The organism is Dactylosporangium sp. NPDC005555 (assembly GCF_040605635.1).
Lineage (GTDB): Bacteria > Actinomycetota > Actinomycetes > Mycobacteriales > Micromonosporaceae > Dactylosporangium.
Genome location: NZ_JBEXDG010000039.1, coordinates 1 through 98,867, shown reverse-complemented (window position 1 = coordinate 98,867; position 98,867 = coordinate 1). Strand labels below are relative to the sequence as shown.

The 98,867-nt window shown below is 73.7% G+C and carries 42 protein-coding genes and 1 pseudogene; 17 read left to right on the top strand and 26 right to left on the bottom strand.

Features of this window, described 5'->3' with window-relative positions:
• Positions 1-129: 129 nt before the first annotated feature.
• The 18 genes from ABZS58_RS34055 to ABZS58_RS33970 form a co-directional block, all read right to left on the bottom strand.
• Positions 130-405, bottom strand: coding sequence for a hypothetical protein (locus tag ABZS58_RS34055; protein ID WP_354787360.1), 276 nt, complete (start codon positions 403-405; stop codon positions 130-132).
• A gap of 519 nt (positions 406-924) precedes the next feature.
• Positions 925-2,100 carry a macrolide family glycosyltransferase gene (locus ABZS58_RS34050; protein WP_354787359.1) on the bottom strand — a complete coding sequence of 392 codons (1,176 nt, stop codon included), beginning with the start codon at positions 2,098-2,100 and terminating at the stop codon, positions 925-927.
• Positions 2,097-3,080 (bottom strand): hypothetical protein, encoded by a 984-nt coding sequence (locus ABZS58_RS34045; RefSeq protein WP_354787358.1) that lies wholly within the window; start codon positions 3,078-3,080, stop codon positions 2,097-2,099. Before ABZS58_RS34045 ends, ABZS58_RS34050 begins: the two co-directional genes overlap by 4 nt.
• 25 nt (positions 3,081-3,105) lie before the next feature.
• A complete protein-coding gene (locus ABZS58_RS34040) occupies positions 3,106-4,047 on the bottom strand; it encodes a hypothetical protein (protein WP_354787357.1) in 942 nt (313 codons plus the stop codon).
• A 33-nt stretch (positions 4,048-4,080) separates the two neighbouring features.
• Positions 4,081-5,334 (bottom strand): activator-dependent family glycosyltransferase, encoded by a 1,254-nt coding sequence (locus tag ABZS58_RS34035; protein ID WP_354787356.1) that lies wholly within the window; start codon positions 5,332-5,334, stop codon positions 4,081-4,083.
• Positions 5,335-5,345: 11 nt separating this feature from the next.
• The gene (locus ABZS58_RS34030) at positions 5,346-6,098 is read right to left on the bottom strand and encodes an alpha/beta fold hydrolase (protein ID WP_354787355.1); all 753 of its coding nucleotides are present in this window, start codon (positions 6,096-6,098) and stop codon (positions 5,346-5,348) included.
• Positions 6,099-6,100: 2 nt separating this feature from the next.
• Complete coding sequence (locus tag ABZS58_RS34025; protein ID WP_354787354.1) at positions 6,101-30,166, bottom strand: type I polyketide synthase; 24,066 nt, start codon at positions 30,164-30,166, stop codon at positions 6,101-6,103.
• A 30-nt stretch (positions 30,167-30,196) separates the two neighbouring features.
• Entirely contained in the window at positions 30,197-43,888 is a 13,692-nt protein-coding gene (locus tag ABZS58_RS34020; protein ID WP_354787353.1) for a type I polyketide synthase, read from the bottom strand.
• A gap of 33 nt (positions 43,889-43,921) precedes the next feature.
• Entirely contained in the window at positions 43,922-58,135 is a 14,214-nt protein-coding gene (locus ABZS58_RS34015) for a type I polyketide synthase (RefSeq protein ID WP_354787352.1), read from the bottom strand.
• Between the two features lie 84 nt (positions 58,136-58,219).
• Positions 58,220-61,243, bottom strand: a complete 3,024-nt coding sequence (locus ABZS58_RS34010; protein WP_354787351.1) for a non-ribosomal peptide synthetase — start codon at positions 61,241-61,243, stop codon at positions 58,220-58,222.
• Between the two features lie 229 nt (positions 61,244-61,472).
• Positions 61,473-62,468 carry a Gfo/Idh/MocA family oxidoreductase gene (locus ABZS58_RS34005; protein ID WP_354787350.1) on the bottom strand — a complete coding sequence of 332 codons (996 nt, stop codon included), beginning with the start codon at positions 62,466-62,468 and terminating at the stop codon, positions 61,473-61,475.
• Complete coding sequence (locus tag ABZS58_RS34000; RefSeq protein WP_354787349.1) at positions 62,468-63,256, bottom strand: FkbM family methyltransferase; 789 nt, start codon at positions 63,254-63,256, stop codon at positions 62,468-62,470. The genes ABZS58_RS34005 and ABZS58_RS34000 overlap by 1 nt, the downstream gene beginning before the upstream one ends.
• Entirely contained in the window at positions 63,253-64,458 is a 1,206-nt protein-coding gene (locus ABZS58_RS33995) for a macrolide family glycosyltransferase (protein ID WP_354787348.1), read from the bottom strand. Before ABZS58_RS33995 ends, ABZS58_RS34000 begins: the two co-directional genes overlap by 4 nt.
• Positions 64,459-64,461: 3 nt before the next feature.
• The gene (locus ABZS58_RS33990) at positions 64,462-65,307 is read right to left on the bottom strand and encodes an ABC transporter permease (protein ID WP_354787347.1); all 846 of its coding nucleotides are present in this window, start codon (positions 65,305-65,307) and stop codon (positions 64,462-64,464) included.
• A complete protein-coding gene (locus tag ABZS58_RS33985) occupies positions 65,304-66,197 on the bottom strand; it encodes an ABC transporter ATP-binding protein (RefSeq protein WP_354787346.1) in 894 nt (297 codons plus the stop codon). Before ABZS58_RS33985 ends, ABZS58_RS33990 begins: the two co-directional genes overlap by 4 nt.
• Positions 66,181-69,204, bottom strand: a complete 3,024-nt coding sequence (locus ABZS58_RS33980; protein WP_354787345.1) for a non-ribosomal peptide synthetase — start codon at positions 69,202-69,204, stop codon at positions 66,181-66,183. The genes ABZS58_RS33985 and ABZS58_RS33980 overlap by 17 nt, the downstream gene beginning before the upstream one ends.
• Entirely contained in the window at positions 69,201-69,692 is a 492-nt protein-coding gene (locus tag ABZS58_RS33975) for a hypothetical protein (protein WP_354787344.1), read from the bottom strand. Before ABZS58_RS33975 ends, ABZS58_RS33980 begins: the two co-directional genes overlap by 4 nt.
• Positions 69,693-69,727: 35 nt before the next feature.
• The gene (locus tag ABZS58_RS33970) at positions 69,728-72,787 is read right to left on the bottom strand and encodes a non-ribosomal peptide synthetase (protein ID WP_354787343.1); all 3,060 of its coding nucleotides are present in this window, start codon (positions 72,785-72,787) and stop codon (positions 69,728-69,730) included.
• A gap of 242 nt (positions 72,788-73,029) precedes the next feature.
• Between ABZS58_RS33970 and ABZS58_RS33965 the strand changes: the two genes are divergently transcribed.
• From ABZS58_RS33965 to ABZS58_RS33950, 4 genes are read left to right on the top strand one after another with little or no spacing between them, the layout of a single operon-like run.
• Positions 73,030-74,487, top strand: coding sequence for an NDP-hexose 2,3-dehydratase family protein (locus tag ABZS58_RS33965; protein ID WP_354787342.1), 1,458 nt, complete (start codon positions 73,030-73,032; stop codon positions 74,485-74,487).
• Positions 74,466-75,263, top strand: a complete 798-nt coding sequence (locus ABZS58_RS33960) for an aspartate/glutamate racemase family protein (protein ID WP_354787341.1) — start codon at positions 74,466-74,468, stop codon at positions 75,261-75,263. The genes ABZS58_RS33965 and ABZS58_RS33960 overlap by 22 nt, the downstream gene beginning before the upstream one ends.
• Positions 75,263-77,836, top strand: coding sequence for an amino acid adenylation domain-containing protein (locus tag ABZS58_RS33955; RefSeq protein ID WP_354787340.1), 2,574 nt, complete (start codon positions 75,263-75,265; stop codon positions 77,834-77,836). The genes ABZS58_RS33960 and ABZS58_RS33955 overlap by 1 nt, the downstream gene beginning before the upstream one ends.
• Before the next feature lie 14 nt (positions 77,837-77,850).
• Positions 77,851-78,048, top strand: coding sequence for an MbtH family NRPS accessory protein (locus ABZS58_RS33950; RefSeq protein WP_354787339.1), 198 nt, complete (start codon positions 77,851-77,853; stop codon positions 78,046-78,048).
• A gap of 70 nt (positions 78,049-78,118) precedes the next feature.
• On the opposite strand, the gene ABZS58_RS33945 is transcribed toward ABZS58_RS33950, so the two are convergent.
• Positions 78,119-78,391 (bottom strand): hypothetical protein, encoded by a 273-nt coding sequence (locus ABZS58_RS33945; protein ID WP_354787338.1) that lies wholly within the window; start codon positions 78,389-78,391, stop codon positions 78,119-78,121.
• The gene (locus ABZS58_RS33940; protein WP_354787337.1) at positions 78,388-80,091 is read right to left on the bottom strand and encodes a carbamoyltransferase N-terminal domain-containing protein; all 1,704 of its coding nucleotides are present in this window, start codon (positions 80,089-80,091) and stop codon (positions 78,388-78,390) included. The genes ABZS58_RS33945 and ABZS58_RS33940 overlap by 4 nt, the downstream gene beginning before the upstream one ends.
• 436 nt (positions 80,092-80,527) lie before the next feature.
• Here ABZS58_RS33940 and ABZS58_RS33935 point away from each other — a divergent pair, with 436 nt between their 5' ends.
• The 5 genes from ABZS58_RS33935 (at position 80,528) to ABZS58_RS33915 (ending at position 86,280) form a co-directional block, all read left to right on the top strand.
• Complete coding sequence (locus ABZS58_RS33935; protein ID WP_354787336.1) at positions 80,528-81,817, top strand: MFS transporter; 1,290 nt, start codon at positions 80,528-80,530, stop codon at positions 81,815-81,817.
• A 93-nt stretch (positions 81,818-81,910) separates the two neighbouring features.
• Positions 81,911-82,582 (top strand): PadR family transcriptional regulator, encoded by a 672-nt coding sequence (locus ABZS58_RS33930; protein ID WP_354787363.1) that lies wholly within the window; start codon positions 81,911-81,913, stop codon positions 82,580-82,582.
• A gap of 38 nt (positions 82,583-82,620) precedes the next feature.
• Positions 82,621-83,622: a beta-ketoacyl-ACP synthase 3 gene (locus ABZS58_RS33925; RefSeq protein WP_354787335.1), complete on the top strand. Its 1,002-nt coding sequence runs from the start codon at positions 82,621-82,623 to the stop codon at positions 83,620-83,622.
• A 45-nt stretch (positions 83,623-83,667) separates the two neighbouring features.
• The gene (gene metK / locus ABZS58_RS33920) at positions 83,668-84,861 is read left to right on the top strand and encodes a methionine adenosyltransferase (RefSeq protein ID WP_354787334.1); all 1,194 of its coding nucleotides are present in this window, start codon (positions 83,668-83,670) and stop codon (positions 84,859-84,861) included.
• 84 nt (positions 84,862-84,945) lie between these two features.
• A complete protein-coding gene (locus tag ABZS58_RS33915) occupies positions 84,946-86,280 on the top strand; it encodes a PASTA domain-containing protein (protein ID WP_354787333.1) in 1,335 nt (444 codons plus the stop codon).
• 3 nt (positions 86,281-86,283) lie between these two features.
• On the opposite strand, the gene ABZS58_RS33910 is transcribed toward ABZS58_RS33915, so the two are convergent.
• Both ABZS58_RS33910 and ABZS58_RS33905 read right to left on the bottom strand, forming a co-directional pair.
• Positions 86,284-87,066 (bottom strand): FkbM family methyltransferase, encoded by a 783-nt coding sequence (locus ABZS58_RS33910; RefSeq protein WP_354787332.1) that lies wholly within the window; start codon positions 87,064-87,066, stop codon positions 86,284-86,286.
• A gap of 65 nt (positions 87,067-87,131) precedes the next feature.
• Positions 87,132-87,836, bottom strand: coding sequence for a lysozyme (locus ABZS58_RS33905; protein ID WP_354787362.1), 705 nt, complete (start codon positions 87,834-87,836; stop codon positions 87,132-87,134).
• 246 nt (positions 87,837-88,082) lie between these two features.
• Between ABZS58_RS33905 and ABZS58_RS33900 the strand changes: the two genes are divergently transcribed.
• The 4 genes and pseudogenes from ABZS58_RS33900 to ABZS58_RS33885 form a co-directional block, all read left to right on the top strand.
• On the top strand, positions 88,083-88,724 hold the full coding sequence (locus tag ABZS58_RS33900; RefSeq protein ID WP_354787331.1) for a peptidoglycan recognition family protein: 642 nt from the start codon (positions 88,083-88,085) through the stop codon (positions 88,722-88,724).
• A gap of 205 nt (positions 88,725-88,929) precedes the next feature.
• Complete coding sequence (locus tag ABZS58_RS33895) at positions 88,930-89,769, top strand: helix-turn-helix domain-containing protein (protein ID WP_354787330.1); 840 nt, start codon at positions 88,930-88,932, stop codon at positions 89,767-89,769.
• Between the two features lie 63 nt (positions 89,770-89,832).
• Complete coding sequence (locus ABZS58_RS33890; protein WP_354787329.1) at positions 89,833-90,414, top strand: dihydrofolate reductase family protein; 582 nt, start codon at positions 89,833-89,835, stop codon at positions 90,412-90,414.
• Between the two features lie 46 nt (positions 90,415-90,460).
• Positions 90,461-90,637 (top strand): annotated as a pseudogene (locus ABZS58_RS33885) (transposase); the annotation flags it as partial.
• 52 nt (positions 90,638-90,689) lie between these two features.
• Here the strand turns inward: ABZS58_RS33885 and ABZS58_RS33880 are convergent.
• Positions 90,690-91,712 (bottom strand): aldo/keto reductase, encoded by a 1,023-nt coding sequence (locus ABZS58_RS33880; RefSeq protein WP_354787328.1) that lies wholly within the window; start codon positions 91,710-91,712, stop codon positions 90,690-90,692.
• A gap of 96 nt (positions 91,713-91,808) precedes the next feature.
• Between ABZS58_RS33880 and ABZS58_RS33875 the strand changes: the two genes are divergently transcribed.
• A complete protein-coding gene (locus ABZS58_RS33875; RefSeq protein WP_354787327.1) occupies positions 91,809-92,420 on the top strand; it encodes a helix-turn-helix domain-containing protein in 612 nt (203 codons plus the stop codon).
• Here ABZS58_RS33875 and ABZS58_RS33870 read toward each other — a convergent pair.
• Positions 92,410-93,309, bottom strand: a complete 900-nt coding sequence (locus tag ABZS58_RS33870; RefSeq protein ID WP_354787326.1) for an aminoglycoside phosphotransferase family protein — start codon at positions 93,307-93,309, stop codon at positions 92,410-92,412. The genes ABZS58_RS33875 and ABZS58_RS33870 overlap by 11 nt on opposite strands.
• 40 nt (positions 93,310-93,349) lie before the next feature.
• On the opposite strand from ABZS58_RS33870, the gene ABZS58_RS33865 reads away from it, so the two are divergent.
• Entirely contained in the window at positions 93,350-94,327 is a 978-nt protein-coding gene (locus ABZS58_RS33865; RefSeq protein ID WP_354787325.1) for an aldo/keto reductase, read from the top strand.
• Positions 94,328-94,376: 49 nt separating this feature from the next.
• Here ABZS58_RS33865 and ABZS58_RS33860 read toward each other — a convergent pair whose 3' ends face one another.
• Positions 94,377-96,317, bottom strand: coding sequence for a hypothetical protein (locus ABZS58_RS33860; RefSeq protein WP_354787324.1), 1,941 nt, complete (start codon positions 96,315-96,317; stop codon positions 94,377-94,379).
• Between ABZS58_RS33860 and ABZS58_RS33855 the strand changes: the two genes are divergently transcribed.
• The gene (locus ABZS58_RS33855) at positions 96,303-96,485 is read left to right on the top strand and encodes a hypothetical protein (RefSeq protein WP_354787323.1); all 183 of its coding nucleotides are present in this window, start codon (positions 96,303-96,305) and stop codon (positions 96,483-96,485) included. The genes ABZS58_RS33860 and ABZS58_RS33855 overlap by 15 nt on opposite strands.
• Before the next feature lie 27 nt (positions 96,486-96,512).
• Here ABZS58_RS33855 and ABZS58_RS33850 read toward each other — a convergent pair whose 3' ends face one another.
• Positions 96,513-97,883 (bottom strand): ricin-type beta-trefoil lectin domain protein, encoded by a 1,371-nt coding sequence (locus ABZS58_RS33850; RefSeq protein ID WP_354787322.1) that lies wholly within the window; start codon positions 97,881-97,883, stop codon positions 96,513-96,515.
• Between the two features lie 209 nt (positions 97,884-98,092).
• Here ABZS58_RS33850 and ABZS58_RS33845 point away from each other — a divergent pair, with 209 nt between their 5' ends.
• Positions 98,093-98,755: a Type 1 glutamine amidotransferase-like domain-containing protein gene (locus ABZS58_RS33845; protein WP_354787361.1), complete on the top strand. Its 663-nt coding sequence runs from the start codon at positions 98,093-98,095 to the stop codon at positions 98,753-98,755.
• Positions 98,756-98,867 lie beyond the last annotated feature (112 nt).

Genomic DNA, 98,867 nt, shown 5'->3' with positions numbered 1-98,867 from the left:
TACACCCCCCTTTATCCACCCCCCCAAACGGTGCGCTTGTGTGCTCCCCCACCTTTCACCCCGCCGCCCTGCAACCCATCCTCCTTCCGGGGGCCCCCGCGCGCCGGGGCGGCGCCCCCCGCGCTTCGGTCAGTGCCGGTCGCGGACCAGCGCCATGATTTCGAGGAATCGCCGGGTGTACGGGGCCACGACATAGCCGCAGCCGGCGAGGCAGAGCATGAGATGGGTCCGGTCGACCCACGCGTCGGACATGGTGTCGTGCCCGAACACCGGCAGGGCGGCGCGGGCTAGGCCGAGCGCGGCCAGCGTCACCGCCGCCCGGTGGTAGTACTTGAACAGTCCGAGCACCTTGCGGTACTCACCGTCGGGCGGGTCGCCTTTGGGCATGGCGATGTGTGATGCCATGACACTCCTATGCCTTGAGGTGGCCATCCCCGTGCGCTCCGGGCAGAAGGTAACGAGTGTGGCCAAGCCGATCGAGACGTCACTATAACGAGCAGCGCATCGACGTCCAGCAGACGCCGATCTTGCACGTCGGCCCGCGAGAACGGCCCCGATCCCGCCGTCATTTCCGCTGCTCAGTGGCGCCGAACGGCGCCGGCGGGCACGAACGGAGGCGCCCACTCCGGCAAAGCCTACTAATCGGTACTTAATTATTGACCATTCTGCAAGTTGCAGATCAACACGTTCAACAGGCCGTATAGACCGACCTCTCTGCCAAAGCTTGATGCTTCACGTATCCTGATGAGATCATTACGACTAGGTCACGATCAAGGACGTCCCCGCAACCAGAGATTGACCTCGATCGTTCACCAGCTCATTGCGACAGCCGGGTCGGCAGGTCGCATCGCGACGCCACTGCTCGACGCAAGAACCGCGCCTCCCAAGGAAACGCGGTTCTCACATGCGCGCGGGTGTGCCGGATCAGCGCAGGAGGCGCTCGATGACGTCGGCGCCTTCGGTGGGGCCGCCGCCGGCCCGCATCGATGCGCTCATCGCGGCGACCCGGGCGAGGGTTTCCGGGTCGCTGGTGAGCTCGTCGACGGCGGCGCGCAGCGTGGCCGGGTCGAGGGTCGAGGCGGGCAGGTAGCGGCCGATGCCGAGTTCGTGCACGCGCTTGGCGTTGACGGTGTTCTCCGGGGTGTGCGGCACGACGACGCACGGGCAGCCGTGATACAGCGCCTCGACGAGGCTGCCCATGCCGCCGTGGGTCACGAAGACCGACGCCCGGGGCAGGACCGCGAGGTGCGGCATCCACTCGTGGGCCTCGACGTTGACGGCGGACACGCCCTCGTCCAGGGCGTTGCCGCGGCCGAGGGTCATGACGACGTGCCACGTCTTGTCGGCGAAGGCGTCGGCGCACAGCTGGAACATGCCGGTGCGTTCGTTGGACTCGGTGCCCATGGAGATGAGTGCCACCGGTACATCGGGATCCGGAGCGGTCCAGGTCACCGGCGGTGGCGTCGAAGGCAGGCAGTGGCCGAGGAACGTGAACTTGTCGTCGAACGTCTCGCCGTGCGGCTGGAGAGCGCGGGGCAGGAAGACGAGATTGTGCTCGTCGGCGACGGCCATCATCGCCCACATCTTCGCCGGGTCCGGCTCGACCTCGGCGAGGATCTCCATGATCGCCTCGACGCCCCGGTGGACGTAGTCGGAGTCCGGGTCCATCGTCTCGGCGTGCAGTGAGAAGTGGTCGTTGGAGGCCGTGTACGGGAAGTACTGCAGGGTCCGGACGCCCCACTCGCGGGCCAGGATCCGGGCCGGGACGAAGCTCTCGAAGTCGTAGACGATGAGGTCCGGCCGGTCGGATTCGAACGCGGCGCGGGCGGCCGGGATGACGCGCGTGTTGGCGTCGGCGAGGATGTCCAGCCCGAGGTCGGCGATCTCGTCGCTCTCCACGTGGCTGCTCGTGCTCAGCCGGCGCCGGACCGAGGTGTAGCCGGCCAGCGCCGCGCCGACGGAGGTCACCGTGGCCTCGTACATCGAGTCGACGACGTAGGTGATCCGGTGGCCCCGGTCCACCAGCAGCCGGGCGATCTGCAGCGTCGGGTTGAAATGCCCGAAGTCCGGGAAGACGAAAATGGCGACGTGAGAGGTCATGACACCCGCCGCGGGGGCAGGACGACGCCGTTGTCGAAGATGGCCGCCATGACCTCGGGCAGGTCGGCGGGCGACTCGACGTGCACGACGGGGAACGGGAAACCGATCCAGCCGCGCGGCAGCGACGGGCCGAGGACCAGACCGACACGGGTCTTGTGCCGGTGCATCTCGGCGCTCATGTCGTCGATGCGGATCGTCTCGACGGCGTTGCGGCTGAACATGTCGGCGACCTCGGCCGCGCTGGTCAGGGTGCGCGGCTCCAGCGAGGAGCACAGCGGCAGCACCGGGGTGCCGAGGCCGGCGCCGGGGGCGATGGCGGCGATGGAGTCGGCGACCGCCTGTCGCAGCGGCGTGTGTACCGCCACCGAGTTGGCCTCCTGCATCTGGACCTGCCCGAGCCCGCCGGACGCGGTGTACTCCGCGGCGAGGGCTTCGAGCGCCTCGCGGTAGCCGCTGAGCAGCAGGATGCGGAACGTGCCGGTGGGGTGGGTGCCGAAGTCGCCGGCGAGCCAGACCCCGTCGCGTTTCGGCTCGATGAGCAGGGCCTCGTCCTGGTCGACGGGCAGGAACGCGACGGCGACGCCTTCGGCGGGGCCGCCGGGGTCGCGGGGGCCGACGTGGTCCATCCGCATCAGCAGGTCGAACAGGTCCTTGCGGGGCAGCGCCCCGGCGAGGGACGAGCTGACCATCGAGCCGAGGCTGAGCCCGCCGACGGCGGCCGGATGGATGCCCTGGGTGGCGAGGACGTCGTGGATGCCGACCATGGCGGCGGCGAGGGCGACCGAGCCGTGCCGGGACCGCGCCTCCATGTCGTCCTGGTCGTCGTCGCGGCGGCGCAGCAGCAGGTCGAGGTCCAGTCCGGTCCAGGCGCTGACGTTGTCGTAGACCTTCTGCATGGCGGGGTTGGCCGCGTGGAACTCCATGATGCCGCGCGGGTCGTAGTTGAGCAGGTTCGTTCCGAAGATGAACGCGAGGCTCATGATGGCAGCCTTCTTCCGAGGTGGGTCACGTGGGCAGGAGCACGTCGTGCTCGCGGACCGCGGCCACGACCTGGCCGATGTCGTCCGGGGAGTCGACGTAGACGACGGGGAACGGGAACTCGAACCCGTCGCGGGGCAGGGTGGGGCCGAGGATGACGCCGAGCCGGGCGCCGAGCCGGCGCATCTGCCCGGTGAGGTGGTCGGCCCGGATCGGCTCGACGACGTTGCGGCTGAACTCGCTGCGGACCTGGTCGGCGCTGTGCAGCACGCGCGGCTCCAGTGACGAGCACATCGGCGTCGTCGGGTCGGTGAACGCGATGTCGGCGGCGATGCGGGTCAGGACGTCGCGGGCGCGGAAGCGCAGCGGGCTGTGCACCGCGACGGTCTCGTCGCTGAACACGAAGTACTCCGGCGGGTAGCCTGTCGCGAGCTGGTCCAGGGCCTCGCGGTAGCCGCTGAGCAGCAGCATCCGGAACGCGCCGCTGGTGTGCATGCCGAAGTCGCCGCCGAACCAGATGCCGGGCCGGGTGCCGTAGAACGACTCGTAGGTCTGCCCGAGCGGCAGGACGGCGGCGACGCAGCCCTCCGGCAGCTCGGGACGGTCGGGGCGCTGGTCGCCGTCGGTGTGGCCGAGCAGCCCGATGACGTCCTGCCGGGGCACCGCGCCGGACAGTGCGCCGGACACCATGGCGCCGAGGCTGATCCCGCCGACCATCGCCGGTTGGATGCCGTGCTCGCCGAGGAGGTCGGCGATGCCGAGCATGGCCGCGGCGAGCCCGACGGACGTGGTCCGGGAGCGCTGCGTGTCGTCCTCGACGGTGCGCAGCAGCAGGCCGACGTCGAGGCCGGTCCATTCCGCCGCCCGCTCATAGGCGACCCGGACGGCCTCGTGCTGCTCGTACAGTCCGATGAGGCCGGTCGGGTCGTAGGTCAGGTTCTTCTGGCCGAGGATGAACGCGAGGCTCACGGCGGCTCCTCTCGATGGGGTCGGGACGGCGTCTCAACAGGCGGCGCGCGACGCGGTGAACCGTTCGAGCTCCGCGACGACCTGGGACGGGGCGGGACGCTGCAACGCCTCGTCCCGCAGCGTCGCGGCGTTGCGGGCGTAGCCGTCCTCGGACACCAGACGGGCCACCGCGTCGCGGATCTCCTGCGGCCCGGCCTGGTCGTGCGGCAGGTACAGGCCCGCGCCGGCGTCCTGCAGGCCGCTGCCGCGCAGGGTCTGGTCGGCGACCGGGGTGGAGACGAACAGCTGCGGCACGCCGTGCACGAGTGCGGTGGCGTAGCTGCCGAAGCCGCCGTGGTGGATGAGGGCGGCGCAGCTGGGCAGCAGCGCGTGCAGCGGCACCGACTGCACCACCCGGGCGTTGTCCGGCACCGTGCCGAGCTCCCGCACCTGTTCGGGCAGGAGCGCCGCGACGACCTCGACGTCGAGGTCCGACAACGCGTCGAGGATCGCGGCCTTCGACACGTAGTCGCCGCCGTACCGTTCGGTGTTGGCCGCGCCGAGGCTCAGGCAGACGCGGGGCCGGGCGGGCGGTTCGGCGAGCCAGCCGGGCACGACGGCCGGGCCGTTGTAGGGCACGAACCGCACCGGGACGCGCCGGACGTCGGACGGCACCGACAGCCGGTCCGGCAGCGGGTCCAGGGTCAGCTGGCCGGTGATGAGCTCTTCGCTGAACGCGCCGCCGAGCTTCTCGGCGTGCCCGCCGAGCCAGTCGGCCATCGGGTCCTCGCGCCGGTCCTCGGGCTGCTCGTCGCGGAGCTTGGTGAACAACTGCCGCTTCATCGCCCAGACGTCGGCGAAACACATGGACCGCACGTGCGCGGCGCCCACGGCCCCGGCGGCGAGCCCACCGGCGTACGTGAGCGGATCCCACACGACGAGGTCGGGTCGCCAGTGACGGGCGAACGCGACGAGGTCGCCGATCATCGGCTCGTTGTAGTAGGCGAAGCCCCAGGCGCCCATCTGGGCCCGTTCGAGCTCCCGCTCCCAGGTGAGCTTCGCCGGGTCGAGCTCGCTCCAGTCGACGGACTCGACCTCCTGCGACTCGCGGTGCTGCGCCATCGCGGAGCTGATGTTGCTGTCGTCGCCGACACCGACGGCGGTCATGCCGGTGCGGGCGATGACGTCGGTGAACGCCGGCGAGCTGGCGACGCGCACCTCGTGACCGGCGGCGCGCATCGCCCACGCCATCGGCGTCATGCAGAACAGGTGGGACTTCTCAGGCAGCGTGACGAACAGCACCCGCATGACGGCTCCTACTACACGACGGCGGGTGTGAGCGACCCGCTGATGACGGCGAGGACGGCTGCCTGGTGTTTGGTGAGGAAGAAGTGGCCGCCGTCGTACACGTGCAGCACCGCCGGCCCGGTCGTGTGCTCGCGCCAGGCGTCGGCCTCCTCGACGCTGACCTTCGGGTCGTCGTGCCCGGTGAACGCCGTCACCGGGCAGCGCAACGGCTCGCCGTCCTTGTACACGTACGTCTCGGCGGCCTTGTAGTCGTTGCGGACGATCGGCAGCAGCATCTGCACCAGGTCCTCGTCGTCGAAGACCCGGGTGTCGGTCCCGCTGAGGGACTTCATCTCGGCGATGATGCCGGCGTCGTCGCGGCGGTGGACGTGCTCGTCGCGCAGCCGCGACGGGGCACGGCGGCCGGACACGAACAGGTGCAGGGGCTCCCGCGACCGGGCGGTGAGCCGGCGGGCGACCTCGAACGCGACGGTGGCGCCCATGCTGTGCCCGAAGAGCGCGAACGGCCGGTCCAGCCACGGCAGGATCGCCTCGGTGCACTGCTCGGCGAGCACGTCGAGGTCGTCGACGAGCGGCTCGGGCCGCCGCTCCTGCCGGCCCGGGTACTGGATCGACAGCACGTCGACGCCGGGTCCGGCACCGGCGGCGACGGGCACGTAGTACGGCGCGGAGCTGCCGGCGTGCGGGAAGCACACCAGCCGCACCGGGGCGTCGGGGCGCGGATGGTACCGGCGCACCCACAGGTCGCTGGTGGTCGTGGTCATGCTCATCGTGAACCTCTCAACTCGTCGACCCACTGCCGCACCGCCTGGGCGGTCGAGCCGGCGTGGTGCTCCATCATCGTGAAGTGGTTGCCGGGCACGTCGATCGTCGTGTCCGCGTCCTGCCACGAGGTCTGCCACTCGTGCCTGGCGTAGGGCCCGTCGGGTCCGGCGGCGACGATCGGCTCGGAGCTGCGCAGCAGCAGCGACGGCGTGCTGAGCGGCCCGGGGCGCCAGCCGCCGAACAGGTCGAAGTACCAGCTCATCGCGGTCAGCCGGGCCGAGTCGAGGGTGGTGAAGAGACCCTGCCGGTCGAACATTCCGTCGATGAGCTCCGCCTGGAACTTGGCGAGCGGTGAGTCCTCGGTCGCCGGGTACGTGTCGAGCAGGACCACGCCGGCGGCGGGCGCGCCGAGGTCGTGCAGGCGGGTCGCGGCGGCGTGGGCGAGCAGCCCGCCGCCGGAGGAGCCGAGCAGGACCGCGGGCCGGTCGCCGACGCATTCGCGGACCAGCTCGGCCTGCATGTCGGTGACGGTCTCCCAGGTGGCCGGGAGACGTTCGTCGGTGAGGAAGCCGGGCACCGACAGCGCCCACACGTCGTGGGTGTCGCGGAAGCTGGCGGCGAGCCTCGCGTACTGGTGGACGCCGGCGAGCGCGACGAACGAGCTGAAGCAGATCAGCACCGGCCGGTCGGCGGGTCCGGACGTGAGCTTCACCGGCTGGAGCTCGCGGCCGAAGTCGGCGCGGGCCTTGAAGGTGGGGCGCAGCGCGGCGGCGGCGCGCAGCAGCGCGTAGCCCTGGTCGACCTGGCCGTTGCGGCACGCGTCGCGGAACATCGCCCCGATGCCGTCCTCCCGGCTCTCCTGGACCGGCTCCGATTTCCGCACCGCCACGCTGCCCAGCTGTTGCAGCAGGTGCGTGGTGAGCGCGGCCGGGGTCGGGTGGTCGAAGACGAGCGTCGGGGGCAGCCGCAGCGCGGTGGCGGCGCCGATCCGGTTGCGCAGCTCGACGGCGGTGAGCGAGTCGAAGCCCGCCTCGAGAAGGCTCTGCCCCGGCGGGACGGCGTCGGGCGTGGTGAACCCGAGCACCGCGGCGACCTGGGCGCGGACGAAGTCGAGGACCAGGGTCTCGCGGCCTTCCGCGGTCTCGCCGGCGAGCCGCTCCGTCAGCGACACCCCCGCCGTGGTCCCGCGCCCGGCGGCCCGCCGCGCGGTGCCGCGCACGAGGCCGCGCAGCAGCGGCGCCACCGCGTCGCCCTTGAGCGCCTGCAGGTCCAGCAGCATCGGCACGGCGAGGGGTTCGGCGCGGCCGACTGCGGCGTCGAACAGTGCCAGGCCGCGGGCCGGGTCCAGGGGCAGCAGGCCGCCGCGGGACATGCGGCGCACGTCGGCGTCCGTCAGGTCGCTGGTCATGCCGCTCGCGGTGATCCACGGCCCCCAGGCGAGCGCGGTCGCGGGCAGGCCGCGGCCGGCCCGGCGCTGCGCCCACGCGTCGAGGTAGGCGTTCGCGGCGGCGTAGTTGCCCTGCCCGGCGCCGCCGATGAGCCCGGACACCGACGAGTACACGGCGAACACGGCCAGGTCGTGCCCGGCGGTCAGCTCGTCGAGGTGCGTGACGGCGTCGACCTTCGGCCGCAGCACCGCGGACAGGCGGGCCGCGTCGAGGCCGCCGACGGTGGCGTCGTCGAGGATCCCGGCGGTGTGCACGACCGCGGTCAGCGGCCGGTCGGCGGGCACCGACGCGATGAGCGCGGCGACCGCGTCCCGGTCGGCGACGTCGCAGGCGGCGATGGTCACGTCGGCGCCGAGGGCGGCGAGTTCGGCGCGCAGCGCAGCGGCGCCGGCGGCCCGTCCGCCGCTGCGGCTGGCCAGCAGCAGGTGCCGCACGCCGTGCTCGGTCACCAGGTGGCGGGCGACCTGCGCGCCGAGCCCGCCGGTGCCGCCGGTGACGAGCGCGGTGTGCTCGGTGCGCAGCGGGGCCGGGAAGGTGAGGACGACCTTCCCGATGTGCCGGGTCTGGCTGATGTACCGGAACGCGTCCCGGGCCCGGCGGACGTCCCAGGCGGTGACCGGCAGCGGTGCCAGGACCCCCTGTTCGAACATGGCGACGAGGTCGCGGAGCATGACGCCGATCCGGTCGGGGCCGGCCTCGATGAGGTCGAAGGCGCGGTAGTGCACGCCCGGGTGGGCGGCGGCGACCGCGTCGGCGTCGCGGACGTCGGTCTTGCCCATCTCCAGGAAGCGCCCGCCGCGCGGCAGCAGCCGCAGCGACGCGTCGACGAACTCCCGCGCGAGGGCGTTGAGGACGAGGTCGACGCCGTCGCCGCCGGTCGCGTCGAGGAACTCCGGCTCGAACGCCAGGGTCCGTGACGAGGCGAGGCTGCCGGCGTCGACGCCGAGCCCGCGCACGACCGGCCACTTGCCGACGCCGGCGGTGGCGAGGACGTCGGCGCCGAGGTGCCGGGCCAGCTGGACGGCGGCCATGCCCACCCCGCCGGCGGCGGCGTGCACGAGGACCCGCTCCCCCGGGCGGAGCCCGCCGAGGTCGACGAGGGCGTAGTACGCGGTGAGGAACACCAGCGGCACCGACGCCGCCTGCGCGTTGGACCAGCCGGCCGGGATGCCGACGATCATGCGGTGGTCGGCGACGGCGACGGGGCCGAACGCGCCGGGGAACATGCCCATGACCCGGTCCCCGACGGCGAATCCGGTGACGCCGGGCCCGACCTCGGTGACGACGCCGGCGCCTTCCTGGCCGAGGGAGCCGGCCTCACCCGGGTACATGCCGAGGGCGTTGAGCACGTCGCGGAAGTTGACGCCGCCGGCCCGCACGGCGATGCGGACCTGGCCGGTGCGCAGCTCGCCGCCGGCTTCGTCGGCGCGCTCGACGGTGAGGCCTTCGAGGGTGCCGTCCTCGCCGGGGGTGAGCCGCCACGGGCCGTCCGGCGGGGTGAGCTCCTCGGCGCCGTTGACGGTGGCGAGGCGCGGGATGCGGGCGGTGCCGCCTTGCAGGAGCAGTGCGGGTTCGCCGGTGTCGAGGGCGGCGGGCAGCGCTGCGAGGGAGTCGGTGGAGGTGTCGAGGTCGACGAGGACGAAGTGCCCGGGGTCCTCCGACTGTGCCGAGCGGACGAGGCCGTGCACGGCCGCCGCGGCCGGGTCCCGCACGTCGTCGCCGACGGCGTCGCGGGTGAGGAACACCAGCCGCGACGCTCCGAACGCCGGGTTCTCGAGCCATCCCTGCACGTTGGCCAGGGCCCGCGTGGCCAGCCTGTGCGCCGCTTCCACGGCGTCGGTGGCGGGGGCCGCGCTGATGAGGAAGACGGTGGCGGGGATGCGGGCGCCGTTGTCGGCGGCGGCGGCGAGGGATGCCAGGTCGGCGTAGGACTCCAGGTGGACGCCGGCCGCGTCGGCGGCCGCGCCGAAGCCGAGACGGTCCTCGCCGATGACGGCCCAGCGCAGCGGTTGCGGTTCAGGGGTCGGCAGGCGAAGCGGCTGCCAGTCCAGGCGCAGCAGGCCGTCGGTGGCCCTTGTGGCGGCGGTCGGGGCCACAAGGGCCACCGGCAGTTCCCGCAGGGTCAGTGAGGCCACGGTCGCGACCGGGGCGCCGGTCGGGTCGGCCACGGTCAACTCGACGGCGTCGTTGCCCAGGGTCCGCAGCCGCACCCGAAGCCGGGTGGCGCCGGCGGCGTGGACGGTGGCTCCGGTCCATGCGAACGGGAGCCGCCCACGGTCGGTGCGGCCGAGCCCGGTGAACGCGACGGCGTGCAGGGCCGCGTCGAGCAGCGCGGGGTGGACGGTGAACCGGTCGGCGTCCTCGGCGGCGCCGCCGGGCAGCGCGACCTCGGCGTAGACGTCGTCACCGGCCCGCCACACGGACTCCAGGCCTTGGAACGTCGGTCCGTACCGGAACCCGGCGATGGCGAGGCCGGCGTAGAACCCGTCGAGGGAGACCGTTTCGGCGCCGGCGGGCGGCCAGGCCCGGTCCAGCGGCTCGACCGGCGCCGCATCGGCGTGCAGCAGGCCGGTGGCGTGCAGGGTCCAGGGGTGGCCGCCGTCGGCGGGCCGGGCGTGGATCGTGACCGGGCGGGCGTCGCTGTCGTCGGCGGCGGGGTCGACGCGGACCTGGAGCTCGGCGGCGCCGCGGTCGGGCAGGGTCAGCGGCGCGGCGAGGGTGAGCTCGTCGACGACCGGGCAGCCGACCTCGTCGCCGGCGCGCAGGGCGAGTTCGAGCAGGGCGGTGCCGGGGACGATGACCGCGCCGGGCAGGGCGTGGTCGGCGAGCCACGGGTGGGTGCGGGTCGACAGCCGGCCGGTGAGCACGACGGTGCCGGTGTCGGCGAGGGTGACGGCGGCGCCGAGCAGCGGGTGGTCGGCGGTCGCCAGGCCCGCGCCCGCGAGCCCGGCGACGCCGCCGGTGCCGGGGCGCGGCCAGAAGCGGGTGCGCTGGAACGCGTACGTGGGCAGGGTGGTGGGGGTGGCGCCCGCGGCGGTGAACGCGGCGGCCCGGTCGAGGGTGACGCCGGCGGTGACGAGCTGCGCGGCGCCGCGCAGGAACGCCTCGGTCTCCGGCTTGTCGCGGCGGGACAGCGCGACGCAGGTGGCGTCCTGCGGCAGGCCGTCCTGGGCCATGGCGGTGAGGACCGCGTCGGGGCCGACCTCGACGAAGCGGCTGTACCCGGCGGCGTGCAGGGCGGCGATCCCGTCGGCGAAGCGGACCGCGTCGCGGACGTGCCGGACCCAGTACCCGGGCTCGGTCAGCTCACCGGCGGCGGCGAACGTGCCGGTGAGGTTGCTGATCACCGGCAGCCGCGGCTCGTTGTACGTGACCGTGGCGGCGACCCGGGCGAACTCGGCGAGCATGCCGTCCATCCGCGGCGAGTGGAACGCGTGCGACACCCGCAGCCGCCGGGTGCGCCGGCCCGCCTCGGTGAAGTGGGCGGCGACCCGCTCGACGGCGGCCTCGTCGCCGGAGACGACGACGGCGTGCGGGCCGTTGACGGCGGCGATCCCGACGGTGGGGTCGAGCAGCGGCAGCACCTCGTCCTCGGCGGCCTGCAGCGCGACCATGGCGCCGCCGGTGGGCAGGGCCTGCATGAGCGCGGCCCGGGCGGCGACGAGGCGGCAGGCGTCGTCGAGGTCGAACACCCCGGCGACGTGCGCGGCGACGATCTCCCCGATCGAGTGGCCGATGAGCGCGTCGGCGGTCAGCCCGGCGGCGGTGGCGAGGCGGTACATGGCCAGTTCGAACGCGAACAGGGCGGGCTGGGTGTTGCCGGTGCGGTCGAGGGCGTCCCCGCCGGTGAACGCGACGTCCCGCAGTGGACGGTCGAGGGCCAGGTCGAAGCGGGCGCACGCGTCGTCGAACGCCTCGGCGAACACCGGGTGGGTGGCGTAGAGCCGCTCGCCCATGCCGCTGCGCTGGGCGCCCTGGCCGGTGAACAGGACCGCGGTGCGCCCGGGCCGGGCGGTGGCGGCACGCACGAGGGCCGGATGTCCGGTCCCGGCGGCGAGGGCGCGCAGTCCGGCGAGGAGGTCGTCGCCGGCACCGACGACGGCGGCGCGATCGGTGAGGAGCGCCCTGCCGGTGGCGAGGGCGGCGGCGACGTCGGCCGGGCGCAGGTGCGGGTGCCGGTCGAGGTGGTCCGCGAGCTGCCCCGCCTGTCCGGCGAGGGCGTCCTCGCCACGCGCGGACAGCAGCAGCGCGACCGGGCCGGCGGTCGGTGCCGGTACACCTGCCGCAACCGCGACCTGTGGAGCCTCTTCGAGGATGAGGTGGCCGTTGGTGCCGCTGATCCCGAACGCGGACACACCCGCGCGGCGGGGCCCCTGTGCGGGCTGCCAGTCGGCGGTCTCGGTGAGGAGGCGGACGGCGCCCGCGGTCCAGTCGACGTGGCTGGACGGTGTCGCGGCGTGCAGGGTCGGCGGCAGGATCCGGTGCCGCAACGCCTGGACGGCCTTGATGACCCCGGCGACACCGGCGGCGGCCTGCGTGTGACCGATGTTGGACTTGACGCTGCCGAGCCACAGTGGACGGTCGGCGGGCCGGTCCTGCCCGTAGGTCGCGAGCAGCGCCTGCGCCTCGATCGGGTCGCCGAGGCTGGTGCCGGTGCCGTGCGCCTCGAGGAGGTCGACGTCGGCGGGGCGCAGCCCGGCGGTGGCGAGGACCTGCCGGATGAGCCGCTGCTGAGCGGGACCGTTCGGGGCCGTCAGACCGTTGGAGGCGCCGTCCTGGTTGATCCCGGCGGCGCGGATGACGGCGAGGACGGTGTGGCCGTTGCGTTGCGCGTCGGAGAGCCGTTCGAGGAGGACCAGGCCGGCGCCCTCGCCCCAGTTGGTGCCGTCGGCGTCGTCGGAGAACGCCTTGCAGCGCCCGTCGGTGGCCAGGCCCCGCTGGCGGCTGAACGCGATGAACGACCCGGGCGTCGTCATGACGGTGACGCCGCCGGCGAGCGCGAGCTCGCATTCGCCGTTGCGCAGCGCCTGCGCGGCCCAGTGCATCGCGACCAGCGACGAGGAGCAGGCGGTGTCGACGGTGACGGCGGGGCCTTCGAGGCCGAGCGTGTAGGAGATCCGGCCGGACATGACGGCGGCGGTGTTGCCGGTGCCGACGTAGCCTTCGTCGAACGCGGACGCGGCGGCGAGGGTCGCGATGTAGTCCTGGCCGTTGGTGCCGGCGAACACGCCGACGCGTTCGCCGCGGACGGACAGCGGGTCGATGCCCGCGCGTTCGAACGCCTCCCACGCGACCTCGAGCAGCAGCCGCTGCTGGGGGTCCATGGTGAGCGCCTCGCGCGGGGAGATGCCGAAGAACTGCGGGTCGAAGTCGGCGACGCCGTCCAGGAAGCCGCCTTCGCGGACGTAGGAGGTGCCGGCGTGGTCGGGGTCGGGGTCGTAGATGCCGTCGAGGTCCCAGTTGCGGTCGGCCGGGAAGGCGCCGACGGCGTCGCCGCCGCTGACGACGAGATCCCACAACGCTTCCGGGGTGTTGACGCCGCCGGGGAAGCGGCAGCTCATGCTCACGATCGCGATGGGTTCGTCGGTGTACGCCGTGACCTCCTGCTTCGCCGCGACCGCGGTGCCGCCGAGCTCGGTCGCCAGGTGCGCGGCGAGCGCGGTCGCGGTCGGGTGGTCGAAGAGCAGGGTCGCCGGCAGTTTGAGGCCGGTGGCGGCGTTGAGCCGGTTGCGCAGCTCGACGGCGGTGAGCGAGTCGAAGCCGAGGTCCCGGAACGCCTGGTCCGCGTCGACGGCGTCGGCGCCGCCGTGCCCGAGCGCGGTGGCCGCCTCGGCGCGGACGATACCGAGCAGCGTGGCGTGCCGGTCGGCGGGACTCATCGCGGCGAGCTCGTCGCGGAAGGTGCCGTCCACGGGCGCGTCGACGCTGTCCAGCGCCGCGACCTCGGGCAGGTCGCCCAGCAGCGGGCTGGGGCGGGAGCCGGTGAACCCGGGGGCGAAGCGGGCCCAGTCGACATCGGCGACGGTGAGCGTGGTCTCGTCGGCGTCCAGCGCCCCCTGCAGGGCGTTGACGGCGAGCTGCGGGTCGAGGACGTGCAGGCCGCGGCGGCGCAGGAACTCCTCCGTGCCCTCCTCGGCGGTGACCATGCCGCCGCCGCCCCACGGACCCCACGCGACGGCGGTCGCGGCGCGGCCGCGGGCCCGGCGGTGCTGGGCGATGCCGTCGAGGACGGCGTTGGCGGCCGCGTACGCCGCCTGGCCGCCGCTGCCCCAGGTCGCGGAGATCGACGAGAACAGCACGAACGCGTCGAGGTCGCCCGTCAGTTCGTCCAGGTGTGCCGCACCTCGGGCCTTGGGCGCATAGATGGTGTCGAAGTCGGCTCGCGTCATGCCGTCGAGGACCTGCGACTGGGGCACGCCGGCGGCGTGCACGACGATCCGCAGGTCCGGCAGCGTGTCCAGGAGCGCGGCGACGGCGGCCCGGTCGGCGACGTCGCAGGCGGGGATGCTGACGCGGGCGCCGAGGGCCTCGAGTTCGGCGCGCAGTTCGGCGGCGCCGGGGGTCGCGTCGCCGCGGCGGCTGGTGAGGACGAGGTGTTCGGCGCCGCCTCGGGCGAGCCAGCGGGCGATGTGGGAGCCGAGGGCGCCGGTGCCGCCGGTGACGAGTGCGGTGCCGCGCGGCTTCCAGGTGGGGGCGCCGGCGGGGCGCTGCGGCGCGGGGGCGTGCACCAGGCGCCGGGTGAAGACCCCGGACGCGCGGACGGCGACCTGGTCCTCCGCGCCGCCGCCGGCCAGGACGGCGGTCAGGCGCTGGACGGCGCGGTCGTCGACCGTCTCGGGCAGGTCGATGAGGCCGCCCCAGCGTTGCGGGTATTCGAGGGCCGCGGCGCGGCCGAGGCCCCAGACGCCCGCGTGGGCCGGGGACCGCAGCGGGTCGGAGGCGCCGATGGACACCGCGCCGCTGGTGAGGACCCACAGTGGGGCGTCGACGCCGGTGGTCTGCTGGACGAGGGCGGTGGTGCCGGCGATGGAGGCGGGCACGACACCGTCGCCGTCGTCGTGCAACGCGAGCAGCGAGACGATCCCGGCGTAGGTGCCGTCGGGGACCTCGGTGACCGGCAGGACCGTCGCGCCGGCGGCGGTGAGCCCTGCGCCGACGCGGTCGAGGAGCGCTCCGCCGTCGCGGTGCAGGACCAGCCAGGTGCCGGTGAGGCCCTGGGTCCCCTCGAGCGTGGCGGGGCGCCAGCGGACCTGGTAGCGCCAGGTGTCCATGGTGGACTGTTCGTCCTTGCGGCGCCGCCAGGAGGCGAGGGCCGGCAGGACGGGGGCGAGGGTCTGCGCGTCGACGTGCAGGGTGCCGGCGAGCGTGTCCAGGTCGGCGGCGTCGACGGCGTCCCAGAACGCGGCGTCGACGGTGCCGGTGGCCGTTGCGGCCTTGGGGAGTTCGATGGTCGGCCAGTACTGCTTGTGCTGGAACGCGTAGGTGGGCACGTCGACCCGGCGGGCGCCCTGGAACAGCCGGGTCCAGTCCGGGGACCAGCCGGTGACGTGGGCCTGCGCCACCGCGGTCATCAGGGTGAGTGGTTCGTCGCGGTTCTTGCGCATGGCGGGGATGCCCTCGACCATCGCGGACAGCACGCCGTCCGGGCCGACCTCCAGGAACCTGGTCACGCCCTTGGTCCTGGCGGTCTCGACGGCGTCGGCGAACCGGACCGTGCCGCGAACCTGCCCGACCCAGTACTCCGGGTCGGTGACGTCACCGGTCGAGGTGGTGACGATCGGGATCGCCGGCGGGTTGAACGTCACCGTGCGCAGGACCTCGCGGAACGCGTCGAGCATCCCGTCCATCCGCGCGGAATGGAACGCATGGCTGACCCGCAGCCGCCGGGTCTTCTCGAACCCGGCGGCAACTCGGAGCACGGCGTCCTCGTCGCCGGAGACGACCACCGCGTCGGGCCCGTTCACCGCCGCGATCTCGGCGCCGTCGACCAGCACCGCACGAACGTCGTCCTCGGCGGCCTGGATCGCGACCATCGCACCGCCGGCCGGCAGCGCCTGCATGAGGCGGCCCCGGGCCTGGACGACCTTGCAGGCATCCGCCAGGGACCAGACCCCGGCCACGTGCGCCGCGGCGAGCTCGCCGATGGAGTGGCCGAGCAGGTGGTCCGGCTCGAGCCCCCACGATTCGAGGAGGCGATAGACCGCCACCTCGACCGCGAACAGGGCCGGCTGCGTCCACCGCGTCTCGTCGAGTTCCGCGCCTTCCACCTCGCGCAGCCCGTCGATGTGCGCGCAGACCTCGTCATACGCCTCGGCGAAGACCGGGAACGCCTGCCGCAGGCCGCGTCCCATTCCGGACCACTGCGCGCCCTGGCCCGTGAACAGCATCGCGGACCGCCCCTTGGCGGCCTTGCCGCGGACCACGACGTCGCCGAGCAGGACGGCCCGGTGCTCGAACGTGGACCTGCTCGTCGCCAGGGAGTACCCGACGTCCATGGGATCGGCCGCGGGAACGTCCCGCAGCCGGGCGATCTGCGAGTCGAGCGCCTCCGACGTCCGGGCCGACACCGGCAGCGGCACCACCGGCAGCGGCGCGGCAGCGGCGGCCGGCGGGACCGGCGGCGCCTGCTCAAGGATCACGTGGGCGTTGGTGCCGCTCATCCCGAACGACGACACACCCGCCCGGCGCGGCCGGCCGACCTCGGGCCACGGCCGGGTCTCGGTGAGCAGCTCGACGGCGCCTTCGGTCCAGTCGACGTGCGGGGACGGTTCGGTGACGTGCAGGGTCTGCGGCAGCATGCCGTGCCGCAGCGCCTGGACCATCTTGATGACGCCGCCGACGCCTGCCGCCGCCTGCGGGTGGCCGATGTTCGACTTCAACGACCCGAGCCACAACGGCTCTTCACGGTCCTGGCCGTAGGTCGCGAGGAGCGCCTGGGCCTCGATGGGGTCACCGAGCGGGGTGCCGGTGCCGTGCGCCTCGACGGCGTCGACGTCCGCGGAGGTGAGGCGGGCGTTGGCGAGCGCCCGGCGGATGACCCGCTGCTGGGCAGGGCCGTTCGGGGCCGTCAGACCGTTGGAGGCGCCGTCCTGGTTGACCGCGCTGCCGCGGATGACGGCGAGGACGGTGTGGCCGTTGCGTTGCGCGTCGGAGAGCCGCTCGAGCAGGACCATGCCGGCGCCCTCGGACCAGCTGGCGCCGTCGGCGGCGGCGGAGAACGGCTTGCACCGGCCGTCGGGGGCGAGGGCCCGCTGCCGGCTGTAGTCGATGAGCGACACGGGCGTCGACATGACGGTGACGCCGCCGGCGAGGGCCAGGGTGCAGTCCCCGGCGCGCAGCGACTGGATCGCCCAGTGCAGCGCGACGAGCGACGAGGAGCACGCGGTGTCCACCGACACGGCGGGTCCTTCGAGCCCGAACGTGTAGGCGATCCGGCCGGACAGCACGCTGAACGAGTTGCCGCTGCCGATCAGGCCCTCCGCGGACTCCTTCGCGAGCATCAGCAGGCCGACGTAGTCCTGGTATGTGACGCCGGCGAACACCCCCGTCTGGCTGCCGCGCAGCGACACCGGGTCGAGCCCGGCGTGTTCGAGGGCCTCCCACGAGGTCTCCAGCAGCAGCCGGTGCTGCGGGTCCATCGCGAGCGCCTCGCGGGGCGAGATGCCGAAGAACGCGGGGTCGAAGTCGCCGGCGTCGTGCAGGAAGCCGCCGCCCTGGGCGTAGCAGGTGCCGGGCGCGTCGGGGTCGGGGTTGTAGAGCGCCTCGACGTCCCAGCCGCGGTTCGTCGGGAACGGGGTGATCGCGTCGCCGCCGCTCATGACGAGGTTCCACAGGTCGTCGGCGCTGTTGACGTCGCCCGGGAAGCGGCAGGCCATGCCGACGATCGCGATCGGCTCGTCGACGGTCGCCGGGACGGTCTCGGGTTCGGCGACGGTGTCGGGCAGATCGAGCAGTTCCTGCCGCAGGTGCACCGCGACGGCGGCCGGGGTCGGCTGGTCGAAGACGAGCGTGGCCGGCAGCCGGACGCCGGTGGCCTCGGTGAGCGCGTTGCGGAGCTCGACGGCGGTGAGCGAGTTGACGCCGAGGTTCTTGAACGGCTGGTCCGCCTCGACGGTGGTCACGTCGGCGTGCCCGAGCACCATCGCGGTGCGTTCCCGGACCAGGTCGGTGAGCAGGCTGCGCTGGTCCGCCTCGGCGAGCCCGGCGAGCCGTTCGGACAGGGCGTTCCCCGCAGGGGCCACGGCCGCGGCCGACCTCCTGCGCGATGCGGTTGCCCCTGTCCGCGTCGTTCGCGTCGGTACGACCACCGCCGGCTCGACGCTCGACGCGGTGCCGGTGGACTCCGTCACGGGGCCCGCAGCGGCCGCGCGCGCCGCTACGGACGTGGCGGCGGGGCGTGCGACGCTTCCGTCGCCGGACTCGGCGGGGGCGGCGGTCGGGCGCATCACGAGGGCGTCGACGGACGCGACGGGCGCGCCGGTCGGGTCGGCGGCGAGGATGGCGACGGCGCCGGGGCGGCCGGTCGGGGTGAGCCGCACCCGCAGCCGGCGGGCGCCGGTGGCGTGCAGCGTGAACCCGTTCCACGAGAACGGCAGCAGGTCGCCGTCGAGCCCCGGCAGCACGCCGAGCGCGAGCGGGTGCAGGGCCGCGTCGAGCAGCGCCGGCCGCAGCCAGAAGCCGTCGTCGCCGGGCTGCGGGTCGACGTCGACCTCGGCGTAGAGGCTGCCGCCGGCCCGCCAGGCGCCGCGGAGCCCCTGGAACGCGGGACCGTAGGCGAAGCCGGCGCCGGCCCAGCGCTCGTACAGGCTGTCGACGGCGACCGGCTCGGCGCCCGCCGGCGGCCACTGCGTCAGCCGGTCGAGGTCACCGGCGGGGCCGGTGGAGGCGCTGCCGTGCGCGTGCCGGGTCCAGGGTCCGCCGTCGGTGCGGCTGTACACGCTGACCTGCCGCGATCCGAGCCGGTCGAGGCCGCCGACGGCGACCTGCAGCTCCACCGTCCCTGACGCGGGCACCGGCAGGGACGCCTCGAGGACGAGCTCGTCGAGGCGGTCGCAGCCGGCCTCGTCGGCGGCCCGGACGGCGAGGTCGACGAGGACGGCGCCGGGCACGTACGCGACGCCGTGGACGACGTGCTGGGCGAGCCACGGATGCTGGTGGACGGACGCCTTGCCGGTGACGACGATCCCGTCCCCGCCGGCGATCTGCACGACGTCGCCCAGCAGCGGGTGGCCGATGCCGGCGCCCCGGTGGCCCTGGTCCGTGCCGTCCAGCCAGTAGCGCTGCCGCTGGAACGCGTACGTGGGCAGGTCGACGCGGCGTCCACCGTGGAAGAGCAGCGTCCAGTCCGGCGACCACCCGGCGACGTGGGCGCGGGCGACGGCGGTCAGCAAGGTGAGTGCCTCGTCGCGGTCCTTGCGCATGGCGGGGATCCCGTCGACCAGCGCCGACAGCACCCCGTCCGGGCCGACCTCCAGGAACCTGGTCACGCCCTTCGCCTTCAGCGACCCGGCGGCGTCGGCGAACCGGACCGTGCCGCGGACCTGCTGGACCCAGTACTCCGGGTCGGTCACGTCGCCGGTCGACGTGACGGCGATCGGGACCGCCGGCGGGTTGAACGTCACGCTCCGCAGCACCTCACGGAACGCGTCGAGCATCCCGTCCATCCGCGCCGAATGGAACGCGTGCGACACCCGCAGCCGCTTGGTCCTCCCGAACCGCGCGGCGGTCGCTTCGACGGCGGCGTCGTCACCGGACACCACCACCGCGTCCGGGCCGTTGACCGCCGCGATCCCGGCGCCGTCGACCAACGCCGCCCGCACGTCCGCCTCGGAGGCCTGGATCGCGACCATCGCACCACCGGCGGGCAGCGCCTGCATCAGCCGGCCCCGCGCCTGGACGACCTTGCACGCGTCCGCCAGGGACCAGACCCCGGCGACGTGCGCGGCGGCGAGCTCACCGATCGAGTGGCCCAGCAGGTAATCGGGCTTGAGACCCCACGACTCCAGCAGGCGGTACACCGCGACCTCGACGGCGAAGAGGGCAGGCTGCGTCCACCGCGTCTCGTCGAGCGCCGCGCCTTCCACCTCGCGCAGACCCTCGATGTGCGCGCAGACCTCGTCATACGCCGACCTGTACACCGGGAACGCCTGGTAGAGGCCGCGTCCCATACCGGACCACTGAGCACCCTGACCGGTGAACAGCATCGCCGACCCACCGTCGCGGACCCGGCCACGGACCACGACGTCGTCGAGCAGCACCGCCCGGTGTTCGAGGCCCGACCTGCCGGTCGCCAGGGAGAACCCGACGTCCGTGGGATCGAGGTCCGTGACCGTCCGGACCCGGTCCAGCTGCGCGTCGAGGGCCGTGACCGTGTGCCCCGACACCACCCACGGCGTCACCGGCAGCACCGTCCGTGCCGCGTCGGCGGTCTCCTCAGTGGCGGGGGGCTGTTCCAGGATGACGTGGGCGTTCGTACCGGAGACGCCGAACGCGGAAACGCCGGCGCGACGCGGACGGTCCAGCGCCGGCCAGTCACGGGCCTCGGTGAGCACCTCCACGGCGCCCTCGGACCAGTCGATCCTGGTCGACGGCGCGTCGACGTGCAGGGTGCGGGGCAGGACGCCGTGCCGCAGCGCCATGACGGTCTTGATGATCCCGGCGACGCCGGCGGCGGCCTGGGTGTGCCCGATGTTCGACTTCAGCGATCCGATCCACAGCGGCGTCGCGCGGTCCTGGCCGTAGGTGGCCAGGAGCGCCTGCGCCTCGATGGGGTCGCCGAGGCTGGTGCCGGTGCCGTGCGCCTCGACGGCGTCCACATCGGACGGCTGGAGGTCGGCGGCGGCGAGCGCGGCGCGGATGACCCGCTGCTGGGCGGGACCGTTCGGGGCGGTGAGGCCGTTGGAGGCGCCGTCCTGGTTCACCGCCGATCCCTTGACGACGGCGAGGACCGGGTGACCGTTGGCGACCGCGTCGGAGAGCCGTTCGACGAGGAGCAGGCCGACGCCCTCCCCCCAGCCGGTGCCGTCCGCGTCGTCGGAGAACGCCCGGCAGCGGCCCTGCGCGGCGAGGCCACCCTGCCGGCTGAACTCGGCGAACACGCCCGGGGTCGCCATGACGGTGACGCCGCCGGCGAGGGCGAGGCCGCACTCGCCGCGGCGCAGCGCCTGCACGGCCAGGTGCAGCGCGACCAGCGACGACGAGCACGCGGTGTCGATGGTGACGGCCGGTCCCTGCAGCCCGTAGGTGTAGGAGAGCCGCCCGGACAGGACGCTGCCGGAGTTGCCGGTGAGCATGTGCCCGGCGAGCTCGTCGGGGATCGTGGTGAGGTTCGACGCGTACCCGGACGGTGAGGCGCCGACGAACACACCGGTGGCGCTGCCGCTGAGCGTCGCCGGGTCGAGTCCGGCGCGTTCGAACAGCTCCCACGAGGCTTCCAGCAGCAGCCGCTGCTGCGGGTCCATCGCGAGGGCCTCGCGGGGCGAGATGTTGAACAGGCCGGCGTCGAAGAGGGTGGCGGTGTCGAGGAACCCGCCCTCGGTGGTGGTGCTGTTCCCGTCGTGCTGCGGCCCGTACAGGCCGGCGACGTCCCAGCCGCGGTCGGCGGGCATGGCGGCGACGGCGTCGGTGCCGTCGACGACGAGCTGCCACAGGGATTCGGCGTCGCTGACCCCGCCGGGGAAACGGCAGGCCATGGCGACGATCGCGATCGGCTCGTCGGCCGGGGCGGCGGTCACCGGGACGACCGCCGCGGTCTCGCCCGCCGCGAAGAAGGTGGTGGCGAGGTGGCGGGCGACGGCACGGGCGGTCGGGTGGTCGAAGACGAGCGTCATCGGCAGCCGCAGGCCGGTGGCGGCGCCGAGCCGGTTGCGCAGCTCGACGGCGGTGAGGGAGTCGAAGCCGAGCTCGCGGAACGGGCGGGCCGCCTCGAGGTCGCCCGCTCCGCCGAGCCGCAGGACCGCGGCGGCCTCGGCCCTGACCAGGTCGAGCAGGGCGGCGTCGCGTTCGGTGGAGGTCATCGGCGTGAGCCGGTCGCGCAGCGCGCCGTCGCCGGTGCCGGGTCCGCTGTCGGTGGCCGTCAGTTCGGCAACGCCGGGCAGGTCGCCGAGCAGCGGGCTGGGACGGGCGGCGGTGAACGTGGGGGCGAACCGGGTCCAGTCGACGTCGGCGACGGTGATGACGGCGTCGCGGCCGGCGACGGCTCCGGACAGCGCGGCCAGGGCCGTTTCGGGTGGCATGGGCCGGATCCCGCGGCGCAGGAGGGCGTCGCGGCTGGTGTCGTCGGCTGCCATGCCGCTGCCGGCCCAGGCGCCCCACTGGACGGCGGTCGCGGCGGCGCCACGGGCCCGGCGGTCCTCGGCGACGGCGTCCAGGACGGCGTTGCCCGCGGCGTACGCGGCCTGCCCGCCGCTGCCCCAGGCGGCGGCGATCGAGGAGAACAGCACGAACGCGTCGAGGTCCCGGTCGGCGAGGAGCGCGTCGAGGTGCCGTGCCCCGGCGGCCTTCCCGGCGTAGACGGCGGCGAAGCCGGCGAGATCCATGTCGGGCAGCGTCTGCGACTGCGGCAACCCGGCGGCGTGGACGACGGCCCGGATCGGACCGGCGGTGGCTTCCGCCTCGGCGAGCACGGCGGCGACGGCGTCCCGGTCGGCGAGGTCGCAGGCGACGACGGTGGCACCCGCGCCGAGGGCGCCGAGCTCGGCGACGAGGTCATCCGCACCAGGTGCGTCCGGGCCCCGGCGGCTGGCGAGGATCAGGTGGCTCGCGCCACGGCCCGCGAGCCAGCGGGCGACCCGGCCGCCGAGGGCGCCGGTGCCGCCGGTGACCAGGACGGTGCCGGTGGGCCGCCAGTCGCCGGTGCCGGCGGCGGCCGGGGCGGTGGTCAGGCGCCGGCCGAACACGCCGCCCCTGCGGACGGCGACCTGGTCCTCGGCACCGCCACCGGCGAGGATGGCGACGACGTGCCGCAGTGCGGCGTCGTCGAGGCCGGCGGTGGCAACGGCGTCGTCCGCACCGGCCCTCGCGGCCGCGCCGGCGGGGCCGGCGTTCGCGGCGGCGGCCGGGCCGGCGTTCGCGGCGGTCTGCGTCCAGGTCGCCGGGAGGTCGATGAGGCCGCCCCAGCGGGTCGGGTGCTCGAGACCGACGACGCGGCCGAGGCCCCAGACCGCGGCCTGGTCGACGGCCCGCGGCGGGTCGTCCGGGCCGGTGGAGACCGCGCCCGCAGTGAGGCACCACAGTGGAGCGTCGACGGCGAGGTCGGTGAGGACCTGGGCGAGCAGCAGCGTCGCTGCGGTCCCGGCGGTGACGTGCGGCTGGTCGGGCCGGGGACGTCCGTCGAGGGCGAGCAACGACAGGATCCCGGCCGGCTGGGCCAGCTCCGCCACCTCCGCCGTGGCCAGGGCGAGGACCCCACGGTCGGCGGTGGCCGCGTCGACGGTCACGGCCGTGACGTCCAGCCCGTGACGGCGGAGCCCGTCGAGGAGGTCCGTCGCGGTGTGTACCGCGGGGACCACCGCGATCCACGGCCCCCGCGCCTGCGGGGTGGGCAGGTCGGTGAGGGCCTTCCACGTCGTGCGGTAGCGCCACCCGGCGACGGCGGCGCCCGTGCGCTGCTCGGCGTGCCAGGCGGTGAGGGCGGGCAGCAGCGGGCTGAGCGCCGCCGGTTCGACGCGCAGGGTCGTGGCGAGGCCGTCGAGGTCGGCGTGTTCGACGGCGTCCCAGAAGCGGCCGTCGAGGGTGCCGGCCGGGGCGCCGCCGAGCTTGAGCGTGGGCCAGAAGCGGGTGTGCTGGAACGCGTAGGTGGGCAGCGTGACGGTACGAGCGCCGCTGCCGGCGAAGACAGCGCTCCAGTCGACGGTGCCGCCGCCGGTCCACAGCTGGGCGAGGGCCGTGAGGAACCGGACGGGTCCGCCGTCGTCGCGGCGCAGGGTGCCGGTGACGACGGCGTCGGACCCGGCGCTGTCAAGGGTCTCCTGGACGCCGACGGTGACGACCGGATGCGGGCTGACCTCGACGAACGCCGTGAAACCTTCGCCGGCGAGGGCTCGGACGACGGGTTCGAACTCGACCGTCCGCCGCAGGTTGGTGAACCAGTACGCCGCCGAGCCGACCTCGACGTCGCCGGCGTCGCCGACGGTCGAGCGGAACGCGATCCGCGGCTCGGCGGGCCGCACCGGGCCGAGGACGGACAGGAGCTTCTCGTGGATCGTCTCGACGTGCGCGGAGTGCGACGCATAGTCGACGTCGATGCGGCGGGCGCGCACGTCGTCAGCGGCACACGCGGCGATGCATTCGACGACGGCGTCGACGTCGCCGGAGACGACGACCGAGGTGGGGCCGTTGACCGCGGCGACCGACAGCCGCCCCGGCCAGGCGGCGATGCGCCGCTGGACGTCGTCGACGGACGCGGACACCGACATCATGCCGCCGTGCCCGGACAGTTCGAGCAGCGCCTGGCTGCGCAGCGCGACGACGCGGGCGGCGTCGGGCAGTGTGAGGAGCCCCGCGACGCAGGCGGCGGCGATCTCGCCCTGGCTGTGCCCGACGACGGCGGCGGGTTCGACGCCGTGGGCGCGCCACAGCTCGGCGAGGGAGACCATGACGGCGAACAGGACCGGCTGGACGACGTCGACGCGGTCCAGCGACGGTGCGCCGGGCTCGCCGCGCAGGACGTCGGTGAGCCGCCAGTCGACGAACGGCCGCAGCGCCGCTTCGCAGCGGGTGATGTGCTCGCGGAACACGGGCGCGGTGTCGAGCAGGCCGGTGGCCATGCCCGCCCACTGGGAGCCCTGCCCGGGGAACAGGAACGCGACCTTCCCGGCCGGCTCGGCGTGACCGGTGACGGCGCCCGTGGTGGGGGTGCCGTCGGCCAGGTCGGTGAGGTGCCGCAGCAGCGTGGCCCGGTCGGCGCCGGCCACGACGGCGCGGTGCGGCAGTGCGCCGCGGGTGGTGACGAGGCTGTGCCCGATGTCGGTGGCGCTCAGGTCGGGTTGTCCGCTGAGGTACGCGCGGAGCCTGTCCGCCTGGTCGCGGAGCCCGGCGGCGCTGCGCGCGGACAGCAGCCACGGCACCGCGGGCGGCTCTTCCTGTGCGGCCACCGCTTCCGGCGCACGTTGCGGCGCCTGTTCGAGAATGACGTGCGCGTTCGTGCCGGAGACGCCGAACGAGGACACACCGGCGCGGCGGGGACGCTCGCCGGACGGCCACGGCTGCGCCTCGGTGAGGAGTGCGACGGCGCCGCCGGTCCAGTCCACGTGGGACGAGGGTGCGGTGACGTGCAGGGTCCGGGGCAGGGTCTGGTGCCGCAGGGCGAGGACCATCTTCATGATCCCGGCGACGCCGGCGGCGGCCTGGGTGTGGCCGATGTTCGACTTGATCGACCCGAGCCACAAGGGTGTGGACCGGTCCTGCCCGTAGGTGGCGAGCAGTGCCTGCGCCTCGATCGGGTCGCCGAGGCTGGTGCCGGTGCCGTGCGCCTCGACGGCGTCCACATCGGACGGCTGGAGGTCGGCGGCGGCGAGCGCGGCACGGATGACCCGCTGCTGGGCGGGACCGTTCGGGGCGGTGAGGCCGTTGGAGGCGCCGTCCTGGTTCACCGCCGATCCCTTGACGATCGCCAGGACAGGGTGCCCGTTCGCGACCGCGTCGGAGAGCCGCTCGACGAGGAGCAGGCCGACGCCCTCGCCCCAGCCGGTGCCGTCCGCGTCGTCGGAGAACGCCTTGCAGCGGCCGTCGACGGACAGGCCGCGCTGGCGGGAGAACTCGACGAACAGGCCGGGCGTCGACATGACGGTGACGCCACCGGCGAGGGCCATGCCGCACTCGCCGCGGTGCAGGGCCTGGACCGCGAGGTGCAGGGCGACCAGCGACGCCGAGCACGCCGTGTCGACGGTGACCGCGGGTCCTTCGAGGCCGAACGTGTACGACAGCCGCCCGGACACGACGCTGGCGGCGTTGCCGGTGCCCTGGTAGCCCTCGACGTTCTCGGTGGCGTGGGTGAGCAGGGCGCCGTAGTCCTGGCCGTTGGTGCCGACGAACACGCCGGTGGCGCTGCCGCGCAGCGTGGCGGGGTCGATCCCGGCCCGTTCGAACGTCTCCCACGCGGTCTCCAGCAGCAGCCGCTGCTGCGGGTCCATCGCCAGGGCCTCACGCGGCGAGATGCCGAAGAACCCGGCGTCGAACCCGGCTGCGCCGGGCAGGAACCCACCGGCGCGGGTGTATGAGGTGCCCGTCCGGTCGGGGTCGGGGTCGAAGAGGGAGCCGAGGTCCCAGCCGCGGTCGGCGGGGAACTCCCCCATCGCGTCACGGCCCTCGACGAGCAGCTCCCACAGCGCTTCCGGCGAGGTGGCGCCGCCGGGGAACCTGCCTGCCATGGCGACGATCGCGATCGGCTCGTCGGTGGCGGCCGGCGCCGCTGTCGTGACGGCCGGGGCGGCGCCGAGGAGCGTGTCGAGGAGGTGCTGGGCGAGGCCGGCGGGGGTCGGGTAGTCGAAGACGAGTGTGGAAGGCAGGGTGCGGCCGGTGGCGGCGGCGATCGCGTTGCGGAACTCGACGGCGGTGAGCGAGTCGAACCCGAGGTCGCGGAACGCCCGGTCGGCGCCGACCGCACCGGTGCCGGTGTGGCCGAGGACGGCGGCGGCGCGTTCCCGGACGAGGTCGAGCAGCATCGGGTGGCGTTCGTCGGCGGGCAGCGCGGCGAGCCGGGCGACCAGCGGTGACGCCGTCGCCGCCGGACGGGCGGCGGGCGCGAGGTCGGCGATGAACGGTGCGGGCCGGCTCGTCGTGAACGCGGGTCCGAACGATTCCCAGTCGATGTCGGCGACGATGACCGTGGGGTCGCCGCCGACCCGGCCGAGTGCGGTGACCGCGGTGGCCGGGTGCATGGGCCGGACGCCGCCCCGGCGGTGCCGGTCGCCGAGGTCCCCGGCCATGCCGTCGCCGGCCCAGGTGCCCCAGGCGATGGAGACGGCCGGGAGCCCCGCGGCGCGGCGCTGCTCGGCGATCGCGTCGAGGGCGGCGTTGGCGGCGGCGTAGTTGCCCTGGCCCGCCGAGCCGACCGACCCGGCGAACGACGAGAACATCACGAACGCGTCCAGCGGCACGTCCCGGGTCGCGGCGTCGAGGTGCAGAGCGCCGTCGACCTTCGCCGCCATGACCGCGGCGATCCGCTCCGGGGTCAGGCTGTCGATGACACCGTCGTCGACGACGCCCGCCGCGTGGACCACTGCGGTCGGCGTGAACCGCTGCATGAGGTCCTCAGCCACGCCGGGCCGGGCGATGTCGGCCGCCACGATCTCGACGCCGGGGATGTCGAGACCGGCCGCGCCGGGCGCGTCCGGGCCGCGACGGCTGACCAGGACGATCCTGGACGCGCCTTCCGCGGCGAGCCACCGGGCGACGTGCACGCCGAGCGCTCCGGTGCCGCCGGTGACCAGGACCGTCCCCGACGGACGCCACCCCGGCGCCGCGGCGGCCTTTGCGAGACGCCGGCCGTAGACCTTGCCGGACCGGACCCTGACCTGGTCCTCGGCACCGCCGAGCACACCAGGCAGCAGGCTGAGGCCGGTCTCGTCGGAGTCGATGTCGACGAGGCCGCCCCACCGGTCGGGATGTTCGAGGGCGACGACCCGGCCGAGGCCCCACACGGCGCGCTGGGCCGGATCGGTGGCGGCGGCGCGGGTCACGCACCACAGCGGAGCGGTGACGGCCTGCGCGAGGGCGAGGGCTTCGGCGGCATCGGCGGGCGACGCGACGACACCCGCGAACGGGACCGCCGGGATGTCCGCCGGGGTCTGGACGATCATCGTGTCGACGCCGGCCGAGGTCAGGGCGTCCGCGACGGCGGTGTCGCCGATGACGAGCCAGGTGCCGGTCCCGGCGACGTCGCGGTGCGGCAGTTCGGTCCACGTGTCGTGGTAGAGCCAGCCGTCCACGGTGGACCGTCGCCGCTGCCGCCACTGCGTCAGGGCCGGGACGACCGCGCCGAGGGTGTCGGCGTCGATGCCGAGCAGATCACTGAGGTCGCCGGACTCGACGGCCGCCCAGAAGTCGGTGTCCGCCTCGGTGGCAGGGCGGAGCGTCGGCCAGAACCGCTGCCGTTGGAACGCATATGTCGGCAGGTCGACGCGGCGGCCACCGGCGAAGATGGCCGTCCAGTCCGGGGACCATCCGGTGACGTGGGCCCGGGCGACGGCGGTCATCAGTGTGGCGACCTCGTCGCGGCCCTTGCGCATCGCGGGGATCCCGTCGACCAGCGCGGACAGCACCCCGTCGGGGCCGACCTCCAGGAACCGTGTGACGCCCTTCGCCTTGACGGTGTCGACCGCGTCGGCGAACCGGACCGTGCCACGGACCTGCCGGACCCAGTACTCCGGGTCGGTGACGTCACCGGTCGAGGTGGCGACGACCGGGATCGCCGCCGGGCTGAACGTCACCGTGGACAGGACGTCGCGGAACGCGTCGAGCATCCCGTCCATCCGCGCCGAATGGAACGCGTGACTGACCCGCAGCCGCCGGGTCTTCTCGAACCGGGCGGCAACCGTGAGGACCGCTTCTTCGTCGCCGGAGACGACCACCGCGTCGGGACCGTTGACCGCGGCGATCTCCGCACCGTCGACCAGCGCCGCGCAGACCGCCTCCTCGGAAGCCTGGACCGCGACCATCGCACCGCCCCGGGGCAGCGCCTGCATCAGGCGACCCCGGGCCTCGACGACTTTGCACGCGTCGGCCAGGGACCAGACCCCGGCGACGTGCGCGGCGGCGAGCTCACCGATCGAATGGCCGAGCAGGAAGTCGGGCCGCAGCCCCCACGACTCCAGCAGGCGGTACACCGCGACCTCGACCGCGAAGAGGGCAGGCTGCGTCCACTGCGTCTCGTCGAGCAGGTCACCCTCGATGTCCGCGAGACCGTCGATGTGGGCGCAGACCTCGTCGTAAGCGCTCTTGTACACCGGGAACGCCTCGTAGAGGCCGCGTCCCATGCCGGACCGCTGCGCGCCCTGACCGGTGAACAGCATCGCCGACCCGCCGGCGCGGACGCTGCCACGGACCACCGTGTCGCCGAGCAGGACCGCGCGGAGTTCGAGCCTGGACCGGCCGGCCAGGGACCAGCCGACGTCCACGGCGTCCACGCCGGTGACCGCCCGTAGCCGGTCCAACTGCGCGTCGAGGGCCTCGGTGGTGTGACCGGACACGAGCCAGGGAGTCACCGGCAGCACCGTCCGAGGTGTCTCGGCGGCCTCTTCGGTGGCGGGAGGTTGTTCAAGGATGACGTGCGCGTTCGTACCGGAGACGCCGAAGGACGAAACGGCGGCTCGGCGTGGCCGGTCGACGGCGGGCCAGGCCCGGGTCTCGGTCAGCAGCTCCACCGCGCCCGCGGACCAGTCCACATGGGACGACGGCGCGGTGACGTGCAGGGTGCGGGGCATCGTGGCGTGCCCGATCGCGAGGACCATCTTGATGATCCCGGCGACCCCGGCGGCGGCCTGCGTGTGGCCGATGTTCGACTTCACGGATCCGAGCCACAGCGGCTCCTCGCGGCCCTGCCCGTAGGTCGCGAGCAGCGCCTGCGCCTCGATCGGGTCGCCGAGACCCGTGCCGGTGCCGTGCGCCTCGACGGCGTCGACCTCGGTGGCGGCGATCCCGGCGGCGGCGAGCGCGGCCCGGATGACCCGCTGCTGCGCGGGACCGTTCGGGGCGGTGAGTCCGTTGGAGGCGCCGTCCTGGTTGACGGCGGAGCCGCGGACGACGGCGAGGACGGGGTGGCCGTTGGCGACGGCGTCGCTGAGCCGCTCCAGGAGCAGGACGCCGACGCCTTCGCCCCAGCCGGTGCCGTCGGCGTCGTCGGAGAACGCCTTGCAGCGCCCGTCGACGGACAGGCCGCGCTGGCGGGAGAACTCGACGAACACGCCCGGGGTGGACATGACGGTGACGCCGCCGGCGAGGGCGAGGCTGCATTCGCCGCGGCGCAGCGCCTGCGTCGCGAGGTGCAGCGCGACCAGCGAGGCGGAGCACGCCGTGTCGACGGTGACCGCGGGTCCTTCGAGCCCGAACGTGTAGGAGAGCCGGCCCGACACGACGCTGGCGGCGTTGCCGGTGCCGAGGTACCCCTCGACGTTCTCCTCGGCGTGGGTGAGCAGGTTCAGGTATTCCTGGCCGTTGGTGCCGACGAACACGCCGGTGGGGGTGCCGCGCATGCCGCGCGGGTCCAGGCCGGCGCGTTCGAAGACCTCCCACGACGTTTCAAGGAGGAGCCGCTGCTGCGGGTCCATGGCGAGGGCCTCGCGCGGCGAGATGCCGAAGAGCCCGGCGTCGAACTCGGCGGCGTCGCGCAGGAACCCACCGACGCGGGTGTAGGTGCTGCCCGGCCGGTCGGGGTCGTCGTCGAAGAGCGCGCCGAGGTCCCAGCCACGGTCGGCCGGGAAGTCGCCGATGGCGTCCCGGCCGTCCAGCAGCAGCTGCCACAGGTCCTCCGGTGACGTGACATCACCGGGGAACCGGCAGCCCATCGCCACGATCGCGATGGGCTCCTGCTGGGCGGCCTCCAGCTCACGCAGCCGCTGCCGGGTCTGGGCGAGGTCTCCGGTCACCCATTTCAGATAGTCCCGGAGTTTGTCCTCGTTCATGACAACCCCACCCGTCGCCCCGGGCTCACCTCATGACCGACCGAGTTCCTCGTGAATGAACGAGAAGAGCTCATCGTCCGTCGCCGCATCGAATTGCAGAGAGGTGGCCGATTCTGATTCTGCTGTGCGCGCCTTGTCGAGCTTCGAAAGCATCACATGCAGGCGGGTACGGACGGCAGCGTGCAGATCATCCTCTGGGGAAATCACCGAAATCAGGGCCTCGACCTTGTCGAGGTCCGCGAGGATCGGTAGCTGGGGGTTTTCCGGTGCCCCACCGGTCGCCTCGCCGAACAGGTGCGCGGCGAGCGCCGCCGGTGTCGGGTAGTCGAAGACGGCGGTGGCGGGCACCTTCAGCCCGGTCCGGGCGGCGAGGCCGTTGCGGAACTCGACGGCGGTCAGGGAGTCGAACCCGAGGTCCCGGAACGCCTGCTCGGGGGCGACGAGTTCGGCGCCGCTGTGCCCGAGGACGGCGGCTGCCTGCTGCCGCACGAGGTCGAGCATGCCGGCCAGGTCTTCGTGTCGCGTGGGTTCCTCGTGTACGGACGGTGCGTGGAGCCCGTCGATGAGCGGCGCGGGCCGCGTGGTCCTGAACGCGGGCCCGAACGAGTCCCAGTCGACGTCGGCGACGACGACCGTGGCGTGGCTGCCGGTCCGGCCGAGGGCGGTGACGGCGGTGGCCGGGTGCATCGGGCGGACGCCGCCGCGGCGGTGCCGGTCGCCGAGGTCCCCGGCCATGCCGTCACCCGCCCACGGCCCCCAGGCGACCGAGACCGCCGGGAGCCCTGCGGCGTGCCGCTGCTCGGCGATCGCGTCGAGCGCGGCGTTCGCGGCGGCGTAGTTGCCCTGCCCCGCCGACCCGACCGACCCCGCGAACGACGAGAACATGACGAACGCGTCCAGCGACACGTCCCGGGTCGCGGCGTCCAGGTGGCGGGCACCGTCGACCTTTGCCGCCGTGACCGCGGCGATCCGCTCCGGGGTCAGGCTGTCGATGACACCGTCGTCGACGACGCCCGCCGCGTGGACCACGGCTGTCGGCGCGAACCGCTGCACGAGGTCGGCCGCCACACCCGGCTGGGCGATGTCGGCGGCCACGACCTCGACGCCGGGGATGTCGAGCGACGCCGCACCGGGGGCGCCCGGGCCGCGCCGGCTGACCAGGACGATCCTGGACGCGCCTTCCGCGGCGAGCCACCGGGCGACGTGCACGCCGAGCGCGCCGGTGCCGCCGGTGACCAGGACCGTCCCCGACGGACGCCACCCTGGCGCCGCGGCGGCCTTTGCGAGACGCCGGCCGTAGGCCGTGCCGGACCGGACCCGGACCTGGTCCTCGGTGCCGCCCAGGAGGCCGGGGAGCAGCACCAGGTCGGTGTCGCTGATGTCGACGAGGCCACCCCACCGGGCGGGGTGTTCCAGGGCGACGATCCGGCCGAGACCCCACACGGCGCGCTGGGCCGGGTCGGTGACCGCATCGCGGGTCAGGCACCACAGGGGCGCGTCGACACCGGCGAGGGCCTGCACGATCGTGAGTGCCTCGGCGGCGTCGGCGGGTAGCGCGACGACGCCCTTGATCGGGCCGGTCCCGATGTACGTGCGAAGGTCCGCGGCGAGCACGTCGCGGTCGGCGGCGGTGGGCACGACGACCGCGCGCACGTCGGCGCCGGCGACCTTGAGGGCACCGGCGACGGCGGTGTCGTCGGTCGCCGCGAGGACCAGCCAGGTGCCGTCGAGCGTCGTCTCGTGGCGGGGCAGCGCGGTCCACGTGTCGTGGTACAGCCAGCCGTCCACGGCGGACTGCCGCCGCTGCCGCCACTGCGTCAGGGCCGGAACGACCTCGCCGAGGGCGCCGGCGTCGATGCCGAGCAGGTCGCCGAGGTCACCGGACTCGACGGCGGCCCAGAACTCGGTGTCCGGCTGCGTGACGGGGCGGGCTGTCGGCCAGAACCGCTGCCGCTGGAACGCGTACGTGGGCAGGTCCACCCGGCGCCCGCCTTCGAGGAGCCGGGCCCAGTCGGGAGACCAGCCGGTGACGTGCGCCTGCGCGACGGCGGCCATCAGGGTGCCCGGCTCGTCGCGGCCCTTCCGCATCGCGGGGACACCGTCGACCATCGCCGACAGCACCCCGTCGGGGCCGACCTCCAGGAACCGTGTGACGCCCTTCGCGGTCAATGACGAGGCCGCGTCGGCGAACCGGACCGTGCCCCGAACCTGCCGGACCCAGTACTCCGGATCCGTCACGTCACCGGTCGAGGTGGTGACGATCGGGATCGCCGGCGAGTTGAACGTCACCGTGCCCAGGACCTGCCGGAACGCGTCGAGCATCCCGTCCATCCGCGCCGAATGGAACGCGTGCGACACCCGCAGCCGCTTGGCCTTCTCGAACTGGGCGGCTGTCGCATCGACGGCGACCTCATCGCCTGAGACCACCACCGCGTCGGGACCGTTCACCGCAGCGATCTCAGCACCGTCGACCAGCACCGCACGCACGTCCGCCTCGGACGCCTGGACCGCGACCATCGCACCACCAGCCGGCAGCGCCTGCATCAACCGGCCGCGGGCCTCGACGACCCTGCACGCGTCCGCCAGGGACCAGACCCCGGCCACGTGCGCGGCGGCGAGCTCACCGATGGAGTGGCCGAGGAGGAAGTCGGGCTTGAGACCCCACGACTCCAGCAGCCGGTACACCGCCACCTCGACCGCGAACAGCGCCGGCTGCGTCCACCGCGTCTCGTCGAGTTCCGCGCCTTCCACGTCACGCAGGCCCTCGATGTGGGCGCAGACCTCGTCATACGCCGCCGCGAACACCGGGAACGCCGCGTGGAGGCCGCGTCCCATACCGGACCACTGCGCACCCTGACCGGTGAACAGCATCGCCGACCCGCCGTCCCGGACCCGGCCACGGACCGGGACGTCGCCGAGCAGCACCGCCCGGTACTCGAACGCCGACCGGCCCGTCGCCAAGGAGTAGCCGACGTCGACCGGATCGCCCGAGCCTCCCCGCAGCCGCGCCACCTGCGTGTCGAGGGCCTCCGGCGTCCGCGCCGACAGCGGCCACGGCACCACCGGCAACGCCACCCGCTCCCCCGTCACGACGTTCGCCGCGGGCGGTTCTTCGAGGATCACGTGCGCGTTGGTGCCGGAGATGCCGAATGACGACACACCGGCGCGGCGAGGGCGCTCGCCGGACGGCCACGGCCGCGGTTCGGTGAGGATCTCCACGGCGCCGCCGGTCCAGTCCACGTGGGACGAGGGTGCGGTGACGTGCAGCGTCCGGGGCAGGGTCTGGTGCCGCAGGGCGAGGACCATCTTCATGATGCCCGCGACGCCGGCGGCGGCCTGGGTGTGCCCGAGGTTCGACTTCACCGACCCCAGCCACAGCGGCGTCGCGCGGTCCTGGCCGTAGGTGGCCAGGAGCGCCTGCGCCTCGATCGGATCACCGAGGCTGGTGCCGGTGCCGTGCGCCTCGACGGCGTCCACATCGGACGGCTGGAGGTCGGCGGCGGCGAGCGCGGCCCGGATGACCCGCTGCTGCGACGGGCCGTTCGGGGCGGTGAGTCCGTTGGAGGCGCCGTCCTGGTTGACGGCGGACCCGCGGACGACGGCGAGGATCGGGTGACCGTTGGCGACGGCGTCGGAGAGCCGTTCGACGAGGAGCAGGCCGACGCCCTCGCCCCAGCCGGTGCCGTCCGCGTCGTCGGAGAACGCCTTGCAGTGCCCGTCGGCCGCGAGGCCGCGCTGCCGGGAGAACTCGACGAACGCGCCGGGCGTCGACATGACCGTGGCCCCACCGGCGAGGGCGAGGCCGCACTCGCCCCGCCGCAGCGCCTGCGCGGCCAGGTGCAGGGCGACCAGCGACGCCGAGCACGCCGTGTCGACGGTGACAGCGGGTCCTTCGAGGCCGAACGTGTACGACAGCCGCCCGGACGCGACGCTCGCCGCGTTGCCGGTGCCGAGGTAGCCCTCGACGTTCTCCTCGGCGGCGGCGAGGATCGTCGGGTAGTCCTGGCCGTTCGTGCCGATGAACACGCCTGTCGCGCTGCCGCGCAGCGTGGCGGGGTCGATCCCGGCCCGTTCGAACGTCTCCCACGCGGTCTCCAGCAGCAGCCGCTGCTGCGGGTCCATCGCCAGGGCCTCACGCGGGCTGATGCCGAAGAAGCCGGCGTCGAACCCCGCGACGTCCTGCAGGAACGCGCCGACCCGCGCGTATGAGGTCCCGGTCCGGTCGGGGTCGGGGTCGAAGAGGGAGCCGAGGTCCCAGCCACGGTCGGCGGGGAACTCACGGACACCGTCCCGGCCCTCGGCGAGGAGCGTCCACAGCGCCTCGACGGTGTCCGCGCCGGGGAATCGGCCCGCCATGGCGACGATCGCGACCGGCTCGTCGACCGGCACCGCAGCCGCATGAACCGCCTGGTCGGCGGTGGCACCGGTGAAGTGGGACAGCAGCAGGCCGGCGAGGGCTTCCGGGGTGGGGTGGTCGAAGACGACGGTGGTCGGCAGGGCGACGCCGGTGTCCGCGGTGAGCGCGTTGCGGAACTCGACGGCGGTGAGCGAGTCGAACCCGAGCTCCCGGAACGCCCGGTCGCGGCGGATCGCGGCGGTGCCGGTGTGGCCGAGGACGGTAGCGGCGTGACGGCGGACGACGTCGAGGAGGTGCCCGGCGAGCTCGTCGGCGGGCAGGTCCGCGAACCGCCGGCGCCGCACGGGCGCCGCCGCGGCCGGAGCCAGCCCGTCGAGGAGCGGCGCGGGCCGGCCGGCGGCGAACGCGGGCCCGAACGTGTCCCAGTCGATGTCGGCGACGGCGACGGTCGCGTCGCCGCCGACCTTCCCGAGGACGGTCACGGCCGCGGCCGGGCTCATGGGCCGGACGCCGCCGCGGCGGTGCCGGTCGCCGAGGTCGCCGGCCATGCCGTCGCCCGCCCAGGGACCCCACGCGATCGACACCGCGGGGAGACCGGCGGCGCGGCGCCGCTCGGCGATCGCGTCGAGGGCGGCGTTCGCGGCGGCGTAGTTGCCCTGCCCTGCCGACCCCACCGACCCGGCGAACGACGAGAACAGCACGAACGCGTCCAGGTCCAGGTCCCGGGTCGCGGCGTCGAGATGGCGGGCGCCGTCGACCTTCGCCGCCATCACCGCGGCGACCCGCTCGGGCGTGAGACCGTCGACGGTGCCGTCGTCCAGGACCCCGGCGGCGTGGATCACGGCGTTCGGTGCGTACCGGCCGATGAGGTCCGCCACGGCTGCGGCGTCGGCGATGTCGGCGGCCACGACCTCGGCACCGGGGATGTCCAGCGATGCCGCGCCGGGTGCGTCCGGGCCGCGCCGGCTGACCAGCACGATCCTGGACGCGCCTTCGGCGGCGAGCCACCGGGCGACGTGGATGCCGAGGGCGCCGGTGCCGCCGGTGACGAGCACCGTCCCGGTCGGACGCCAGCCCCGCGTGGCGACGGCCCGGGCGAGACGCCGGCCGTAGACCTTCCCGGACCGGATCCGGATCTGGTCCTCGGCCCCGCCGAAGACACCCGGCAGCAGCGCGACGCCCGTGTCGTCGACGTCGACGAGGCCGCCCCAGCGGTCGGGATGCTCCAGGGCGACGACCCGGCCGAGGCCCCACACGGCGCGCTGGGCCGGGTCGGTTGCCGCGTCGCGGGTCACGCACCACAGGGGCGCGGTGACGCCGGCGGCGCCGAGCGCCTGCACGAGCAGCAGCGTCCCGGTCACGTCGGGCAGCAGCGACACGACCCCGGCGAGGTCACCGCCCGCGGTTGCGACGTCGCCGGGCACCGTCAGGGTCCGAACGGTTGCCCCTGCTGCCGTCAGCGCCTCATGTACGTCGTCCGCCCCGCCGTCCGGGACGACCAGCAGCCAGGTGCCGGTGAGCTCCGTAGCCGCGGCGACGGGCAGCGGCTTCCAGGTCTCCCGGTACAGGCAGCCGTCCATCGTGGACTCCTGCCGGCTGCGGTGCCGCCAGGACGCGAGGGCGGGTGCGACGAAGTCGAGGGCGCCGTCGTCGAGGCCGAGCTGCGCGGTGAGCCCCGACAGGTCACCGGCCTCGACGGCGGTCCAGAACCGCGCGTCGGCCTCGGACTGGACGGGGGCGCCGGCGTCGAGCCAGTACCGCTGCCGCTGGAACGCATACGTGGGCACGTCTACGCGGTGCGCGCCCTTGAACAGCCGCGCCCAGTCCGGCGACCAGCCGACGACGTGCGCCTGCGCGACGGCGGTCATCAGGGTGCCCGGCTCGTCGCGACCCTTGCGCATCGCGGGGATCCCGTCGACCATCGCCGACAGCACCCCGTCCGGGCCGACCTCCAGGAACCGTGTGACGCCCTTCGCCTTGACGGTGTCGACCGCGTCGGCGAACCGGACCGTCCCGCGGACCTGCTGCACCCAGTACTCCGGGTCGGTGACGTCACCGGTCGAGGTGGTGACGACCGGGATCGCCGCCGGGCTGAACGTCACCGTGGACAGGACGTCGCGGAACGCGTCGAGCATCCCGTCCATCCGCGCCGAATGGAACGCGTGACTGACCCGCAGCCGCCGGGTCTTCTCGAACCGGGCGGCAACCGTGAGGACCGCTTCCTCGTCGCCGGAGACCACAACCGCATCCGGGCCGTTGACCGCAGCGATCTCCGCGCCGTCGACCAGCACCGCACGCACATCCGCCTCGGAAGCCTGGACCGCGACCATCGCACCGCCCCGGGGCAGCGCCTGCATCAGGCGACCCCGGGCCTCGACGACCTTGCACGCATCTTCCAGAGACCAGACCCCGGCGACGTGCGCGGCGGCAAGCTCACCGATCGAATGACCCAGCAGGAAGTCGGGCTTGAGACCCCACGACTCCAGCAGCCAGTACACCGCCACCTCAACCGCGAAGAGGGCAGGCTGCGTCCACTGCGTCTCGTCGAGGAGGTCACCCTCGATGTCCGCGAGACCATCGATGTGGGCGCAGACCTCGTCATACGCCGTCTTGTACACCGGGAACGCCTGGTAAAGGCCGCGGCCCATGCCGGACCACTGAGCGCCCTGACCGGTGAACAGCATCGCGGACATGCCCTCGCAGACCCGGCCACGGACCACTGCGTCGCCGACGAGCACCGCCCGGTGCTCGAACCCGGACCGGCCCGTCGCCAGTGAGTAGCCGACGTCGACGGGATCGCCTGAGCCTTCCCGCAGCCGCGCCACCAGCGCTTCAAGGGCCTCCGGGGTCCGGGCCGACAGCGGCAACGGGGCCACCGGCAACGCCACCCGCTCCCCCGCCACGACGTTCGCCGCGGGCGGTTCCTCGACGATCACGTGGGCGTTGGTGCCGGAGATCCCGAACGACGACACCCCGGCCCGGCGCGGGCGGTCGGTGGACGGCCACGGCCGAGCGTCGGTGAGGATCTCGACCGCCCCTGACGACCAGTCGACGTGCGACGACGGCTCGGTGACGTGCAGGGTCCGCGGCAGCTGCCCGTGCCGCATGGCGAGGACCATCTTGATGACCCCGGCGACGCCGGACGCGGCCTGGGTGTGGCCGAGGTTCGACTTCACCGACCCCAGCCACAGCGGCGCCCGCCGGTCCCGGCCGTACGCGGCGATGAGCGCCTGCGCCTCGATCGGGTCCCCCAGCGTCGTGCCCGTGCCGTGCGCCTCCACCGCGTCCACGTCGGACGGTGCCAGGTCCGCGGCCGCGAGCGCGGCCCGGATCACCCGCTGCTGCGCCGGACCGTTCGGGGCCGTCAGACCGCTGGACGCGCCGTCCTGGTTGACCGCCGAGCCGCGGACCACGGCGAGGACCGGGTGACCGTTCGCGACCGCGTCGGACAGCCGCTCCAGGAGCAGCAGGCCGACGCCCTCGCCCCAGCCGGTGCCGTCGGCGTCGTCGGAGAACGCCTTGCACCGGCCGTCGGGGGCGAGCCCACGTTGCCGGGAGAAGCCGACGAACGTGCCGGGCGTCGACATGACGGTGACACCGCCGGCGAGGGCGAGGCCGCACTCGCCGCGGCGCAGCGCCTGCGCGGCCAGGTGCAGCGCGACCAGCGACGACGAGCACGCGGTGTCGATCGTGACCGCCGGTCCTTCGAACCCGAACGTGTAGGCGACCCGGCCGGAGGCGACGCTCGGGGCGCTGCCGTTGCCGAGGTGCCCTTCGAGGCCGTCTGGGACCTCGTGGACGCGGGCGGCGTAGTCGCTGTACATGAGGCCGACGAACACGCCGGTCGGGGTGCCGCGCAGGGCGACCGGGTCGAGGCCGGCGCGCTCCAGCAGCTCCCACGACGATTCGAGCAGCAGCCGCTGCTGCGGGTCGGTGGCGAGGGCCTCGCGGGGTGACATGCCGAAGAAGTCGGCGTCGAACGCGGCGGCGTCGTAGAGGAAGCCGCCCTCGCGGGCGTAGCTGGTGCCGCGGTGGTCCGGGTCGGGGTGGTAGAGGCGGTCGACGGGCCAGCCGCGGTCGTCGGGGAACGGTCCGACGGCGTCGGTGCCGTCGGCGACGAGCCGCCACAGGTCCTCGGGGGTCTGGACGCCGCCCGGGTACCGGCAGCTCATGGCCACGATCGCGACGGGTTCGTCGGCGGGGACCGCGACGGCCGGCGCGGCGGCGGCGACGGTGCCCAGGTGCAGTTCGCCGAGGAGGTGCCTGGCCATGGCGAGGGGCGCCGGGTGGTCGAACAGGACGGTGGCGGGCAGCGTCAGCCCGGTCGCGGCGGCGAGCCGGTTGCGCAGTTCGAGGGCCATGAGGGAGTCGAACCCGGCGTCGAGGAACCCCCGGTGCGGGTCGACGTCGTCGCCGGTGGTGTGGCCGAGGACGGTGGCCGCTTCGAGGCGGACGAGGCGCAGCAGCGCCGGAATCCGGTCGTCGTCGGGCATGCGCGACAGCCGCCGCCGGAGGGAGTCGTCGTCGTGGGCCTCCCGCCGGGCGGTGGCGCCGGTGAGTCCGCTGAGGACGGCGGGCACGGTGGCGGCCCGCAGCGCGTCGGGCCGCAGCCGCGCCGGGACGGCGAGTCCCGCGGGGGCGGCACAGGCGGCGTCGAACAGCGCCAGGGCGTCCGCGACGGGCAGCGGCGCGACACCGTTGCGGGCGAGGCGCTGCCGGTCGGCGTCGTCGAGGTGGGCGGTGATACCGCTGGCGGTGTCCCACAGCCCCCACGCCAGGGACAGCGCCGGCAGTCCTTCGGCGCGGCGCTGGGCGGCGAGGGCATCCAGGACGCTGTTCGCGGCGGCGTACCCGGCCTGCGCGGCGCCGCCGACGATCCCGGCCAGCGACGAGTACAGCACGAACGCCGTCAGATCCAGGTCGCGCGTGAGTTCGTGCAGGTGCAGGGCGCCGTCCGCCTTCGGGCGGAGGATCGCGGCGACCCGCTCGGCGGTGAGGTCGGTGACGACGGCGTCGTCGGCGATCCCGGCGGTGTGCACGACCCCGGTCACCGGGTGTTCGGCGGGCACCGCAGCGAGGAGCGCGGCGACGGCGGCCCGGTCGGCGACGTCGCACGCGGCGACCGTGACGGTGGCACCGTGCCCGGCCAGCTCGTCGCGCAGCGCGGCGGCGCCGTCGGTGCCGAGACCGCGCCGCCCGATGAGGAGCAGGTGCCGGACCCCGTGGGCGGTGACGAGGTGCCGGGCGACGTGCGCCCCGAGCCCGCCGAGCCCACCGGTGACCAGCACGGTCCCGTCGCCGCCGAACGTCGCCGCCGGCGCCGCGTCGGCCGGGGCGGCGCCGGCACGGGCGAGCCTCGGGACGAGGACGGCGTCGCCGCGGACGACGGCCGCCGGTTCGTCGAGTGCGACGGCGGCGGCGAGCGCGACGCCCTGCTCGGCGACCTCGACGACCCCGAACGTGCCTGGGTGTTCCGCGTCGGCGGAGCGGATCAGACCGGCCACGGCTGCCGACGCGACCGCGTCCGGTCCCGAGGCGGGCACGACGAGCCGGAGCGTGGCCCCGGCGGGCGGGTCGGCGAGCCACCCCTGCACGAGCGCCAGCGCGGCGGCGGTCCGGCCGTGCACAGCGGCGGCAGCGTCGCCGCCGCCGTCGATCGTGGCGACCACCCGCCCGGGGGCGGTGCCGGCGGCGCGCAACGCGGCGAGGTCGTCGTACACGTCGGCGGCAGCGCCGGAGGCGGCGAGGGCGGCGGCGATCCCGAGCGGGTCTGGGCCGAGGACGGCGTAGCGGTGCCGGTGCCCGCCGGTGACCGTGGCCGGCACCAGGTCGAGCCGGAACAGGTCGGTGGTGCGGGTCGCGGCCAGCTGCCCGGCGGTCACCGGGCGCAGGTCGAGGGCCTCGATCGAGGCGACGGGACGGCCGGTCTGGTCGGCGACCTCGATGGCGGCGGTGGTGGCACCGGTCAGGGTGAGCCGTGCCCGGACGGTGACGGCGCCGCTGGTACGCAATGAGACGCCGCGGAACGCGAACGGCAGCTGCGTGCCGCCGCCGGCGCGCTCGGCGAGGCCGAGGGTGTGCAGGACGGCGTCGAGGAGCGCGGGATGGACGCCGAAGCGGGCGACGTCGTCGCGGGCCGTCTCGGCGAGGCTGACCTCGGCGAACAGGTCGCCGGCGCGGCGCCAGACGGCCCGCACGCCCTGGAACGCGGGACCGTAGCCGAGCCCGGCGTCGGCGAGGGTGTCGTACAGCCCGTCGGCGGGGACCGGGGTCGCGCCGGGCGGCGGCCACTCGGTCAGGTCGGCGGTGTCCCAGCGGTGCCCGGGTTGCAGGCGGCCGGTCGCATGCCGGGTCCAGTCGGCGCTCCCATCAGCGGTCCCGGCGGTCCCGGCGGTCCCGGCGGTGCGGGAGAACACGGCGACGGGGCGGCTGCCGGTGTCGTCGGGGGCGCCGACGGTGACCTGCAGGTGCACCGCGCCCGGGTCGGGCAGGGCGAGGGGCGTCTCGACGGCGAGTTCGCCGAGGTGCCCGCAGTCGAGCATCTCGCCGGCGCGGACGGCGAGGTCGACGAAGGCGGTGGCGGGCACGAGCGGGACGCCGTGGATGACGTGGTCGCGCAGCCACGGCTGGTCGCGCAGGGAGAGGCGGCTGGTGAAGACGAACCCGCCGCCGTCGGCGAGGCCGAGCGCGGCGCCGAGCAGCGGGTGGTCGACGGGCAGCAGCCCGACGGCGTCGGCGTCGGTGCGGGCGGCGGGGTCGTCGAGCCAGAACCGGTCCCGCCGGAACGCGTACGTGGGAAGGTCGACGAGGTCGCGGTCGCCGATGACGGTGCGCCAGTCGGGGGACCAGCCGGTGACGTGCATCCGCGCGACGGCGGTCATCAGGGTGAGGGCCTCGTCGCGGCCCTTCCGCATGGCCGGGACCCCGTCGACCAGCGCCGACAGCACCCCGTCGGGGCCGACCTCCAGGAACCTGGTCACGCCCTTCGCCTTCAGCGACCCGGCGGCGTCGGCGAACCGGACCGTGCCGCGGACCTGCTGGACCCAGTACTCCGGATCCGTCACGTCGCCGGCGGAGGTGACCGCGATCGGGATGGCCGGCGGGTTGAACGTCACCGTGCGCAGGACGTCGCGGAACGCGTCGAGCATCCCGTCCATCCGCGCCGAATGGAACGCATGCGACACCCGCAGCCGCTTGGTCTTCTCGAAATGGGCGGCGACCGCTTCGACCGCGGCCTCGTCGCCGGAGACGACGACCGCGTCCGGGCCGTTGACCGCCGCGATCTCGGCGCCGTCGACCAGCACCGCACGAACGTCGTCCTCGGCGGCCTGGATCGCGACCATCGCACCGCCGGCCGGCAGCGCCTGCATCAACCGGCCGCGGGCCTCGACCACCTTGCACGCATCGTCGAGGGACCAGACCCCGGCCACATGGGCCGCGGCGAGCTCGCCGATGGAGTGGCCGAGCAGGTGGTCCGGCTCGAGACCCCACGATTCGAGGAGGCGATACACCGCCACCTCGACCGCGAACAGGGCCGGCTGCGTCCACCGCGTCTCGTCGAGTTCCGCGCCCTCCACCTCGCGCAGACCCTCGATGTGCGCGCACACCTCGTCATACGCTTCCGCGAACACCGGGAAGGATGCGTAAAGACCGCGTCCCATGCCGGACCACTGGGCGCCCTGACCGGTGAACAGCATCGCGGACCGGCCTGGCGTCACGACACCGCGGACGACGTCGTCCGCGGTGAGGGCCGTCCGCAACGAGGACCGGTCGGTGCCGAGGACGACGGCGCGATGCTCGGTCGTGGTGCGTGCCGTCGCGAGCGTGAACGCGACGTCGGCCGGGTCGAGGTCCGGCGCGGCGTCGAGGGCGGCGGCGAGGTGGCGGGCCTGCGCGGGCACGGTCGCCGGGGTGCGCCCGGACAGCAGCCACGGCACGACCGGCGGCGACGACACAGACGCGGGCGCGTCGGCGGAGGACGGGTCGGGTAGCGGGGCCTGTTCGATGATGACGTGGGCGTTGGTGCCGGACACCCCGAACGACGACACCCCGGCCCGGCGCGGGCGCTCGACGGCCGGCCACGGCTGCGCCGACGTGAGCAGGCGGACGGTGCCGTCGCTCCAGTCGACGTGCGTCGACGGTTCGGTGACGTGCAGGGTCCGCGGCAGCTGCCCGTGCTGCATGGCGAGGACCATCTTGATGACCCCGGCGACGCCGGACGCGGCCTGGGTGTGGCCGAGGTTCGACTTCACCGACCCGAGCCACAGCGGCGTCTCCCGGTCCCGGCCGTACGCGCTGATCAGCGCCTGCGCCTCGATCGGGTCACCGAGCGTCGTCCCGGTGCCGTGCGCCTCGACGACGTCCACATCGGACGGCGCGAGGTCCGCGGAGGCGAGCGCCGCCCGGATGACCCGCTGCTGCGCCGGACCGTTCGGGGCCGTCAGACCGCTGGACGCGCCGTCCTGGTTGACGGCGGAGCCGCGCAGCAGGCCCAGGACGCGGTGGCCGTTGCGGCGGGCGTCGGAGAGCCGCTCGACGAGCAGCAGCCCGGCGCCCTCGCCCCAGCCGGTGCCGTTGGCGTCGTCGGAGAACGACTTGCAGCGGCCGTCGACGGACAGGCCGCGCTGCCGGCTGAAGCCGATGAACGTGTTCGGGGTCGACATGACGGTGACGCCGCCGGCGAGGGCGAGGCTGCACTCGCCGCGGCGCAGCGCCGTCGCCGCGAGGTGCAGCGCGACGAGCGACGACGAGCAGGCGGTGTCGACGGTGACCGCGGGTCCTTCGAGGCCGAACGTGTAGGCGATGCGGCCGGACGCGATGCTCGGCGAGCTGCCGTTGCCGACGTAGCCCTCCATGCCCTCGGGGATCTCGCGGAGCCGGGCGCCGTAGTCGTTGTACATGACGCCGACGAAGACGCCGGTGCGGCTGCCGCGCAGCGTGCCCGCGTCGAGGCCGGCGCGTTCGAACGCCTCCCACGCGGTCTCCAGCAGCAGCCGCTGCTGCGGGTCCATGCCGAGCGCCTCGCGGGGTGAGACGCCGAACGGGGCCGGGTCGAAGCGGTCCGCGTCGTAGAGGAAGCCTCCTTCGCTGCCGTACGACGTGCCGCGGTGGTCCGGGTCTGGATGGAACAGGTTGTCGAGGTCCCAGCCCCGGTTGCCGGGGAACGGCCCGATCGCGTCGCGGCCATCGGCGACGAGCTGCCACAGGTCCTCGGGGGTCTGGACGCCGCCCGGGTACCGGCAGCTCATCGCGACGATCGCGATCGGCTCCTGCTGCTGTTCCTCGACGTCCTTGAGCCGCTCCCGGGTCCGGTGCAGATCGACCGTCACGCGCCTGAGGTACTCGCGCAGCTTGTCTTCGTTCATCGATCGGGCCTTTCTGGGAACGGGAGGGCGGCGCTACGAAAGGCCGAGATCGTTGTCGATGAAGGCGAACATCTCGTCGTCGCTGGCCGTGTCGAGCCGCTCGACGACGGCGGTGCCGGACCCGGTCCCGCGGTCGGTGAGCTTGGCGAGCAGCAGCTGCAACCGGCCCGCGAGCCGGTCCCGGGTGTCCTCGTCGAGTGCTGTGGCGAGCGCCGCCTCGAAGTCGTCGAGGACCGCGAACGGGGCGTCGGCGTCGTCCTGGACGAGGTGGCCGAGGACGTGCCCGGCCATCGCGTCCGGCGACGGGTAGTCGAACAGCAGCGTCGCCGGCAGCCGCAGCCCGGACGCGGCCGCGAGCCGGTTGCGCAGCTCCAGGGCGGTGAGGGAGTCGAAGCCGAGCTCGAGGAAGCCCCGGTCGGGTTCGACGGCGTCGGGACCCGGGTAGCCGAGCACGACCGCCGCCTCGGTGCGGACCAGGTCCAGGACGGTGCGCTGCCGTTCCGCGGCGCTGAGCCGGGCGAGCCTGGTGGCGAAGGTCTCCGCGGGCTCGGCGGGGCCGCCGGTGGTGACGGCCTGCCGGGTGGGCCGGCCGACGAGGCCGCGCATGATGGCCGGCACCGCTTCGATGCCCGCGACCGCCCGGATCGCGTCGATGACGAGCCGTGCCGGGATGAGGACCGCCTCGTCGACGACGCAGGCGACGTCGAACAGCGCGAGCCCTTCGGCGTGGGACAGCGGTGCGAGGCCGCCGCGGGCCATCCGCTGCAGGTCGCCGCCGTCGAGCTTCGCCGTCATGCCGTTGCCCTGCTCCCACAGCCCCCACGCCAGCGACAGCGCCGGGAGGCCGGCGGCGCGCCGCTGGTGGGCGAGCGCGTCCAGGAACGTGTTCGCGGCCGCGTAGTTCGCCTGGCCGGTGCCGCCGAACGTGCCGGCCATCGAGCTGAACAGTACGAACGCCGACAACGGCAGATCGCGGGTCAGCTCGTCGAGGTTGAGCGCGGCATCCACCTTCGGGCGCAGCACCGTGTCGACCTGCTCGCGGGTGAGCGCCGAGACGACCCCGTCGTCGACGACCCCGGCGGTGTGCACGACACCGGTGAGCGGCCGGTCGGCGGGGATCGCGGCGAGGACCGCGGCGAGGGCGTCGCGGTCGGCGACGTCGCACTCGGCGATCGTCACCTCGGCGCCGAGGTCGAGCAGCGCCTGCCGCAGCTCGACCGCACCCTCGGCGGCGAGACCGCGGCGGCTGGTGAGCAGCAGGTGCCGGACGTTGTGCTCACCCGCGAGGTGCCGGGCGATGAGCCCACCGAGGTCGCCGGTGCCGCCGGTGACCAGGACGGTGCCCTTCGAGTCCCACGTCGCCGACGGGTTGACGCCGGGTGCGGCGGCGACCCTCGCGAGCCTCGGCACGTGGACACCGCCGACGCGGACGGCGACGTTGCCCTCCCCGCACATGAGCGCGGCGGGCAGCGCGGCGTAGGACACGTCGCGGTCGTCGAGGTCGAGCAGGACGAACCGGTCCGGGTTCTCGGTCAGCGCCGACCGGACGAGGCCCCACACGGGCGCCCACGCGAGATCCTCGACGGTTTCGCCGCCGGTACTGTGGGTGACGAAGACGAGGCGGGAGCCGGTGAAGCGTTCCTCGGCGAGCCAGGCCTGGACGAGGTCGAGGGCCCAGTAGGTGGCGGTGCGGACCCGGGCCGCCATGTCGGCGCCCTCGGGCCGGTCGGTGCAGGAGACGACGACCCGGTCCGGGACGGCGGCACCGGCGGTGACCGCGTCGCGGAGCGCGTCGAGGTCCGGGTAGCTCTCGACGGCGGCGCCGGTGGTGCCGAGCGCCTTGACGAGCTTGACCGGGTTGAGGCCGAGGACCGCCCACCGCCGACCGGTGTGGTCCCGGGCGGGCGCGACCGGGTTCATGACCATGTCGACCCGGAACAGCGAGTCGTGGTACTGCGATCGGGCCGCCTTCACCTGATCCGCGGTGACCGGACGCAACACGAGGGTGCCGATGGCGGCGAGCGGCCGGCCGGTGTGGTCGGCGAGGTCGACGGTCACGGTGTCGCTTCCGCTGCCGCTGCTGGTGAGCCGGACCCGCACCGCGGTCGCGCCGACGGCGCTGAGCGAAACCCGCTCGAACGAGAACGGCAGGACCCCGCGCCCGGCGACGCCGTCGGCGAACGCGAGGGTGTGCAGGGCGGCGTCGAGCAGCGCCGGGTGCAGGAGGTACCGGCCGGCGTCGGCGCGTTCGGTGTCGGCGAGCGCGGCCTCGGCGTAGACGGCACCGTCCCGGCGCCAGACCCGCCGCAGCGCCTGGAACGACGGTCCGTAGTCGAACCCGGCGTCGGCGAGGGTGTCGTACAGGCCTTCGATGTCGACGGGCTCGGCGCCGGCGGGCGGCCATTCGGTGAAGTCCGGCGCGTCCCAGGTGCGGGCGGCGGCGAGGCGGCCGGTGGCGTGCGCCGTCCACGTGTCGTCGCCGCCGCCGGCGTCGCGGGAGTGCACCTGCAGCGTCCGGGCGCCGAACCCGTCGGCGGCGCCGACGGTGACCTGCAACTGCAGCGCCCCGGGCTCCGGCAGGACGAGCGGGGCCTGCAGGGTGAGCTCCTCGATCCGGTCGCAGCCGACGGCGTCGCCGGCGGACAGGGCGAGCTCGACGAGGGCGGTGCCGGGCAACAGGACGGTGTCCATGACCCGGTGGTCGGCGAGCCACGGCTGGTCGGCGATCGACAGCCGGTTGGTGAAGAGGTGCCCGCCGGTGTCGGCGAGGGGGACGCCGGCGCCGAGCAGCGGGTGCCGGACGGTGTCCAGGCCGAGGGCGGCGGGGTCGGCGGCTTCGGCGGGGGCGTCGAGCCAGTACCGCTGCCGCTGGAACGCGTAGGTGGGCAGTTCCACCTGCCGGCCGCCGGCGAACACCGTGGTCCAGTCCGGGGACCATCCGGTGACGTGTGCCTGCGCCACCGCGGTCATCAGTGTGCCCGGCTCGTCGCGGCCCTTGCGCATCGCGGGGACACCGTCGACCATCGCCGACAGCACCCCGTCCGGGCCGACCTCCAGGAACCGTGTGACGCCCTTCGCGGTCAATGACGAGGCCGCGTCGGCGAACCGGACCGTGCCCCGAACCTGCCGGACCCAGTACTCCGGATCCGTCACGTCACCGGTGGACGTGACCGCGATCGGGACAGCCGGCGGGTTGAACGTCACGCTCCGCAGCACCTCACGGAACGCGTCGAGCATCCCGTCCATCCGCGCCGAATGGAACGCGTGCGACACCCGCAGCCGCTTGGTCTTCTCGAACCGCGCGGCAACGGTCAGGACCGCATCCTCGTCACCGGAGACCACCACCGCGTCAGGACCGTTCACCGCAGCGATCTCCGCGCCATCGACCAGCACCGCACGCACGTCCGCCTCGGACGCCTGGACCGCGACCATCGCACCACCAGCCGGCAACGCCTGCATCAACCGACCCCGCGCCTCGACGACCCTGCACGCGTCCGCCAGGGACCACACCCCAGCCACGTGCGCGGCGGCCAGCTCACCGATCGAGTGGCCGAGCAGGAAGTCAGGCTTGAGACCCCACGACTCCAAGAGGCGGTACACCGCGACCTCGACCGCGAACAGGGCAGGCTGCGTCCACCGCGTCTCGTCGAGCAGATCACCCTCGACGTCAGCAAGCCCCTCGATGTGGGCGCACACCTCGTCGTACGCCGCCGCGAACACCGGGAACGCCTGGTACAGGCCGCGTCCCATGCCGGACCACTGCGCGCCCTGACCGGTGAACAGCATCGCCGAACCGCCGTCCCGGACCCGGCCACGGACCGGGACGTCGCCGAGCAGCACCGCCCGGTACTCGAACGCCGACCGGCCCGTCGCGAGGGAGTACGCGACGTCGAGGGGGTCCACTCCGGGCCGTTCGGCGACGAACGACTCCAGCCGGGCCAACTGCTCGCCCAGCGCCGCCTCGGACCGGCCGGAGACCAGCACCGGCACGATGGGCAGCGCCGCGGCACGGACGGCGGGGGCGGTCAGGAGCGCGGGCGGCTCCTCGACGATGACGTGCGCGTTCGTGCCGGAGATGCCGAACGACGACACTCCGGCGCGACGCGGCCGGTCGCCGGACGGCCACGGCCGGGCCTCGGTGACGAGGTCGACGGCGCCGGACGCCCAGTCGACGTGCGGGGACGGGGCGTCGACGTGCAGGGTGCGGGGCACCGTCCCGTGCCGCAGCGCCAGGACCATCTTCATCAGCCCGGCGACGCCGGACGCGGCCTGGGTGTGCCCGAGGTTCGACTTCACCGAGCCCAGCAGCAGCGGCCGCTCGCGGTCCTGCCCGTACGTCGCGAGGATCGCCTGCGCCTCGATCGGGTCGCCGAGGCTCGTGCCGGTGCCGTGCGCCTCGACGACGTCGACGTCCGCGGGACGCAGCCCGGCGTCGGCGAGGGCCTGCCGGATGACGCGCTGCTGGGCGGGACCGTTCGGGGCGGTGAGTCCGTTGGAGGCGCCGTCCTGGTTGACGGCGGAGCCGCGGACGACGGCGAGGACGGGGTGGCCGTTGGCGACGGCATCGGAGAGCCGTTCGACGAGGACCAGGCCGACGCCCTCGGCCCAGCCGGCGCCGTCGGCGGAGGCGGAGAACGCCTTGCACCGGCCGTCGGGTGACAGGGCCCGCTGCCGGCTGAACTCGACGAACGTGTCGGTCGAGGAGATGATCGTGACGCCGCCGGCGAGGGCGAGGGTGCAGTCGCCGCGACGCAGCGCCTGCATGGCGAGGTGCAGCGCGACCAGCGACGACGAGCAGGCCGTGTCGACGGTCAGCGCCGGTCCTTCGAGGCCGAACAGGTAGGAGATGCGGCCCGAGGCGACGCTGCCGGCGCTGCCCAGCGCGAGCTGCCCCTCGAAGCCCTCGGGCGCGGTGTGCAGGCGGCACACGTAGTCGTGGTAGTTGGAGCCGACGAAGACGCCGGTGCGGCTGCCACGGGCGGTCGCGGGGTCGATCCCGGCGCGTTCGAACGCCTCCCACGACGTTTCGAGGAGCAGCCGCTGCTGCGGGTCCATGGCGAGGGCCTCGCGCGGGGAGATGCCGAAGAACCCGGGGTCGAACGCGGCGGCGTCGTGCAGGAACCCGCCCTCGCGGGTGTAGAACGTGCCGGACCGTTCGGGGTCCGGGTCGTAGAGCCGGTCGATGTCCCAGCCGCGGTCGGTGGGGAACGGCCCGACGGCGTCGACCTCGTCGGTGAGGATCCGCCACAGGTCTTCGGGGCTGTGGACGCCGCCGGGCAGCCGGCAGGTCATCGCGACGATGGCGATCGGGTCGTCGTCGGCCTCCCGCGGCCCGGTCTCGACAGCTTCGCTCTGCTGGCCTCCGACGAGTTCGCCGAGCAGGAACCGGGTGAGGGTGGTGGCGGTCGGGTGGTCGAAGACGAGGGTCACCGGCAGCCGCAGCCCGGTGGCGGCGCCGAGCCGGTTGCGCAGCTCGACGGCGGTGAGGGAGTCGAAGCCGAGGTCGCGGAACGCCCGGCCGGGGTCGACGGCGGTGTCCTCCTGGAAGCCGAGGACGGCGCCCGCGTGCCGGCGGATGAGTCGCAGCAGCCGGGCCTCCTGCTCGGCGGCGGGGAGCCCGGCGAGCTCACGGCCGAGGGGGACGCCCTGACCGGCGGCGCTGTCGGCGGGCGGTGCGGCCTCCGGCAGGTCGCGCAGGGCGGGGCCGGGCCGGGCCGCGGTGAACGCGGGGGCGTACCGGCTCCAGTCGACGTCGGCGATCGCGATGCAGGTGTCGCCGTCGTCGAGGGCGCGGTGCAGGAGGCTGATCGCCTTGCCCGGGTCCATCGGGAGCATGCCCTGGCGGCGGGCGGACTCACCGGTCTCGCCGGCGGCGAGGCCGTCGCCGGCCCAGACGCCCCAGGCGACGGAGGTGGCCGGGAGTCCTGCCGCCTGCCGCTGCTGGGCGAGCGCGTCGAGGACGCTGTTGGCGGCGGCGTACGTGCCCTGCCCGGGTCCGCCGAGCGTGCCGCCGAGGGAGGAGAACAGCACGAAGGCGCTCAGGTCCAGGTCTCTGGTGAGGTCGTGCAGGTGCAGGGCCGCGCCGGACTTCGGTGCGGCGACGGCGGCGGCCCGTTCGGCGGTGACACCGTCGATGACACCGTCGTCGAGGACGGCGGCGGCGTGGAACACGGACCGCAGCGGCCGCTCCTCGGGCACCCCGGCGAGGAGCGCGGCGAGGGCGTCGCGGTCGGTGACGTCGACAGCGGCGACGGTGACGTCGCAGCCGCCGTCGCGCAGCTCCTGGGCGAGCTCGGCGGCGCCGGGCGCGTCGGGGCCGCGGCGGCTGGTGAGCAGCAGATGCTCGGCGCCCTCGGCGGCGAGCCAGCGGGCGAGCCGCGCCCCGATGCCACCGGTCCCGCCGGTGACCAGGACGGTCCCGTCCGGCCGCCACCGTCCGTCGCGGGATGCGGTCGCGGTGCCGGCGCGGACGAGGCGGCGCGCGTACGTCCCGGTGCCGCGGACGGCGACCTGGTCCTCGCCGTCCCGGCCGGTGACGACCGCGGCGAGCCGTGCGACGGTGCCCGCGGTGACGTCGGCGGGCAGGTCGACGAGGCCGCCCCACCGGTCCGGGTGTTCGAGGGCGGCGATGCGGCCGAGCCCCCACGTCATCGCCTGCAGCGGCGCGCTCACCGCGTCCGCGGCGCCGACGGCGACAGCGCCGCTGGTCGCCACCCACAGCGGCGCGGCGCACCCCACGTCGCCGAGGGCCTGCAGCAGCGTCACCGTCGCGACGAACCCGGCCGGCAGCGCGGACCCGGCGGCGTGCGGCAGCTCGTCGACGGCCAGCAGCGACAGGACCCGGTCCGGTGCGGGGTTGCTGTCCAGGGCGGTCCGCAGGTGCGCGGCCGTCGTCTCCCGGTCCACGTGTGCGGGCAGCGTCAGCACATCGGCGCGGACACCGGCGGCGAGCAGGTGGGCGACGAGGTGTCCGGTCCAGGCACCGGCCCGGTCCGCGGCGGGCAGCACGACCAGCCACCGCCCCGCCGGCGTGGCCGGGGCATCGGACAGGGGCTGCCAGCGGATGCGGTACCGCCAGGCGTCCAGCGCGACCCGGTCCGCCTGCTCCCGGCGCCACCGGGACAGCGCCGGCAGCAGCCCTTCGACGGCGTCGGGTGCCACGTCGAGCGTCGCGGCGAACTCCCGCAGGTCCTGCTGCTCGACGAGCTGCCAGAACCGGGCGTCCACGCCGTCGCCGGCGGCGGCCGGGGGTGGGGCGTCCAGCCAGTACCGCTGCCGCTGGAACGCATAGGTCGGCAGGTCGACGACCCGTCGCCCGGCGCCGAACGCGGATGCCCAGTCGACGGCGGTGCCGTGCGCGTGCAGGGCCCCCAGGGCGGTGAGGAGCCTGGCGGGCCCGCCGTCGTCGCGGCGCAGCGTCCCGGTGACCACGGCGTCGAGGTCCTCGAGGGTCTCCTGGACGCCGGGGACCAGCACCGGGTGGGCGCTGACCTCCACGAACACGGTGACGCCGAGGTCGGCGAGGTCCCGCACGGCCGGCGCGAACCGCACGCTGTGCCGCAGGTTGCGGTACCAGTACTCGGCGCCGCCCAGCTCGATGTCCGTGACGTCGGCGCCGACCGTGGAGTGGAACCCGATCCGCGCCGGGCGCGGGGCGACGGGCGCGAGCACGTCGAGGAGCTGGTCGTGGATCGCTTCGACATGGGCGCAGTGCGAGGCGTAGTCCACCTCGACGCGGCGGGTGCGGACCCCGTCGGCGGCGCACGCGTCGGCGAGCTCGGCGAGGGCCGTCACGTCACCGGAGACGACGACGGACGCCGTGCCGTTGACGGCCGCGACGCTGAGCCTGTCCACCCACGGCGTGAGCCGCGCGGCCGCCTGGTCCTGCGGCAGCGCGACGGACAGCATCCCGCCGCGCCCGGCGAGGACCGACAGCGCCTGGCTGCGCAGGGCGACGACCCGGGCGGCGTCTTCGAGGGTGAGGATCCCGGCGACGCAGGCGGCGGCGATCTCGCCCTGGGAGTGTCCGACGACGACGTCGGGGGTGACGCCGCGGGACGTCCACCAGGCGGCGAGGGACACCATCACGGCCCACAGCACCGGCTGCACGACGTCGACCCGGTCGAAGCCCGGCGCGTCGGCGTCGCCGCGCAGCACCGCGGTCAGCGACCAGTCGACGAACGGCGCGAGGGCCGCCTCGCAGGCCGCGATCCGCTCGCGGAACACCGGCTCGGTGGCGAGGAGTTCGACGCCCATGCCGAGCCATTGCGAGCCCTGGCCGGGGAACACGAACGCGACCTTCCCGCCGGGCCGGGTGACTCCGGTGACGGTGGCGGCCGCTGGTGTACCGGCGGCGAGCCCGGCCAGCTGCCGCACGATGTCGTCCCGGTCGGTGCCGGCGACGACCGCCCGGTGCGACAGCGCGGCCCGCGTGGTGAACAGCGACCAGGCGGCGTCGGCGAGACCGTCGTCGGTGCCCGCCAGGTGGGTGGCGAGCCGCCCGGCCTGAGCGCGCAGCGCCTCGTCGTTGTGCGCGGACAGCAGGACCGGGACAGCGGCAGGCTCGGAACTCACGGGAGGCTCGGCGGACGGCTCGGCCGGCGCTTCGAGGATGACGTGCGCGTTGGTGCCGGACACCCCGAACGACGACACCCCGGCCCGGCGCGGACGGCCGGTCTCGGGCCAGTCGCGTGCCTCGGTGAGCAGCTCCACGGCGCCGGCGGTCCAGTCGACGTGGGTCGACGGCCGACCGTCCACGTGCAGGGTCCTCGGCAGGACGCCGTGCCGCATCGCGAGGACCATCTTGATGATGCCGCCGATGCCCGCGGCGGCCTGGGTGTGCCCGACGTTGGACTTCAGCGACCCGAGCCAGATCGGGGCGTCCCGGTCCTGGCCGTAGGTCGCGAGGAGCGCCTGCGCTTCGATCGGGTCGCCGAGGGCGGTGCCGGTGCCGTGCGCCTCGACGGCGTCCACATCGGACGGTCCGACCCCCGCGGCGTGCAGGGCGGCGCGGATGACCCGCTGCTGCGCCGGGCCGTTCGGGGCCGTCAGACCGTTGGACGCGCCGTCCTGGTTGAGCGCGGAGCCGCGCACGACGGCCAGGACGCGATGGCCGCGGGCCCGGGCGTCGCTGAGCCGCTCCAGGACGAGCATGCCGGCGCCCTCGGCGAGGCCCATGCCGTCCGCGTCGTCGGAGAACGCCTTGCAGCGGCCGTCGACGGCGAGCCCGCGCTGCCGGCTGAACCCGACGAACGCGGCCGGCGACGACATGACGGCGACCCCGCCGGCGAGGGCGAGGTCGCATTCGCCGCGGCGCAGCGCCTGCGCGGCCAGGTGCGTGGCCACCATACCCGACGAGCAGGCGGTGTCGACGGTGACGGCCGGTCCTTCGAGCCCGAACGTGTAGGCGATGCGGCCGGACGCGACGCTGCTCTCGGTGCCGATGATGAGGTGGCCCTCGGCACCGTCGGGGACCTGCGCCAGCCGGGCGCCGTAGTCACCGCCGGCGGCACCGACGTACACGCCCGCCGGAGTGCCGCGCAGGGTGGTGTGGTCGATGCCGGCGGCCTCGAACGCCTCCCAGGCGACCTCGAGCAGCAGCCGCTGCTGCGGGTCCATGGCGATGGCCTCCCGCGGCGAGATCCCGAACAGTGACGGGTCGAAGCGGACGGCGTCGCGCAGGAAGCCGCCGTCGCGGACGTAGCTGCGCCCGGCACGGTCCGGGTCCGGGTCGTACAGGTTGTCGGCGTCCCAGCCGCGGTCGGTGGGCAGCGGGCCGATCGCGTCGCCGCCCTCGCTGAGCAGCGTCCAGAGGTCCGCGGGCGACTCGACGCCACCGGCGAAGCGGCAGCTCATGCCGACGATCGCGATCGGCTCGTCGGCGTCGACCACGGCCTTCGGCGCTCCGCCGGCCGTGGACGTCCCGCCGCCGAGTTCGTGGTGCAGGTGCGCGGCGAGCGCGTCGACGCTCGGGTAGTCGAAGACGACGGTCGACGGCAGCCGCAGCCCGGTACGCCGGGTCAGTGCGTCCCGCAGTTCCAGGGCGGTCAGCGAGTCGAACCCGAGGTCGCGGAACGAGCGGGTCCCGTCGACGGCGTCGCCGCCCCGGTGGCCGAGCGCGGTGGCGGCGCCGGCCCGGACGAGGTCCTGCAGGGCGCGGAGCCGGTCGGCGTAGGCGAGCCCGAGCAGCCCGGCGTCCGCCCCACCGGTCGTGGGCGTCGCGGGCGGGGCGAGCGCCGCGGCGGCGTCGGGCAGGTCGGCGATGAGCGGGCGGGGCCGGGCGGCGGCGAACAGCGGGGCGAACTGCGCCCAGTCGACGTCGGCGACGACGGCGGTGGCCGCGTCACGGTCCAGGATGTGGTGCATGGCGTCGAGGGCGTCGGCGGGGGCCATGAAGGTGATGCCGTGCCAGTTCGCCGACGAGCGGACGTCGGCGCGGGCCATGCCGCCGCTCTCCGGGCTCCAGATGCCCCACGCGATCGACGTCCCGGCGCGGCCGCGGGCACGGCGGGCCTGGGCGAGCGCGTCGAGATAGGCGTTCGCGGCGGCGTACGCACCGTGGTCGCCGCTGCCCCAGACGCCGGCGACGGAGGCGTACATGACGAACCGGTCGACGGTGTCACGGTCGAAGACGGCGTCGAGGTTCGCGGCGCCGCCGAGCTTCGCGGCGGTCGCGGCGGCGAGGTCGGCGGGGGTGGTGTCGCGGAGGCGGCCGAGGACGCCGACGCCGGCGGCGTGCACGACGGTGCGGATCGGGCCGTGTTCGGCCTCGAGGGCCTCGACGAGCGCGGTGAGTGCGTCCCGGTCGGCGACGTCGCACGCGGCGACGGTGACCCCCGCGCCGAGGGCGGTGAGCTCGTCGCGCAGCTCGGCGACGCCGGGTGCGTCGTCGCCGCGCCGGCTGAGCAGCACGAGGTGGCCGGCACCGTGCCGGGCGAGCCAGCGCGCGGTCTGCGCGCCCAGCCCGGTGGTGCCGCCGGTCACGAGCGCCGCACCGCGCGGCCGCCAGGCCGCAGGGGTCCCGCCGGTGCCGGCCGACCTGGCGATCCGGCGGGCGTGCACCGCGCCGCCACGGATGGCGACCTGGTCCTCGCCGCCGCCGAGTACAGCGGGCAACAGGTCCACATCACCGGTCAGGTCGATGAGGCCGCCCCAGCGGTCGGGGTGTTCGAGGGCGGCGACGCGGCCGAGCCCCCAGACGGCGGCCTGCATCGGGTCGCTGACGTCGTCGCCGGCGCTGACGGCGCCGCTGGTGACGCACCACAGGGGTGCGTCGACGCCCGCGTCGCCGAGGGCCTGCAGGAGCGTGAGGGTGTCCGTGACGCCGGCGGTGACCGACGCCGGGCCGGTCGACGGGGTCGTGGACGCGGCGAGGGTCGACACCACCCCGGTCACCCCGTCCCCGGCGGCGGCCAGGTGTCCGGTGAGTGCCGCCCGGTCCACGTGCTCGTCCACGGTGAGCGTGCGGACGTTCGCGCCGGCCCGGGTGAGCGTGTCGTGCAGGGGCTGGTCGCCGGTGTGGGTGACGAGCAGCCAGGTCCCGTCGAGCGCTGGCGCGGCGATGGGGACGGGCTTCCACGTCTCGTGGTAGAGCCGGCCATCCACAGTGGATGCGCGGGCGGCGGCGGCGAGCCAGAACCGGTCCCGTTGGAACGCATAGGTGGGCAACCCCACCTGGCGGCCGGCCAGCATAACGGTCCAGTCCGGGGACCAGCCGGCGACGTGCATCCGCGCGACCGCCGCCATCATCGTGGCGACCTCGTCGCGACCCTTGCGCATGGCCGGCACGCCGCCGACCAGCGCGGACAGCACCCCGTCAGGGCCGACCTCCAGGAATCGGGTCACACCCTTCGTCTTGACGGCATCGACCGCGTCGGCGAACCGGACCGTGCCGCGGACCTGCCGGACCCAGTACTCCGGGTCGGTCACGTCACCGGTGGACGTGACGGCGATCGGGATCGCCGGCGGGTTGAACGTGACGGTGGACAGCACCTCGCGGAACGCGTCGAGCATCCCGTCCATCCGCGCCGAGTGGAACGCGTGCGACACCCGCAGCCGCTTGGTCTTCTCGAAGCCACCGGCGACAGCGAGCACGGCCGCCTCGTCACCGGACACCACCACCGCGTCCGGACCGTTGACCGCCGCGATCTCAGCACCGTCGACCAGCACCGCGCGGACCGCGTCCTCGGTGGCCTGGATCGCCACCATCGCGCCACCGGCGGGCAGCGCCTGCATCAACCGGCCTCGGGCCTCGACGACCTTACAGGCGTCAGCAAGCGACCAGACCCCGGCGACGTGCGCCGCGGCCAGCTCGCCGATGGAGTGGCCGAGGAGGAAGCCGGGCCGCAGCCCCCAGGACTCCAGCAGCCGGTACACCGCGACCTCGACGGCGAAGAGCGCCGGCTGTGTCCACCGTGTCTCGTCGAGCAGCTCCCCCGACACGTCGCGCAGGCCTGTGATGTGCGCACACACCGCGTCGTACGCGGCGGCGAACACCGGGAAGGCCGTGTAGAGGCCGCGACCCATGCCGGGGAACTGCGCGCCCTGGCCGGTGAACAGCATCGCCGGGACGGCCTCGAGGTCGGCGGTGCCGGTGACGACGTCCGGGTCCGGCTCGCCTGCCGCGAGCGCGGCGAGGCCGCGGGTCAGCGCGGCCCGGTCGGCGCCGAGCACGACGGCCCGGTGCTCCAGGTGCGCCCGGGCGGTCGCGCGCGTCACGGCGACGTCGGCGGCGTCGAGCCCTGGGTGCTCGTCGATGAACGCGGCCAGGGCGGCGGCCTGGGCCGGCAGCGCCTCCGCGGTCCGCGCCGAGAGGGTCAACGGCAGCAGCGGAAGCAGCGAACGCGACGGGGAGAGGGCTTCAGCCGTTGCGGGCGCCTGTTCCAGCAGCACGTGGGCGTTGGTGCCGCTGGCGCCGAACGCGGAGACGCCGACGCGGCGCGGCCGGTCGGTGGCGGGCCACGGCTGCGCGTCGGTCAGCAGCCGCACCGCCCCCGCGGACCAGTCGACCTTCGACGACGGGGCACTGACGTGCAGCGTGCGGGGCAGGATGCCGTGCCGCATCGCGAGGACGGCCTTGATGACCCCGGCGACACCGGCGGCGGCCTGCGTGTGGCCGAGGTTCGACTTCAGGGTGCCGAGCCACAGCGGCGTCTGGCGGCCCTGCCCGTACGTGGCGAGCAGCGCCTCGGCCTCGATCGGGTCGCCGAGGGTGGTGCCGGTGCCGTGCGCCTCGACCGCGTCCACGTCGGACGCCTCCAGGCCCGCGTCGGTGAGGGCGGCGCGGATGACCCGCTGCTGCGCCGGACCGTTCGGGGCCGTCAGACCGTTGGAGGCACCGTCCTGGTTCACCGCGGACCCGCGGACGACGGCGAGGACCCGGTGGCCGGCGGCGACCGCGTCGGACAGGCGCTGCAGCAGCAGCACGCCGACGCCCTCGCCCCAGCCGGTGCCGTCGGCATCGTCGGAGAACGCCTTGCAGCGGCCGTCGGGGGCCAGGCCACGCTGGCGGGAGAACTCGACGAACGACTGCGGGACCGCCATGACGGTGGCGCCGCCGACGACGGCCATGCCGCACTCCCCCGCCCGCAGCGAGCGGACCGCGAGGTGCAGCGCGACGAGCGACGACGAGCACATGGTGTCGACGGTGACGGCGGGGCCCCGGGTGCCGAACGTGTACGCGAGCCGCCCGGACAGCACGGCCGCGGCACCGCCGGTCAGCAGGTGCCCCTCGACGCCTTCGGGGGCGCCCGCGGTGGCGGTGCCGTATCCCTGGTGGCTGGCGCCGACGAACACGCCGGTGTCGGTGTCGCGGACGCGCTCCGGGTCGATCCCGGCGTCCTCCAGGGCCTCCCACGTGGTCTCCAGCAGCAGCCGCTGCTGCGGGTCCATGGCGAGGGCCTCGCGCGGGGAGATGCCGAAGAAGCCGGCGTCGAACGCGTCGGCATCGTGCAGGAAGCCACCGTCGCGGGCGTACGTGCGGCCGGGACGGCCCGGGGTCGGGTCGTAGATGCGGTCGAAGTCCCAGCCGCGGTTGACCGGCACGCCGGTGACGGCGTCGCGCTCGCCGACGACCAGGTCCCAGAGCGCGTCGGGGCCGGTGACACCGCCGGGGAACCGGCAGCCGATGCCGACGACGGCGATCGGCTCCCGGTCGCGTTCCTCGAACTCCCGGATACGCCGGTTGGCCTGGCGCAGGTCGGCCGTCACCCGCTTGAGGTAGTCGCGGAGCTTGTCCTCGTTCGCCATCTCGCTCGGCTCCTCGTGACAGCGTGCGGGTGCCCGGCGGCCGGGACGCACGGTGGGTGGTCGGTCGGTCCCTGCGGTCGGGCCTCAGGCGCTGACGGTCTCGACCGGCTTCGCCTGCGTGGGGATCGGCGCGATCGAAGCCGAAGCGGCGTCGCGGGCGACGGCGGCGACCCGGGCGATCGTCGGCTCCCGCACGATCTCACCGAGGCGGGCCATGAACAGCGGCTCGGCGGCGGCGCCGACGACGTCGCGGCAGACGGCGCCGACCATCGACAGCATCAGCAGCGAGTCGCCGCCGAGCTGGTGGAAGTCGGTGTCGTCGGCGAGGCGGTCGGGGTCGACGCCCAGGGTCGCGGACCAGATCCCGGCGACGGCGCGGGTGATCTCGTCCCTGCCGGAATGATCGGCGGCGGGCTCGTCGACACCCGCGAACGGGTCCGGCAGCGCCTTCACGTCGATCTTGCCGTTGACGGTACGAGGCAGCTCGGCCACGACGGTCACGGTGGCCGGCACCATGTACCTGGGCAGCCGTTCGGCCACGAACGCCTGCAGCTGCGCGGGGTCGGGCGCGTCGCCCACGACGTAGGCGCACAGCAGCTTGTGCTCGCCGCCGGGCCGGCTACGGGCGAGGACCGCGGCCCGGCTGACCGTCGGGTGGTCCTCCAGGGCCTGCGCGATCTCGGCCGGCTCGATCCGGTTGCCCAGCACCTTCACCTGGTCGTCGGCGCGGGTGAGGAACTCGACCACCCCGGCGTCGATGACGCGGACGATGTCGCCGGTGCGGTAGACGCGGGTACCGTCGGCGAGGCGCACGAACCGGTTCCGGGTCAGGTCCGGCCGGCCCCGGTAGCCACGGGCCAGCTGGACACCGCCGATGTGCAGCTCACCGGCCTCGCCGGGCGCGACGAACCGGTGCTGCGCGTCCAGGACGTGGGCGGTGCAGCCGGCCGGCGGCACGCCGATCGGCACCCCGGCGGCCTTGTCGGTGGCGGGGTCGAACGTGTGCGCGAGGCACTCGATGGTGGCCTCGGTGGGGCCGTACAGGTTCATCACCCGGCATTCGGGGCCGAACATGTCGAGTGCCTGCACGGCGACGCCGGTGCGCAGCACCTCCCCCGCGGCGGCGACGACCCGCACGGTGTCCGGGCGCACGTCGAGCTCGCAGATCAGCTCCAGCAGCGACGGCGTCATCGTCAGCACCGTCGGCGCGTCGTCGGTGAGCAGCGTGCGCAGCGTCGCGTGGTTGAGGTCGCCGCGGGGCAGCAGGACCGTGCCACCCACGAGGAGCGGCAGGAACAGCGTCGTACACGAGACGTCGAACGCAAACGAGGTCAGCAGCGGCATCCGGGTGGACGCGTCGACGCCGAGGTAGGGCGTGGCCCACGCGGCGTAGTTGGCGAGGGAGCGGTGCTCGATCTCCACGCCCTTGGGCCGGCCGGTCGAGCCGGAGGTGTAGATGACGTAGATCAGGTCGCCGGGCGACGTGGCGGGCTCGGTCCAGTCGACGGGCGGCTCGCCGGTCAGCTCGTCGAGCAGCAGGGTGGCGCAGCCGTCGGGGACGACGGCGCGCGTGTCGTGCGGGCGCTGCACGAGGCAGACCGGGGCCTGCGCGTCGGCGAGGATCCCGGCCAGGCGGGCGTCGGGGTGCTGCACGTCCAGCGGCAGATACGCGGCGCCGGCCCGCACGACACCCCAGATGGCGGCGACGGCGGCGGCGGTGCGGTCGGCGAGCACGCCGACGACGTCCTCACGACCGATGCCACGGGCCCGCAGCGCGGTGGCGACGACCCGGGACCGCCGGTCGAGCTCCGCGTAGGTGAGGTCGCCGTCGGGGCCGCTGACGGCGAGCGCGTCGGGTGTGGCGGCGCACTGCGCGGCGAACGCCGGTAGGACGGTGCCGGGCCCCGTGACGTCCACAGTGGATCCGGGACGCAGCGCCGCCGGGGACAGCGCCTCCTCGATCCGGTCCAGCAGCGCGGTCGCCTTCTCCTCAATGCCCGGTCCGTCGTGCCAGCTCAGGGTGATCTCGGTGTGCCCGGCGCACTCGACGGCGTCGAGCTCGACGGGCCCGCCGGCCGGGCTGCTGGACAGCGAGTACAGGGCGGTCGCGGCGAACCCGGCGGTGCTGAAGTCCTCGACGTCGACCCGGCCGAGGTGCGCCAGGGACGCGTGCGACGGGTACAGGTTCTGCTTGGCGGCCTTGCTGTCCAGGGCGCCGTTGATGAACCGCAGGACCGGCTGCGGGATCTTCAGCACGGCCGGGTCGAGGCGGGCCTGCGCGTCGCGTTCCTCGGCGAGCATCGTCAGCAGCCGCTCGTGGGTCGCCTCCCAGTCCTGCCCGGCGGGCACGGTGAAGGGCAGGCTGTGCGAGAGGCTGGCGGTGGAGCGGGTCTGCGGGGCGTAGCGGCGCAGGTTGACCGGCACCGCGAACTGGGCGTCGCCGTCGCCGCACAGCGGTGCGATCGCGGTGGCGAGCCGGGCGATGAGGCCCGCGTGGTAGCCGTCGACGCTGCGGCGAAGCCACAGGGTCCGCCGCGGCGTGCCGGGTGTCCGCTCGCCGAGCAGCGCCGGATACCGCAGGCCCGGCGGGGTCGGCTTGTGCGTCAGCGGCGGCAGCAGGTCGACCTCGGTGACGGTGTCGGTGGCGCCGGTGAGCGGCTCGCCGCGCAGGGCGCGGAACACGTCGGCCGCCCACAGCAGCACCCCGCCGGCGTCCATCACGGCGTGGGAGGCGCGGAACACGACCGCCGGATCGGGACCGCCGACGTAGAGGACCTCGCACGTCGGCCCGCCGCGGTGCAGCAGTGGCTCCTGCAGCTCCGGCAGCCGATGTACGGGCACGTCGCCGGCGACCTCCGCGTGCCGGACCGCGGGCGGCCGTCCGGTGTCGACCCACGCCCGGCCCTTGCGGGCGAGCCGGGTGCCGGGGCACGCGTCCGACGCGGCGGTGACCGCCTCGGCGAGCCGGTCGGGGTCGAGCGCACCGGTGCCCTCGACGGCGACCTGCAGCACCGGCACGGCACCGCGCGGATGCGCGGCGATCCACCATTCGACGGGCGAGACCGCCCGGCGGAACGTGGAGCTCTGGCGCTGATCGGTGGACGGCAAGTCGGCCTCCCTCTCGCCGCGCCGGCGGCGGGCGGCGGACGACGCACCAGTCGCCGTCCCGCCCGCCGCTGTGGCGCGTCCGCGCCGCATGTGTGCGGCGGCTTCGACTTCTGAGACGAAGTATGGTGCGCCGCCACTGCCCACAGCGCCGCCGAGGACGATCTCTAGGAGAACCCTTAAGCCCTCCGCGCCCCGCGGCTCCCGCCTGGGACGGTCTGCGGCAGAACCTCTAGGCCGGGACCCGGGTCGCGACGCGGACGACGTCCTCGACCAGCTCCATGGTGCGCACCATGGAGCGCAACCCGGCGACCTCGTCCGCGTGGCCGGCGGTGCGGCCGGCGAGCACCGCGTCGGTGAACGAGGCGACCGCACCGAGGAACTGGTGCCCGGCGGGCAGGGTGAACTCCTCGCTGTGGTCCTGCTCGTCGACGCGCAGCACCGGCTGCCACGTCGCGGCCGGCGTGAACGCCTTGTCCAGGATCAGCCGGGCGGTGCTGCCCCACAGCGAGTACGAGGCGCCGTAGGTGTGCTCGAAGCCGAACTTGACGTCGGCGAGGACCCCGGCGGCGGACACGAGCAGCGCGTGCCCGGCCACGTCGACGCCGGTGCGGCCGTCGACGCGCAGGCTGCCGCCGACGACGGTCAGGTCGTCGCCGAGGAGCAGTTGCGCGGCGCGGATCGGGTAGACACCGGCGTCCAGGAGGCTGCCGCCGCCCAGCGCCGCGTCGTAGCGGATGTCGGTGGCCGGCAGCGGCGGGAAACAGAAGGAGCCGCTGAAGGACCGCAGCTGCCCCAGGCGGCCCTCGGCGAGCAGCCGCGCGACCGTGGCGTGCTGGGGGTGGTGCAGGAACGTGAAGTTCTCCCGCAGCAGCAGGTCCCGTTCGGTGGCGGCGCGCACGAGCTCGCGGGTGCCGGCCGCGGACGTCGCCGACGGCTTCTCCAGCAGCAGGTGCTTGCCGGCGGCGAGGACCTTCAGTCCCCACGGCACGTGCAGCGCGGTGGGCAGCGGCACGTAGACGGCGTCGACGTCGTCGCGGGCGAGCAGCTCGTCGTAGCCGGTGGCGGCGCAGCCGAACTCGGCGGCGAACGCCTTGGCCTTCTCCGGGTCGCGGCTGGCGACCGCGGTGAGCGTCGCCCCCGGGTGCGAGACCAGGGCGGGGATGCTGCGCCGCCGGGCGACGGAGGAGCAGCCGAGGACGCCGAAGCGCACCGTCCGCGACGCCATCAGGTGCCGGGCCGGACGGCGGAGACGATGTGGACGCTGCCGCCGACGAAGACGTCCTCCTGGAAGACCTTCGTGCTGTAGCCCTGCCGGTGCAGCAGCTCGACGACGGCGTCGAGGTTGCCGTCGACGGCGTGGACCTCGGCGACGACCCGGCGGACCCCGGGCCACTGCTCGGCGCGCAGGCCCCGCAGGACCGGCAGCTCGCCGCGCTCGACGTCGATCTTGAGCAGGCCGACCTCGGTGATGCCCTCGTCGTCCAGGATGTCGGCGAGGGTGCGGACCTGGACCGGGTACCGCTCGGCGCCGTCGCGGAAGTCGCGCCAGAACTGCTCGCGGGTGTCGTCGTCGACGCCGAAGTTGCTCAGCACCGCGGTCATGTTGCGCTCGTCGTCGGCGTCGTCGCTGACGATCGTCGCCATCATCGTGTGGTTGGGCAGGAACGTGAGCTCGGCGGTGCCGGGCTCCGCGCCGAGCGCGACGTCGAAGACGCGCACGCCGGGCATCAGCCGGGCCGCGTTGTCGGCGACGCACGCGTTCGTGCGGCGGGCCGGCTCGAACGCCAGGACCCGCACGCCAGGGACCTTGTCGGTGAAGTACAGGGCGGTGAGCCCGATGTGCGCGCCGACGTCGATGACGACGTCACCGTCACCGAGGTCGGCGATGCCGTCGGCGTACGGCGAGTCCTCGCTCAGGCTGGGCCAGACCAGGACGTCCTGCGGGTTGGTGACGGCGACGAGACGGCCGTCCGGCAGCTCGACGCGCTGCGGCTCATGCTGGGCTGCGGTCATGGTGTGGCACTCTCCTCAAGATGTCCGGCGGCGTGCAGCGAGTCCTCGACGCAGTCGGCCGCCGCGACGGCACCGCCGGCGGCGCGGGTCGCGTCGCGCAGCTCCAGTGCCCGCTGCCGGATCGCCGTGTCGGCGAGCATCCGCTCGATCTCGGCCCGCAGGGACTGCGTGGTGAGACCCTCTGTGGCGACGACCCGCCCGGCGCCGACCTCGGCGATCCGGTCGGCGTTCGCCTGCTCCTCCGCCATCTGCGGCACGGCCAGCATCGGCACGCCGTGGAACAGCGCCTCCATGGTGCTGCCCATCCCGGCGTGCGTGATGAACAGGTCGGCGTGCTCCAGCACGTGCAGCTGCGCGACGAACCGCCGCAGCTCCACATTGGCCGGCGGGGTGCCGAGCGCGTCGAGGTCGACACCGTCGCCGACGGCGATGACGACGTGCCCGCCGAGGTCGGCGCAGGCGTCCATGCAGGTGCGGAAGAACTGCGGGTTCTGGTTGTAGATCGTGCCGAGGGTGACCAGGATCAGCGGCCGCCGGTCGTCGGCGCGGTCCCACGTGCCGAGAAACCTGCGCTCGAACAGGCAGGGCCCGACGAAGTGGTACGTGTCGTCGAACGTCTCGCCGCGGAACTGGAACTCGCGCGGGATGAACACCACCCGGCGGGACGCGCCGTCGCCGGTCAGCAGCTGCTTCGGCGTGACGTCGGTGCCGAGCTTGCGCAGGAACCCGCCGAGGCGGGCCAGGAACAGCCACAGGCGCGGCTGCAGGACGCTGAGTTTCGTGTATCGCTCGCTCATCGACCACTGGTCGTTGGAGACGAGCATCGGCGAGACCTGCACCGCCGGGGTCTTCCACTCGGCGGCGAGCAGCCGGCCCCACCAGGCGGCGTTGTCGTAGACGACGACGTCCGGCGGGGTCGGGAACGCGGACCGCAGCACCGGCAGCAACGCCTCGGTCTCGGCGAGGCTGGCCGCCATCGCGTCCACGAGGCTCCGGCCGGAGAACTGGAAGTTGCGGAAGTCCCCGGCGTGCCGCTCGGTGTACTCCACGACGTCGGAGCTGACCTCGCCGACCCGCCCGGCGTAGTCGCCGGTGGTGGCGTAGGTGACGCGGTGGCCACGGCGCAGCAGCTCGGCGGCCAGGCCGAGGGTCGGGTTGATGTGCCCCGCGGACGGCGGGGCGAAGAACGCCACGTGCGCCACCGCTCAGCCACCGTCCCGCGTCTTGGTCCACCGGAACGTGACCAGGCACAGGACCGTGCCGAGGACGACCCACGTGATGAGCGCGACCGCGACCCAGCCGAGCTGCCAGCTGTGCGCGGCCTCGTGGGCGGCGTAGCTGTCGGGCAGGAACACCGACCGCAGGCCCTGGCACATCCACTTCAGCGGGAACACCGACGCCACCCACTGCAGCCACGGCGGCAGGTCGGTGAAGACGAGCGCGGCACCGGAGATGAACTGCAGCACGAACGCGAACGGCGCGACGACCGCGGGCGCGGACCGGCTGTTGCGGGGCAGCGACGACAACGCGATCCCGCAGAGCGCGCAGGCCGTGACCCCGAGGAGGCTGACCCAGCCGAAGGTGAGCCACGCGTCGGCGGTGCCGGGCAGGTGCGTGCCGTACAGCAGGACCGACACGGCGACGAGCACGACGGTCTCCACGACGCTGGTGACCAGCACCATGATGACCTTGCCGATGAAGTACGCCGAGCGTGGCATCGGCGTGGCGGCGATCCGCTTCAGCCCGCCGCGGTCCCGCTCGATCGCGATCGAGATCGCCAGGGTCTGGAAGCCGGTGACCATGAGCCCCGTCGCGATGATGCCGGGCACCAGGTAGTCGCTGTAGGTGACGCCGGGCGCGATCTCGCCGTCGAACATCGAGCTGAAGATGACCAGCGCGAAGACCGGGAACAGCAGGGAGAACACGACGGTCTCGGTGCCGCGGAAGAACTGCAGCAGCTCCAGCTGGCCGCGGTACAGGCCGAGCGATGCGATGCGCCGCAGCCGGGCGCGCGGAAGGCGCCGGGCCGGTGCGACGGTCAGGGCGGTCATCGTTCCTCCGTGGTCGCACTGGCGGCGGCGGTGTCGGCGCCGATCATCTGCAGGTAGACGTCCTCGAGGCTGGGCCGGTGCACGGTCAGCCCGGGCGCCTCCCCGCCGAGCCTGGCGTGCAGGTCCGCGGCGAACTTCGTGGGCGTGGTCGTGTGCACGGTCTCCGGGCCGTCGGGGCCCGTCCACGACACGACGGTCGCCTCGGTGTCGCGGCCGCCGAGGGTCTGCGGCACGCCGATGTCGAGGATGCGGCCGCCGACGATGACCGCGACCCGGTCAGCGAGGTGCTCCGCCTCCTCCAGGTAGTGCGTGGTCAGCACGATCGTGGTGCCGCCGTCGGCCAGGTCCCGGATCAGCTGCCAGAAGTCGCGGCGGCTCTGCGGGTCGAAGCCCGTCGTCGGCTCGTCCAGGAACAGCACCTCGGGCCGGCCGATGATGCCGAGCGCCACGTCGAGGCGGCGCTGCTGGCCGCCGGAGAGCTTCGAGGCACGGGCGTTGCGCTTCTCGGTCAGCCCGACCCGGTCGATGAGCTCGTCGGGGTCCTGCGCGTCGGGGTAGTAGCGGGCGAAGTGCCGCACCACCTCCCGCACGTTGAGGTCCTCGAACTCGCCCGTGGTCTGCAGCACGACGCCGATGCGGGCGCGCCATTCCTCGTTGGCCCGGAACGGGTCCTCGCCGAGGACCTTGACGGTGCCGCCGTCGCGTGGCCGGAACCCCTCCAGGATCTCCACGGTCGTGGTCTTGCCGGCGCCGTTGGGTCCGAGCACGGCGAAGATCTCGCCGCCGCGGACCTCGAAGTCGATGTCGTGCAGCGCGACCGTCTGGCCGTACAGCTTGCGCAGCCCGCGGACTTCGATCGCCGGGCCGGTGTCGTCACCGAGCGGCCGCATGGTGGTCCCCCTCATCTGTGGTGGTGCGGAGCGTCTCGCGGGCGACGTCACTGACGCCGTCGAGCGTCGGCCGGCGGATGATCCGGCCGAGCTGGGTCATGAAGGCGGCCTCGCGTCCGGCGCCGACGACGTCGCCGCACACGCCGGCGAGCATGGCGAGCAGCAGCACGGAGTCGCCGCCGAGCTGGTGGAAGTCGGCGCCGCCGTCGAGCCGTCCGGCGTCCACGTCCAGCACCCGCGCCCAGACCTTCGCAACCGCTTCCCTGACCTCGTCGCCGTCATCGGCGGCCTCATCGGTGGCCTCATCGGTGGCCAGGGCATCGCCGAGGACCGGATCCGGGAGCGCCGACAGGTCGATCTTGCCGTTGGGTGTCTGCGGGAACGCGTCCACCCGTTCGATGGAGGCCGGCAGCATGTACCGCGGCAGCGACGCCGACAGGAAGGCCCGCAGCTCGTCCGTGCTGGTGCCGGGGTCCGCGGCGACGTAGCCGCACAGGACCTTGCCGCCGCCGGACGACGCGGCGCGGGCCACGACCACGGCGCGCCGAACCTCCGGGTGCGCCTCCAGGGCCGCGGCGACCTCGGCCGGCTCGACCCGGTAGCCGGCGACCTTGACCTGGTCGTCGGCCCGGCCGAGGCACTCGATCTCGCCGCTGGGAAGGACCCGGCCGAGGTCGCCGGTGCGGTAGACGCGGGTGCCGTCGGCGAGGTGCACGAACCGCTCGCGGGTGAGGTCGGGCCGGCCCCGGTAGCCGCGGGCCAGCTGGGCGCCGCCGATGTGCAGCTCGCCGACGTCACCCTCGGCGACCGGGCGCCGGTCGGCGGCCAGGACGTGGACGGTGCAGTTCGCGGCGGGCCGCCCGATCGGCACGGTCGCCGAGTCGTAGCGGCCGGCGTGATACGGGTGCACGACGCAGCCGACGGTCGCCTCGGTCGGTCCGTAGTGGTTGAACAGGCGTGTGGCCGGCCCGAACTGGGCGCGTGCCCTGGCGGCGACGGCGGGACGCAGCGGCTCGCCGCCGACGACCAGCAGGCGGAAGCCGGCCGGCGTGACGTCGAGCCGGCCGATCAGGTCCAGGTGCGACGGGGTGAGCTTCAGCGCGTTGGCGCCGGACTCCTCCAGCAGGTGCCGCAGCGTGACGTGGCTCGGCTCGTCGGGGATCAGCACCAGGGTGCCGCCCGCGAGGGTCGAGGAGAACAGCGCCGTGTTCGGCAGGTCGAAGGCGGGCGAGGTGAACAGCGCGAAGTGGGTGTCCTCGTCGACGGCGAGGACCCGGCGGGTCCAGTCGACGTAGTTGGCGAGGGCGGCGTGCTCGATCTCGACGCCCTTCGGAGCGCCGGTCGAGCCGGACGTGTAGATGACGTACGCCAGGTCGTCGCCCGACGGTTCGGACGCGAACGGTTCGGCGCCGCCGGCCGGCAGGTCGTCGAGCACGACGGCGGTGCAGCCGTCCGGGGTCCGCGTCGCGTCGCCGGCGCGCACCAGGCACACGTTCGCCCCGGCATCGTCGAGGAGGGCGGCGATGCGGGCGTCCGGGTGCCCGGCGTCCAGCGGCAGATACGCCGCGCCGGCCTTCAGCACCCCCCACAGTCCCGTGACCGTCCACATGGAACGGTCGGCGAGGAGGCCGACCACCGCGCCGCGGCCGGCGCCGAGCTCCAGCAGCCGGGCCGCGACCACGTCGGAGCGGGCGTCGAGCTCCGCGAACGTCGTCGACCCGCCCGGCCAGCGCAGCGCCACCGCGTCCGGGCGGGCCTTGACCACCTCGGCGAACCGGTCCACGACGGTCCAGGCCGGGGCGGCGGCCGGCACCGCGCTCTGTGCGGCGCGCGGTGTCAGAGCCGACGCGACGGCGTCCAGGGCCGCTTCCATCCGTTCCCGGACGCCTGGGCCGTCCCGCCAGGTGAGGGTCAGTTCGGTGCGGCCGCCGCACTCCACCGAGTTGACCTCCGGCGAGCTGACCGCGGCGAGCAGTGGCAGCAGGTAGGCGGTCCGCGCCTCGAACGTGCCGGTGGAGTGCTCGGCGAGGTCGGCGCGGCCAAGGTGGGACAGCACCGTCGCGGACGCGTGCTTGTCCTTGCGGCCCGCCTCCATGAAGCGGATCAGGGTCCGCAGCGCGGGGACGGGCATCTTGAGCAGGTTGGGATCCAGCCGCCAGGTGACCTCGCGGCTCTCGGCCATCGCGGCGAGCAGCCGCTCGTGCAGCGCCTCCCACGGCTCACCGGCCGTGACGTCGAAGAGCTCCGTCTGCAGCAGGTTGCCGGTGGTGCGGGTCTGCGGGGCGTGCCGGCGCAGGTCGAAGGCGACCGCGAAGCGGGCCGTGTCCAGGCTGTACGCGTCGCGCAGCGCGGTCGCGACCTTCGCGGTCAGCGCCGGGTGGTAGCCGTCGACGGTGCGCCGGGCCCAGACCGTGCGGTGTCCTCCCCGGCCGGGACGACCGAGCGGCGACGGGAACCACACGTCGGGCTTGCTCTCGGCGTTGGTGATGCCGAGCCGGTCGAAGACGTCGCCGTCGGTGATGGTGCCGGTGGCGCCGAGCAGCGGCTCGCCGCGCAGGGCGCGGAACACGTCGGCGATCCACATCGACTTGCCCTTGCCGTCCATGACGGCGTGGGAGGCGCGGAACACCAGCGCCGGCCGGTCGCCGGGGCACCACAGCACCTCGCACCAGGCGCCGCCGGCGGTCGGCAGCGGGTCGTGCAGCGCGGCGAGCTCCGCGACCGGGCCACGGTGGCCGTCGATCACCCGTACACCTGGAGCGCGACCGGAGTCGACCCACCACTGGCCTTCCCGTCGCAGCCGGGTGCCGGGGTTCGCCGCCCCGGCCGCCTCGACGGCGGCGGTCAGCCCGGCGACGTCGAGGGTCCCGGCGCCTTCGACGACGGTCTGGATGACGGGCGGGATGCGGCGCGGGTGCGCGACGAACCACCAGTCGGTGGCGGACACCGCCCGCCGGTAGGTGGTGTCCGCGGGTGCCGTCACGGGTTCGCGGAGGTCCGCCGTCATCGGCCGGCTCCGCCGGTGGCGACGCTGACCAGCGCGGCGGTGAACATGGTGTCGGCGTGGCGGCGGGCCAGCAACGCGAAGGCCGCGGTGAGCACGGCCAGGTCCCAGCCAGGGAACTCGCCCTGCACCTCGGCCTGCAGCGGCCCGCTGCCGCCGGCGGGGACGGTGACGACGACCTGTACCCCGGTGCCGGTCAGCACGCCGGTGAAGCGGCTGCGGTCGCGGGTCACCTCCCACCGCGCACCCGGCAGGCCGGGGACCACGGCGGCGGTCGTGTCCAGGCGCAGCACCGGCGCCTGCTCGGGGCCGGCGCACGCCGATCGGCGGCGCATGCCGCTGCTGTGCACGGCGGTGGTGCCCGCCGCGGTGACGATCTCGCCGTGGCGCACGCGGCGGTCGGCGGCGAGGGAGCCGAGGACGGTCCCGTCGGGCCCGGTGAGTACGTAGGCACCCCTGGCGTTGTCACGGCTGAGCGTCAGTGTGGTCATGGTGCCTCCCCGGGTCGTGCTGATGGGTGGATCGGTCAGCCGGCGGCGGGCACCGCCACCGGTGCCCCGTCTCGGGCCTGGCGGGCGATGTCGCTGACCCGTTCGAGGGTCGGTTCGCGGATGATGCTGCCGAGCTCCGCCATGAACGCCCGCTCGGCGCCGGCGCCGACGACGTCGCTGCACACGCCGGCGAGCATCGCCAGCAGCTGCACGGAGTTGCCGCCGAGGTGGTGGAAGTCGGCGGCGGCGTCGAGGCGGGCCGGGTCGAGGCTGAGCGTCGTGGCCCAGACGCGGGCGACGGCCGACCGCACCTCGTCGCCGGTGCCCGCCGCCACCGGGGCGGTCACGGCGGTGCCGGCGTGCGGGTCGGGCAGCGCGGCGACGTCGACCTTGCCGTTGGCGTTGTGCGGCACGGCGTCGATGACCGTCGTCGCGCTCGGCACCATGTACCGCGGCAGGTGCCCGCCGAGGAACGCGTCCCAGTCCGCGGCCTCCGCGCCGGGCTTGAGGACCACGTAGCCGTACAGCTGCTTGTGCTCGGCGCCGGCCCGGGTCCGCGCGACGACGACGGCGGCCTGCACCGCCGGGTGCCGCTGCAGCACGTGGGCGATCTCGGCCGGCTCGATCCGGTAGCCGTTGACCTTGACCTGGTCGTCGGCGCGGCCGATGAACTCCAGCTCGCCGTCGGGGCGCACCTTGGCGAGGTCGCCGGTGCGGTAGACCCTGGTGCCGTCGGCGAGGTGCACGAACCGTTCGCGGGTGAGATCGGGGCGGTTGCGGTAGCCGCGGGCCAGCTGGGCGCCGCCGAGGTACATCTCGCCGCTCTCCCCCACGGCGACGAACCGGCGCTGCGGGTCGAGCAGGTGGATGGTGCAGTTGTCCATGGGCACGCCGATCGGCACCGCCGGGGCCGCGTCGTCGGCGGCGGTGCACTCGTGCAGGGTGAGCCCGACGGTCGCCTCCGTCGGCCCGTACATGTTGAGGACGCGGCATCCGGGTCCGAACATCGCCCGGGCCCGCGCGGCGACCGGGGAGCGCAGCTGCTCACCGACGACGACCAGGGTCGTGAACCCGGCCGGGTGCAGGTCGAGCTGGCCGATGAGGTCCAGGTGCGACGGGGTCAGCGACAGCGTGTCGGCGCCCGAGTGCTCCAGGAGGTGCCGCAGCGTGAGGTGGTTCGGCTCGTCCGGGACGAGCACCAGCGTGCCGCCGGCCAGCATCGGCGTGAACAGTGCGGTGTTGGACAGGTCGAACGCGAGGGAGGTGAACACGGCGAAGGCGGTGTCCGGGCCGCAGCCGAACCGGGTGGTGGTCCAGTCGACGTAGTTGGCGAGGGCGGCGTGCTCGATCTCCACGCCCTTCGGCCGGCCGGTCGAGCCGGACGTGTAGATGACGTACGCCAGGTCGCCGGGCGCCGGGGTGACGCCGACCGCCGGGACCCCGTCGGTGGCCAGCTCGCCGAGCAGCACGACGGTGCAGCCGGGGCCGGCGACGGACCGCTCGGCGTAGTCGTCCTGGACCAGGCAGACCCGCGCGCCGGCGTCGGTGAGCAGGCCGGCCAGGCGGGCGTCGGGGTGCTGTACGTCCAGCGGCAGGTAGGCGGCACCGGCCTTCAGCGCGCCCCACATGCCGACGACCGCCCACATCGACCGGTCGGTGAGCAGCCCGACCACGTCGCCGCGGCCGGTGCCGAGCTCCAGCAGCCGGGCCGCGACCACCTCGGAGCGGGCGTCGAGGTCGGCGAAGGTCAGCGAACCGTCCGGCCAGCGCACCGCCTCGGCGTCCGGCCGCCGCGCGACGACCTGCCGCAGGCGCTCCACGACGGTCGCCGGGTTCGCGGGCGTGGCGGTCGCGTTGGCGTCCCAGCGGCGGGCCTGCTGCGGCGACAGTGCCTCGGCGACGGCGTCGAGGACCGCGCCCATCCGTTCGGCCGCGCCGTCGCCGTCGCGCCACGTCAGGGTCAGCTCGGTGCGGCCACCGCACTCCACCAGGTTGAGGTCGGGTGGGCTCGCCGCGGTGAGCAGCGGCACCGGGTACAGGGTGCGCGCCTCGAACCCGTCGGTGCACAGCGACCCGGGCTCGATCCGGCCGAGGTGCGCCAGGACGGTGGCGGAGGCGTAGCGGCGCTTGTCCGGCGGGCTCTTCTCCATCGTCCTGACCAGCGTCCGCAGGATCGGCCGGGGCAGCTTCAGCAGCCCCGAGTCGATGCGCCCGCTGACCTCACGGCCCTCGGCCATCGCGGTGAGGACCCGCTCGTGGAACGCCTCCCACGGCTCGCCGGCGGTGCAGTCGAACAGCTCGACCTGCGACAGGTTGCCGGTGCTGCGGACGCCGGGCACGTGCCGGCGCATGTCGAACGCGACGGCGAAGCGGGCCGCGGGCAGCTCGTAGGCGGTGGTGAGCGCGGCGGCGACCTGCGCGACGAGACCGCGGTGGTAGCCGTCGACGGTGCGCCGGGCCCAGGCGGTGCGCTTCGGGCCGGCCGGCTGGCCGAGGGGCGACGTCCACTCGATCTTCGGGTTGGGCGGCTTCTCCGCCGGCGCCGGGAAGCGGTCGAAGATGTCGTCCTCGGTGAGGTCGTCGGGGGCGCCGAGCGGCGCCTCGCCGCGCAGCGCCCGGAACACGTCGGCGATCCACAGCGCCATCCCGGGCCAGTCCATGACGGCGTGGGAGGCGCGGAACACGACGGCGGCCGGGTCGCCGGGGCAGTACAGCACCTCGCACCAGGCGCCGTCGGGCGTCGGCAGCGGGTCGTGCAGCGCGTCGACTCCGGCGACGCCGATCCCGTCGGTGCGGCCCTCGACCACCCGGACCCGCGGCGGGGTGCCGCCGGCGAGCCATGCCTTGCGGGTGTACCGCAGTGCCGTGTCGGGGCAGGCTGCGGCGACCGTGGTGACGGCGGCCCGCAGGGCGTCGGCGTCGATCGACCCGGCGCCTTCGACGACGGTCTGGATGACCGGCGAGATCGTGTCGGGGTGCGCGAGCCACCACCGGTCGCTGGCGGACACCGGCTTCCGCGCCGTGCGGCCCCGGCGACCCGCTGACCGCAGGCGTCCCCGGGCGGGCTCCCCGTCGGTCGCGCTGGGAACCTTCATGCTCATCACAGTCCTCGCCTCGGTCCGCCGCGCCGCCGGTTCCGTCCGTTTCTAACACCGTCCGAGCTGGTGGATTCCTTAGAGCAGGCCCGGATGCGGGGTCAAGACTGTGAAGACGACCAGTAGTGCTGTGCATCCGCTGCCATGCCACCGCCTTCGTCGTAGCGTGCGATCGGCGTGGTGGAGCCGGTCGCCGCGCCCATGCCCTGCAGCCGTGCGGCCGCGGGCCCAGGAGGTGGCGCATGAATCGACTATCTTCACTGCTTGACCGGAGCCGGGACCACGCCGGAGCCGGCGGCGGCCAGTCGCTCGCCGAGCGGTTCACCGCGTCGGCGAACGCCGAGGGCCGCTTCCTGACCGCCGAGCAGTGCCTGCAGTGGCTGGCCGAGCAGCGGGAACTGCAGGCGTACGCCGTGGAACGCGTCCCCTTCGACAAGCTGCAGGGCTGGCGCTTCGCCGACGACACCGGCAACCTGGTGCACCACAGTGGACGGTTCTTCACCATCGAGGGCCTCGAGGTCGGCCTGCGGCCGTTCCGGGTGCCGACGTGGACGCAGCCGATCATCGTGCAGCGCGAGATCGGCATCCTCGGCATCCTGGTCAAGGAGTTCGACGGCGTCCTGCACTGCCTGATGCAGGCCAAGATGGAGCCCGGCAACCGCAACCTGGTGCAGCTGTCCCCGACCGTCCAGGCGACCCGCAGCAACTACATGCGGGTGCACCAGGGCCGGGCGATCCCCTACCTGGAACACTTCGTCGCGCCCCGGCGCGGGCGGGTCGTCGCCGACTCGCTGCAGTCGGAGCAGGGCGGCTGGTTCCTGCACAAGCGCAACCGCAACATCGTCGTGGAGGCCGAGGACGACGTCGAGGTCCTGCCCGGCTTCTGCTGGATGACCGTCGGCCAGGTGCAGGAGCTGCTGCGGCTGGACGACGTCGTCAACATGGACGCCCGGACCGTGCTGTCCATCATGCCGTTCGCCCGGCCCAGCGGCACCGAGGGCACCGGCGGCGAGGACCCGTTCCGCGCCGCGCTGATCCGCTCCTTGGACCCGGAGGCGTCGACCGTGCACACGGTGACCGACGCGATCAGCTGGCTGACGGAGAACAAGGCCCGCTTCGAGCTGACCCAGCGCCGCATCCCGCTGCTGGACACCGCCGGCTGGCACCGCGGCGCAGACGAGATCTCCCACGTCAACGGCGGCTACTTCAGCATCGTCGGCGTCGACGTGCGGGCCAGGGACCGCGAGGTCGGCGCCTGGATGCAGCCGCTGCTGCGCCCCGCGGCGCCGGGACGGCTGGTGTTCCTGGTCCGGCGGATCGACGGCGTGCTGCACGTGCTGCTGCAGGCCCGGCCGGCCGCCGGCGCGCTGGACATCGTGGAGGCCGCGCCGACGCTGCACTGCACGCCGCAGACGTTCCGGACGCTGCCGACCGCGCACCGGCCCCAGTTCCTGGACTACGTGCTGGACGCGCCGCAGCGGCAGATCCGCTTCGACACGTGGCTGTCGGAGGAGGGCGGCCGCTTCCTGCACGCCCTCAACCGCTACCAGATCATCGAGGTCGAGGACACGTTCCCGGCGACACCGCCGCCGAACTTCATGTGGCTCACCGTCCACCAGCTGATGACGCTGCTGCGCTTCGGCAACTGCCTCAACGTCGAGGCCCGCAGCCTCCTCGCGTGCCTGCACACCCTGTGGTGAAGGAACCCGCGGTCCCGGGCGTCTTCGAGGGTCCTGCACACCCTGTGGTGAAGGCGGCACCCGCCGTCCTCGGCATCCTCGGGGGCATGGGGCCGCTCGCCTCGGCGGCCTTCCTGCAGACCGTCTACGAGGTCGCGGTCGAGCAGGTCGCGCCGGCGGCGGAGCAGCAGCTGCCGCGCTGCCTGCTCGACTCGGACCCGGCGATGCCGGACCGGACCGAGGCTATCCTGTCCGGCCGCACCGAGGAGCTGACCCGGCTGGTCTCCGACCGCATCGAGGCCCTCGTGCGGCTCGGCGCGACCCGGGTGGTGATGACCTGCGTCACCGCCCACCACCTGGTCGACCGGCTCGCCCCGGACCTGCGGGACCGGCTGATCTCCGTCGTCGACGCGGTCTTCGCCGAGCTGGACGTGGCCGGTGAGGGACGCTTCCTGATGCTGGCCACGACCGGCACCCGCAAGGTGCGCACCTTCGAGCGTTCGCCGCACTGGGCGGCGGTCGCGGACCGGGTCGTGCTGCCACCGCCGGACGCCCAGGACGAGATCCACTACCTGCTCTACCGGCTGAAACGCGAACCGGTCAGCGCCGCGCTGGCGCAACGGTTCCAGCGCCTGGCGGACCGCTTCGACTGCCAGGGCGTCGTCGCCGGCTGCACCGAGATGCACCTGGTCACCCGCTGGGCGCGGACGCACGGCGGGGGCCCGGTCGTGCTCGATCCCCTGCTCGGCATCGCCACCGGCCTGAGGAAACTGACGGACGACGAGGAGACTGACTGATGTTGCCCACCGCTTCGCAATACTGGCGGGACCTCCTGCAGGACTTCGAGGAGCCGACCAGGCTGACGCCGCAGCGCTCAGCGCACCGGCCCGCCGGGACGGTGCACGCCGCGACGATCGGCTGGGACCCCGCGCAGACCGCCGCGCTCACCACCGTCGCGGACCGCACCGGCGTGCGCGTGCAGGACGTGGTCGTGGCCGCGTGGGGCCTGCTGCTGGCCGTGCGGTCCGGCACCGACGACGTCGTGCACGGCGTGCTCGTCGACGGCGACACCACCGACGCGGTGCCGGTGCGGGTCCGGCCCGTCCCGGCGCGGCTGCTGTCGGCACACCTGCGCGACGCGGCCGAGCAGTACACCACCAATGTCCGGCACGCCGGGCTCCCCGCGGACCAGCTCGCCGACGCGTCCGGGGTCCCCGACGACGCCCCGCTGTATGACACCCTCGTGCGCTGCGGCGCCCCCGTCCCGGATCCGGCCGACCTGGTGCAGCTGCAGGTCGACCTGGACGGCGAGGGTGCGCGGCTGCGGCTGAGCGCGCCCGCCGACCTGCTCACCGAGGCCGACGTGCGGCTGCTGCTGGTGCACGCCAGCCAGCTCCTCGCCGCGATCGCCGCCGCGCCGGTCACCGCGCGGCTGCGGGACGTCGGCCCGCAGTCAGGGTTCGAGCAGCACCGCGCGATCCGGCAGTGGAACGCCACGGACACCGCCCGCGAGCCCGGCCGCTGCATCCACGAGCTGTTCGAGCGGCAGGCCGCCGTGACACCCGACGCGGTCGCCGTGCTCCAGGGCGCCGACCGGCTGACCTACGCGGAGCTCGACGCCGCCGCCGGCCGCCTCGCGCGCCGCCTGGCCGCGGCCGGGGTCGGCCCCGGCGACCATGTCGCCCTGCACCTGTCCCGGACGGTGCAGACGGTCGTGGCGCTGCTCGGCGTGCTGAAGGCCGGCGCCGCCTACACCCCCGTCGACCCGGCGCAGCCGGTGGAGCGCATCCGGGGCCTGCTGCAGACGCTGCGGGTGCCGGTGGTGCTGACCGATCCCGGTGCGCTGGCGACCGTGCACGCCGTCACCGAGGCGGTGCCGACCGTCCGTGAGGTGCTGTGGCTCGGAGCGCCCGGTCTCGGCCCCGTCGAGAGCTGGGGCATGGCGGAGACCCAGGCCGCGCCGCGAAGGGCCCGCGACACCGACGTCGCCTACGTCATCTTCACGTCCGGCTCGACCGGCACCCCCAAGGGTGTCGTGCTGACGCACGCCCCGGTGGTCAACCTCATCGACTGGGTCAACGAGACGCAGGCGATGGGCCCCGCCGACCGGGTCCTGTTCATCACCTCGCTGGGTTTCGATCTGTCGGTGTACGACGTGTTCGGCGTCCTCGCCGCAGGCGGCAGCATCCGGGTCGCCTCCGACGCCGAGGTGCGCGACCCGCAACGGCTGCTGTCCATCCTGGACAGTGAGCCGATCACCTTCTGGGACTCCGCGCCGGCCGCCCTGCAGCAGCTGGAGCCGCTGTTCGCGCTGCGCTCGGCGAGCTCCGAGAGCCGGCTGCGCCTGGTGTTCCTCAGCGGCGACTGGGTGCCGCTGACCCTGCCGGACGCCGTCCGCGGCGCGTTCCCCGGCTGCGAGGTCGTCGCGCTGGGCGGGGCGACCGAGGCCGCGATCTGGTCCAACTCGTTCCCCGTCGGCACCGTCGACCCGGCGTGGACGAGCGTGCCCTACGGCCGCCCGATCGCCAACGCCCACTACTACGTGCTGGACGCCGCGCTGCGCCCCGCACCGGTCGGCGCCCCCGGCGACCTGTACATCGGCGGCGACTGCCTGGCGCTCGGCTACCACGGCGACGCCGAGCTCACCGCGGCGAAGTTCGTCCCCGACCACCTGTCGGGGCGGCCCGGCGCGCGGCTCTACCGCACCGGCGACCGGGCCAGGTACTGGGCGGACGGCACCATCGAGTTCCTCGGCCGGCAGGACCAGCAGGTCAAGGTCCGCGGCTTCCGCATCGAGCTCGGCGAGGTCGAGGCGGCCCTGGCGACGCTGCCCGGGATCGCGACCGCCGTCGCCACCGTCCACGGCGCCCGCGCCGGTGCGCAGCTCGTCGCCTACGTGGTGCCGGAGCCGGGCGTCTACCCGGACCCGCGCGACGTCCGCGAGCACGTCGCCACCCTGCTGCCCGCGTACATGGTGCCGGCGCACGTGATCACCCTCGACGAGCTGCCGGTGACCGCCAACGGCAAACTGGACCGGCGGGCCCTGCCCGAGCCCGGCGACGACGGGCCGGCCCGGCCCCCGTACGTGGCGCCGTCGACGGCGGCGGAGAAGGCGATCGCCGCGACCTGGGCGGAGCTGCTCGAGGTCGACCAGGTCGGCCTCGACGACAACTTCTTCGACCTCGGCGGGCACTCACTGCTCATCACCCAGCTCATCGCCCGCATGAAGGCGACCCTGGAGATCGACGTGCCGGTCCGCGCGGTCCTCGACCACCAGACCGCCGGCGCGTTCGCCGCGGTGGTGGAGGCGGCGCTGATCGCCGAGCTGACCGCAACCGTGGAAGACGACGCCGCCGTCGCGGCGGTCTGAGGAGGATCCCCGAGATGAACGACGCGTTCCGGGTCGTGCGCAACGACGAGGAGCAGTACTCCATCATGCCCTCGGACATGATGAACCCTCCGGGCTGGCGCGACGAGGGCACGATCGGCACCCGCGCCGCCTGCCTCGCCCGCATCGGCGAGGTGTGGACCGACCTGCGGCCGCGGAGCCTGCGCGAGTCCGTGGCAGCACGCACCGCCTGAGCACGCCGAAAGGGCCGGCACCACCCGGAGGTCGGGGGGGTGCCGGCCCTTTCGTCGTGCGCCGGTGCGGTCAGTCCGAGGGGGTGACGGATCGGTCCCGGGCACTGATCAGGGCGGTGCGCAGCGTCGCGGACACAGCGCGCGCCTGCGCGAGGGCGTCCTCGATCCGGCCGATCCGCCCGGCGGTGCCGCTGCACCTGGCGACCTGCACGAGGCCGCGCAACTCGTCCAGGAGCTGGGCGACGTGGCGCAGGGCCGCATCGTCCAAGGAGCCCAGGGAGTCCAGGGATTCCATGGAGTCCGGCGACGGCACCGCCGGCAGGAGCGCGGGCGGCGCGGTCACGTGGCCCGCCGGTACAGCGTGCCCTCTTCCCACACCATGTCGACCTTGTCCCAGCCGATCGCGGTGGCGACGTCGGGGAAGAAGCCGCTGCCGTTGAAGTTGGCACTCGTGTTGCACAGCACCGGGACGCCGCTGACCTTGTGGTACGCCCGCAGGATCTCGGTGAGGTCGGGGTCCTGCGCCGGGCTGACGGTCTGCAGCCGGGCGGTGCCGTCCAGGTGCAGCACGGCCGGGATGCGGTCGACCCACGCGGGCCGCACATCGTGCTCGAACAGCATGTACGGGTCGGGGGTGCCCGGCGAGAAGATCTCCGGGGCGTGCTCCTCCAGGCAGATCGGCGCCACCGGGCGGAACGGCTCGCGCCGCTTGATGTCGTTGAGCTTGTCCTTCATCGCCGCGTCGACCGGGGCGGCGAGGATGCTGCGGCCGCCGAGGGCGCGCGGGCCGAGCTCGGCGCGACCGTTGAGGACCACCACCGGCGCACCGGTCGTGTGCAGCAGCCGGCCCAGCTCCGCCGGCGTGCACGGGGACGCGGACCAGCCGGCCGGGATCTGCGGCGTCGGCTGCAGGCGCGGGCCGGAGCGCACGTGCCAGTCGATGGCGCGCAGTCCCCCGGTGACGCCGAGGTGCGCGCACGCGGTCCCGATCGCCGAGCCCGAGTCGTCCGGGAACGGCGGCACCCACATGGCACGGATCATCGGGTGGCCGCGCAACGCGCTGTTCCACTTGATGTTCAACGCGCAGCCGCCGGCGAAGCACAGGTTCCAGGGCGCGTCGCCCTTCCACGCCCGGATCTTCGCCGTGACCCGCTCCATCAGCAGTTCCTCGAGGAACGCGTGGACGGTGGCGAGCACGTCGTCGTCGCCGACGCCGATGCGCTCGACGTCGGCGGCGACGTCGGTCAGGAACGCGTGGACGTAGCCGTGCGACGGCTCGCCGTTGCTGCCGCAGCCGATGATGGCCGCGCGGTACTCGCGGACCCGCTCGGTGTCGGCCTCGAAGTGCTCGCGGAACCGCTCGGCGAGGATGCCCTTCACGGCGTCGTTCGGCTTGCCGTAGGCGATGTACGCCATCAGCTTGCCGGCCACCGACAGGTCGTCGACGTTGCGGGACTTGTCCCGCCGCGCGTAGGGACCCCAGTGCTGCGACGCCATCGAATACGTGTGGCCGATCAGCGGGAAGACCTCACCGCCGGGCTCGATGCGGCCCTGGCCGTCCACGCAGTACAGCCGGGGGAAGCAGCCGCCGTCCCAGACGAGCACCATCGACGGCTCCTGCCGGACGGCGAACGGGCTGGTGCTGTAGGCGACCGACAGGTGGCTGGCGACGTGCACGAAGCTGGTGAACGGCCGCACTGTGCCGTCGATGTTGAGCTCACCGCGGTGGGCGGGGCGCCCCGGGTCGGGCACCGCGGGCGTCTCCCGGTAGGGCGCGACGGTGAGGTCGACGGTCCCGGCGACGGTCTGCACCTTGATCTGGCCGTTGTGGGCGCCGTCCCAGCCGTCGACGACCCAGTGGTCCACGTCGGACGTCTTGTAGCCGTAGTCGGCGAGGATCCGGGGCACCAGCTGCAGGTCGTCGAAGTTGCTGTATCGGGAGTTGTTGTCGAGCTTCTGCATCTCGATGTTGAACTCGAGCCGGTCGCCGTCGATCAGGGCGATCCCGCCGCTCTGGGTGAATTTGAGCCCGGCTGTGATCACGTAGGCCTCCTGTGCCGTGCCGCTCGGTGCGTGTCGTCTGGGAAAGTTCGCCCGGCGTGCGGCACCGCCGACGCTGACCATTGGACCGGCTCCGAGCTTGGGAAATTGCTAAGCCACGGGGTGGGCCGGCGCCGACCGGCGTGGCTCGGGGCGGGGCGCCGACCGGCGAGGAGCGGCACGGCTCGGCCGGCCACCGCACGCGGCAGGTGACCGGCCTGGCACCCTCGTGTCCCGCCGGGGCGTCACCCCGGCCCGGCGGGAACACGTTGCCGTCATCAGACCGCAGCCCGCCGCCCCCGCTCAAGACGCCGGCGGGAGCACTAGGCGAATCGCCAGTCCGGTCCCCCGCGGCGCCGCGGAAGGCCCTGACCGGCCCGCGGCAGCGGTATCGTCGGCCCCCGACAGCTGCCGAGGGGGGACGGACTGTGGCTCGCCGATGACCCTGCCTGGAATCGACCTGCACCAGCCGGCGGAGCCGGTGCCGCTGCGGCGCAACCGCACCTTCGGCATCTTCTGGACCGTGCAGGCCCTGTCGACGCTCGGCAGTTCCTTCTCGCTCGTCGCGATCCCGCTGCTGGTGCTGCACGCGACCGGTTCGGTGGCGCAGATGGGGCTGATCACCGGCCTCGCCGGGGCCGGCACCGTCGCCAGCGGCCTGTTCGCGGGCGTCCTCGTCGACCGGGTCGACCGGCGGCTGCTGATGATCTGGTGCGACCTCGCCCGGCTGCTGCTGTACGCGACCGTGCCGGCGGTGTGGTGGACGGCCGGCGAGCACGTCTGGCTGCTGTATCCGGTGATCGCGGCGGCGGCCGTGTTCCAGATGGTCTTCGACGTGGCCTGCTCCGCGGCGGTGCCGAACATCGTCGCGCGGGAGCAGATCACCGCCGCGAACAGCCGGCTGCAGGCGACCTACGGCGCCGGGTACGTGCTCGGGCCGATGGCGGCCGGGCTGATCGCCGGGCTGGCCGGGCCGGTGACCGCGATCGCCGTGGACGCCGCGACGTTCGGCGTGTCCGTGGTGGGGCTGCTGCTGATCCGGCTGCGCCCGGCGACCGGCGAGCCGGCCCTGGACCCGGCGACGGGCGAGCCCGCGGCGGCCACCAGGCCGGGAGCCGTGTGGCGGGACCTGGCCGTCGGGGTGCGGTTCCTGTGGCGGACGCCGGTGCTGCGGGCCATCACCCTGCTGTACACCCCGGTGACCTTCCTCAGCCTGGGCCTGGTCGACGTCTTCATCTACTACGTGCGGCACGACCTCGGGCAGGGCGACCGGATCGTCGGCGGCCTGCTCGGCGCGGCCAGCGTCGGCTCGATCGTGGCCGCGGTGATCACCCCCGCGGTCCGCCGCCGGATGGGGTTCGGCCCGGCGTGGCTGGCCGCGTACCTCGCGTGCGGGGTCGCCATCCTCGCCGCGGGGCTGGTGTTCAACCTGGTGGTGGTGCTGGTCGCGGCGGTGGCGTTCGCGTTCGGGGAGACGATGGCCGCGATCAGCTCGGCCTCGCTGCGCCAGACCGTGACCCCCGATCACCTGCTCGGCCGGGTGACCGCCGGGTTCTGGATGGTCCACCACGCGTTCGGACCGGTCGGTGCTCTGGTGCTCACCGCAGCGGTGGCGACCGTGGGGGTGCACGGGCCGCTGATCGCGGTGGGAGTATCGTTCCTGGCGGTGGTCGCGGCCGGGCTGCTCACCCCGCTGAGGGCGAAGCACGTCACTCCCGCCGGCAGATGATCACAGTCTGGCGTCATGCCACACGTTGTGTGGTCTGTCCCGGAATCCCGTCGGACGGGGCACCTCGCTGGCTATGCTCCGCCGGTGTCGACCATGCGACTCATGGTGCTCGGCCTGGTGTCATCGCTCCAGCCCGTGCACGGTCATGACATCCGCCGCGGCCTGCTGGCGTACGACGGAAGACCAGCGATGAGCGTCCCCGCGGGATCGGTTTACCACGCGCTGCGCAAGCTCACCCAGGAGGGTCTGCTGGAGCCGGTGGAGACGGAGCGCAACGGCGGACGGCCCGAGCGCACCACCTACCGGACCACCCCCGCCGGGGTGCGGGAGTTCCGGGTGCTGCTGCGGCGGTACTGGTGGCAGTATCAGCTGCCCAGTGACCCGTTCCTGTCGGCGCTGTCGTTCCTGCCGTCGCTGCCCCGCGCCGAGGCGGTCCGGGCCCTGCGCACCCGCGCCGGGATCCTCTGGTCGTTCGCCGAGCAGCAGCGCCGCGACCTCGACGACGGCGCCGTCTGCCGCCCCGAGCACGTCGACTGGCAGCTGGAGCGGGCCCTGCGGTGGTTCGAGTGCGAGGCGGACTGGTGCGTGGAGATCGCCGACCGCATCGAGGACGGGATGGGCGTGCACGACGCTGATCTGCCGCAGCACGCACCCGCCGTGCTCGGCGAGGCGGCACCGGACACACTGGAGGGTACGCGAGCGGGTCATGATCCCCGCCCGCGGCCCAGCCCCACGGCGGGCAACCGCGCAACCGCGCCGGCTTGACCCGCCGCACCAGCCGTCCGTAGGAACCGAGGAGCCGCATGCCTGTCGTCCTTACCAGCCGTCCTCCGGGTGGCACCCGGCTGCTCGGGATCGGCGCCTACCGGCCCGACCGAGTGGTGAGCAACGACGAGGTCTGCGGGCCGATCGACTCCTCCGACGAGTGGATCCGGCAACGGTCCGGGATCGTGTCGCGCCGCCACGCGCGGCCGGACGAGACCATCGCGAGCATGGCGGCCGCCGCCGCCAAGGACGCCCTCGCGTTCGCCGGGGTCCCCGCCGAGCGGGTCGACACGGTGATCGTCGCGTCGATGTCCAACCTGCAGCAGTCGCCGCCGATCGCGCCGGAGATCGCGCACCGCGCCGGCGCCGTGGCCGCCGCCGCGCTCGACGTCGGCGCCGCCTGCTCCGGGTTCTGCCACGGTCTCGCCGTCGCCGACGCGCTCGTGCGGGCCGGCACCGCGGGGTACACGCTGATCATCGGCGCGGAACGGATGACCGACATCATCGACCCGCGGGACCGCTCCACCGCCTTCCTGTTCGGTGACGGCGCCGGCGCCGTGCTCGTCGGTCCCGGCACCAGTCCGGGCATCGGGCCGGTCATCTGGGGCTCCGACGGTGCCCGCAGCGGCCTCATCGCACACACCGACTCCTGGCTCGCGGTCCGTGACAAGCCGGACTTCTGGCCGACCATGCGGATGGCCGGGCAGGAGGTGTTCCGCTGGGCGATCCAGCAGGTGGCGCCGACCGCCCGCGCCGCCGTCGACGCGGCCGGGCTCGACGTGACCGATCTGGCCGCGTTCGTGCCGCACCAGGCCAACCTGCGCATCGTCGACAAGCTCGCGTCCGCGCTGAAGCTGCCCGACTCCGTGCGGGTCGCCCGGGACGTGGTGTCGGCCGGCAACACGTCGGCGGCGTCGATCCCGCTCGCGCTGCACGCCATGCTGACCGGCGACGCGGCTCCCCCGGCAGGGCCCGCCCTGCTGACCGGCTTCGGCGCCGGGCTGTCCTATGCGGCCCTCGTCGTCGAACTGCCCTCCTGACCCCCCGGCACCTCACATTTGTCGGTCCCCTCCCAAGGAGATTGCATGACCAGACGACTGTTCACGTCCGAGTCGGTCACCGAAGGACACCCGGACAAGATCGCCGACCAGATCAGCGACGGCGTCCTCGACGCGCTGCTCGCCCAGGACCCGCGCAGCCGGGTCGCGGTCGAGACCCTCATCACCACCGGCCAGGTCCACCTCGCGGGTGAGGTGACCACGTCGGGATACGCCGACATCCCGGCGATCGTGCGGGACGTCATCCTCGGCATCGGCTACGACTCGTCCGTGAAGGGCTTCGACGGCGCCTCCTGCGGCGTCAGCGTCTCCCTGGACGCGCAGTCGCCCGACATCGCGCAGGGCGTCGACACGGCCCTGGAGCGGCGGACCGGCGACACCGGCGACGAGCTCGACGGTCAGGGCGCCGGCGACCAGGGCATGATGTTCGGCTTCGCGTGCACGGAGACGCCGGAGCTGATGCCGCTGCCGATCGCCCTGGCGCACCGGCTCGCCCGGCGCCTGGTCGCGGTGCGCAAGGACGGCACGATGCCGTACCTGCGACCCGACGGCAAGACGCAGGTCACCATCGAATACGACGGGCACCGTCCCGTGCGGGTCGACACGATCGTGGTGTCCACCCAGCACGCCGCCGACGTCGACCTCGGCGGGCTGCTCACCCCGGAGATCAAGGCCAACGTCGTCGACCCGGAGCTGCGGTCGCTGGGCCTTGACCACGAGGGTTACCGCCTGCTGGTCAACCCGACCGGCCGCTTCGAGGTCGGCGGGCCGATGGGCGACGCGGGCCTGACCGGCCGCAAGATCATCGTCGACACGTACGGCGGCTACGCCCGGCACGGCGGCGGCGCGTTCTCCGGTAAGGACCCGTCGAAGGTCGACCGGTCCGCGGCGTACGCGATGCGCTGGGTCGCCAAGAACGTCGTGGCCGCCGGGCTGGCCGAGCGCTGCGAGGTGCAGGTCGCTTACGCCATCGGCACCGCCCAGCCGGTGAGTACGTTCGTGGAGACGTTCGGTACGGAGACCGTCCCGGTCGAGCGGATCGAGGCCGCCATCCGGCAGGTGTTCGACCTACGGCCGGCCGCGATCGTGCGGGACCTGGACCTGCTGCGGCCGATCTACCGCGAGTCCGCCGCCTACGGGCACTTCGGCCGGGAGCTGCCGCAGTTCACGTGGGAGAGCACCGAGCGGGCCGACGCGCTGAAGGCGGCCGCCACGTCCTGAGGGTCTGGTGCTTTCACCAGAAGACACCACCCGTACGTGCGCACGCTGTAGCCGTGTGTGGCGGGCGTCAGGCACACTGCGTTCATGGGTCGCAGCGAGATACGTCGATTCCTGACCGTTGCCCTGTGCTTGGCGCTCGCCGGTTGCACCCCCGAGAAGGGTGAGGCGACCACCGGCGTCCCGGCGTATGCGAAGCCACCACGGAGTTTCGCCGGTGTGCTCGACCAGTCCGGCGACCGGCCGGTCAAGGCCGACGAGCACAGCCTGTCGGTCTCGCAGCGCTCGACGTCCTCGCGCGTCACCGACGACCTCGGCCAGGGCGTCGTCCTGCGCGACGGCGGTGTCACGCTCACCGCCCGCAGCACGGGGAAGGGCAGCGGCGGCACCGCGGCGAAGGGCGTCGTCGTCTTCCGTGACGCCGTGCCCGGCACCGACGTCGCCGAGCAGGTCCTCGCCCCGGAGGCGGCGCGCATCTTCTACGTCGTCAAGGACGCCGGCGCGCCGACGTCGTTCGACACCACCGTCTCCGGCGCCACCGCGCAGCTCGCCCATGGCGGCGTCGTGCTGCGCTCGAAGGACAAGACCGTCGGCGCGGTCCCGCCCTCGTGGGCGTACGACGCCAAAGGCAAGCTCGTCCCGTCGCACTACGAGGTGCACGGCGGCACCGTCCGCCTGGTCGTCGAGCACCGGGCCGCCGGGGTCGCGTATCCGGTCGTCGCCGACCCGCCGTTCATGCTCGGCGCGGGCGGCCGGCTCGTCGGCGCGCAGCTGCTCGGCGGGGTCTTCGAGTGGGTGGCGCTCGCCGCGATCACCTGGGGCATCGTCAAGTTCGACTCGAACGGCTGCCTGACCCTGAGCACGTTCGCGTCCTGCGCCCTGCACCCGCTGCAGCACGACTGGAGCAACAAGGCCGCGCCGAAGGCCTCACAGTTCGACGCGAAGATGCCCGGCCTGAAGGGCAGCCGCCTGCCCGACGCGCAGACCAGACTCAACGAGCTGGGCCTGCGCAACGTCCACCTCGTCGACGACACCGGCCAGGACCGCAGGGTCCTGGACCCGAAGAACTGGGTCGTCACGGCGCAGGCCCCGGCCGAGGGCACGACCGTGCACGCCAACACCGAGCTCACCCTGCGCGTGCGCAAGCCGTCGGACGGCGAGGGCGGCGCCGGGGACAGCGGCACGGTGCCCGACGTCATGTGCATGAACCTGCAGGAGGCGCAGGACAAGCTCAAGACCGCCGGCTACCCCAGCACCTCCAAGGACCACACCTCGCAGGGACGGCGGCAGGTCCTGGACCGAAACTGGCTGGTCGTGGCGCAGTCCCCGAAGGCCGGCACGGCCGCGGCGAAGGACACCCGGGTCACCGTGGAGGTCGTCAAGTACGGCGAACCGACCGGCTCGTCGGGGTGCAAGAGCTGAGCCTCAGCGGGTCGCGTAGAGCAGATGCAGGTCGGTCCCCCGGTACTCCGGCAGCTGCAGCGTCGTGGTCCGCAGCCCGTTCGCGGCGAACAGCTTCTCCGCCTCCGCCAGCCCATCGGCGACCTCCACGACGGCGTTGCGCACCAGACCCCAGGTCGCCTCGTCCATGCCCCGCAGCGTCGCCAGCTCGGCGCCCTCGACGTCGATCTTCAGCAGGTCGATGCGGGTGAGCCCGTGCTCGGCCACGATGCCGGGCAGCGTGTCGACCCGGCAGTCCACGAGCCGCTGCTCGAAGCGGCCGTCGAGCATCTCGTCGAGCCGGCCGAGGACCACCTCGCGCAGGTCGGCGTCCAGGTCGGCGGCCGTGTTCTGCACGTAGGCGCGGACCAGCGCCCGGTCCGCGTCGGGCTCGGCGTCGATGCCGCTCATCATCGTGTACCGCGGGTAGTAGCGCAGCTGGGTGCGGTGCGGGACCTCGCCGAGCGCGACCTGGTGGACCCGGACGCCGGGCATGGCGGCCGCGTTGAGCCGCAGCACCTCGAAGACCTCCGGCGCCGGCTCGAACGCGTGCACGGTCGCGCCCGGCCAGCGGTCGACGGCGAAGAGGCTGAACAGCCCGATGTTCGCGCCGGCGTCCACGACGACGGGGGCGGCGGGCAGGTCGAAGCCGTCCGGGTGCAGGTAGACCTGGTCGGTGAAGATCTCCCGGTACAGGTAGTCGGTCTCGCTCCGGTTGAGGCTCCACACCGTCCTACCGTCGGGCAGGCGCATGCTGTGCGTCGTCATCCCGCAACACTCCCCGCAGACCCCTTAGTGAGATCACCAGGGTCTGCGGGGAGCGTGATCGTTTTTCAGCAGGCGCCGTTGCAGGCCAGGACCTTGAGGCGGTCCAGGGCGCCGTTCCACTGGTTGGAGTCGCCGGCGAAGGGGCCGGTGCTGGAGTACTGCCAGAACGACCACGTCGGCGCGCCGGCCGGCAGGGTGCCGGGGGTGCTGCTGTACCGGGCGAGCCACAGCGGCGAGTTGGCCCAGAAGCCGCTGTAGTTGCCGGTGCAGGTGACCCACCAGTCGGTGGTGGTGTAGATGGTCGCCCAGCGGCCGGTGCGGGTGTGGTACTGGTTCAGGAACGCCCGGATCCAGCTGACCATGCTCGCCTGGGACAGCCCGTAACAGGTCGCGCCATAGGGGTTGTACTCGATGTCCAGGGCGCCGGGCAGGGTCTTGCCGTCCTTGGACCAGCCGCCGCCGCGGGCGACGAAGTAGTCGGCCTGCGCGGCGCCGCCGCCGCCGTTCGGGATCGCGAAGTGGTACGCGCCCCGGATCATGCCGACGTTGTACGAGCCGTTGTACTGCTGGGCGAAGTAGGGGTTGGTGTAGTAGGTGCCCTCGGTCGCCTTGACGTAGGCGAACCGTGAGCCGGCGTTCCACTGCGCCGCCCAGTTGACGTTGCCCTGATAGCCCGAGACGTCCTGGCCGTAGGTCACGGTGGCGGCCGAGGCGGGGCTGCCGGTGAGGGCGGTGGCGACCAGAGCGGTCGCGAGGGACAGTGCCGCCAGTGCGCCGAGTCGTCGAATGGACACGGTGCCTCCTTGCTCCGGGGAGGGGGGTTTTGGCATTTTGCTTCGCCGATTAGCTCACGGGCGTCGGAAACTTTCAATAGGCATCCATCGAACTCTGCGAAAAATCTACAGTGGTGCCGATCGATAGACATGATGCGCTGAGCAGGTGTAATGTGCCGCGCTGCAGGAAGTTTACGAACTTCCATGGAAGCGGAAAGTTAGCACCAGGATCGGGGAGGTCCCATGGTTCGTCTCACCCGCCGCGGCGCACTGCGCGGCGCAGTCCTGCTCGGCGGCGCCGCGGCGCTGCTCGGCGGTACCGACGCCGCGTTCGCCGCGGTCGAGCAGCCCTCGATCGCCAGTTGCGGCGCCTGGGGTGCCCGCCCACCGGCCGGCGCGCTCACCGTCGTCCAGCACAAGCCGAACAAAATCGTCGTGCACCACACCGCCCTCGCGAACTCCAACGACTTCTCGCAGGCGCACGCCTTCGCCGACTCCCGCGAGATCCAGGACCTGCACATGGACGGCAACGGCTGGGTCGACAGCGGGCAGCACTTCACCAACAGCCGAGGCGGCTGGCTCACCGAAGGCCGGCACGGCAGCCTGTACGCGCTGCTGCACAGCCAGACCATGGTCCAGGGCGCGCACTGCGTCGGCCAGAACGACCAGGCCATCGGCATCGAGAACGAAGGCACCTACCTCACCGAGCAGCCGCCCGCCGCGCAGTGGAACAGCCTCGTCGCGTTCTGCGCCTTCACCTGCCGGCAGTACGGCATCCCGGCCACCGAGATCTACGGCCACAAGGACTTCAACAACACCCAGTGCCCGGGCCTGCTGCACGACCGGCTCCCGGAACTGCGCTCGGCCGTCGCAGCGCGCTTATGATCGCCCCGTGACGGCGCTTCCGTCCTGGCCGGCGGGGCTCGGTGGCGCCGTTCCCGCTGTTCGCCGCCGCGCTGAATAATGGGCTCTTCACAACGTGGGGTGTAGTTGGGGACCGAAATGCGCCGGGCGCCCGTCAGGGATCGGCGCCGGCTCGATGCTGGCGGCGGCGCGTGATGCCGGATGGGCCGTCGGCGATAATGTCGGCGTGGAGTATGTGTCCAGGGTGCCCGGTCCGCCGCTGGACGGGCTGATCGACGACCTCTACTACCTGGAGGGCGTCCCGCCGTACTCCCGGTTGATGCTGCCGGCGGCGCCCGCGCCATTGCTCATCGTCAACCTCGGGGCGCCGTTTCTCATCCGCGCAGGCACCGACGTAGACGCCGTGGAGTACGCCGACGGCTGCGCGGTCACCACGCCCACCCGTGCGTGGGAGTTCAGCTACCCAACCCCGACCCGGTCCGTGGGCGTCCACTTCAGGCCGTGGGGCCTGGCACCGTTCCTTCCGATGCCCGCGGCCGAGTTGTGCGACCGACCTGCGACGGTGGAGCAGATCTGGGGCCAGCCCGCTATCGCTGCATTGCGACACCGACTGACCTTGGCGGACGCACCGCACGGAATGCTGATGTTGCTCGAGGAGGAACTGGTGCGACGGCTGCGGGTGATCGACGGTCTTGACCTGGTCCGCCAAATGAGCAGCGCCGTCGCGGCGACAGGCGGGACAGTGCCGATCAGCGACATCGGTGTGGCGGCCCGCGCCAGCAGCACGTATTTGGTGAAGCGGTTCAAGGCCGTAGTCGGTGTCACGCCAAAACGGCTGGCTCGCAGCTACCGCTTCAGCTCCGCCGTGTTGGCGCTCGACGTCGCTGCACCGATCGACTGGGGAGACGTCGCCGCTGGCGCGGGCTACTTCGACCAGGCCCACTTCGTGCGCGAGTTCCGGGAGTTCACCGGGCTCACGCCGACCCGGTACGCCGAAGTCCGGCGGCGATTCCTGCGCGATCATCCCGACCACGTCCTGGACGGCTGGCCGCTCCCAGCCGATTGATTTTGTACAAGAGCGACAGCTCACGCCGCACAAGACTTGGGACTCCAAACAGAGGAGGAATCCATGGGGAAAGTGGTCATGAACGCGTCGGTTTCGGTGGATGGTTTCATCGCGGCTGAGAACGACGATCCCGGTCCGATCTTCGAGTGGCTGGTCAGCGGTGACGTGCCGTTGGACGACAGTGGCGTTCTGAAGGTGTCGCAGGCTTCGTTCGACTACGTCCGGCCGTACTGGGACGAGGTCGGGGTGACCATTGCCGGCCGTCACGCCTTCGACATCACCGACGGCTGGGATGGGACGCCTCCGAGTGGGATCGACCATGTGGTCGTGGTGAGTCACCGTGGTGCGCCCGAGGGCTGGGACCTCCAGGCGCCGTTCCACTTTGTCGACGGCATCGAGGCGGCCGTGGCCAAGGCGCGGGAGCTTGCGGGTGACCGCACTGTCGAGTTCGCTGCTGGCGACGTCGGCGGCCAGGCGCTCGCGGCAGGTTGGGTCGACGAGGTACGCATGGACGTCGCACCCGTCGTGCTCGGGTCCGGTAAGCGTTACTTCGGCTCCGTCGACGCGCAGCACCTGCTGGAAGGCCCAGACGTAGTTGTTCAGGGCAACCGGGTGCTTCACCTGCGCTATCGGGTGCGCCGTTGACCGATCTGAGTGGGTACGCGAAGAAGACCGCTGCGACGGTGACAGTCGAACGCTGAAGAAGCGCGCGGCCGACGTGCTGGCCTACTTCGACCGACCTGGAACGTCCAACGGAGCGACGGAGGCCATCAACGGCAGGCTCGAGCACCTGCGTGGCTCCGCCCTCGGCTTCCGCAATCTCACCAACTACATCGCCCGATCCCTGCTCGAGACCGGCGGCTTCTGACCTCGACTACACCCTCATCTGTGATGAGCCTGATAATGCCCCCGCTGACCTCTCAGGCGGCGCGGCGCTCGCCCACGGGCCGGCGACGCAGCCGCGGATCGAGCAGCGGCGGCGGCAGGTGCTCCTGGTCGAGCCGCGTGACGTCGGTGCCGGGCGGGACGATCTCGTCGATCCGGTCGAGGACCTCGTCGGTGAGCGCGACGTCGACGCCCGCGAGCAGGTCGTCGAGGTGCCCGATCGTGCGCGGCCCGAGGATCGCGCTGGTCACGCCGGGATGCGCGATCGCGAACGCCATCGCGAGGTGGGTCATCGGCAGGCCCGCCTCCGCGGCGAGCGGGACCAGCTGCTCGACGACGTCGATGCGGCGCTCGTCGTTGAGGTGCTTGAAGAACCGGGCACGGCGCAGGTCGTTCCGCCCGCCCCGGCGCACCCGGCCGGTGAGCATCCCCTGCGCGAGCGGCCCCCACACCAGCGCACCCATCCCGTAGCGCTGCACCGCCGGCAGCACCTCGCGCTCGATGCCGCGGTTGAGGATCGAGTACGGCGGCTGCTCGGTGCGGAAGCGCTCCAGCCCGCGCCGCTCGGCGACCCACTGCGCCTCGACGATGTCGGACGCGGGCGTCGTGGACGAACCGATCGCCCGGACCTTGCCGCTGCGGATCAGGTCGGACAGCGCGGACAGCGTCTCCTCGACGTCCGTGTCGGGGTCCGGCCGCTGGATCTGGTACAGGTCGATGTGGTCGGTCTGCAGCCGGCGCAGCGAGTGCTCGACGGCGGTCATGATCCAGCGCCGGGACGCGCCCTGCTGGTTGGGGTCCGCGCCCATCGGGCGGCTGACCTTGGTCGTGAGCACGACGGTGTCCCGGCGGCCCTTCAGCGCCCTGCCGACGATCTCCTCCGAGTCGCCGTAGGCGTCGGCGGTGTCGACGAAGTTGATGCCGGCGTCCAGCGCCTTGTGGATGACCCGGATCGAGTCGTCCGGGTCGGGATTGCCGACCGCCGTGGCGAACATCAGCGTGCCGAGCGCGTAGGGACTGACCTTGATCCCGGTCCGGCCCAGGGTGCGGTACTGCATGAGCGTCTCCCTGCGGTATCGTCATCGTCAGCTAAGCGGAAACTCTTTCCGGAACTATACGGAAAAGCTTTCCGGATAAGCAAGGGGAAGGCAGCTGTGTCCGACACCACCGACCGCGCTCCGCGCCGGATGCGCACCGACGCCCGCCGCAACGTCGACGCCCTGCTCGAAGCGGCGAAGACGGTGTTCGCCACCTCCGGCGTCGACGCCCCGGCCAAGGAGATCACCGACCTGGCCGGCGTCGGCGTCGGCACCCTCTACCGGCACTTCCCGCAGCGGGCGGACCTGATCAAGGCCGTGATCGAGCGCGAGATCGACGCCTGCGCCGACGCCGCCCCGGCCCTCGCCGCCGAGCACGAGCCCGGCGAAGCCCTCGTCCTGTGGCTGGACCGCCTCACCGCGTTCGTCGCCACGAAACGCGGCTTCGCCACCGCGCTGCACTCCGGCGATCCGGCCTTCGACGGCCTGCCGGACTTCTTCCTGCAGCGTCTCGGCCCGGCCCTCGAATCCCTCCTCGCCGCCGCTGCCGCCGACGGCGCGATCCGCCCCGGCACCAGCGCCCGCGACCTGCTCTTCGCCGTTGCGAAACTCTGCGCCCCGATGCCCGACGAGGACCCCGGCTACGGCCGCCGCATGGTCGCCCTCCTCGTCGCCGGCCTCCGCACCACCGCCGCCGACCAGGTCAGCCGGACGCCACCTACTCGGTGAGGATCTCGTCGATGACGCGCCTGGTGTCCGCGGCGGTGGCCGGGTCGTTGTCGAGAGCGCCGGCGTAGACGATGAGGGCCTTCCACAGCGCCCAGCCCCGGCCGCGGGCCCACGTCCCCGCGTCGGTGTCGAGGGCTTCGCGGAAGGCCGCCCGGCTCGGGCCGGACAGCAGGGTCCAGGCGATCACCACGTCGCAGGCCGGGTCGCCGACGCCGCAGGTGCCGAAGTCGATGACCGCGGCCAGCCTGCCCTCGCGGACCAGGAGGTTGCCGGTGGCCACGTCGCCGTGGAACCACACCGGGTTGCCGTTCCACGGGGCGCGCAGCGCCGCTTCCCAGACGGCCGTAACGGTGTCGCGGGGCACCAGGCCGTCGAGGACGTCGATCGCCCGGCGGGTCTGGGCGTCGTACACCTGCAGCGGACCGCCTCTGAACCAGTTGTGCAATCCGGGCGCGGGGCCGCCGGCCGGGTCCGCGTGGCGCAGGGCGACGAGGAAGCCGGCGAGACCGACCGCGAACTCCGTCAGATCGTCGATGGACGAGAGCCCGGCGGGTTCGCCGGGAATCCACTCGTAGACGGACCAGTGGAAGCCGAACCCCGCGCCGGGCGAGCCCAGCGCCAGCGGCGTCGGGATGGGCAGCGGCACCTGCGGCGCCAGCTCACGCAGCCATCGGTGTTCCTTCTGTACCGCCTGCGCGTACTCCCCAGCGGTAGGCAGCCGGACGGACAGGTGCTCACCGAGGCGGAAGGTCTGGTTGTCCCAGCCGCTGCGGTCGACGGGCCGCACCGGAAGGCCCGCCCACTGCGGGAACTGCCCGGCGACGAGACGCCGCACGACCCCCACGTCGACGAGCCGGCGATCCGGCACCGGGACGCTGGCAGAGGTCACGGCGCCAAGAATACAAAGACATCGTGCTTATGATCGAGCCGTGGAGTATGTGCGGCTGGGCGGGACGGGGTTGAAGGTCTCGAGGATCTGTCTGGGGATGATGAGCTTCGGCGAGCCCGGCAAGGGCAGCGGCTGGATGCTCGACGAGGACGCCGCCGAGCCGCTCGTCCGGCGGGCCGCCGACGCGGGTGTCACGTTCTTCGACACCGCGGACATGTATTCCGACGGGGCCAGCGAAGAGGTCACCGGACGGCTGCTGGGCAGGATCTTCCCGCGCCGGGACGACTACGTGCTCGCGACGAAGGTGTATTTCCCGATGGGCGCCGGCCCGAACGACCGCGGGCTGTCGCGCAAGCACATCCACGCCGCCGTCGACGCGTCGCTGCGCCGGCTCGGGACCGATTACGTAGACGTGTACCAGGTCCACCGCTGGGACGACGAGACACCCATCGAGGAGACGATGGAGGCCCTGCACGACGTGGTCCGCGCCGGCAAGGCCCGCTACATCGGCGCGTCCAGCATGCCCGCCTGGCAGTTCGCGAAGGCGCAGCACACCGCCGGCGCGCACGGGTGGACGCGCTTCGCCTCGATGCAGAACCACTACAACCTGCTCTACCGCGAGGAGGAGCGGGAGATGCTCCCCCTGTGCCGCGACCAGGGTGTCGGCGTCATCCCGTGGAGCCCCCTCGCGCGTGGCCTGATCGCCCGCGCGGGGTCGGCGGGGACGGGCACGGCCCGCGCGACCGGCGACGACGCCGACCGTCAGGCGTCACTGTACGGGCGCGGCGACGACCGGATCCTGCGGCGGGTCGCCGAGGTCGCCGCCGAGCACGACCTGCCGCCGGCGCGGATCGGCCTCGCCTGGCTGCTGAGCCGGCCCGGGGTGACCGCCCCGATCGTCGGCGCCACCAAGGAGCGGCACGTCCTCGACGCGGTCGCCGCGGTGGACGTGCGGCTCACCGAGCAGCAGATCGCCCACCTCGAGGAGCCCTACCAGCCGCAGGCCGTCCGCATGTGATCAGGAGCGCAGCCCGGGTCGCCCGCATCGGCCCGGGCCGGTCCGTGGCTCACTTGTCCACGTAGTCCTCGTCCCTGTCCTGCAGCATCGTTTCGTCCTCGGCCTCGTCGACCTCCACAGAGCCGCCGTCCTGCAGCTCACTGAGGTCGATCACACCGGCGGCGTCGGAGTAGTCCTCCTCGTCGTCCACATCGTCGACGAAGACGTACGTGGGCTCAGCGGCCTGGCGCCGCCGCTCCGCCTGGTCGAACCGCTGCTGGTGCTGGTTGTCCGCCGGGGTCCAGTGCGGGCTCGCCTGGAAGAACTCGTTCGCCTTGTAGTCGTCGCCGCCGGCCGACAGCCACACGTCGCGGACGTCGTTCGGGCACAGCTCCACCTGCCGGTTGCCGGCACCGGGCAGGATCGTCAGCTGGTACGCCTCGTTGCGGGTGCTCGGCGAGCGGTACGTGTAGATGAGCGGCCTGCGCCCGGCGTGGGCGAGGTCGTTCCCGATCAGGTTCGCGTAGGCGATGATCAGCCCTGGATTGGCGAAGTTGCACATGATGACGGTGGTGCCCTGCCGGACCAGCTGCAGGGCGGTGTTGACGATGGTCGTCTGAAACCCGGGGCCGTCGCCGCCCGGCGTGCCGTAGGTGTTGGCCGCGGTCGTGCCGAACCCCTCCGGGCAGGGTTCCCCGACGCCGGGAATCTCCAGGCTGAACTGCGGGAACGGGCAGTCCATGAAGACGATGTCCTGCCGGGTCGCGCTCGCGCAGGTGACCTGGAAGTCGCGGTGCTCGACGTCGAAGTCGATCTGCTCCAGCACGTCCAGCAGCGCGGCGAGGGTCCTGGTCTCCCGCCGCCTGATGTCCAGCGCGCGGGCCACCGCGTCCGGCTTGAGGTTGGCGACCAGCCCGCCGTTCGGGGCGAGCTTCGTGCCCCGGGTGCAGCGGTTGACCAGCCAGATGTACTTGCACGCCGCCAGCCGGGCGCCCTTCGGGTCGGCGGTGTGATTGAGCATCGCGGCCCGCCCGCCGGTGTTCAGGTCGTGCAGCAGCCGCTGGTAGTTGCCGGGCATGTCCTGATCCCACACGAAGGACCAGGTGCGGTACAGGCCGGTGAACTTGGCACCGATCTGCTGCATGCCGCGGTACACGCCGATGACGTAGTGGTTCAGGTCGCCACCGACGACCGAGGTGAACAGCGGCATGCCGTGGTTGAACGCGGTGCTCCACCTGCACGCGTTGAGGAAGACCTGTCCGGAGCCGACGAACGGCTCGATCAGCCGCGGCAGCACGCCCTGGTTGTCGGCGAACTTCGCGCGGGCGACCCTGGCCAGCAACAGTTGGGTGAAGAACGCCCGGTTGTGTTTGTTGCCGGTGTACGGCGTGAGCCACGCGAACTGCTTCGGGTCCTGGATCAGGATGTTGGTCAGCTTGCCCACGTACGTCGTGTGCCTGCGGAGCAGCTCCTGATAGGGCCGCCCCATCTCGCCGGCGAAGTAGTTGAAGTAGTCCGGCGTGCGGACCGTCCCCTGGTGCAGGGGGGCGAAGGCGGGCACCGGCAGTCCTCGCGGCACGGGCCGGTGCTCGGCGTCCGTGCTGAACCCGGCCGGCTGCTGCCCGTGCCGGTACCGTCCGATCCGGCAGGCCCGGCACGGCATCCCTGCCTGGCTCATGGCACCGCTGTAGTACATCTCGTACCCGCACCGGTCGCAGTAGTAGTTCATGTCGCCCCGCTCCCCCTCCGCGCCGGTGGCTCCGGCTCCCGGGATGCAGACGTCCCCGCCCGCCGCCTGATGCGGACAGTCGGATTCCGGACCGGGCCCGCAGGTCATCCACGACCAGCACGCCGAGGTGACGCCGGAAGCGCCGGGGCACCTGGCCTCGGTGATCGAGCGGATCGCCGCGTCGTCCGAGGCGGGCGACCTGGCGCTGCCCCAGGCCGAGCCGGGGTGCGCTGCCCCACGCTGGTGGTCGCCGGCGACGACGACGCTGTGTCCCTGGAGCACACGCTGGAGCTGTATCGCGGCCTGCCCGCCGCCGACCTCGCGGTCGTGCCGGGCGCCACGCGCACGTTGCTGATCGAGAAGCCGGGGCTGTGCACGGGCCTTGTCGCCGCGTTCCTCGGCGGGCCGCCGGTGCCGACCCACATGCCCATCCGCCGGGCCGGCGCGTGAACGAGGCGCCGGCCCGACGGGTTGGTGCTACTGCGGCAGGGTGAACTTCTGTGCGGCGCTGCCGTTGCAGTCCCAGATCTGCATCTGGATGCCCGGCGTCGTCGACCCGTTGGGGTCGTCGAGGCACTTGTTGGACGCCGGGTTGTAGTAGGTGCTGTCGGTGCGGCGGATGAAGACCTGCGCCCCGGTGCTGTTGCAGTCCCAGATCTGGAGCTTCGCGCCGTTGGCCGTGGAGCCGCCCGGGATGTCCAGGCACTTGCCGAACGCGCGCAGCGTGCTGCCCGCTTCGACGTAGGTCCACTGCTGCGCGCCGGTGCCGTTGCAGGTCCACAGCTGGACGGGGGTGCCGTTGGCGCTGTTGGAGGAGCGGACGTCCAGGCACAGACCGCCCGGGCCCTTCACGGCCTTGCCGCTGGTCGGAGGCGGCGTCGTGCCGCCACCGCCGCCGCCTGACGTGTACGCCGCGACGTAGTCGACCATCATCGGCACGCCGGACACGGTGGAGGCGAAGGGGCCGCCGCCGAACGCGCCCGGGAAGCCGCCGCCGATCGCCACGTTGAGGATGATGAAGAAGCCGTGGTGCGTGGCGTTGTTCCAGGTGTTCGCGTCGACCTGGTTGGCGTTGATCGTGAAGAAGTTGTTGCCGTCCAGGTACCACCGGATCTGCTCCGGCGACGTGCTGCGGTCCTGCTCGATGGCGTAGGTGTGGTAGCCGGTGTTGCAGCCACCGCAGGCGCGCTCACCGCTGCCGATGCCCGTGGTCTCGTTGCACGGGCCACCCGGGTTGGTGCCGCAGTGCAGGGCGGCGAACACCGACGGACGGCCGTTGATGTTCTCCAGGATGTCGATCTCGCCGATGCCGGGCCAGCCGGTCGCGCCGGTGCCGCGCGCCGCCGCGCCCAGCATCCAGAACGCGGGCCAGTAGCCGGCGCCGTTCGCGGTGTTGACGTTGGGCTGCTGGATGCGGGCCTCGACGCGCAGCTTGCCGCCTGCCGGAGCGGCGATGTCGGTGCGCTGCGTCTCGATGCGGCCGCTGGTCCAGTTGCCGGCCCCGTCGCGGATCGGCTTGATGCCCAGGTTGCCGCCGCCGTCGAGGTAGACGTTCTGGGTGCTGTTCGTCATGTTCTCGATCTCGCCGGTGCCCCAGTTGCCCGCGCCGCCGGGGTAGCCGTGACCGAGGTCGTAGATCCAGTTGCCGGTGTTGACGCCGGTGTTCGCGGCGCCGTTGAAGTCGTCGGCGAAGATCTGCGTCCAGCCTGACGGGGTGGGCGGCACCGACGCGCCGGCGTTGGGCAGCGCCGCGATCGTGGCGGCGAGCAGCACGGCGGCGCCGGCACCGGCCAGCAGTGCCGTGCGGCCGCGGAGCCTTCGGGGTGTGCGTTCTTGTTGGGTCTCCACAGTGGTGTGCCCTTCTCGAGCATGGGGGCGGAGATGGTGCTGTTGGGCGGTAGTGCCTGACAGGCCCCCGCGTGGCGGACGTGAGAGCGCTCTCAGCATCGTGCTGTACTGAAAACCTTGTTGTCAATGACCGTCGATCAGACGACCCGGCCGCCGGGTTCGCGCAAAAGCCGACAAGCGCGAACCGGGCATACCGTGGACACGTGAAAATGCTGCTGACGTCGAACGGGCTGACCAACGAAACGCTGCTGGACTCGCTCCGGGACCTGATGGGCAAGCCGTTCGGATCGACGGACGTCGTCTGCGTGCCGACCGCGTCCGTGGCGGAGCCGGGCGATCACGGCTGGCTCGTCCGGCGGCTGCACCGGCTGTACGAGCTGGGCTGGCGGACCCTGAACATCCTGGAGCTCAACGGCCTGCCCCGGCAGAGCGTGCTGGACCGGCTGCTGCGCGCGGACGTCGTCTACGTCGAGGGCGGCAACCACTACCATCTCGCCCGGAGCATCGGCGGCAACGACCTGGCCGACGCCTTCCTGGACGCGCTGCGCAGCCGCGTGTATGTGGGGGTGAGCGCCGGCTCGATGATCTTCAGCCGGCACCTGGACGAGCACTCCGGTGCGGTGATCGGCGATCTCGCGGACCTGCACGCGCTCGGCGCGACCTCGCTGACCCCGCCGTTCGGCCTGTTCGACTGGTACCTGAAGCCGCACCTGTACTCGCCGGACTTCCCGGAGCGCGACGACGCGTGGGCCGACCGCATCGCGGCGCGGGCCGGCTTCCCGATCATGTTCATCGACGACGACACCGCCGTCCGGGTGGTCGACGGCGCGGTGGACGTGGTCACCGAGGGCCGCTGGCGCCGGCACCTGTGATCAGTGCCGAGCGGTCCGTCATGCCGTCGGGGTGCGGACATGACGCCGGGGCGGGGGGGGGGGGGGGGGGGGGCCCCCGGGGGGGGGGGGGAGCGGACCAAACTTAAATACA

Coding starts and splice junctions, on each gene's coding strand:
- ABZS58_RS33935 (WP_354787336.1), top strand. CDS start 80,528: ATGACCCTGCCTGGAATCGACCTGCACCAGCCGGCGGAGCCGGTGCCG.
- ABZS58_RS33990 (WP_354787347.1), bottom strand. CDS start 65,307: ATGACCGCCCTGACCGTCGCACCGGCCCGGCGCCTTCCGCGCGCCCGG.
- ABZS58_RS34035 (WP_354787356.1), bottom strand. CDS start 5,334: ATGCGGGTGCTGTTCGTCACGCTGCCTGAGAAGTCCCACCTGTTCTGC.
- ABZS58_RS33845 (WP_354787361.1), top strand. CDS start 98,093: ATGCTGCTGACGTCGAACGGGCTGACCAACGAAACGCTGCTGGACTCG.
- ABZS58_RS34000 (WP_354787349.1), bottom strand. CDS start 63,256: ATGACCGCAGCCCAGCATGAGCCGCAGCGCGTCGAGCTGCCGGACGGC.
- ABZS58_RS34045 (WP_354787358.1), bottom strand. CDS start 3,080: ATGAGCCTCGCGTTCATCTTCGGAACGAACCTGCTCAACTACGACCCG.
- ABZS58_RS33930 (WP_354787363.1), top strand. CDS start 81,911: ATGCGACTCATGGTGCTCGGCCTGGTGTCATCGCTCCAGCCCGTGCAC.
- ABZS58_RS33900 (WP_354787331.1), top strand. CDS start 88,083: ATGGTTCGTCTCACCCGCCGCGGCGCACTGCGCGGCGCAGTCCTGCTC.
- ABZS58_RS33955 (WP_354787340.1), top strand. CDS start 75,263: ATGTTGCCCACCGCTTCGCAATACTGGCGGGACCTCCTGCAGGACTTC.
- ABZS58_RS34005 (WP_354787350.1), bottom strand. CDS start 62,468: ATGGCGTCGCGGACGGTGCGCTTCGGCGTCCTCGGCTGCTCCTCCGTC.
- ABZS58_RS34015 (WP_354787352.1), bottom strand. CDS start 58,135: ATGGCGAACGAGGACAAGCTCCGCGACTACCTCAAGCGGGTGACGGCC.
- metK (WP_354787334.1), top strand. CDS start 83,668: ATGACCAGACGACTGTTCACGTCCGAGTCGGTCACCGAAGGACACCCG.
- ABZS58_RS34050 (WP_354787359.1), bottom strand. CDS start 2,100: ATGACCTCTCACGTCGCCATTTTCGTCTTCCCGGACTTCGGGCATTTC.
- ABZS58_RS33910 (WP_354787332.1), bottom strand. CDS start 87,066: ATGACGACGCACAGCATGCGCCTGCCCGACGGTAGGACGGTGTGGAGC.
- ABZS58_RS33925 (WP_354787335.1), top strand. CDS start 82,621: ATGCCTGTCGTCCTTACCAGCCGTCCTCCGGGTGGCACCCGGCTGCTC.
- ABZS58_RS33975 (WP_354787344.1), bottom strand. CDS start 69,692: ATGACCACACTGACGCTCAGCCGTGACAACGCCAGGGGTGCCTACGTA.
- ABZS58_RS33970 (WP_354787343.1), bottom strand. CDS start 72,787: ATGAAGGTTCCCAGCGCGACCGACGGGGAGCCCGCCCGGGGACGCCTG.
- ABZS58_RS33915 (WP_354787333.1), top strand. CDS start 84,946: ATGGGTCGCAGCGAGATACGTCGATTCCTGACCGTTGCCCTGTGCTTG.
- ABZS58_RS33985 (WP_354787346.1), bottom strand. CDS start 66,197: ATGCGGCCGCTCGGTGACGACACCGGCCCGGCGATCGAAGTCCGCGGG.
- ABZS58_RS34055 (WP_354787360.1), bottom strand. CDS start 405: ATGGCATCACACATCGCCATGCCCAAAGGCGACCCGCCCGACGGTGAG.
- ABZS58_RS33980 (WP_354787345.1), bottom strand. CDS start 69,204: ATGACGGCGGACCTCCGCGAACCCGTGACGGCACCCGCGGACACCACC.
- ABZS58_RS33965 (WP_354787342.1), top strand. CDS start 73,030: ATGAATCGACTATCTTCACTGCTTGACCGGAGCCGGGACCACGCCGGA.
- ABZS58_RS33880 (WP_354787328.1), bottom strand. CDS start 91,712: ATGCAGTACCGCACCCTGGGCCGGACCGGGATCAAGGTCAGTCCCTAC.
- ABZS58_RS33890 (WP_354787329.1), top strand. CDS start 89,833: ATGGGGAAAGTGGTCATGAACGCGTCGGTTTCGGTGGATGGTTTCATC.
- ABZS58_RS34030 (WP_354787355.1), bottom strand. CDS start 6,098: ATGACCACGACCACCAGCGACCTGTGGGTGCGCCGGTACCATCCGCGC.
- ABZS58_RS34020 (WP_354787353.1), bottom strand. CDS start 43,888: ATGAACGAAGACAAGCTGCGCGAGTACCTCAGGCGCGTGACGGTCGAT.
- ABZS58_RS33950 (WP_354787339.1), top strand. CDS start 77,851: ATGAACGACGCGTTCCGGGTCGTGCGCAACGACGAGGAGCAGTACTCC.
- ABZS58_RS34025 (WP_354787354.1), bottom strand. CDS start 30,166: ATGAACGAGGACAAACTCCGGGACTATCTGAAATGGGTGACCGGAGAC.